This is a genomic window from Paenibacillus amylolyticus, from assembly GCF_050990605.1.
GTDB lineage: Bacteria > Bacillota > Bacilli > Paenibacillales > Paenibacillaceae > Paenibacillus > Paenibacillus amylolyticus_H.
Genome location: NZ_CP158832.1, coordinates 1,901,108 through 2,016,450, shown reverse-complemented (window position 1 = coordinate 2,016,450; position 115,343 = coordinate 1,901,108). Strand labels below are relative to the sequence as shown.

The 115,343-nt window shown below is 46.0% G+C and carries 98 protein-coding genes, 2 tRNA genes and 1 pseudogene (1 of these 101 cut by a window edge); 27 read left to right on the top strand and 74 right to left on the bottom strand.

Going from position 1 to position 115,343, the window contains the following annotated elements; translation table 11 throughout:
- Positions 1-43: 43 nt before the first annotated feature.
- Positions 44-331: a Dabb family protein gene (locus tag ABTV53_RS09285; RefSeq protein WP_017689429.1), complete on the bottom strand. Its 288-nt coding sequence runs from the start codon at positions 329-331 to the stop codon at positions 44-46.
- A 285-nt stretch (positions 332-616) separates the two neighbouring features.
- Positions 617-1,033: pseudogene (locus ABTV53_RS09280) on the bottom strand (phage holin family protein); the annotation flags it as partial.
- 415 nt (positions 1,034-1,448) lie between these two features.
- Between ABTV53_RS09280 and ABTV53_RS09275 the strand changes: the two are divergent.
- On the top strand, positions 1,449-2,045 hold the full coding sequence (locus ABTV53_RS09275; RefSeq protein WP_017689431.1) for a helix-turn-helix domain-containing protein: 597 nt from the start codon (positions 1,449-1,451) through the stop codon (positions 2,043-2,045).
- 228 nt (positions 2,046-2,273) lie between these two features.
- Here ABTV53_RS09275 and ABTV53_RS09270 read toward each other — a convergent pair whose 3' ends face one another.
- Positions 2,274-3,422, bottom strand: a complete 1,149-nt coding sequence (locus ABTV53_RS09270) for a sn-glycerol-1-phosphate dehydrogenase (protein ID WP_433752488.1) — start codon at positions 3,420-3,422, stop codon at positions 2,274-2,276.
- A 158-nt stretch (positions 3,423-3,580) separates the two neighbouring features.
- Between ABTV53_RS09270 and ABTV53_RS09265 the strand changes: the two genes are divergently transcribed.
- The gene (locus ABTV53_RS09265) at positions 3,581-3,766 is read left to right on the top strand and encodes a hypothetical protein (RefSeq protein ID WP_433752487.1); all 186 of its coding nucleotides are present in this window, start codon (positions 3,581-3,583) and stop codon (positions 3,764-3,766) included.
- A 106-nt stretch (positions 3,767-3,872) separates the two neighbouring features.
- Here ABTV53_RS09265 and ABTV53_RS09260 read toward each other — a convergent pair.
- Positions 3,873-3,957 (bottom strand) — tRNA-Leu (locus tag ABTV53_RS09260).
- A gap of 221 nt (positions 3,958-4,178) precedes the next feature.
- On the opposite strand from ABTV53_RS09260, the gene ABTV53_RS09255 reads away from it, so the two are divergent.
- A complete protein-coding gene (locus ABTV53_RS09255) occupies positions 4,179-5,171 on the top strand; it encodes a Gfo/Idh/MocA family protein (RefSeq protein ID WP_433752485.1) in 993 nt (330 codons plus the stop codon).
- 252 nt (positions 5,172-5,423) lie between these two features.
- On the top strand, positions 5,424-5,786 hold the full coding sequence (locus ABTV53_RS09250) for a winged helix-turn-helix transcriptional regulator (protein WP_433752483.1): 363 nt from the start codon (positions 5,424-5,426) through the stop codon (positions 5,784-5,786).
- Between the two features lie 51 nt (positions 5,787-5,837).
- Here the strand turns inward: ABTV53_RS09250 and ABTV53_RS09245 are convergent, their stop codons facing one another.
- From ABTV53_RS09245 to ABTV53_RS09225, 5 genes are all read right to left on the bottom strand, one after another.
- Positions 5,838-7,454, bottom strand: a complete 1,617-nt coding sequence (locus ABTV53_RS09245; RefSeq protein WP_433752481.1) for a sensor domain-containing diguanylate cyclase — start codon at positions 7,452-7,454, stop codon at positions 5,838-5,840.
- 164 nt (positions 7,455-7,618) lie between these two features.
- Positions 7,619-8,356: a spermidine synthase gene (locus ABTV53_RS09240; RefSeq protein WP_433752479.1), complete on the bottom strand. Its 738-nt coding sequence runs from the start codon at positions 8,354-8,356 to the stop codon at positions 7,619-7,621.
- A gap of 158 nt (positions 8,357-8,514) precedes the next feature.
- Positions 8,515-9,417, bottom strand: coding sequence for a LysR family transcriptional regulator (locus tag ABTV53_RS09235; protein WP_076209057.1), 903 nt, complete (start codon positions 9,415-9,417; stop codon positions 8,515-8,517).
- 59 nt (positions 9,418-9,476) lie between these two features.
- Positions 9,477-10,214, bottom strand: coding sequence for an SDR family oxidoreductase (locus ABTV53_RS09230; protein WP_433754129.1), 738 nt, complete (start codon positions 10,212-10,214; stop codon positions 9,477-9,479).
- Positions 10,215-10,237: 23 nt separating this feature from the next.
- Positions 10,238-10,498, bottom strand: a complete 261-nt coding sequence (locus ABTV53_RS09225) for an Atu4866 domain-containing protein (RefSeq protein WP_433752477.1) — start codon at positions 10,496-10,498, stop codon at positions 10,238-10,240.
- 175 nt (positions 10,499-10,673) lie between these two features.
- Here ABTV53_RS09225 and ABTV53_RS09220 point away from each other — a divergent pair, with 175 nt between their 5' ends.
- A complete protein-coding gene (locus ABTV53_RS09220; RefSeq protein ID WP_433752475.1) occupies positions 10,674-11,609 on the top strand; it encodes an AraC family transcriptional regulator in 936 nt (311 codons plus the stop codon).
- A 64-nt stretch (positions 11,610-11,673) separates the two neighbouring features.
- On the opposite strand, the gene ABTV53_RS09215 is transcribed toward ABTV53_RS09220, so the two are convergent.
- Positions 11,674-12,111, bottom strand: coding sequence for a MerR family transcriptional regulator (locus ABTV53_RS09215; RefSeq protein WP_433752473.1), 438 nt, complete (start codon positions 12,109-12,111; stop codon positions 11,674-11,676).
- A gap of 169 nt (positions 12,112-12,280) precedes the next feature.
- Between ABTV53_RS09215 and ABTV53_RS09210 the strand changes: the two genes are divergently transcribed.
- The 3 genes from ABTV53_RS09210 to ABTV53_RS09200 all read left to right on the top strand — a co-directional run bounded on the left by ABTV53_RS09210 (position 12,281) and on the right by ABTV53_RS09200 (position 15,647).
- On the top strand, positions 12,281-13,159 hold the full coding sequence (locus ABTV53_RS09210; RefSeq protein ID WP_433752472.1) for an SDR family NAD(P)-dependent oxidoreductase: 879 nt from the start codon (positions 12,281-12,283) through the stop codon (positions 13,157-13,159).
- A gap of 106 nt (positions 13,160-13,265) precedes the next feature.
- Complete coding sequence (locus ABTV53_RS09205; RefSeq protein WP_433752470.1) at positions 13,266-14,429, top strand: oxalate decarboxylase family bicupin; 1,164 nt, start codon at positions 13,266-13,268, stop codon at positions 14,427-14,429.
- Positions 14,430-14,507: 78 nt separating this feature from the next.
- Positions 14,508-15,647: a zinc-dependent alcohol dehydrogenase gene (locus ABTV53_RS09200; protein WP_433752468.1), complete on the top strand. Its 1,140-nt coding sequence runs from the start codon at positions 14,508-14,510 to the stop codon at positions 15,645-15,647.
- 288 nt (positions 15,648-15,935) lie between these two features.
- On the opposite strand, the gene ABTV53_RS09195 is transcribed toward ABTV53_RS09200, so the two are convergent.
- The 10 genes from ABTV53_RS09195 to ABTV53_RS09150 all read right to left on the bottom strand — a co-directional run bounded on the left by ABTV53_RS09195 (position 15,936) and on the right by ABTV53_RS09150 (position 27,624).
- Entirely contained in the window at positions 15,936-17,903 is a 1,968-nt protein-coding gene (locus ABTV53_RS09195; protein WP_433752467.1) for a PTS fructose transporter subunit IIABC, read from the bottom strand.
- Between the two features lie 90 nt (positions 17,904-17,993).
- The gene (pfkB, locus tag ABTV53_RS09190) at positions 17,994-18,905 is read right to left on the bottom strand and encodes a 1-phosphofructokinase (protein ID WP_433752465.1); all 912 of its coding nucleotides are present in this window, start codon (positions 18,903-18,905) and stop codon (positions 17,994-17,996) included.
- Positions 18,906-18,907: 2 nt separating this feature from the next.
- Entirely contained in the window at positions 18,908-19,654 is a 747-nt protein-coding gene (locus ABTV53_RS09185; RefSeq protein ID WP_433752464.1) for a DeoR/GlpR family DNA-binding transcription regulator, read from the bottom strand.
- Positions 19,655-19,861: 207 nt separating this feature from the next.
- Positions 19,862-20,347 (bottom strand): hypothetical protein, encoded by a 486-nt coding sequence (locus ABTV53_RS09180; protein ID WP_433752462.1) that lies wholly within the window; start codon positions 20,345-20,347, stop codon positions 19,862-19,864.
- Between the two features lie 134 nt (positions 20,348-20,481).
- The gene (locus ABTV53_RS09175; RefSeq protein WP_433752460.1) at positions 20,482-21,912 is read right to left on the bottom strand and encodes an NAD(P)-binding domain-containing protein; all 1,431 of its coding nucleotides are present in this window, start codon (positions 21,910-21,912) and stop codon (positions 20,482-20,484) included.
- Positions 21,913-22,275: 363 nt separating this feature from the next.
- Positions 22,276-23,229: an SDR family NAD(P)-dependent oxidoreductase gene (locus ABTV53_RS09170; protein ID WP_433752458.1), complete on the bottom strand. Its 954-nt coding sequence runs from the start codon at positions 23,227-23,229 to the stop codon at positions 22,276-22,278.
- A gap of 123 nt (positions 23,230-23,352) precedes the next feature.
- Complete coding sequence (locus tag ABTV53_RS09165; protein ID WP_433752457.1) at positions 23,353-23,874, bottom strand: TetR/AcrR family transcriptional regulator; 522 nt, start codon at positions 23,872-23,874, stop codon at positions 23,353-23,355.
- Between the two features lie 234 nt (positions 23,875-24,108).
- Entirely contained in the window at positions 24,109-24,900 is a 792-nt protein-coding gene (locus tag ABTV53_RS09160; protein ID WP_433752455.1) for a hypothetical protein, read from the bottom strand.
- A 33-nt stretch (positions 24,901-24,933) separates the two neighbouring features.
- Positions 24,934-25,914, bottom strand: a complete 981-nt coding sequence (locus tag ABTV53_RS09155; protein ID WP_433752453.1) for an ABC transporter substrate-binding protein — start codon at positions 25,912-25,914, stop codon at positions 24,934-24,936.
- A gap of 108 nt (positions 25,915-26,022) precedes the next feature.
- Positions 26,023-27,624, bottom strand: a complete 1,602-nt coding sequence (locus ABTV53_RS09150; RefSeq protein WP_433752451.1) for an AraC family transcriptional regulator — start codon at positions 27,622-27,624, stop codon at positions 26,023-26,025.
- 365 nt (positions 27,625-27,989) lie between these two features.
- Between ABTV53_RS09150 and ABTV53_RS09145 the strand changes: the two genes are divergently transcribed.
- From ABTV53_RS09145 to ABTV53_RS09135, 3 genes are all read left to right on the top strand, one after another.
- Positions 27,990-28,409: a MarR family winged helix-turn-helix transcriptional regulator gene (locus ABTV53_RS09145; protein ID WP_433752449.1), complete on the top strand. Its 420-nt coding sequence runs from the start codon at positions 27,990-27,992 to the stop codon at positions 28,407-28,409.
- A gap of 26 nt (positions 28,410-28,435) precedes the next feature.
- A complete protein-coding gene (locus ABTV53_RS09140) occupies positions 28,436-29,086 on the top strand; it encodes a nitroreductase family protein (RefSeq protein ID WP_433752448.1) in 651 nt (216 codons plus the stop codon).
- A 96-nt stretch (positions 29,087-29,182) separates the two neighbouring features.
- The gene (locus tag ABTV53_RS09135) at positions 29,183-29,479 is read left to right on the top strand and encodes a putative quinol monooxygenase (RefSeq protein ID WP_433752447.1); all 297 of its coding nucleotides are present in this window, start codon (positions 29,183-29,185) and stop codon (positions 29,477-29,479) included.
- 138 nt (positions 29,480-29,617) lie between these two features.
- Here ABTV53_RS09135 and ABTV53_RS09130 read toward each other — a convergent pair whose 3' ends face one another.
- From ABTV53_RS09130 to ABTV53_RS09080, 11 genes are all read right to left on the bottom strand, one after another.
- Positions 29,618-30,676 (bottom strand): NAD(P)/FAD-dependent oxidoreductase, encoded by a 1,059-nt coding sequence (locus ABTV53_RS09130; RefSeq protein WP_433752445.1) that lies wholly within the window; start codon positions 30,674-30,676, stop codon positions 29,618-29,620.
- A 46-nt stretch (positions 30,677-30,722) separates the two neighbouring features.
- Entirely contained in the window at positions 30,723-31,745 is a 1,023-nt protein-coding gene (locus tag ABTV53_RS09125; RefSeq protein ID WP_433752443.1) for a FecCD family ABC transporter permease, read from the bottom strand.
- Positions 31,742-32,746, bottom strand: a complete 1,005-nt coding sequence (locus ABTV53_RS09120) for a FecCD family ABC transporter permease (RefSeq protein ID WP_433752441.1) — start codon at positions 32,744-32,746, stop codon at positions 31,742-31,744. The genes ABTV53_RS09125 and ABTV53_RS09120 overlap by 4 nt, the downstream gene beginning before the upstream one ends.
- Positions 32,747-32,765: 19 nt before the next feature.
- A complete protein-coding gene (locus ABTV53_RS09115) occupies positions 32,766-33,761 on the bottom strand; it encodes an ABC transporter substrate-binding protein (protein WP_433752439.1) in 996 nt (331 codons plus the stop codon).
- Between the two features lie 34 nt (positions 33,762-33,795).
- On the bottom strand, positions 33,796-35,115 hold the full coding sequence (locus ABTV53_RS09110) for an NtaA/DmoA family FMN-dependent monooxygenase (protein WP_433754127.1): 1,320 nt from the start codon (positions 35,113-35,115) through the stop codon (positions 33,796-33,798).
- Positions 35,116-35,234: 119 nt separating this feature from the next.
- Positions 35,235-36,044, bottom strand: a complete 810-nt coding sequence (locus tag ABTV53_RS09105; protein ID WP_433752438.1) for a helix-turn-helix transcriptional regulator — start codon at positions 36,042-36,044, stop codon at positions 35,235-35,237.
- Between the two features lie 147 nt (positions 36,045-36,191).
- Positions 36,192-37,532: an FAD-binding oxidoreductase gene (locus tag ABTV53_RS09100; protein ID WP_433752437.1), complete on the bottom strand. Its 1,341-nt coding sequence runs from the start codon at positions 37,530-37,532 to the stop codon at positions 36,192-36,194.
- A 113-nt stretch (positions 37,533-37,645) separates the two neighbouring features.
- Positions 37,646-38,173 carry a MarR family winged helix-turn-helix transcriptional regulator gene (locus ABTV53_RS09095; protein WP_433752436.1) on the bottom strand — a complete coding sequence of 176 codons (528 nt, stop codon included), beginning with the start codon at positions 38,171-38,173 and terminating at the stop codon, positions 37,646-37,648.
- Between the two features lie 46 nt (positions 38,174-38,219).
- On the bottom strand, positions 38,220-39,029 hold the full coding sequence (locus ABTV53_RS09090) for an alpha/beta hydrolase (RefSeq protein WP_433752434.1): 810 nt from the start codon (positions 39,027-39,029) through the stop codon (positions 38,220-38,222).
- A gap of 266 nt (positions 39,030-39,295) precedes the next feature.
- On the bottom strand, positions 39,296-41,746 hold the full coding sequence (locus ABTV53_RS09085) for a flavocytochrome c (protein WP_433752432.1): 2,451 nt from the start codon (positions 41,744-41,746) through the stop codon (positions 39,296-39,298).
- 13 nt (positions 41,747-41,759) lie between these two features.
- The gene (locus ABTV53_RS09080) at positions 41,760-42,374 is read right to left on the bottom strand and encodes an NADPH-dependent FMN reductase (RefSeq protein ID WP_433754126.1); all 615 of its coding nucleotides are present in this window, start codon (positions 42,372-42,374) and stop codon (positions 41,760-41,762) included.
- Positions 42,375-42,554: 180 nt separating this feature from the next.
- On the opposite strand from ABTV53_RS09080, the gene ABTV53_RS09075 reads away from it, so the two are divergent.
- Entirely contained in the window at positions 42,555-43,484 is a 930-nt protein-coding gene (locus ABTV53_RS09075; protein ID WP_433752431.1) for a LysR family transcriptional regulator, read from the top strand.
- A 9-nt stretch (positions 43,485-43,493) separates the two neighbouring features.
- Positions 43,494-44,441 (top strand): FAD:protein FMN transferase, encoded by a 948-nt coding sequence (locus ABTV53_RS09070; protein ID WP_433752429.1) that lies wholly within the window; start codon positions 43,494-43,496, stop codon positions 44,439-44,441.
- A gap of 119 nt (positions 44,442-44,560) precedes the next feature.
- On the opposite strand, the gene ABTV53_RS09065 is transcribed toward ABTV53_RS09070, so the two are convergent.
- Positions 44,561-52,375: an immunoglobulin-like domain-containing protein gene (locus ABTV53_RS09065; protein ID WP_433752427.1), complete on the bottom strand. Its 7,815-nt coding sequence runs from the start codon at positions 52,373-52,375 to the stop codon at positions 44,561-44,563.
- A 393-nt stretch (positions 52,376-52,768) separates the two neighbouring features.
- Between ABTV53_RS09065 and ABTV53_RS09060 the strand changes: the two genes are divergently transcribed.
- On the top strand, positions 52,769-56,398 hold the full coding sequence (locus ABTV53_RS09060; protein WP_433752426.1) for an S-layer homology domain-containing protein: 3,630 nt from the start codon (positions 52,769-52,771) through the stop codon (positions 56,396-56,398).
- A 464-nt stretch (positions 56,399-56,862) separates the two neighbouring features.
- Here the strand turns inward: ABTV53_RS09060 and ABTV53_RS09055 are convergent, their stop codons facing one another.
- The gene (locus ABTV53_RS09055; protein WP_433752424.1) at positions 56,863-58,542 is read right to left on the bottom strand and encodes a recombinase family protein; all 1,680 of its coding nucleotides are present in this window, start codon (positions 58,540-58,542) and stop codon (positions 56,863-56,865) included.
- A gap of 119 nt (positions 58,543-58,661) precedes the next feature.
- Between ABTV53_RS09055 and ABTV53_RS09050 the strand changes: the two genes are divergently transcribed.
- Positions 58,662-58,733, top strand: a tRNA-Ala gene (locus ABTV53_RS09050).
- Between the two features lie 34 nt (positions 58,734-58,767).
- On the opposite strand, the gene ABTV53_RS09045 is transcribed toward ABTV53_RS09050, so the two are convergent.
- Together ABTV53_RS09045 and nrdR are read right to left on the bottom strand one after the other, a co-directional pair.
- Entirely contained in the window at positions 58,768-58,923 is a 156-nt protein-coding gene (locus tag ABTV53_RS09045) for a hypothetical protein (protein WP_433752422.1), read from the bottom strand.
- A 404-nt stretch (positions 58,924-59,327) separates the two neighbouring features.
- Positions 59,328-59,795 carry a transcriptional regulator NrdR gene (gene nrdR / locus ABTV53_RS09040; protein WP_026081166.1) on the bottom strand — a complete coding sequence of 156 codons (468 nt, stop codon included), beginning with the start codon at positions 59,793-59,795 and terminating at the stop codon, positions 59,328-59,330.
- Between the two features lie 116 nt (positions 59,796-59,911).
- On the opposite strand from nrdR, the gene ABTV53_RS09035 reads away from it, so the two are divergent.
- The gene (locus tag ABTV53_RS09035; protein WP_017689472.1) at positions 59,912-60,133 is read left to right on the top strand and encodes an alpha/beta-type small acid-soluble spore protein; all 222 of its coding nucleotides are present in this window, start codon (positions 59,912-59,914) and stop codon (positions 60,131-60,133) included.
- Positions 60,134-60,215: 82 nt separating this feature from the next.
- Here ABTV53_RS09035 and ABTV53_RS09030 read toward each other — a convergent pair whose 3' ends face one another.
- The 12 genes from ABTV53_RS09030 to ABTV53_RS08975 form a co-directional block, all read right to left on the bottom strand.
- Complete coding sequence (locus ABTV53_RS09030; RefSeq protein WP_433752419.1) at positions 60,216-60,779, bottom strand: lytic transglycosylase domain-containing protein; 564 nt, start codon at positions 60,777-60,779, stop codon at positions 60,216-60,218.
- Entirely contained in the window at positions 60,776-61,372 is a 597-nt protein-coding gene (coaE, locus tag ABTV53_RS09025; protein WP_433752418.1) for a dephospho-CoA kinase, read from the bottom strand. The genes ABTV53_RS09030 and coaE overlap by 4 nt, the downstream gene beginning before the upstream one ends.
- 9 nt (positions 61,373-61,381) lie before the next feature.
- Positions 61,382-62,155 carry a manganese efflux pump gene (locus ABTV53_RS09020; RefSeq protein WP_433752417.1) on the bottom strand — a complete coding sequence of 258 codons (774 nt, stop codon included), beginning with the start codon at positions 62,153-62,155 and terminating at the stop codon, positions 61,382-61,384.
- A gap of 132 nt (positions 62,156-62,287) precedes the next feature.
- The gene (gene mutM / locus ABTV53_RS09015; RefSeq protein WP_215076743.1) at positions 62,288-63,124 is read right to left on the bottom strand and encodes a DNA-formamidopyrimidine glycosylase; all 837 of its coding nucleotides are present in this window, start codon (positions 63,122-63,124) and stop codon (positions 62,288-62,290) included.
- A 118-nt stretch (positions 63,125-63,242) separates the two neighbouring features.
- The gene (gene polA / locus ABTV53_RS09010; protein WP_433752415.1) at positions 63,243-65,897 is read right to left on the bottom strand and encodes a DNA polymerase I; all 2,655 of its coding nucleotides are present in this window, start codon (positions 65,895-65,897) and stop codon (positions 63,243-63,245) included.
- A gap of 192 nt (positions 65,898-66,089) precedes the next feature.
- Positions 66,090-66,749: a phosphate signaling complex protein PhoU gene (phoU, locus tag ABTV53_RS09005; protein WP_347387908.1), complete on the bottom strand. Its 660-nt coding sequence runs from the start codon at positions 66,747-66,749 to the stop codon at positions 66,090-66,092.
- Positions 66,750-66,812: 63 nt separating this feature from the next.
- Positions 66,813-67,568 carry a phosphate ABC transporter ATP-binding protein PstB gene (gene pstB, locus ABTV53_RS09000; RefSeq protein ID WP_433752413.1) on the bottom strand — a complete coding sequence of 252 codons (756 nt, stop codon included), beginning with the start codon at positions 67,566-67,568 and terminating at the stop codon, positions 66,813-66,815.
- A 242-nt stretch (positions 67,569-67,810) separates the two neighbouring features.
- A complete protein-coding gene (locus ABTV53_RS08995) occupies positions 67,811-68,995 on the bottom strand; it encodes a methyl-accepting chemotaxis protein (protein ID WP_433752411.1) in 1,185 nt (394 codons plus the stop codon).
- 152 nt (positions 68,996-69,147) lie between these two features.
- A complete protein-coding gene (locus tag ABTV53_RS08990) occupies positions 69,148-69,876 on the bottom strand; it encodes a response regulator transcription factor (RefSeq protein ID WP_091032528.1) in 729 nt (242 codons plus the stop codon).
- 116 nt (positions 69,877-69,992) lie between these two features.
- Entirely contained in the window at positions 69,993-71,813 is a 1,821-nt protein-coding gene (gene pnpS, locus ABTV53_RS08985) for a two-component system histidine kinase PnpS (RefSeq protein WP_433752409.1), read from the bottom strand.
- 43 nt (positions 71,814-71,856) lie between these two features.
- Positions 71,857-72,204 carry a cupin domain-containing protein gene (locus ABTV53_RS08980; RefSeq protein ID WP_433752407.1) on the bottom strand — a complete coding sequence of 116 codons (348 nt, stop codon included), beginning with the start codon at positions 72,202-72,204 and terminating at the stop codon, positions 71,857-71,859.
- A gap of 268 nt (positions 72,205-72,472) precedes the next feature.
- Positions 72,473-73,345: an SDR family oxidoreductase gene (locus tag ABTV53_RS08975; protein ID WP_433752406.1), complete on the bottom strand. Its 873-nt coding sequence runs from the start codon at positions 73,343-73,345 to the stop codon at positions 72,473-72,475.
- 407 nt (positions 73,346-73,752) lie between these two features.
- On the opposite strand from ABTV53_RS08975, the gene ABTV53_RS08970 reads away from it, so the two are divergent.
- Positions 73,753-75,312 (top strand): histidine kinase N-terminal 7TM domain-containing protein, encoded by a 1,560-nt coding sequence (locus tag ABTV53_RS08970; protein WP_433752404.1) that lies wholly within the window; start codon positions 73,753-73,755, stop codon positions 75,310-75,312.
- 274 nt (positions 75,313-75,586) lie between these two features.
- Here ABTV53_RS08970 and ABTV53_RS08965 read toward each other — a convergent pair whose 3' ends face one another.
- From ABTV53_RS08965 to citZ, 4 genes are all read right to left on the bottom strand, one after another.
- Positions 75,587-76,012: a hypothetical protein gene (locus tag ABTV53_RS08965; protein WP_017689485.1), complete on the bottom strand. Its 426-nt coding sequence runs from the start codon at positions 76,010-76,012 to the stop codon at positions 75,587-75,589.
- A 135-nt stretch (positions 76,013-76,147) separates the two neighbouring features.
- Positions 76,148-77,089 carry a malate dehydrogenase gene (mdh, locus tag ABTV53_RS08960; protein WP_215076768.1) on the bottom strand — a complete coding sequence of 314 codons (942 nt, stop codon included), beginning with the start codon at positions 77,087-77,089 and terminating at the stop codon, positions 76,148-76,150.
- Between the two features lie 15 nt (positions 77,090-77,104).
- Positions 77,105-78,397, bottom strand: a complete 1,293-nt coding sequence (gene icd / locus ABTV53_RS08955; protein ID WP_076330335.1) for an NADP-dependent isocitrate dehydrogenase — start codon at positions 78,395-78,397, stop codon at positions 77,105-77,107.
- A 147-nt stretch (positions 78,398-78,544) separates the two neighbouring features.
- A complete protein-coding gene (gene citZ, locus ABTV53_RS08950) occupies positions 78,545-79,657 on the bottom strand; it encodes a citrate synthase (protein ID WP_433752402.1) in 1,113 nt (370 codons plus the stop codon).
- Between the two features lie 531 nt (positions 79,658-80,188).
- Here citZ and ytvI point away from each other — a divergent pair.
- On the top strand, positions 80,189-81,307 hold the full coding sequence (ytvI, locus tag ABTV53_RS08945) for a sporulation integral membrane protein YtvI (protein ID WP_433752400.1): 1,119 nt from the start codon (positions 80,189-80,191) through the stop codon (positions 81,305-81,307).
- Positions 81,308-81,412: 105 nt separating this feature from the next.
- Here ytvI and ABTV53_RS08940 read toward each other — a convergent pair whose 3' ends face one another.
- From ABTV53_RS08940 to ABTV53_RS08885, 12 genes are all read right to left on the bottom strand, one after another.
- On the bottom strand, positions 81,413-81,811 hold the full coding sequence (locus ABTV53_RS08940) for an FxsA family protein (RefSeq protein WP_433752399.1): 399 nt from the start codon (positions 81,809-81,811) through the stop codon (positions 81,413-81,415).
- A gap of 7 nt (positions 81,812-81,818) precedes the next feature.
- On the bottom strand, positions 81,819-82,355 hold the full coding sequence (locus ABTV53_RS08935) for an acyl-CoA thioesterase (RefSeq protein ID WP_433752397.1): 537 nt from the start codon (positions 82,353-82,355) through the stop codon (positions 81,819-81,821).
- Positions 82,356-82,456: 101 nt separating this feature from the next.
- Positions 82,457-83,884, bottom strand: coding sequence for a pyruvate kinase (gene pyk, locus ABTV53_RS08930; RefSeq protein WP_062833547.1), 1,428 nt, complete (start codon positions 83,882-83,884; stop codon positions 82,457-82,459).
- Positions 83,885-83,989: 105 nt separating this feature from the next.
- On the bottom strand, positions 83,990-85,021 hold the full coding sequence (locus tag ABTV53_RS08925; RefSeq protein ID WP_433752395.1) for an acetyl-CoA carboxylase carboxyltransferase subunit alpha: 1,032 nt from the start codon (positions 85,019-85,021) through the stop codon (positions 83,990-83,992).
- Entirely contained in the window at positions 85,022-85,915 is an 894-nt protein-coding gene (accD, locus tag ABTV53_RS08920; RefSeq protein WP_017689494.1) for an acetyl-CoA carboxylase, carboxyltransferase subunit beta, read from the bottom strand.
- A 63-nt stretch (positions 85,916-85,978) separates the two neighbouring features.
- Positions 85,979-86,233, bottom strand: a complete 255-nt coding sequence (locus ABTV53_RS08915; protein WP_017689495.1) for a hypothetical protein — start codon at positions 86,231-86,233, stop codon at positions 85,979-85,981.
- 87 nt (positions 86,234-86,320) lie between these two features.
- Entirely contained in the window at positions 86,321-86,509 is a 189-nt protein-coding gene (locus ABTV53_RS08910) for a hypothetical protein (RefSeq protein WP_017689496.1), read from the bottom strand.
- Positions 86,510-86,793: 284 nt separating this feature from the next.
- Positions 86,794-87,285 (bottom strand): phosphatidylglycerophosphatase A family protein, encoded by a 492-nt coding sequence (locus tag ABTV53_RS08905; RefSeq protein ID WP_339240994.1) that lies wholly within the window; start codon positions 87,283-87,285, stop codon positions 86,794-86,796.
- Positions 87,286-87,492: 207 nt separating this feature from the next.
- A complete protein-coding gene (locus tag ABTV53_RS08900; RefSeq protein ID WP_433752393.1) occupies positions 87,493-87,705 on the bottom strand; it encodes a hypothetical protein in 213 nt (70 codons plus the stop codon).
- 151 nt (positions 87,706-87,856) lie between these two features.
- Positions 87,857-91,546, bottom strand: a complete 3,690-nt coding sequence (locus ABTV53_RS08895) for a DNA polymerase III subunit alpha (protein ID WP_433752391.1) — start codon at positions 91,544-91,546, stop codon at positions 87,857-87,859.
- 158 nt (positions 91,547-91,704) lie between these two features.
- Positions 91,705-92,289 carry a nitroreductase family protein gene (locus ABTV53_RS08890; protein ID WP_433752389.1) on the bottom strand — a complete coding sequence of 195 codons (585 nt, stop codon included), beginning with the start codon at positions 92,287-92,289 and terminating at the stop codon, positions 91,705-91,707.
- Position 92,290: 1 nt separating this feature from the next.
- Positions 92,291-93,049 carry an ABC transporter substrate-binding protein gene (locus ABTV53_RS08885; protein ID WP_433752387.1) on the bottom strand — a complete coding sequence of 253 codons (759 nt, stop codon included), beginning with the start codon at positions 93,047-93,049 and terminating at the stop codon, positions 92,291-92,293.
- A gap of 302 nt (positions 93,050-93,351) precedes the next feature.
- Between ABTV53_RS08885 and ABTV53_RS08880 the strand changes: the two genes are divergently transcribed.
- The 3 genes from ABTV53_RS08880 (at position 93,352) to ABTV53_RS08870 (ending at position 94,615) form a co-directional block, all read left to right on the top strand.
- Positions 93,352-93,681, top strand: coding sequence for a YtrH family sporulation protein (locus ABTV53_RS08880; protein WP_026081169.1), 330 nt, complete (start codon positions 93,352-93,354; stop codon positions 93,679-93,681).
- A 21-nt stretch (positions 93,682-93,702) separates the two neighbouring features.
- Positions 93,703-94,191 (top strand): hypothetical protein, encoded by a 489-nt coding sequence (locus ABTV53_RS08875; RefSeq protein WP_036609856.1) that lies wholly within the window; start codon positions 93,703-93,705, stop codon positions 94,189-94,191.
- Positions 94,192-94,273: 82 nt separating this feature from the next.
- Positions 94,274-94,615, top strand: coding sequence for a YtpI family protein (locus ABTV53_RS08870; protein WP_338593339.1), 342 nt, complete (start codon positions 94,274-94,276; stop codon positions 94,613-94,615).
- A gap of 137 nt (positions 94,616-94,752) precedes the next feature.
- Here the strand turns inward: ABTV53_RS08870 and ABTV53_RS08865 are convergent, their stop codons facing one another.
- The 3 genes from ABTV53_RS08865 to ABTV53_RS08855 all read right to left on the bottom strand — a co-directional run bounded on the left by ABTV53_RS08865 (position 94,753) and on the right by ABTV53_RS08855 (position 97,086).
- Entirely contained in the window at positions 94,753-96,087 is a 1,335-nt protein-coding gene (locus ABTV53_RS08865; RefSeq protein ID WP_341006638.1) for a DRTGG domain-containing protein, read from the bottom strand.
- A gap of 217 nt (positions 96,088-96,304) precedes the next feature.
- Positions 96,305-96,589 carry a hypothetical protein gene (locus tag ABTV53_RS08860; RefSeq protein ID WP_139331819.1) on the bottom strand — a complete coding sequence of 95 codons (285 nt, stop codon included), beginning with the start codon at positions 96,587-96,589 and terminating at the stop codon, positions 96,305-96,307.
- Positions 96,590-96,738: 149 nt separating this feature from the next.
- On the bottom strand, positions 96,739-97,086 hold the full coding sequence (locus ABTV53_RS08855; protein WP_433752384.1) for a YlbF family regulator: 348 nt from the start codon (positions 97,084-97,086) through the stop codon (positions 96,739-96,741).
- Between the two features lie 236 nt (positions 97,087-97,322).
- On the opposite strand from ABTV53_RS08855, the gene ABTV53_RS08850 reads away from it, so the two are divergent.
- From ABTV53_RS08850 to ABTV53_RS08830, 5 genes are read left to right on the top strand one after another with little or no spacing between them, the layout of a single operon-like run.
- Positions 97,323-98,690: a YheC/YheD family protein gene (locus tag ABTV53_RS08850; RefSeq protein ID WP_433752382.1), complete on the top strand. Its 1,368-nt coding sequence runs from the start codon at positions 97,323-97,325 to the stop codon at positions 98,688-98,690.
- A 50-nt stretch (positions 98,691-98,740) separates the two neighbouring features.
- The gene (locus ABTV53_RS08845; RefSeq protein ID WP_433752381.1) at positions 98,741-99,931 is read left to right on the top strand and encodes a YheC/YheD family protein; all 1,191 of its coding nucleotides are present in this window, start codon (positions 98,741-98,743) and stop codon (positions 99,929-99,931) included.
- A 60-nt stretch (positions 99,932-99,991) separates the two neighbouring features.
- A complete protein-coding gene (locus ABTV53_RS08840; RefSeq protein ID WP_433752379.1) occupies positions 99,992-101,365 on the top strand; it encodes a YheC/YheD family protein in 1,374 nt (457 codons plus the stop codon).
- The gene (locus tag ABTV53_RS08835; protein ID WP_433752378.1) at positions 101,365-102,471 is read left to right on the top strand and encodes a YheC/YheD family protein; all 1,107 of its coding nucleotides are present in this window, start codon (positions 101,365-101,367) and stop codon (positions 102,469-102,471) included. Before ABTV53_RS08840 ends, ABTV53_RS08835 begins: the two co-directional genes overlap by 1 nt.
- A 35-nt stretch (positions 102,472-102,506) precedes the next feature.
- Positions 102,507-103,685, top strand: coding sequence for a YheC/YheD family protein (locus ABTV53_RS08830; RefSeq protein ID WP_433752376.1), 1,179 nt, complete (start codon positions 102,507-102,509; stop codon positions 103,683-103,685).
- A gap of 65 nt (positions 103,686-103,750) precedes the next feature.
- On the opposite strand, the gene ABTV53_RS08825 is transcribed toward ABTV53_RS08830, so the two are convergent.
- The 8 genes from ABTV53_RS08825 to ABTV53_RS08790 form a co-directional block, all read right to left on the bottom strand.
- Entirely contained in the window at positions 103,751-105,673 is a 1,923-nt protein-coding gene (locus tag ABTV53_RS08825) for an alginate lyase family protein (protein ID WP_433752374.1), read from the bottom strand.
- Positions 105,670-106,005 (bottom strand): cupin domain-containing protein, encoded by a 336-nt coding sequence (locus ABTV53_RS08820; RefSeq protein WP_433752372.1) that lies wholly within the window; start codon positions 106,003-106,005, stop codon positions 105,670-105,672. Before ABTV53_RS08820 ends, ABTV53_RS08825 begins: the two co-directional genes overlap by 4 nt.
- 68 nt (positions 106,006-106,073) lie before the next feature.
- Positions 106,074-107,471 carry an ABC transporter substrate-binding protein gene (locus ABTV53_RS08815; RefSeq protein ID WP_433752370.1) on the bottom strand — a complete coding sequence of 466 codons (1,398 nt, stop codon included), beginning with the start codon at positions 107,469-107,471 and terminating at the stop codon, positions 106,074-106,076.
- Positions 107,472-107,605: 134 nt separating this feature from the next.
- A complete protein-coding gene (locus ABTV53_RS08810; RefSeq protein ID WP_433752369.1) occupies positions 107,606-109,210 on the bottom strand; it encodes a helix-turn-helix domain-containing protein in 1,605 nt (534 codons plus the stop codon).
- Positions 109,211-109,221: 11 nt separating this feature from the next.
- Positions 109,222-111,063, bottom strand: a complete 1,842-nt coding sequence (locus ABTV53_RS08805; protein ID WP_433752368.1) for a sensor histidine kinase — start codon at positions 111,061-111,063, stop codon at positions 109,222-109,224.
- Positions 111,064-111,077: 14 nt separating this feature from the next.
- Positions 111,078-111,947 (bottom strand): carbohydrate ABC transporter permease, encoded by an 870-nt coding sequence (locus ABTV53_RS08800; RefSeq protein WP_433754124.1) that lies wholly within the window; start codon positions 111,945-111,947, stop codon positions 111,078-111,080.
- 22 nt (positions 111,948-111,969) lie between these two features.
- The gene (locus ABTV53_RS08795) at positions 111,970-112,860 is read right to left on the bottom strand and encodes a carbohydrate ABC transporter permease (RefSeq protein WP_433752367.1); all 891 of its coding nucleotides are present in this window, start codon (positions 112,858-112,860) and stop codon (positions 111,970-111,972) included.
- Between the two features lie 203 nt (positions 112,861-113,063).
- Positions 113,064-113,750, bottom strand: a complete 687-nt coding sequence (locus ABTV53_RS08790; protein WP_047844222.1) for an HAD family hydrolase — start codon at positions 113,748-113,750, stop codon at positions 113,064-113,066.
- Positions 113,751-114,044: 294 nt separating this feature from the next.
- On the opposite strand from ABTV53_RS08790, the gene ABTV53_RS08785 reads away from it, so the two are divergent.
- Positions 114,045-115,343 carry the 5' portion of a methyl-accepting chemotaxis protein gene (locus ABTV53_RS08785; protein ID WP_433752365.1) on the top strand. Its footprint extends 420 nt past the window's final position, so 1,299 of the gene's 1,719 nt are visible here — the first part of the coding sequence; it begins with the start codon at positions 114,045-114,047; its stop codon lies beyond the right edge, outside the window.

Here is a 115,343-nt window from a genome sequence, read left to right as displayed (position 1 = left end):
TCATGCAGAGTCCCCTTTATCTCAACGTAGTTTGAAAGACAAATCAGATTTCGTAGTCCACTGCAATCGACTGTTCTCTGACTTCATTCATGTACTTGATAACTTCCTGATGAAGCGGGTGTACCTGATACGCCTGGAGATCCTCCAGTGACGCAAACTCCGCCGTGAGTGAAATGTCGAATGATCTCTCCGAGCGAAGCACATCAATCCCGATTTCAAGTGAAACTAGGACATCAATTTTACCTTCCAGATTGCGAAGCACCTGGGCTGCAGCTTCAATACTTTCTGCTGAGCGATCTTTCATTTTGAACAGGACAATATGTTTTATCATTTGGGCAAGCACCTCGTTTAATATAATAGTAGAAATGAATGAATTTTCATGTATCCAAAATATATCATAACGTTCTCTATTACGAAAGGATACTTGGAAACGTTCTCTTGATAAGAAAAACTAATCGGAACCGTTTCCTTTCGATTCGGATTTCTTTTGAGATCCATCCTCCGTCTGTTTCGCGGATTCATCCTGCAGAGTTTGTCCTGTTTCAGCGTGCTCCTTGATGTTGTCCGGGGTTTGCTGCGGTTTGGCCCATTCACGATTCGCCAGATCCTCCTGATCTTCCTGTTTCTTCAACACTGCAATGGCCTGTCTGAGCTTTGCAGGCAATGGAAGACCGATTTTGGCATAATTTTCGGTAATCGAAATGAGTTCATTCACCAGATAGAAATAAATAGCTCCGCCTTTGATAAAATCGGTTCCCATGATCAGATCAATTCGGTGAGCAAGCAAAACAACGGTCAGCATGAGCCCTTTGCGAGCAATCCCCCAGAACCCAATGTTGCTATTCAACCCGGTACCCGTTCTTACCGCCGCTGCCAAGCCTGTGATATAATCCACAGCCATCGCAACCGCGAGCAGGCTCAGCAATTGATCCCATCCCCCAAAAGCAAACGTAACAAATGCTCCCGAGATGGCAGCAAAGGTATTCACCGATAGATTCACGTTCCTCACCTCTCCCTTACACTTGAGTATCATACAATATATGTAAAAGTAAGAGATTTGACAGGTCACATGTCATGCTGAACATGCGGATTTATCATTTCAGATTTGTGCACATCCTCTATGTACTCGGATAACGAAAATCACATGTTTTTGGGGAATTCAGGGAAATAAACCGCATCATATCAACAAAAAACAGATAAAAGTTCTTTAGACCTAATAATAAGTAATTAGAACTATATTATTTTTATTCCTCTTCAATTTCTCCCCTCATTTTTAGTGAAACATTGTAATCTAGGAATATACTAGGATGTGAATTGCGCATGGTCTAGTTCGTAGTTCCCTCTTTATCGTGAATTGACGCATTGACGCATTTGTAACCGGTAAACCCGGCACTTGAAAGTACCCCGTTGTTTATTGTAGTATTTGGTTAAAAAAAATCGGAGGAAATATGCCTAATCAACCAGAACAACATTCCATCCAGGCGTGGTCTCTGATCAACCGTAAATACTTGGGAAAAGGCGTCCGTGTTAAACGATTCCGAAAACCGACACGCTGTCAAATCCGCAATCGTGTTCTTCTTGCCGTGCTGATGGCCAATGATATCAAGTTGTCCCAGCTTGCTGAAGACCTCTCCATCTCTTCACGCAGTGTCAGTGCGTGGGTGTATGAAGGACGGATACCCGGCAGTACCAATTTGGACAAGACTTGCCAATTACTCGGCTACCCGCGTCATATTCTCTTCAATGAAGAAGTTGTGCGTAATAGCCCTGTCATATGTCAACCCGAGTCATCTCGCTTCATGAAGCGTACGGTGACCCGTTCTCCGGTTAGTAACCGTATTTTGACTGGCTTGTGTATGGTCCATGATTTGTCGGTGACAGATGTCAGCCACTGGATCGGGGTTCATCCCGGCACTTTCCGCAAATGGCTGCATCAGGGAACACTGCCTTCTGCTGCGTTTCAGGAACAAGCGGAGCAATTTTTCCGTATCCCGAAAACTATTTTGTTCGCAGATGTCATCTTGAAAGATCGTCGCAATAACTAAATAAGCGAACAACCAAAAGGCTCTGATCTCCCATAGGGAGGCCAGAGCCTTTTTAAAATGAAACACGTCCCTCTTCTCTCCCGACCTTGAAGCAGCCTCCTGGCTCTTCCGTCAACAATGTCAGGCAATCCCCCCTTCTCTGCCTTCTAATCCCAACCAAAGCCAATTTAACGCTCCAGAAGCTACGTTTACGTAATCTTGGAGACCGAACTTTCTGAAAAGTAACCCTTACCTCGTGTTTAACACTTCGTTGATATATTTCAACCCGGTATATCGAGGACGAAGCGTATGCGCTATGGTAAACGCATGTTCCACCATCTCCGGGGTTACACCAAGTTGTTCCGTAGTCACAGGTCCACCTACTTGCTCCAACCATGCAATAAGCTGAGCAGGCTCTGGCAATTGGTTATATATCCCAAACACTGGTTCATCCGATGTCTGTGCAAGTTCTTTATATTTCACCGTAAGTAATGCACAAGCTACGCCAACTTTGGCGCCATGCAGAACCGGTCTTTCTCCCGCTTGCATCAGATCCATCTCCATGATGTGGGACAGATGATGCTCACCTCCGGATGCCGGACGGGAATGGTCAATGATCAGCATAGAGATGCCAGAAACGATTAATGCGTCCATTAATACAGCTACTCCCTCTGCTCGCCCCTCCGCAATAGCTTGTACATGATCTATACATGTATTCAGGGCTTCTTCTGTCATCCGATAAGCGACCGGACAGAACGGTTCGCCGCCCAGATCACGAGAAACAATCCAGTCAGCAAGGGAAGTATATTTGCCAAGCATATCTCCGAATCCGGCTGCTGTCATCACTTGTGGGGCTTGCTCCAGAATATCCAGATCGGCAAAGATAGCCTCAGGCGGAACAGCCTGAAATGTTTGTTTGACGCCGCTTACAATTAAGGGTGCACCCGCAGAGGTAAACCCATCCACTGAAGCCGCTGTCGGTATTGACAGAAAGGGCTTGTTCATTTTGGAACAAACAAATCTCACCAGATCATGAATGGTACCTGAACCCACCGCAATGACAGCCTGACTTTCGAGTCTCACACCCAACATGACCTGTACAATAGCTGCTTCATCCGCAATGATATCCCCCGTCCGATTCTCCGGTAGAGCGATCTCATCCACATGCATTCCCGCTTCGCGAATACTGCTCAGCACATCAGATCCAGCGGCCCGAAACGTATGTCGATCATAAACAACCGTCACCTGACGATACCCTTGCTCAGACAAATAACCCGGCAACCTCTGAATGGCCCCAGCTTCCAGATGAATGAGCATATCTACCACTCGGTGTTGATGACCACAAGCACACTGCTGTGCTTCCTCATTCCACGCTGTAATTCGTTCGTTCATATTCATTCGCTCTTACCCTCCCATATGAGATATCATGCATAATTAACGGCTTAAAACCACAAGATAAAAAAGGAAAGAAAATGTGATGATTTTCCTGATCACACTTTACTGCCTGTACCCCATATTTGCAAATCCATATCTCACATGTCCAAGTAGGTGAAACAATGAAATTAACGAAAGAATTAGGAATTTCGCTCGGATTTCTGGCCGGAACCACCTTTGGCAGCGGTATCGCTTTTTTGTTTCGTCTCCAGTCGGTTGAAGTGGTTGCCAGTGTTACTCTATTTGGTATTGCAGGAGCCATTGCCGGGATCATCACTGCAGTCAGTCTGCGCCAGCGGCAACATTAACATTAGCATGCCGATAGCAAAATGTAGGCTTCACACGAATGATCCACAAAATAAAAAAAGGTTTGTGAATTGCCTTAGAGCAACTCACAAACCTTTTTTTGTTAGATGCGGTCGAGAGGACTCGAACCTCCACGGGGGGTTAGCCCACACGGACCTGAACCGTGCGCGTCTGCCAATTCCGCCACGACCGCATAATATGTATCTCCTCATCCATGGATGAAAAGCGTTCCGGTGAAGCAATTCCTTGTTTTACCATAATTCAGAGTATACATGTTCCATAATAATAATGCAACTTTTTTTATACATTCAGAAACAGGACATATGTCCTGTTTTATCAACGCCAAACACCATATCGTATCATTAAGCAAATAAACCACCTATACGAATGATACATTGAAGGAGAGATCTCATTTTGAAAACAACCCATCTGTGCTTTATCGGTGCCGGGTTTCATGCATCCACGAATATATATCCTTCTGTCGTTGAGAGCGGAGCGCAGATCCAGGCCATTGCCACTCGCAGTATGGAACGATCTGAAGCAGCTCTGCTGAGATTTGGCAGCAATGGCAGAGCGTATGATAACGCTCAGCTTATGTTACAGCTGGAAAGTTGTCATGGAGTCGTTGTGGTCGCCCAGCCTATGGATCAGACTGCTCTTGTCCTTGAATGCATTCAGGCTGGCAAAAATGTATACGTGGACAAGCCGCTTGGATGGAACGCTGCGGAAGCCTCCACTGTAGCCGAAGCTGCCGAGCAGGCTGGCGTCGTTGTCATGGTTGGTTTTATGAAGCGTTATGCTCCCGTGTATATGAAGCTGAAGGAACTCATTGATGGTGGATCGCTAGGTAAAGTGCGTTCGTTTCAGATGAAATTCGCTGTAGACAGTACCCCATTTTGCAAGGATGAGGAACAGTTCATGAAACTCGCTGCCATTCATATGGTCGATCTGATGCGTTACTTATTCGGAGAAGCAATACAAGTTACAGGCACAACCGTGAAGGATGGGGAACACATTAATCAAAGCATTTCCCTTGTATTTGAGAATAACATAGTAGGCAGTGCTTATTTTACCGGCATGAGTGCTTGGTCACGGGAGAGTGAAAGTGTACTCGTCACCTTCGACAACGGATTTGCGTCAGCTGAAGAGATCAACACACTTACTGTTCATCACTCCCGCAGTTCGAACAACCTTCCCTGGAAATCTCTTGAGGAGCAAGATACGGTATATACGCCTTCCGGATCTCCCATGTCAGGAGCTTATCGCGACCTTTATCTACGCGGGTTCGTTGGTGAAATGGTGCACTTCATCGAATGCTGCCAGAATCAGACTGTCCCACATTCCAGCGCCAAGGTTAATATTGCAACAATGGCTCTATGTGACTCCATTCTCTCGTCACTGAAGTAGCGTATATACGCTCATCATCATATTTTATATATCCAAATAAGAAGATTTGAATAGAGCCTCTATGTTTCGCAAGACGAAACCGAGGCTCTTTTTTATCTTAAAGACATCAACGATTCTGCCTTCGCCTAGAGTTAGGGTTTATAATCTGCATCATAAGTGATATGCTCTTTCATGAACTATACGTACTCCATGTGATATAACCACCCCAAAGGATACCATAGACAATCACCGAAAAATGGAGGTGCACTTAAGATGAGAAAGGACGCAACCAGGGCATGTCCCGCGCCATACGGCTGTTCCGTGGAAGTTACCCTCAGTGTGATCGGAGGCAAATGGAAAGGTGCCATTTTGTATCATTTATTCTCCGGTCCTTTGAGATTTAACGAGATCCGCAAACTGTTTCCTGACATCACCCAGCGTATGCTCACCCTGCAGCTTCGAGAGTTGGAAGGTAGCGGAATTGTTCATCGTGAAGTATACCCCCAGATCCCACCTAAAGTGGAGTATTCCCTCACACCATTTGGTGAAACGTTACGGCCGATTATCTTCAGCATGCGAGATTGGGGAGAAACGTATACAAATGAGGTTCTGGCCAGAACCTCACAAGAGGTATAAAACACAAATGAAGCTGTCCCTAGTTCTTAGGGAACAGCTTCATTTGCTTGCTTATTTATTAACCGTCTGGATCGTAACTGTACGGTTACGTCCCTCTTCCTTCGCTTGATACAATGCATTATCCGCCAAGTGAAACAGTTCTGTGGATATTGTGGAGTGCTTCGGATATTCAGCAATTCCAGCCGAGATGGTGACGGAACGATCTATAGGCAATACGCTTTCTTCGACTGTTATTCGGATACGTTCAGCAATCTCAAAAGCGACGTTAGACTCGGAATTTCTTAACAAGACTACAAATTCCTCTCCACCAAACCGGGCACAGACATCTTCTGGTCGAACAGACAATTGAATGATATTGGCAATGTGTTTCAATACTTCATCCCCAGCATGATGTCCGAATGTATCATTAATGGACTTGAAGCGGTCAATATCGAGAACAATAATGGAGAATGGCACCTCATTCTGAATCCATTCCTGGATGACTTCTTCGAAGGTTCTGCGATTGTTCATGCCTGTTAAAACATCGGTTCTGGCATCATAGACAAGCTGGTTTGTCTGTTTTCTGAAGTTCGCCAATGCACCAACAACCGTTCGTGTGAGAAGGTCTGCCTCTCTATTCCAGTGAGGTTTCATCACCGGTAGATCCACTTGTCCCTTATCGACCTGATTCACCAAATCAGCCAGCATAGCAAAAGGACTGGCCAGCTTGCGTGCAACTCGAACCACAATAAGGGTCAGGATCAGGAAAGGCACTGAAGTGTACAGCAACAACATACGGATATGATGATTTAACTGATCGTACACCGTTTGGGTTGGAGACACGATTACCACGCCCCAGTCTGTTGATGGAACTTTGTAATAACCTGCAAGTGAATCTACACCTCCCAGGTTTCTGTATTGTTCTTTACCGTTCTCATTTACTAGCAGCTTTTGCACCACTTCATTTTCACTGACATTTTCACCAATTCGGTTGGTGTTTGGGTGAAATAACAACGTGCCCTTTTTATCCACAATAAAAAAGTAGGAACCATTACTTGTCTTGAGTTGACTGCCAAAAGACAGACTCAAAATATTATTTTCCTGCAAAAAGATATTTCCACCAATCGTTCCTTGGTACGTCCCTGCTGAATCAAAGATCGGTTCACTGACAAACACAATTCTGCGTTTGGTTCGGGGTGTCTGGTACGCTTCGGAGATATACGAAGCCCTCAATTTAACCGCTTCTTTTGCTGCATTGGAACTGACATGGTGACCTACGCTAGCCTGTGTGTACGGTGAGGTAGACCTGACTACTCCCGCTTTATCTACCAAAGCAACGGAATTGAAAAAATTACTGCTGTTGCGAACCAAATCCAATGTGGAATTCAATTCATTTGTATTGGAGTGATCCATATCCGGGAAATATTTGGCTGCATATTTCAAGCTCTCTTGCATGGAATAAAAAAGCGAATCCAGGGTTTGGCTCATTTGCACAGCGCTTGCATAGTTTAGCGATAGGGTGTTATTAATAAGTGACTGTTTCTGAGATGTATAAGATGAGATGACCATGATGGTCAATGTCATTATAACTGAAATAGTGACCAACCCGCCGAGTAAAGCCGTAAGGCTGATCTTCTTGATATTTTTTATTTTTCTTCGTAATCTAGATCTCTTGATCTGTGCAATCATCGTTTACTTCCCCCGGATTTTCATGAAAAGGCATATTCCTTCTATCTTATACGAAAGTTGTTAAGATCAAATAAAGAGATTGAGAAATCTTAACAATTACATCGTAAGATTGACGATTTAATGACATTTTACTTTCCCTGGAAGAATCACTGTTCAGGATCGCCCTAATCGACAATGATATATCCTTCTTCTGGCTCTTGTTCAACAAACCCTGCCATATGACGAACCTGAAATTCGATCGGGTGATGACTGCCCATTAAAATGCGATTTTGAACTTCATCCACTATTTCTGTAGGTAAGGCGAATGCACGTGTATAGGCAAACTGTGCCTGAAGTGTAGTATAGATCGCATTGACAAGCCGATCGTTGCCCGCACGCCCGAACACATTAAGGATCACAGCTCCGTCGGAGTCCAGCTTGTCCTTGACCATGGCAAAAAAATCACTGGATATAAACTGCTCGGGTGTCCCCGTTGCCGTAAAGGCATCAATAATAATATAATCATATGTCGCAGCGGGCTCTTGGCCTAACAATTCACGACCATCCCCAATGAGCACAGGGCTTCCCTCATATCCAAAAAAGGTTTGGCTCAACTCCACGACCTCTGGGTCAAGCTCAGCCACCTTTACCTCGCGATCAGACAAGTAGGTTGGCAATGTGCCAATACCATGTCCCACCACAAATACGGTATCAAACTCAGGATCATTCCGTTCCATTAGATGCACCATTGCTCTCGGATACTCCAACACCATCCGGTTAGGCTCATCCAAATCCATGGCTCCTTGCACAGCTGCGTTGGAGAATTCTAATACACGAAACTGGCCCTTCTCTCCATATAGCTTTTTGGTATCATATACCGTCAGCTCATGCTGTTCACTTTTATTGCGATACAGAACTCTCACTAACCGTGCTCCCTTCAATCTCTTACACCCATTCGACATATACCTTCATTCTATTACACGGGATGACAACATACCACCCTATACTTGAAAGATCGTAGTACAACAAAAAACCGTTCCGACTCAACCGGAAACGGCCTTTTGATGAACCATTTAACACCCTAAGACCCTATGGCCTCATGTAAAGCCTGGACATATGCTACACCCAGATTAGAGAGAGAGGTACTCTTGTGGCTTATCCACCCTACATTAATGGATTCCTCACATTCCAGCGGTACAGGAATAATCTCGTTTCCGTTCAAATCAGCGCTAAGTACGCCCGTAGAGATCGTATACCCATTCAGACCAATCAACAGGTTAAACAATGTTGCACGGTCATTGACCTGTATGCTTTTGGGGTGAGATAACGTACTCAGGATCTCTTCGGAAAAATGAAAGGAATTGTACTCTCCCTGGTCAAATGACAAGTACGGATAGTCCTGCAGTTGCTCGATTGCAACCGACTCCTGCTTCGCCAGCGGGTTCTTCACACTGATAAAGATATGGGGCTTGGCTGTGAACAAACTCGTAAAAACCAATCCCGCATCTTTTAACAATTTGTTAATTACCTTGGCATTGAATTCATTCAAGTACAGAATGCCAATTTCACTACGCAGGCTTTTCACATCCTGAATAATCTCGTAGGTCTTTGTCTCCCGAAGTGCCAACTCGTATTCATCCTGACCATACTGCTGTACCAGACGAACAAAGGCATTCACCGCAAACGCATAATGCTGCGTCGATACGGAAAAGTGCTGCGGGGATGGCTTGGCGTTCAGATAACGATTCTCCAGCAGTTCAGCTTGTTCTACCACCTGACGTGCATAACTTAGAAACTCAACGCCTTCTTTAGACAGAGATATTCCCTTATTGGTGCGTTCAAAAATAGTAATTCGCAGTTCCTGCTCCAGATCCCGAATGGCATTTGACAGGCTTGGCTGGGATATAAACAACCTTTTGGCTGCTTCATTCATGGAACCGCGCGTGGCAACTTCGATCACATATTTTAGTTGTTGTAATGTCACTGCACTATTCCTCTTTTCATATCAATTCAACCTATTATATACCAAAAGAGGATCCGACCTTAAGCCATGCTTGCTGTCGGTCTCACTACAATCTCATTTACGTCCACCTCTGCCGGCTGGCTAATGGCGTATAGGATACTCTGGGCAATCGCTGAGGCAGGAATGGAGATACTCCGATATTCTCTCATCAAATCTTTCGCTCCTTCATCAGTGATCCTATCCGCCAGTTCCGATTCGGTCACACCAGGAGAAACGAGTGTCACGCGGATATCACCACCGACTTCCTGACGAAGTCCCTCCGAAATGGCACGAACTGCATATTTCGTTGCACAGTACACCGCAGCTGTTGGAGATACAGCATAGGCACCGATGGAGGCGATATTGATAAATTGGCCGGAACCTTGCTGTTTCATAATGGGAAGTCCAGCAGCAATACCATGCAACACCCCGCGAATGTTGACATCAATCATGTGATTCCATTCATCAATCTTTAGTGCTTCAAGGGGGGATAACGGCATAACACCAGCATTGTTAATAATAACGTCAATACGACCGTAACGAGTATATGCCTGTTCTACAATCGCCTGCATCTCTTCCAATTGAGTCACATCCAGCGAATGATACTCCACCGATCCGCCTTCCGAACGAATGGAGGAGGCCAATGCCTCCAAACGTTCCATACGTCTAGCACCAATAACCACATGTGCACCGTGCTGTGCCAGTAAACGAGATGTTGCCTCTCCTATTCCACTACTTGCACCGGTAATAACAACCACTTTTCCTTTAACATTCATCAACATAACCATCTCCTTATTCTTTGTCATTTCACATTTTCCCGATAAAATATCATACCGCCATGAAACAATATGTCATTCTTAAAATCTCCATCTGCTGTAAAACCCGTGTCATCGACGTAATCGATATGATTGCCCTTGACAACATAGGAACCCTGATATGCGTGTTGTCGATTACCTCTTGCTTCATCATATCTACCATTTGGGAGAAGCTGGTGCCGGATGTACCCATCCTTCGTGACCCACATTCCCAAATACGGATGATTTAGTTCTTGTTTGCTTACCACGCGATCATTCCCCACTACTCCAACCTGCCTTCCATGCTTCAAAAGATTTTCTTGCTATCATCATTATGAAGGGGATTAGCAGCTGCACGATAGAAGGATCCCATTGATTTCTTGCCTATTACTCCGGGAAATTCTAAAATAATATCAAGATCTTTTTACAGGAGGGCTGCAAATCATGAAGTTAAATCTAGCAAATATAGATCATGGAGTTACCGAGCAACAGCAAAAGTTGGCTGATCTAATCAAACGTTTCACCCCTACTGACGGAATTCATTCAACAGCAATTCCTTCACTTGCCTTAATCCGCGCCTCCGAGATCTCACAACCCATCTATTACGTTCATCAACCCGCCCTCTGTATTGTCGCCCAAGGCTCCAAATTAGTTATACTCGGACAGGAAAGCTATACCTACGACCTGACACAATATTTAGTAGCTTCCATAAACTTGCCTATTTCAGGGCAGGTTGTCCAAGCTACCGTTGAACACCCCTATTTATGTATGAGACTGGATTTTGAACCAGGGCAGATCTTCGATCTCATCCGGGATACGCCTTCTGCATCACCCAAACCTGACCATTCAACAAGCCGTGGATTGTTTGTAAGCTCAGCCAAACTCCCACTTCTTGAAGCCGTATTCCGATTGGTTAGATTGCTGGACACACCTGAGGACATTCCCGTTCTGGCCCCACTATTCATTCGCGAGATTCTGTATCGCATTATTCAAGATGAACACGGGCAATCCATTATGCAGTTTGCGGTCCAGAACAGCCATGCACAGCACATCGCTGAAGTAATTGAAGTCATTCAATCGGAATACGCCAAACCACTTCGGATCGAAGAACTTGCTTCCATGGTTAACATGAGTTCTTCCTCTTTGCATCATCACTTCAAAGCCATTACTGCCATGAGTCCACTGCAATTCCAGAAACAGATTCGTTTGCAGGAAGCGCGGCGAATATTGCTTACAGGCTCAACCGATGCCGCCGACGCTGCGTTTCAGGTTGGCTATGAAAGTCCATCTCAATTCAGCCGGGAGTATGCCCGCATGTATGGTCTCCCTCCCAAAAGCGATATCAAACGACTACGTCATACACTTGATATTAAATACTAGAAACAGCAAAAAGACCCGCGTCATCATGACATGGGTTTTCAAATTCCAATAGGCTGCAGCGCCCTCAAGAGAATATGTTCTGTTTCTCAAAAACAGACATCTGGTTCTCCCCGGGTATAGGGCATTCATCAGGATACATACTTCGTTTCTCCAACTTCTCATCGATAAAATCAACGACTTGCTGTAGCGAAGCAATCTGTGCTTCAACTTTCTTCCGGTGATTCACCAGCATTTCCCTTTCCTCAGGGAAATCTGCGAGATCCGAATCCATGGACATTTGTAAATAAGGCTTCATTTCCTCCAGAGACATTCCTGTTTTTTTCAAGCAAGTGATCAACTTCATCGTATGGATATCTTCCGGGCGATATACCCGATGGCGATTGGGCTTGCGTACAGCTTGGGGAAGCAGCCCAATCTTCTCATAATAACGAATTGTATCTTCCGATAATCCGGCCTGTTCTGACGTTTCCTTAATGGAGAATACTGCATTCTCGCTCATCATATGGGCCCCCTCCACATTCATTTCTCTCCATATTACAACTTGGAGCTGACTCCAAGTCAAGCATGATCCATTCCATCCTAACACCCCTTGACTTGGAGTCGACTCCAAGTTATAGAATGAGCGCAGCATACAGATTCGTTCTGTAATCCCATTCTATCTGGAGGTATATATGAATATACAAAATCAGCTTCGCACCGCTCTCATCACAGGTTCAACGTCAGGAATTGGTCTTGAACTGACACGCAAGTTACTGGCTGAAGGATGGCAAGTAATCGGTCTCAACCGTTCTGCTTTCCCATCCGAGGATACCGATATTCAGAACGCCTTACGTTCAGGCAAGCTCCGCCCCGTTCAGGCTAATCTGACCAACTACGACAGTCTGAGAACTGCACTGGATCAGATTAAATCCGATACCGATTCGATTGATGTCTTGTTTAACAATGCGGGGGGCAGCGCTTCGGAGCTTCGTTTCTCTGATCAGGGGCATGAACTGCACTTTGAACTTCAAACTGTAGTCCCTTACATCATCTACATGGAATTAGTTGAGCTGTTGCTCAAAGGACAGATGAAAACAGTTGTTAATACCTCCACTACCGCGTTCAGTATGGTCAAACAATTTGATCTAAATATCTTGGAACGTCCAGCTGAATTCAAAAAGCTGTTTGGTCCCTATGCCACCTCGAAGCTCGGTCTATCTCTATGGACACGTGAGGTTGCCAAGTCTGCCAAAGCGGATGGCATACAACTGCTGAGCGTAGATCCCGGTGGAAATAATACGCTAAGAGGCAACAAAACATCCGGATTACCTTTCTACATTAAACCTATCATGAAATGGTTCTTTCCTCATCCAAGTCATGGCGCTTCATTGCTCTACAGTGCGGCTTTATCACACACCAGACATGAATCAGGTACATTCCTGGTGAAAAATAAAGCGACAGCACTTCGGTTCACAGAGCAAGGTCCTGCCATTTTGAACCGGGTAAACGAGATTTATGAGCAGCGTTTCCGTACAACGCAGTCTGGAAAGACCACAACCACCCCATCTTAATCATGATGCATGTTGTCCCTCATATTATCCAGGCCCTGATTCATAGATGTAAACATAACGATACAATGTTGCGTGTGACAGCTACTGAATCTGGAGGGATCACTTCATGACCAAAGGACAGCAACCTAACGAAAAACCATTTATTATCCCGCAACCCATTCGCAGTGATGGCGCTGGAGGACCTGATCTGGGACCCAGAGACGTCATGAGAGATATACAAAACCCCGATATGCTGGTACCTCCGGCAACCGATAACGGGTTATTGCCCAATCTGAGAATGGCTTTTTCCGATACGCATATGCAATTGAACCATGGCGGTTGGTCACGTGAAATCACCGTACGGGATCTCCCTATTGCCACTACACTGGCTGGTGTGAATATGAGCCTGACACCCGGTGGTGTACGGGAATTGCACTGGCATCAACAATCCGAGTGGGCCTATATGATCTGGGGAACGGCAAGAATCACTTCGGTAGATCAGAACGGACGTAATTTTATTGCGGATGTCGGACCGGGAGATCTCTGGTTTTTTCCAAAAGGGCTGCCTCATTCCATTCAGGGACTGGAGGATGGTTGTGAATTTCTGCTCGTGTTTGATGATGGCTCCTTCTCCGATCTGAATACGTTATCCATATCCGATTGGTTTGCCCACACACCACCAGAGGTATTGTCTGTCAATTTCGGTATGCCCGAATCTGCATTTCAGTCGATGCCGAAGGAACAGGTCTACATTTTCCAAGATACCGTTCCAGGTTCCATCGACAGCCAGGAAGTTCAGTCGCCATACGGCACCGTTCCTCTCACATTCAAACACCGATTGCTGGCTCAGGAACCGCTAATTACACCTGGCGGAAGCGTCCGGATTGTAGACTCCACCAATTTCCCCATCTCGACTACTGTTGCAGCCGCACTTGTTGAGATCAGACCTGGTGCTATGCGTGAACTGCACTGGCATCCCAATGCAGATGAATGGCAATACTATCTGACAGGACAAGGAAGAATGACCGTCTTCGGAGGAAATGGCATTGCTCGCACATTTGATTATCGGGCTGGAGATGTGGGATATGTACCCGTGGCATTGGGACACTATATACAGAATACCGGTACAGACACATTATGGTTTTTGGAGATATTCCGGAGTGATCGCTTTGAGGATGTGTCATTGAATCAGTGGATGGCTTTGACGCCTCGGGATCTGGTCCGTGACAATCTGAATGCACCGTCTGAGCTGCTCGATGCCTTGCGTAAAGTAAAATGGCCTGTCGTTTAATTTAGAATGTATCTCTATCATTTGCAGCAAAATTGGGTAATTGTCAGAGAATCCCACTATATAAGGAGGAATATGAAGATGAGAGCCGTTACGTTTCAGGGAATAAAGGACATTCAACTCAAAGAGGTTGAAGATCCCGTACTGCAACAGAAGGATGATATTATCGTTCGTATTACTTCTACAGCTATATGTGGATCCGATTTGCATATTTATCAGGGAGCTCTGCCCGCTGCCAAAGATTACGTTATCGGTCATGAACCGATGGGCATTGTAGAAGAAGTAGGGCCGGAAGTGACACGTGTGAAGAAGGGGGACCGCGTGGTCCTGCCTTTTAACATCGCTTGTGGTGAATGCTTCTATTGCAATCATGACATGGAGAGCCAGTGCGATAATTCGAATGGCAATCCGGATATTCATACAGGTGGTTATTTTGGGTTCACCGAACGCTACGGAAATCACCCCGGAGGTCAAGCAGAATTATTGCGTGTTCCCTACGGGAACTTCACTCCGTTTGTGATTCCTGAATCCTGTGAACTGGAAGATGAAGCATTATTGTTCCTGTCCGATGTTCTTCCAACCGCTTACTGGAGCGTCGAGAATGCCGGAGTTAAACCAGGAGATACGGTCACTGTACTCGGTAGTGGACCCATTGGACTGATGACGCAGAAGTTCGCCTGGATGAAAGGTGCCAAACGCGTTATTGCTGTGGATCGCCTGCCCTATCGACTGGAGAAAGCCAAACGTTTGAACGATGTAGAGATTTTTAATTTTGAAGATTACGATGATATGGGTGAGCACATTCGTGAGATTACACATGGCGGGACCGACGTTGTTATCGACTGTGTAGGTATGGATGGCAAAAAGAACATGCTGGAAGAGATCGGACAGAAGCTGAAACTTCATGGCGGTTCATTGAGTGCGATCGAAATCGGCATGAAGGCGATTCGCAAATTCGGTACCCTTCAATTAACGGGTGTGTATGGTTCGTCCTACAATATGTTTCCGTTAGGCAATTTGTTTGAACGCAATATCAATCTCAAAATGGGACAAGCTCCTGTTATACATTACATGCCTGAGTTGTTCCGCAAAATCACTGCTGGTGAATTTGATCCAACCGAGATCATCTCCCATCGGATTTCGCTGGAAAATGCAAGCGATGCCTATCGCATTTTCAACGATCATGAAGACCAATGCACCAAAGTTATCCTAAAACCCTGAACCGTCGTTTTGATTATAAATATGCAAAATAAAACAAGCAGATCTACCTGTTCAAGGTACTCTGCCTGTTTTATTTTTATCCAAAAGTCGCTTGATGGCTTGAATATACACACTTTCTCCTTGGAAGCTGATGAGATTACCTTGCCCCGTCTAAGCGACATGCCCTCCTCCCGTGCCGATATCCAGCTCGTTCACAAATCCAGAGGCAACTTTCCACTACCAGACGAAAAAGCTGAAATTAAAAACATCTCCCAAGTGAATTTCACCCAGGAGATGTTACCTTAATTTTTACTTCACAAGCGTTGGTGACTTCTTCCACAAGCCCAGAATCAGACCGGAGATCACAGAACCAATCGCAACAGCGAGCAGGAACAATAGTGCGTGGTTCGCCAGTGCTGCAACGAAGATCCCGCCGTGCGGAGCTGGTACATTAATGCTCCACAGTTGCGTCAGTCCGCCAGCAACAGCGGAACCCAGAATACAAGAAGTCAATACACGTAATGGATCAGCCGCAGCAAATGGAATTGCACCTTCTGTAATGAAAGAGAATCCAAGTACATAGTTAGTCAGGCCTGATTTGCGTTCTTGCTCCGTAAATTTGGATTTGAAGAACGTTGTTGCAAGTGCAATCGCCAGAGGAGGCACCATACCGCCTGCCATAACCGCTGCCATCCATGCACCGTCTGTGTTACCACTGGATGTGAATACGCCGATCGCGAACGTGTAAGCCGCTTTGTTGAACGGTCCGCCCATATCGATAGACATCATGCCGCCCAGCAGCAAGCCCAGCAATACCGCATTACCTGTACCCAAGTTACCAAGTGCATCTACAAGCCATGTGTTCAGGGAACCAAAGATTGGATCAAAGACGTAGAAGCTGATTGCACCTACGATCAACAAACCGAATACCGGATACAGCAAGATTGGTTTTAAGCCATCAATCGCTTTTGGCAATCCTTTAAACAACTTACGGAGACCAATAACGACATAACCCGCCAGGAAACCAGCAGCCAAACCACCAAGGAAACCGGCGTTTGAGTTAACTGCCATCAATCCACCGACCATACCAGGCATCAGGGCTGGACGATCACCAATACTCATCGCGATAAATCCGGCCAATACCGGAATCAGGAAGTGGAATGCACCTGTTCCGCCACCGATGGTTTGAAGCAGTTGTACAATCGGATTGTCAGGACTAGCAATCTGTTCGAACAAGAAGGAGATCGCAAGCAGGATACCACCACCTACAACAAACGGCAGCATATGCGAGATACCATTCATCAGATCTTTATAGATTTTGCTACCTACACTGATTTTGCCAGCGCTTGTGCCCTCTTCCTTGGCATTTCCGCCCTGACTGCGATAGATCGGTGCATCGCCGTTAACGGCCTTGCGAATCAGCTCTTCGGATTTACGGATTCCATCACTCACCGGTCTTTGCAATACCGGTTTGCCATCGAAACGTGCCATCTCCACATTTTTGTCTGCGGCAACGATAACCCCTTTGGCGCGGGCAATCTCGTCAGCAGTAAGAACATTCTGCGCACCTTCGGAACCGTTCGTCTCTACGCGAATATTGATGCCCATTTCCTGAGCTTTCTTTTTAAGTGCATCTTCAGCCATAAACGTATGCGCTATTCCTGTTGGACAGGCTGTAACCGCAACAACAAAATCCTCCGAATTGGCATTACCTACAATCACACCAGAAGTGTTTTGTTGCTGACCAGTAGTAGAAGCGGATGCGGCATTTGCCTCTTTTTCAACTTTTGCTTTCTCTTTGGCTGCTTCCTTGTCAGCTGCTTCTGCCTGTTTGGCATCAAACAATGCACTAACTTCCGCAGGTGTATCTGTACTCATCAATTGTGAGATGAAATCGCTGTCAATCAACAACCTGGAAAGAGCTGCAAGCGTACGCAGATGGGTATTCCCTGCGCCTTCTGGTGCCGCAATCATGAAGAACACATGAGCTGGCTGATCATCCAACGCTTCAAAGTCAAGTCCTTTTCTACTCTTGGCAAACACAACCGTTGGTTCGTTAACCGCTGTTGTTTTGGCATGTGGCATCGCAATTCCGCCACCGATCCCCGTGCTGGATTCAGCTTCTCTTTTATAGATCATTTCCTTGAACAGGACCGGATCATTAATTCGTCCACTTCGGTTCAGGCTTGCAATTAGTTCATCAATAGCCTCATCTTTGGTTGTGGCTTGCAGGTCCATGATCATCGTTTCCTGGATCATCAAGTCTGTTATTCTCATCTCAGTACACTCCCTTAAGTTCTATCGGCCTGCATAGGCAGGCCTCGCTGCATTACAATTACAGTAAAAACCTTTTATACGACCGTTAGGCTAAATCGTCGTAATGGTTACTTGATTGCGCAATTCATCAATCAATTCTCGTGTTGCCAGATCATCCGAGAACGCAGTCGCACTTCCAGATGCAACCCCTGTGCGGAAAGCTTCCAGCAGATCTCCGCTCTGTACATAGGTACCTACGAATCCGCCAATCATGGAGTCACCGGCACCAACCGAGTTTTTCACAGTGCCTTTTGGCACATTCGCATGATGAACTTCCGTTTTGGTAATGAATAGTGCACCCTCGCCTGCCATGGAGATCAACACATGTTTAGCGCCGGCTTCCAGCAACTTACGCCCGTATAACACCAGTTCCTCACGTGTCTCAATCGTTACATCAAACAGTTCAGCAAGCTCATGATGATTTGGCTTCACCAGCAATGGTTCATGTTCAAGAGATTCCATTAACGCAGGGCCAGTTGTGTCAATTACAAATTCGGCCCCCGTCTGCTTGCAAACTTTAATGAGACGATCGTAAAAATCCGTTCCAAGAGAAGGTGGTACGCTTCCGGAGAGAATGACAATATCTCCTCTTTGCAATGACGACAATTTGTGAAGCAACTGCGCTGCCTCTTCTGCACGTATTGCTGGTCCAAGACCATTAATCTCTGTCTCTTCTCCATGCTTCAGCTTGATGTTAATGCGAGTATCGTCTGCAATCGTGACAAAGTCTGTCCGGATGTGATCTTCTTGCAACTTGTCATTAATGAATCGTCCTGTGAATCCACCAAGAAAACCAATGGCCGTGTTATCTGCTCCAAGTTGATTCAGTATGCGAGAGACATTAATGCCTTTGCCGCCAGGGAGCTTCAAGTCCCGATTCATTCGATTCAATCCACCAAGCTTCAGCTCATCCACTTCCACGATGTAATCAATGGACGGGTTAAGTGTTATCGTATATATCATCGTTATCCCTCAATTATTTTAGTTTTCTGTGCGATTCCAGGCCGCCAGTGTTCTGGCATCTGCTCGGTAATCAAATCGGCCTCCTCCAAATCAAACAATTTGGCAAAAGTAATTTCCCCTATTTTGCTGGAATCAGCCAGCACATAAGATTTTCCCGACAATTGATGTGCACGCCTTTTAATCAAGGCTTCCTCCGGATCCGGTGTTGTATACCCCATTTCGGGATCAACTCCGTTGCTTCCAAGAAAACATTTATCAAAACGGAAATTATCCATGTTCTGTAATGCGATACTGCCAATGACTGCTTTTGTATGAATTTTCATCATACCTCCGAGCAAATAACTGCGAATACGCTTGCTGACCAGAGCTTCAACATGTGAAAGTCCGTTGGTAACCACCGTTACGTCTTTCGCTTCAATAAAAGGAATCATGGCTAACGTTGTCGTTCCTGCATCCAGATAAATGCATTCGCCATTTTCGATCTCTTGAGCAGCCAAACGGGCAATCGTCGTTTTTTGTTGAATGTTTTTGAACGTTTTTTCTTCCATGCCCGGTTCCAGCATTTTTTCATTCACCAGAGCGGCACCGCCGTGGATGCGTTTGAGCATCTGACGACTCTCCAGATCAATCAAGTCACGTCTAATCGTAGATTCAGAAGCACCCAATACATCAACAAGCTCTTGCAATTTCACAATTCCCTGTAAATGTAAGCGCTCTATAATTGCAGCATATCGTTCTTCAGTCAGCATCTTCATTCCTCCAACTGCTTCTATAGTATCATAATCCACTCAAAAAACAACCACTTTCATTCAAATTAATTTAAAAACCTTCAAAAGAATGCATCTTTCGACTTATTTTCTTGTCCTATTGTCCCTTCCCCATTAAAAATCCTGCAGCCTCCAGCGCTTGATGCGCGGCGTTGCAGGATTTTGCTTTTCATAGGAACGTTATAGCGTTTATGAATCTACAACCATTGCATCCGGTTTGGGTTTAAGCCATTTGCCTTCTTCATTAATAAAAGCCCCCTTGAAGCGGCCCATCTCCAATTGTTCTATCAGCCTCTCCTCGTCCATGACCAGAATCTCAGCGAGCTGCCCCGAGGTGTAATAATGAGCAGGATTGTAATCGAGCAGGACAGGAACAGACGTATCATATAGTTCTTTGATCAGATTCTCAAAAGAATGCCGACCCAAGTTCTCCATGTCTCTATAAAACTGCAAATGTTGGGACACCATATTACGGAAAGATTTATTCTCCAGATGCATCCACAACGTATTGCAGGCCTGAACACTCATATGATTTTGTTCCACATCGTAAAATTGAACTTCTTCAATCTTCATGTATTTCTCTTGAAATGCAACGATCTTAATCAAAGGTACATTTCGTTTACGTGACGCTTTCTTCAAATGGGCTCTAAATTGTTCATAGTTCATTTCATTCATCTATTATCCCTGCCTTTAACATGTTCCAACCGACATTTTACAACAAATTAAAGGCAAGTGTAACCTTCATCATGTGAAAAACAAAAAAACGTGCAGCATCAGATGCCACACGTTCACAATCTTATGGAGTGCGATTACTCAGCGAGAGCACCCGTTTTTACCCACGTAGCCGTAAATTCCTGTTCTTCATACGCATAGAATTGTTGTAAAATAACCTCCCGATCATCGAGGAACAATTGATCTGCTATAGCAGTGACCAGTTTGGGCACCGCACTCTTGGTTCCTGATATGGCCGATGCCGACAGACCGCAGCTGGCAAGTGCAGAGTAATTAAATACAAACAGTCCGTGCAACGGTTTCTCCCCCTGTTCATTCCTGCTGGTCATCGCAAACCCGGAACTCAGGTATGGATGTGCGTCCAGCAATGCATTGCGATGCTCTGGCGGAGCCTGGTAACAGTCCACCCAACGCGCGATGTATGGCTCCACGAGCTTCAGTTCAGGGCGGAGCGCCGGATCACTAAGCAGACCTGTGCTAATAATCAGAAAATCAAACGCAAGTGCTCCCTTTGCCGTATGCACAATCGCGCCTTGCTCCGTCGCTTCCACACTGAGCCAAGGCGAATTCAAATGCAATTCGAATCCAGGCCAGGCTGCCGCACGATTAAAGGTATCATTGGTTGGGGGTTGATTGAATTTGAAGAAATGAGAGATCACTTCATATTTATCAGCAACCGGAAGAGCGTGGTATCGCTCGATCATACCGGATTGCTCCATCTGACGAATGGGATTAACACTAGGCAGTTGTTCCCGCCGCACAAATACATGAGCTTCCGCCACACCTGTGGCAAGGGCATAGCTCGCATTATCGAATGCAGAAGCGCCGCCGCCAAGCACAGCAACCCTTTTACCTTTTAACTGATCAAAATCAATCACTTCCGACGTATGAGCATACCGATCCCGAGGTAATCTATCGGCAATCATGGATGGCACATGCCACTCTCCACCACCTTGTATTCCTGTAGCAAACACGACTTTGCGAGCAAGTATAACATCCATCTGAGTTCCTGCCTTATTCACATGAAGTCGATGTAGTCCGTTCTCTACTGGCTCAACCAGCGTTAATTTCACCTCATTAAGGACAGGCAGATTCAGCACTTTCCGATACCAGCGTAAATAATTCATCCAGTCTCCACGCGGTATCTTGTCAATCTCTTCCCAACCTTCAGGCCCAACCTGTGCTTCCCACCATGAGCGAAAGGTTAACGAGGGGATCCCCAGATCGATGGAAGTCAGATGCTTGGGTGTGCGCAAAGTTACCATACGTGCATAAGTCTCCCAAGGTCCCTCAAACCCTGATGCATTCTCGTCAATGACAACAATATTGGAGATCCGTTCCCGAAGAAGTCCAAATGCTGCCCCTAATCCACTCTGACCTCCACCCACAATGACGACATCATAGACGTGACCATCTATATGTTCTCTTGGACGTACCCAGTTCGCGCCACCAAATGACAAATAATCCAGATCATTCTTCACACGTTCATTCAAAGCTTCCAGGCTCATGATTCCTCAACCCTTTCGAGATACATATATGAACTATTCTTTCTTTGATTATTTGATGTAAGATTGTTGTCAATTATATTGAGAGAAATTACGCATTCACCTTGTTTTGCTGAGATATATTAGCGTTATTATATGAGTTATCAGGGATGAATTGAAGTTGGTGGCAGATTTATTGTCATCTAAACTAAAAATAACTGACATGCTTGTTAATCTAAACGAAACTCTAATTGGTCGGTACCTTTGTTTTCAGGTGATCTCATGCACGCACAGAACAGTCCAATCACATCTCCAGCATTCAATGCCACTTCTACCGCCAAAGTTAGTGATCAATCAATTACATTTATGCAAAATATAAATTCCTTTCTACTCCCCTTGCAACTCCTTTATTGTCAACGTAATTCCTTCTTCAAAAGACGTTGCCACAACTGGGCCAATCCGTTCCTCATACTTCTGTTTACTCAAGATCAGCGGCTCCTCAGTCAGATATAACATCTCTACAATTTCTTTCATAACGGGTACACCCAGTCCAATCAATGACAGTCCCGCTTTTCCTAACGCCATCACAGGTTTTCTTCTACCCGCAGCCTTCTGTGCTATACGCACAATATTATGACCCGAGATGATCCCCGATCCAGGAATGTTCCAGTTCTGTCCATATGTCGTCTCCCTGCTTGCCAACTCCACCACCATGACTGCTGCATCTGGTAAATAGATGTACTCTCTGGGTACCTTCATATTTCCGATAAAAAAAGCCATCTTGCCTTTTGCTATTGCTTCAAGCGTTGAACCCAGATAAGAAGCCTGATTAGCTGTTGGGCCATAATAATCCGGCAAACGAACGATCATCACCTGAGCTCTGCTCCATCTTGTGCTGAATAACATTTGCTCATAGGCAAGTCGTGTCTTGCCTTTACGGGTATGTGGCTGTTTGGGATGTTCTTCTGTTACCTCGTTCATTTGTCTTCTGCCATAGGGGTAGATTCCGTCTATTACAACCACGTTCAGACCCAAGTGTTCTGCCGCCGCCATGACGGACTCGCCCAGCGGTATCAGTCTGCTCTCCATCTCGTTATATGGGACGTTTGCACAATGAAACATGACATCCGTCTCCTGAGAAGCAGCAATAATATCCTCCGGCTGAAAAGCATCTCCCACAGCGATGAACAGGTGATCCGGAGATCCCAACTTTACCGCAAGTTGCTCCAGTTTTTGACGAGAGCGTCCAAATGCAATTGTAGGAACACCCTGTCTAATTAATTCTTCCGTAATTGCTGCACCTGTTCCGCCTGTGGCTCCAAGAACAATAGCTCTTTTCATCGTATATCGACCTCTTTCATCCATTTAGTTATTGATCAATTACTTACTTACCTGAAAACAATATATACTATATTTAGTGATTGATCAATAACTAAAATTCAAAAAGGGACTTTACCTCCCTCCCTATCGTTCCTTCAACTCTGGCATATCTAATGCATTAGATACATTACACAACATCCCGATTGCCAGAAAAATCATGGTTCTTTTCAGTGGTTCAGCAATTCCTGCGACTGTGAAAGCTTCCAGCACCATATTTCGTACATCACTAATGCCTTTTTGCATGGCCTGACGAATGACTTCCTCCCTAATCGTTTGCGCCTGCATCTGGAGCAAGATTTCGCTTTTGTGAGATTCCAGAATCTTATCGTAGGCTTCAATTAGATCATTTTCCAACTGATCTGGCGTAGCCGTCTCCACTACAATTCGAAACGAATCAATCACCCGTGTCCATGAGACCTCAATTGCAGTTAATAATAAAGCTTCTTTTGTTTTGAAAAACCGAAAAATATACGGCTGTGAGATCTGTGCCCGTTCAGCCACTTGAGCCGTAGTCGCACGATAATAACCAATTTCCGCGAAGACATCAATCGCTGCAGAGATAATATCGTTTCGCCGATTAACCGACGCTGCTGTATCTTTAGCCATTATTTTCTCCTTCCAACGTACAGTTATGAATTGATCAATAACTTGAAGTATAACGAATACTATCCCTCAATGCAAAGGTATTGTGACCCTGTACAAAGCCAACAAACCCGCAGACGCTGGCTCAAGCCGCTGCAGGTTGTGTAGCTTGTCGATCATAGATTCTATCCACTGAAGACCGAAAAGAACATGGATTGTCTGAAACAGATTCGTACCATACGGTACAAAAATGTCAGTTCACTCCTGTAGAAGATTGTGCAATCGGGATTCCGAATCCAGCTTCGGACAACTGTTGCAATAACCATGTGTATGACTGCCGTCTCCAACTTGATAAGCCAAACAACAATATCGACGTATCAAGAACGGCGGTCCTTGCCACTCGGGGTGATCAAATCGATTCAGCTTCATGGCAAATGTAAATGTAAATGTAAATGTATTTTCATTTTGTTCGTCAAGCCATATGCTCTGATCTTCCTTGATCTGCGCAAGCCGTTGATCCGTCTTCCATATTCTTTGATCATTAATCATGCGTGCATACAATTGTTGCACATTATGCGCAACCAGAGACCACATGACCTTATCACTCGCCCCTGTACTAATGGCTACCGCTCGCAGGACAGGCTCTAGATGTAACAGCATTCTCTTCTTGAGCAAACCACTCTCTGACCTGCGCTGAACAGGATCGGGACCTTCCAGACAGGTTTTCTCTAGCAGAGTCTCATATCGCATGCAGCCTGATCCATTCAATGCAAACCGTATATCATCATCGGCCATACTAAGGATAGTGTCGTATAGACTGAATGCCGAGATCACGGACATAACGAATACCGAATAACGCTTAGCAAAAAGTGTACCGACGGCCGCACTTCCTTTGCCGCCCAGTTGAAGCCCTTGCTGCACAGCCTGTTCCTGCAATATCGAGTTTCGTTTCTCATCATTTAGAAGATCCTTCACACGGAAAGGATACTTGGAATCATCGCAGTCTACTCGGATCGTCGTCACAAAAAATTGCTGTAATGCTTCCGACATCTCTGAATGGTTATGTCCTGGATAACGTCCCATCTATCGAATCATATCTTCAACTTCGTCCATAATCTCGCTTCGCCCAATCGCTCCCCAGCCCTTAAACAACCAGAACGAGTCTGTGGCATAGACCTGATCTGCAAGAACAGCCGGTACTCCCTTCCAAAGTGAGCTTGCGTTGATGCTGTTTAAATACTCCTCGGCATTGGGATCAACCTCAAGAACTACGAAATTGGCATCAATATCCGCGATTTTCTCCATGGACAGGTCCTCACGTTGTTCGGCAGGTGTCACAGCAGTGGGCACAAATCCAAGATCATGATACAAAAGTGTGTTGGTTGGATGCCCTTTATCCGCATAAATTTGCAAGGTCTTCTCTCTTACACGCAGGTAAGCCAGCTTTTTCTGATCCAATGGTTCGATCTTCGCTTTTAGTTGTTCTGCCTGTTGTTCCACCTCAGCAATTTTCTCCTTGGCCAGATCAACCTTGTTGTATAATCCGGCAATGGTCAACAGATCCTGTGTCCAATACGTTGTGTCATCTTCATAATCCAGCCATTCGTTACCAAGTACAATCGTCGGAGCTATTTTCTCCAACTGCTCATACGCACTATCAGCAGTTCGACTCTCAATAACAATGACATCCGGATCGATCTGAAGGATACCCTCCAAGTTAGGACTATCTGCTGACCCTACCGTTGGAACACCAGTAAGCTGGTCTGCAAGATAAGGTAAGTAATCTCCTCCGTAACGAACTTCTACATTAACGCCTGCTGGTTTCTCACCAATCGTTAACATGTGATCGATGTAAGCGGCGGACAACACAACCATACGCTCTATCTTTTGCGGTACAATCGCTGTTCCTTTAAGATGTTTTATCGTTTGTGTACCACTCTCTTCCAAAGGTGTATCCTGTTGCTGAGGCGTTGCTTCATTTACTTCCGATGTCTTGCCACATGCCGCCAGTACGAGCACAAGCATGGCCAACAGTATCATATGTGCTGCTCTCTGTCTTACCATTTGTATTGAATCCCCTCTACTAATTAATAATAATAATCATTATCACTATAGTAGAAAAAAGCGAATAGGCTTGCCATGGATTATTCCACTCTCTTACCTTGTAAAATATCACCGCTCGTTAACACCAAGTTGCTCCGCGACATATCGCATAGCCCACAAGCGTCCAGTTGGACCCAGCGTTTTGAAAAAAATATCTCCTGCATTATAGACATGGCCTTCTCGAACAGCCTTTAATGCCAGCCATGCACTGGATTGTTGTAATTGCCTCAGTTGAGCGCCTGCTTCTTCTGTAGGATCGGCCATTACAAACACATGATCCGCGTCATATAACTGCAAATCGTTAACTTTGCTCTCCACAGCCCACTGTTGTTCCGGAAAATGACTAGGCAAATGAAAACCCAAATCGTCATACAATAGGGCTCCTGTCTGGTTATTCAATCCATACATTCGGTAGAAATGAGAGGTCACCCGGATAAACATGGCACTCTGTTTCCCCCACCTCGATTGAATGCGCCCACGAAGAACCCGGCTTAGTTCGGCATGCTGTTCTATCCACTTTACAGCCTGTTCGGTGCGCCCCATAATGTCCGCCATGTACAGAAGCCTCTCGCCAAAATGGTTAGTATGCTCCAGCATGGTGGTAGGCGCGATACGATTCAGGGATTCATTTGGCACCAAACGATCACTTGTAATGATCAGGTCCGGTTGGACTCGCCTCAACCCATCATAGTTCTGATTGAAGCTATCCAGGATAAGTCCCTGATGACTGTGTGCTTGAAGAGCAGGTATGGCAACATGACGAGCCACCCTCTGTCCATAGGATAAAGCGGACACTGGACTCAAACCGAGCGTTATCACATAATCGTCCAACCCGTAATATAAGGTGGCAATGCGATTCACTTTATTTTTCATATACAACGTTGGGGCGATTCCTTCGTTTTTCTTGAAGACTCTGCTGAAATAGTGTTCGTCTTTATACCCCACTTGCTCCGCAATATCCTTCATTTTGTCTGAAGAAAATAATAGCTGCTTGGCCTTCGCCATACGTTGTTTCAGGATATATTCGATCGGAGTCATATTGAATTGCCGTTTGAACGTTCTTATAAAATGATTCACACTAAGCCCTGCCATACGTGCCATCTGATCAATCCGAATGTCTTTCATATACTGATGCGTCATATATGCAAGCGCACGATCCATCCCTACTTCAGGTGGAGTTGATTCTTTCAAGTGAATCATTAACTGAATCAACAACTGATGTAAAAGATGTTTCCTATGCGTCTTTTCCAGACTCGTGATGGAGTATTTTCCACTCACCAGGGTATCCATCATCTCCTGAATATCACGTGTATTGGAAGGAACATTAAGTTTGCCCGTCACTGGGAGATCAAATGCCTCGGTATGCCAAGCATTCCGACGTCGGGTAAGTGTAACACAGGAAAATAAAATGATCTGATATCGGACAGGTGCTTCCATATCCGTCTGAAACTCCACATGCATTCCTGGTTTCAACAAAAACCACTCGTCTTGAGACACCGTATGTACAATATTATCCATAGACAAAGATCCCTTGCCAGCAATGACCCTGGAAATGGCGAACCTTTTCCAGATCCGACGCTGAACAGCCCCCGGATTGCTAGAGTAATGGCAGACGTGGACAGCAGAGAAAAAAATTTGCTCCAGTCGTTTGATCCAATCATTTTCCTCCATGCTCACGTCCCCTCTCCATCAATCCGGCACAGCTTTTTCATTTTATTATAAATTAATTGATAACAATTCTCAATAAAATATACAATCGATATTAACTTATCCATTTGGACAACATATACAGACTGCAATGTAACGAAGAAGCGGGATATAACGCTAGAATCAGCAACATTTTCTAACCTGTTGCAAAATGTTAAAAGGCGTGATATATTAATTGAGCCATCAATGATTGACGCATCAAATATTGATACATCAATGATCGAGAGCATCCAAATAATCATTAGGCAATGGCATTGTATACTGCAACTTTAATTATTGGTTAACATACGCCGTTGTTCATGATTCAGATTCACCCGGGAGGTCTAGTCATGACACGTATTGTTTCCAAAGAAGAACAGATCATCAATCTGCTGAACGTGCTGGGCAACAAAATTAGTCCCAAGTTCGAACGCTGTACAGGTATCAGTTCCTCTCGCTTTGAAATTCTGCATGAGCTGGATCAGGTAGATGAGATTAACCAATCCATGCTGCAGAAAATCATTAACATTGATAGTGCTGCGATTACACGCCACTTGAAACAGCTTGAGACGGACCTGATGGTTACAAGACGCAAGAACCCCGAAGATAATCGGGTAACTTTTGTTCGTCTGACGGATCACGGTCGGAAGCAGATTGAAGGTTACAAAGCAGAGAAGACCAATTTTATCAACCAGATTTTACAGGATTTCAGTGAAGACGAAGTTCAGTCACTCGCCGATTTCCTGGAACGTATGCACAACAATTTCTAACCCATATATTGAGGAGAGATCCATTCATGAGTACAATTCAAAGCAAATTCCAAAAAACCAATGATTTTAACGAAATTACCTACGGCCGCCGTTCCGTTAAGCTTTACGATCCTGAAGTGAAAATCAGCCGTGAAGAAATGACAGAAATTTTGGCAGAAGCTTCCCGTGCACCTTCTTCTGTTAATATGCAACCTTGGCGCTTTCTTGTTGTAGATACAGCCGAAGGCAAAGAAAAGCTCGCACCTCTTGCGAAATTCAATCAAAATCAAGTGATGACTTCCGCCGCTGTCGTTGGCGTATTTATCGACATGAATAACGCTGAATATCTGGAAGAGATCTTTAGCAAAGCGGTAGAGCATGGTTACATGCCACAAGATATCGCAGAGCAACAAGTAAAGTTTGTTAAACCTTACTACGATAACATGCCTGCTGCTGATCTTCGCGACGTTAACCTGATCGATGCTGGCCTTGCTTCCATGCAATTGATGCTTGCTGCACGTGCTCATGGTTATGATACCAACCCAATTGGTGGTTATGAGAAAGATCAAATTGCAGAAGCATTTGGCATGGACAAAGAGCGTTATCAACCCGTTATGTTGATCTCGATCGGTAAATCAGCCAAAGAAGGTCATCCTTCCTACCGTCTGCCAGTAGAAACCATCACAACTTGGGCATAATATCAGGGACGTTTGCCCTGTAAGTCACGATTATATTGGTCAATAAGCATACATTCTTAACACATTCCAACAAACACAATATGGAGGTTATACATTATGATTATCATTCACGCTCATCTGCAAGTTAAACCGGACCAAGAGCAAGCATTCCTCGCAGCTGCGAAAGAACTGATTGCTGCAACACGTCAAGAAGAAGGCAACATCAGCTACGATTTGGCAAAAAGCACAGAACACGAACAACAATACACGATGATCGAGCTGTGGAAAGATGAAGCTGCTACAGCTTCCCACAACACAAGCGCGCATTTCCAAGCTTTTGTTCAACAGGCAGCAGCATTCATGGCCGCTCCAATGAACGTTGAAGTATTTGCTGGAGAACAAGTTAAAGCTTAACACTTACATTCTAAACCGTACGAACTGTTAAACATATTTGCTGAATAGTTAGTAAGCGAAGAAGCCTGTCCTCGTCAATTTGACTGAGGCAGGCTTTTTTTGAATTTCTTTTAAGGAATATTTACTACCGATCGCAAACTACCTGGTGTACAAATGCTTCATTAGTTCACGGTTTTTTTGCGTGAAAAGATCATTGTGTGAGGAGACCATTCCGTGTGTATTCGCGTCGGGTGTAACATAAAGCTTAGCCTTGTTCACGGCATTGGCTGCATCCTGGAACGCTCCCGCGATCAAATGAAGCTTTCCTTCATGATGCAAAATATCTCCCGCTGCATATATGCCCGGTACGGATGTCTCGCTGGAGGAAGTTCCTGCGATCCAGTGCTCCTTCATCTCAATCTTAATCTGACTGTTCATCAACAATTCCTTATCCCGCTCATATCCGTAGTTTATAATCACTTCATCCACTGCCAGTTCAAGCGATGCACCATCCTCATTTCGTTTCAGCACAACGGTCTCGATCGTTTGATGATCGTCTGTAGCCACCAGCTTCTCAATCGTTGTATTCAGCAGGCACTCCACAGAGCTGTTTTCAAGACGTGATATTTCAGCTTCATGACCTTTCAGTGTATCTTTGCGATACGTTAAATAGACTTGTTTGGCAATAAGTGAAAGCTCGTTTGCCCAATCAATTGCCGCGTTTCCTCCGCCCGAGATAAGGACTGTTTTACCTTTAAAACGGGAAAGCGACTTGACCGTGTAATGTAAATTGGTAACCTCGAAACGTTCCGCACCTTCAATCTCCAGTTTAATGGGCTTCAGAATGCCTCCTCCAATAGCCAAAATTACGGTTTTGGAGTAATGCTCTTCCCCAGAAGCGGTGTGCAGAACATACAAGCCTTGCTCGTTTTGGGATATGGACGTTACTTTTTCACCAAGGACAACCTCAGGCTGGAACGTCAAACCCTGATTGACCATTTGTTCGATCAGTTGTGCGCCCGGAACAGGTTGTAAACCTCCCACATCCCAGATCATCTTTTCAGGATAAACATGTACTTTCCCGCCAAGGAACGGCTGAAATTCTATGATTTTTGTTTTCATTTCACGCAAACCGCTATAAAAGGCTGAAAATAACCCGGCGGGCCCTCCGCCAATAATGGTTACATCAAATACTTCATGATCTCTAGTTATATTCATTGCGCAATCTCCTCTTTTCTAATCTTCGTTAATCGTATGAACAATGCTATTTTCGTTTCCTGAACAACAAATAGATAAAATAAGGCACACCGATAATGGAAATCACAATGCCTACCGGCAGCTCTGCCGGAGCAAAAATGGTTTTACCGATAAAATCACCGATTAATACCATTAGCATGCCGATTGCACCGCAGACAGGCACAACGTATTTATACTGAATACCAACTAATCTTCTGGCTATGTGAGGTGCAATCAGACCAACAAAACCAATGCTGCCGGAAACCGATACACAAGCACTCACAAGTCCGACACAGCATAACAGAAAGATGATCCTTTCCCGATGAACATCGAGTCCTATACCCGATACGGATACTTCATCAAGATGAAGCAAATTCAGTTTATAGGATCTCCACCAAATGATCGGGATTAAAATGACAAGCCATGGCAATACTGCTACGATCTGTGGCCAGGTTTTGCTATAGATACTGCCAGCCAGCCAAACGGTCGCCATTTCAAAATCCTGAGGGTCCATTTTCAACGAAATATACAGCGTAATTGCCCCAAAGCCCAGTCCCAAAGCGATTCCCACCAGAATGAGTCGCTGAGGATCAATCACTCCCCGATGTCTGGCAAACAGCAATAATAAAAATGCAGCACCTACACCGCCGAACCAACCAAAGAGCGGCATGGCCAAGGTAGATAACCAATTCGTACCAATTGTTCCACGGAGAATAAACATGAATAGTACAATTGCCATTCCCGCAGCAGAGTGAATCCCCAGAATGCCGGAGTCAGCCAGTGGATTTCTTGTAATCCCCTGCAGCACAGCGCCTGCAATTCCAAGCCCCAGCCCCACTAATGCACCAATCACAATTCGGGGCAAACGAAAATCAAAAATGACCAGATCGTATTCCCTGTTTGAATTCACACGGAATAACGTTTGCAGTACCTCTGAGGCAGACATATCAAATGTGCCGTTCGTTACACTGATGTACATAACAAGGATGGACAACGCCAACATACAGGTAAGAACGAACCAGAATCTTCCTTGAAGACCCAGTCGGATCATACGCTCCTCCCCCCTCTTGTCTTGATCAGATACAGGAAGTAAGGAACACCAAACAACGCAGTGACCACACCAACCGGTGTCTCAAATGGAGGATTCAGCCATCGACTGATGATATCGGACCAGGCAAGGAACAACGCACCGAATATAGCAGCATAAGGGATAATTTTTTTGTAGTTTTGTCCAACGATATAACGGGTCAGATGTGGAATGATCAAACCGATAAAAGCGATTTTTCCAGCCATAGCCACCGAAATTCCAGTTAAAATAACTACACTAAGCATCGTTAACATCTTCATCACCACAAGATTGATTCCGAGACCTTGCGCAATATCATCGCCCAACGCAATCGCTGTAATCGAACGTGCGACCAACAGAGCAATGAGTAGGCCAACGATGGCAAATGGAATGGTCCATTGGATCAATGCGGGGTCCATCTGATGGAGTCTTGCATTATACCAAAAGCTGATATTTTGTGAGACTTGAAAATAAGTAGCCATCGCCTGGGACACCCCGTTCAAAAACGTCCCCAGAATGGTCCCCAGTATAGCCAAGGTTAACGGGCTCATTCCGTTTGGAAGCATTCTGGCTACTGAAAATACAAGTGCAGCACCAAGTGCTGAACCAATCAAAGAGGCAACAATTAGCGTCACGGAGGAAGCCCCTGGCATAAGGATCATGCAAATGGTAATTACAAATACCGATCCATCAGTAACACCCATAATAGAAGGAGAAGCCAGATAGTTTCTGGTCATGCCCTGCATCAGGGCACCGGAGACTGCAAGAAACGCACCAATTAGCAGCGCACCGACGACACGCGGGAAACGAGACGTTTGAATAATAAGATGATCCATATTCTCCGAATCAAAATGAAACAGAGACTGCCACACCGTTTCATAACCGATTGTTTTGGAGCCATACGCCACAGATCCCACGATTGTCACAATGACAAGCAGGGCCAGCATGACAAACTTGATAAAGCTTTTACCTGACAACAAGTACATTTCCTTCTGCTCCAATCTATTACTTGTCTAGGTGCTTCTGCACACTCTCCAGAAACTTGATTCGACTATAGGCCGGGCCTCCCTCCAAAAGTGGATCAACTACATTGACATAAACATGATCCTGTTTGAAAGCATTGATATTTTGAATAATAGAATTTTTTTTCAAGTCTTCGAAGGTGTTGCTCGCATCCTTATTTTCACTCGTAGAGAATTGGATAAATAAATAATCAGGGTTCATATTCCCCAATTGTTCCACAGAGATGGCTTCTTGTGTTTTCGCCATACTCATCTCTTTCGGAACTTCTAGACCAAGTTCATCATATAAAACAGGGTTAAAGTACACATCCTGAGGATAAACGAACATCTGTGTGCCGCGAATACGTACGGCTGCCACTTTTTTACCTTGCAGCTTTTCCTTCAATGACGTTTTGACGGCATCCGTATCGGTCTGGTATTGAGCTATACTTTTTTGGGCTTCTGCCTGCTTCCCGGTTAATTCGGCCATAAGATTCAGATTCGCTTGCCAGTCAGTCGCGATGTGTGACACCAGAATCGTAGGAGCAATTTTTTGCAGATTCTTCAGCACTTCTTCCTGAAACTTGGTGGAACCCAGGATGACATCAGGCTTTAAAGCTAATATTTTCTCAAAATTAGGTTGCTGTTTCTCACCAATGGATTCAGATGTATTTGTAATTGAGGCAAACATTTCAGGGAAGGTTCCCCCCACCGAGATGGCCCCTGTCGGATGTACATCAAGCATTAATGCATCCTCCATGGCCTCCATCGCACCTGTGATTACAATTTTTTCGACATGCTGTGGCACCGTATAGGATTGTCCCAAGTACTCTATCGTTCTGGTTTCGTTTGAAGTCTTGTTGTCAGAATCATCCACCGTTGTTAATTCATTGTTACTAGCAGTTTCACTTAATTCATTTGCTTTCTCTTTGCCTCCACATGCAGACATAACCACCATCATTAACGCAATCAATCCGACCCAAATCCATCTTTTGTTCATTCTGCCCGTAACCCCTTCCATCTTGAATTGCATTTTATATTGCTTTTGTATTCATTCCCAAGTGCTCAGACAACGTGGACCCGGTGTATTCCTTTCTGAACAAACCTTGATCGGCAAGCATTGGTACAAGCTCATCAAAAAACAGGGACATCGATTGCATCGAACCACCCGGAAGAGCAATGAATCCGTCCAGCGCCCCTGCCTCATGCCAGGTAATAATTTCTCTTAATGCGTCCTCCACCGTTCCCACTATAATCCAATACGCAGATCCAACCACCTCTGGCCTTGACAATAAATCTCTCACGGCAGGCTGCTCATTGATAATCAGCCTGCGCAGCAGGTTGGTATGCGTCTGGCTGTGTGTAGGTTGAAACAGATCAGGCAGCATGTCAGCCGTGACCGGACAGTCCATGGAAAGATGACTGATATCCATTCCCAATATGGATTGGATCGCTGAATATCGATGTTTAATGGTCATATGTGCATGGGCCTCGTGATGCAACTCACGTGCCTCATCACGTGTTTTACCCAAGAAAAGATACATTCCGGGTAACACCCGAATCTCATCTGGATGACGCCCCTGGTTGCTTGCTCTTCTCCTCAGGTCTTCCCGCAATTCGATACCTGCAGCGATATCCGGAGTCGCCGCAAAAACAGCATCTGCTACGGAAGCAGCAAAATGACGCCCTGATTCAGATGCACCTGCCTGGAGTAAAGGAAGTGAGTCTGGCGAGTAAGCTGGCACATTTAGTGGTCCCTTAACACTGAAATACTCCCCTGAATGCTCGATAGCACATATTTTCTCTCGGTCCGCATATCGCCCAGTCTTGCGATCAACCCATAATGCGTCGTGAGGATAACTCCTCCAAAGCTTGTGAACTACATCCGCAAACTCCATCGCTTTGGTATACCTTTCCTTGGAAGAGGGCATCGGAGCATTACTGAAGTTTTCAGCACCTCCAATGGCGGTAACCATATTCCAGCCTGCACGCCCCTTGCTGATCCAATTCAAGGATTGAAGCTGCCGCGCAACCACATATGGCGGGTTGAACGTTGTAGAGGTGGTTGTGATCAGTCCGATGCGTTCCGTTTCACGCGCAATGGAAGCTAGCATAATTGTCGAATCAGGACTGCTAAATCCAGGCGTATGATCTAAAACATCTACATGAAGTAATAAGGCATCTGCCTTAAATACAAAATCAAGTTTTGCCTTTTCTGCCTTCTGTGCAAGCTCCAGATAAAAATCGCTGGAATATAAGTTTTCTACATTGCTGTCCTCCCGACACCAGCTATTTCCTTTCAACCAGGTTGCTGTCAAGGACAACCCAATGCAAAGCTGTTTTTTTGTACGCAACTCCATCAGCCCTTCACCATATTTTATCAATAATGATTATCATTATCAATAATACTATAACAAGAATGAGCAGAAATGCGAATACACAAATAACTAATCCAGTATGTAGGATTATCTACTTATTGAGCATATTCCGATGGAGAAACACCAAATTTATGTTTAAAAACCCGGCTAAAATACAATGGATTGGTATAACCTACACTGATTGCAACGTCCCGAACAAGATAACTACCTGACCTCAGTAGCTCGCTCGCTCTCTCCATGCGATAATGAATGACATAGTCGATTGGACGAACCCCCGTATATTTGTGAAACAAATAGGAGAATCGCTTAGTATTCATACCATACAGCTTCGCAAGTCCATCAAGTGTCAGTGGGTTCATATAATGTCCATGAATATAAGAAATGGCGTCCTCTATCATCTTTTCAGTCGAAGAGGTTGCATTTTGACGTTGTTTACAACCAGTTAACATCTGCACCATGATGCTCATAAACAGTTCCTTCACCCGAAGTTTCCCGACCCCTCCCTGGATGCACAACTGTTCTTGCAGCATAACCAATAATTCAACGACCCTTGGATTCTCTCCCGAGTCCAATACAAAATGTGCAAAACACTCTGATATACAATCTTCCTCCTCCACCCTGTCCAAACTATAAAAAAGGGAGTAATATTCGTATTCGGACTGTCCCTTCACCTGAGAGTTCAATTGCATGCCTGGAGCCGCGTGAAAAACAGATCCTGGATGTAATGCGTAGACCGTTCCATTTACGGACATGCTGGCATCACCTCGAATAACAAACACGAATCCATGCTTTAACGTTCTATATTCACGCAATATGCTTTTAGGCTGTAGAACCAATCGATTGATTCCCTCAATCCCAAACGACTTCTCTGCAAATATTGAAGCTAATTTATCTACATCTATCATGGTACTACCTGCTCCCGTCTACATATTTTAAATAGTAAAGATGTCGAGCGGACCCGAAAATGCTTAACGATTAGGTCGCAACAAAGGCGATCTCTTGTCACAATAACAAAAGATCGCCTCAAATTTCCTTAATTCATACTATAGAAGTTAAGCCGGAGTGATACTTTGCGGATTGTTAAACACATTTTTTGGGTCATACTTGGCTTTAACTCTCCGCAGTCTCGCATAGTTGGCTCCATAGTACACTGGACCGGAATTCTTGATCCCTTGGTCTGGAACGTTGATATAGGAACCCACAATGTATGGTTGCAATTTCTTGCGAGTATTACGAGCGAGTGCGATATTTTTGGCGGCATGGGATGGTTTGAGCCACGTACTGGTCCATTCCACATAGAACTTCTCTTTACGCCAGAAGAAGGCGGTTGATCTAGGTGATTTGCGACTTACTGCTCCGCCCCAGTTGAGGAAATAGAATCCGCCTGGCCCCTCTTCCAGGTTCTCCAAAAATGTGCGCATCGATTTAATGGCTTTGTCGGGGAATGGTTTTCGTCCAAAACCGGACGAGAACTGGTTGCTATACCGTTGAGTCTCGGTCGGATCAGGTTGTAATAAGAACTTCACAACTTCTGTGTAAGGTAACAAACGAACAATGGAACTTGTCGGTGTGCCAACACTTGTAATCGGCTGCAATAGACGGAGTGCCTCTGTTTTTGACCCTAGGAACAGCCCCTCCATGACGACATTGCCACCCTTTTTCGGTCCGATGGACAACTCGCTGCCCAGTCTTGTATCCACAGAGGGAGCCCACCTCTGCCATACTTTGAGCACCTTTTCGAATTGAGCCCATGGCCAGGTGATCTTAAATACAGTCGCTTTCGCTGGAGCACGGCGCACTTTGAATTTGTAGCGGGTGTATACTCCGAAGTTACCACCGCCTCCTCCCCGCGAGGCCCAAAAGAGATCTGCATTACAATTTTTATTGGCCCGAATGACTTTTCCTTTGGCGTCCACCATCTCTACCTCAAGCAGATTATCACTGATGAGACCAATGGTACGCTGGAGAGGCCCAATTCCCCCACCTAATGTAATTCCACCGATCCCTACAGTAGGGCTATCACCAAAAGGAGCTATGAAACCTTGCTTGGCAAGGGTATTCGCAATTCTTCCCACTCGGTTTCCTGTTCCAACAACAACCGTTCCATTTTTTTTATCAAGCTTGATGGAATTCAGATCACTCACATCAATCACGATGCCGCCGTTAACCTGTGAAAGGTTCACTTCAAGTGCATGTCTGCCGCTCCGCGGCCTGATTGGCACATTGTTTTCACGGGCCCAGCGGATAGCATTGGATACATCTTTTGTTTTCTGAGCAAAAACAAATACTTTAGGAAATCTGTCCGTATGCGGGTCCCAGTTCTTGCGCGCCGCTTCATATCCTGGATCACCTTTGTAAATAACCCGTCCGGTAAGCTTTGTTGACGATTTCACACGTCCCACTCCCTGCTGAATAATTGTCCTACAGCCTCTACTGCATCAAGCACTTTATACTGTATGACGGACATTCGCGGAGGGAATGGGCTGGTGCCTTTAATTTCAAAGTTCTAGTCGCTGCCCGAATCAGAATCAATTCTGATTAACTTACGCGATTCCTGTTCTTTTTCACCATACCAGACGAGCACGTCGGCAAACAAATCCATGATGCGAACAAAATTCTGCTTATCCGCTTCTGAAATCTGATCTGCATACTTGAAAATCTCATCAAAGCAAAGCTCCTTTACAAATTCGGTATACTTCGTATATACCTTGCGCCCTTTCGCTGAAGGTTTGACGTATATGTCTTTGCGGTTGCCGCTTAAATGAAATTTTTCGAGCAGACCTTTTTCCGTCAGATTCTTCACGTTCTTGGAAAATGTACTGCGGCTTACGCCCAGACGTGCGGCCATTTCCGACATCTTCTCTTCCTTGTCCTCGGCTTCCAGAATGTATTCCAGCGTCTGAATCTGTGAAGCCGAGAACATCATGTCTGTACCATAACTTCGCTGCAGCTTATAGGTGTTTGAGTACGCATTACCATATTTGATAATTTTCTCAATCAGTTCCCGATGGTCGCCCATCCAATCTAATTTCATGAGTAATCCCTTTCATATTCAGATTCTCTCTCTTACTCTACTGAAATCAGATCCGTTTTTCAATCCATGTAATTGCTTCTTCAATAACATCATCACGAGTCGTTTCATTAAATATCTCATGCATCAGATGAGCATATATTTTGAGTGTTTTATCCGTTGAAGCGATATCCCCGTAAAAGTCACGGGAATCCTTTTCGCTGACCAGTCCATCATTTGCTCCATGCAGTACAAGCACGGGATCTGTAAACTGCTTGGCGTTCTCCTTGAGCCATGTTATGCCATTTCCCAAACTGTTAAATAAATCTACAGAGATTTGCTTTTCAACCAGCGGGTCATTCGCGTAAGCGGATACAACTGCGGGATCACTGCATACGCCACTGCCCAACTCATTCGGGAAATACGTGCCTGTAGGAAGATCCATCGGCAGTTCTCCGGCAACTTTTGTATTGTAACGAGTGAGCGCTCCGGATAACACGATGCCTTTAACCTTGCCTGGATATTTCGTTCCAAAGGACGAGGTTGCAAAACCGCCCATACTATGTCCGATAACAAACAGCGGAAGATCACCGCTCTCTTGCAATGCCGTCTCCATCACAACATTGACATCTTCTATAATCTGGTGGAAATCGTTGTAGAACGTACGCTGTCCTTCCGATCTGGCATGACCGCGATGGTCAAACCGATATACGTTAAATCCGCGCTGGCTCAGCTTCTCTGTCACATAATCGTAGCGGCCTGCATGCTCAGCGAGTCCGTGTACAATAACGACAGCGGCTTTTGCATTTTCCACTGTATCCTTGCTGAAATAAAGCTGTGTACCGTCAAAGGATTGAATCATTGTCTCGATTTTAGTCATCGTTTTCCCGTCCTTTTTGTGATGTCCAAGCTTAAGCTCTGAGAGATTATTTCCTCCGGCCTACCATGAACACGCATATTATAGTCATCAACAAAAATAATATTGTTTCTTACAGAAACAATATATCATCCGACATGGCTGTTGTCTACAGTAATTTTAAAGCGTTTTCATAATCTCTATGAATTAGAAATAACCCGAGAAACACTAGGATATCCTTGTGTTTACCGGGTTATTTAGATTTACAGCTTAAAATGGTCATGAATAATCTATATTTCTTTGTTTATATTCTCTACATCATTCATTTCTTCCACAGCCGTCTTACCAGCAATTCGTCCAAAAGTAAATATGTCAGTCAAAGCATTACCGCCTAAACGGTTGCCTGCATGTATACCTCCTGCAACTTCCCCAGCGGCATACAGATGTGCAATCGGCTGACCGTTTTCATCCAATACACGAGTTTGGGTGTCGATCTTAATTCCGCCCATCGTATGGTGAACCGCAGGTTTTCTAGGCGTAGCATAGAATGGAGACTTCTCGACTTTTAAGCTAAACGTATCCTTATGGAACTCGGGATCAAAGCCCGCATCCACATATGAGTTATACTTATCAATCGTAGTTCTAAGAACTTCAGGTTCCATATTGATTTTCACGGCCAGTTCTTCTATCGTATCGGCTCTGAACAAGGTACCTGCTTCGACTTGACGGTCTATCTTTTCCTGGCTTGTATTTGCTGCGGTTTTCTTGATCTCGTCATCCGCAATCAGGTAAAATAAACTTCCCTGCTCGATAGCCGCTTTTGTTAATACATCTCGTCCAGAGAATTCATTAACAAATCGTTCTCCCTTTTTATTAACAATGACAAAGTTTTCAGGCGGTACTTGCAGTCCACTGAACAGCTCGCCCGTATCCGGGTCAGCTACAGGCATCATTTGAGTGAAGCCCATGCCTGTAAGCGCTGCTCCTGCACTCTTGCCGAGCGATATTCCATCACCAGTCATCGCATAGGAATTTGTTGTTTTGATATCATCGTCAATATGGCTCCAGTACGTGTTATATTCCTTGAGCATCTGTGTATTTGCACCAAAACCACCACTAGCAAGCACAACCGCTTTCGCATGAATGGTGATTTTCTGACCATTGACACCTGTTGCGATAACACCTGTTATTTTTCCATCTTCGATGATCAATTGTTTGACCGGGCTATCTGTAATAATTTTCCCTCTATTGTCTTCAACATATTTGCTAAGTGCAATGATAAAGGCAGAGCCATAACTTTTGACTGGTTTATGACCACGGCGCCAAAGGGCACCTACTGGAGCAAACACGATGCTTTTATCGTATTCAACACCGATATCCTCAAGCCATTGCACACTTTCCAAGGCATGGTCTGTAAGTACTTTAACCAGATCGTACTGTCCATAGATCATGTTTCCATTCAGGTCCGTTCGTTTGCCCCCGAAATACGTTTGCATTCTATGAAGAAGTGGTGAGTCGAATAAATAAGCCTTTTCTGTGCCGAACTTTTCCTGATACGCAGTAAACTCTTCTTTGAGTGCATGGAAATCATCGATATATTCCGGATGGATCAAGCTCTCATCGGTACTCAATAAATTCTCAATCGTCTGTCTTTCCCCTGGATTCTCGCTAAACTGTTGTTGCCATGCTGGATCTGCAGCATTGACAGGACCACCTGAACGGATCGTGTTTCCCCCAACAGCAGGATACTTCTCAAGTACAATCGCACTTGCTCCATACTGTAAAGCTGTAGCAGCTGCACTTAGTCCTGCGCCACCTCCACCTACAACGACCACATCGCAAGTGTATTCTTCGTCATCCCTCATCTGGCTGCTGGCAGGTTTTGCACGTCTTTTCAGGATGTCAGAGTTCACTCCGGCAAGCTTAACCGCTTTGGCTACACCATTGATGACAGCATTACTGGTTTCAGAAGCACCGGAGAGAGCATCTACATTCAGCGTCTGTCCCTCAATGATTTTATTCGGAATTCTTACAAAAACAACATCGGCGATGCCTTCAGTTTCACCCTTCGAATCGATATCGATGCTTTCAATTCTACTTTCACTAAAGGATACCTTCATCGGAAGATTGCCACTATGACCTATGGCATTGATCTCATACACACCGGGTTTGTAGGTAAACTCCTCTTCTTCGTTGAGCTGATTTGAAATGTTGGCAAACCGAAGGAACCGCAGGAAACATGTTTCCAGAAAATCAATCGTTCCTTCATTGTTCAGCTTACCTGATTCGTCAAATGCTTTATGTGCAGTTCCAAGTAAAAACTCATACCCTGGCATCACATTAGCTTCGACACCCGGTGCATCCAGGATTTGACGAAGATGCAGCTGTGCACGCGAGGAACCTTGTGTTCCCTGTGACGCACCAATGATCATCACAGGTTTTCCAGCCAGCGGATGGATTTCAAAGCTCAACCATTCAAGCAGACTCTTAAGGGATGAAGGGATGGAATGGTTATACTCTGGAGTCGCTATAATAACACCATCACTTGCGATAATTTTTTCATTAAACGATTGTATAATTGCACTGTTTGTTTGGTTATCGGACTGATTAAACATCGGAACATCTGTAATATCGAGGATTTCAATGGCTGCTCTGGACTCAAAATGCTTTTGCATGAACTGAAGCAGTTTGCGATTATACGATTTCTTTGCATTTGTGCCAACGATCGCTATGATTTTCATTGTGATTAGCCCCCTACTCTTGCCAGGAAAATTTTTTCGTTTTTCTCTTCAACGTCCTTTTGGACAGCAGTTCCATGGTGATCTCCGTAAACAAAACAAACTCCCTGAAGATTTCTTCCAGCTCCGCTACTTTGTCAGCGTCCATGAGATTACCACTGCTATCAAATGCACGCTGTGATTTTCCCAAAAGAAACTCGCTGCTAGGCATCATTCTTGCACCAAGCTCAGGCGAATCCAGGATTTGTCTAAGATGCGCTTGTGCCCTGGAAGAACCCAGTGAGCCGTGTGAAGCACCCACAATCAGAACAGGTTTGTCCTTCAAGGTTTGAGTGGTGTAGCTGATCCATTCCAGCGCACTTTTCAGAACGGCAGGGATCGCATGGTCATACTCAGGAGTAGCGATAATGATACCTTTCGCTTTAGAGATTTGATCTAATAAGTCTTGTATTTTCACAGGAATATCAACTTCAGCATCCTCTAATTCATCTTTTTCAATGAAAGCAGGCAAATCCTTAATTTCAAACAAGTCAATCTGGGCTTCACTAGCAAAATGCTTTTGCATAAATTGAAGTAACATCCGGTTTGTGGACACATCCGAATTCGTGCCTACGATAGCTAAATAATTCATCATAATCCCCTCTCTGTCATACGAGATGATGTTCGTACATGTCAGACTCGATCTTTCGGCATAACTCTAACATATCAAAGCTCAAATGATCTAATAGTTATTCATTGCGGTTTGATAACTAATTTGTTATAATCACCTCAAATTCAAAGTTTGTTACTTTTTTCACAAAGGGTGAGAAACATGTCTAAGTTAGAATCTCAAGATATCTTGTGTTACATTGACAGCCTATTGAAATACAGTAACTATAGCCGGGCTGCCCAATCCCTTTACATATCTCAGCCCTACCTCACAAAGGTTATCAAGAAAATCGAAAGTGAGTTGAGCTGTGAGCTAATCACTCGCAACAAACTTCCGTACCGATTAACCGAGCAGGGGAAAATATATTATCAATACCTAACGTCACTCGAACATAGCTACGCCAAGCTTATGAGGGAAATCTCATATGTATCGGATATCGGCAATAAAGTGTTACGGATCGGCATTCTTCCGAGCCTTGGTTCTTATTTAACGCCCCTTTTTTTACCAGCTTTTCTGGAGCTTCATCCTGCTTATCAAATTAATCTTGTCGAGGATTTACCTGAAAAAAATGAGAAACGTCTCCAAAATAATGAGCTGGACTTCTGGATCGGGCAAAATTCAAGCAGTATCTCCCCTAACCTGAACTCTTTTAACTGGGGCAGGCACAGTTACCAAGCCATTATTCCGCGTTGCTGCGAATTATATCAAGAGAATGTTGCAATCATCCCGGAGGGCACGATTGAGATCAGCACCATTTTGAATCAACAGCTTATTCTAACGTCCAAGGGTTCGGCAATCCGAAAACAGATTGATCAATTGCTCAGTGTCTACAAGGTACAGCCTAATATCGTTATGGAGAGCAAAGAAATTTACACGGTACTGAAGCTGGCAAAGCATAATTTAGGTCTGACCTTTGTGCCCGAAAGTATCCATATCAAGGAGTGCCCTTCGGAATACAACATCTATCGAATCCCTTTAGAGAAGATGAGTCTGGATTATTTTATAGCCCATCATGGAGAAAAAAAGCTGAATAGCGTGGATCATGACCTCATCCATACTTTTCTCAGTCACGGACAACAATGTGCAATATAGGAGGCTATCATGAAATCTTTTACGAGAACGATACCGCTCATGGGAACCAACATATCCCTCTATACCGAGGGGACAGATGCTGAAGAACTTGCCGAGGAAGCAGTGAATATGCTCGTCCGTTATGAACAAGTGTTTAGTGCCAACAGTGAGCACTCGCAGCTTGCCATGCTAAAAAAAGAAGCCGCATCACATCCGCTTAGAGTAGACAAGGAACTGTATGATCTTATTAAGATAGGCAAAGAACACAGCCTGAATAAAGATTCATTTTTAAATATTGCGATAGGGCCTTTGATCAAATTGTGGAGAATTGGTTTCCGTGAGGCACAGGTGCCAGAGGATACCGAGATTAAAGCGGTGCTGGAGCTCTTGAATCCTGAACGTATACAGCTCGATGATGAGCAGCAAACGGTACATTTATTAAGAAAAGGCATGGAGATCGACCTTGGAGCTATCGCTAAAGGTTATTTTGCCGATCAAGTGATGGCATTTTTCAAGGAAAATGGAGCTAGCTCTGCTATGGTTGATATGGGCGGCAATGTCTTGGTTCATGGCGATTCTCCCACCGGGTCCAGTCACTGGAAGGTTGGAATCCAAAATCCCTTTTTACCTAGGGGAAATGCAGCAGCACTCGTTAGCATACGGGAGCAATCCGTTGTTACATCAGGAATATACGAGAGAGTTTTAGAGAAGGAAGGGAGTCAGTACCATCATATATTTAACAGCAGAACTGGCTATCCCATCGAAAGTAATATCGCTTCGTTAACGATTATTGCGGATCGATCGCTGGACTGCGATATCTATACGACAGAATTATTCGGGTTAGATGCGCTTTCCATTATTCATAAAGTGAATCAAATGAAACATATCGAGGCTGCCGTCATCACTACTGAGGGTGATCTGGCCTACACCAACAATCTGCAAGGAAGAATTGATCCCGTGAACAGACCTACGACATAAGTGGATATCATCTTTCATCCTACTCACTGATTAAACAGACAAAAAGCGGACGGAAAAAGTTCTTCCGCCCAACTTTATTATCAAAGTACATCAATAGCAACTGCCCTATACTAACGTGTCTACCTCAAACCCAACACCTTATAGATCATCACTGCTGCTTCTGCACGGCTGGCATTTTTCTTTGGTGCAAACTCATCGTTACCTACACCGTTTATGATGCCTGCTCTCTGAATTGCCTCTACCGCTTGCTTTGCATAGTTTGCGATGTTTGCTTCATCCTTGAAGGCTGTAGCTTCACCACTTGCTAACGCTAGTTGCTTCATTTGGATCGCCTTGTATACCATAACCGCCATATCTTCTCGCGTGATGTTCTCATGAACTCCGAATGTTCCATCCGGTTTCCCATTCACAATCCCCAGCTTCTGCGCGGTTGCGATATTTCCGTGATACCATTCTCCTTGCTTCACATCACTAAAACTTGTCGATGCTCTCTCATCCGATAACTCCAACATATTCATCAGCATGGTGATGAATTCTGCTCTTGTCACTTGACCATTTGGATTAAACTCGCCGTCGCCTATACCCTTCACAATACCTCTTGCTCCCAATCCCGAGATCGCCTCCTTCGCCCAGTCTTGGGTCACATCCTTAAAGCTCGTTGCAACATAAGCTACCGTATACTTGCCTGGATACGTTGGCTTGAACTCTACTTTTCCTGTCGCTGCATTGAATTTACCATTCGTCACCACTCTTAGCTCACCGTTGTCCTTCACATCGTATACAATGACGTTGTTTGGATTTTCGGAAGCCTTTAATGTGTATGGCAATGCAATCACGAGATCATCTCTGCCATCAAACTCCGTAAGTTTCTTACCATCCATCGTTAGCTCGATATCGTATACGACCTCACCGGTTAGCCCAGCTTGTGCACTAGCTGGCAGTTGATTAGCTGTTATTTTCTTAATCGACAATCCTAACGTTTTCCCCGCTCTTGTTCCTGTTCCGAGCAGTTCGGTTGCCACGGTTACAACTGCAGAGCCTGTGTTGATCTCGATGCGATCTACCGTAGAAGATCCACTTGTTAAACGCGGATCTACTGCTAGCTCAATCATTAGCCCGTTCAAGCTTTCATCAGCTTCGACTCGCACCCGCAGCTCACCGCCTGTCGTTTGATCAAGCGCACGCTTCACCGTATCCGCACTTAACTTCACGTTAGAAGCACCGCTATCACTTACGACTGGCTTAATGTTTATTTGACCGTTGTCCGTGACTACTGGCTCACTTCCACCTGGAGTTGGTGGGGCTGTAGGTGCAGGGATTTTACCGCCACCACTTCCATCCCCACTGCTTGGTGCTTGTGGTATCCCATCAATCGATGGTGTTACCGTTACCGTAGCGCTGGATGATAACCCGCCATCTACTGTAGTTACTGTAATGCTTGCTGTTCCTGGTGCCACAGCTTTTACTTGACCTGTCGCACTTACTGTGGCCACAGCTGGATTACTGGAACTCCATCTTACTGCTTTTTTCGTTGCATTAGCTGGTAATACGGTAGCTGTCAATTGCCCTGATTGACCTTCTACGATGGACAATGTCGTTTTGTCCAAGCTAATTCCGCTAACCGTTACGTTCTTCCCACTGAGTGCATCATACTCACTTTGTGTAATTGGAATTACCGTTCCGTGACGAGGACTAGCGGGTAAGTTGTAGTTAGAAGATAATGTCCAGACACCTGATGCAAGATTGGTTGTCTCGAATGGAACATAACCTCTTCCACCAAACTCATCTACGAATAAATACCATTTTTCATCTGTATTCGATTTGAAGATCGTTGGACCCTCAACCCATTTGATGTTACCCACACCTTGATTAATCATCTTGAAGCTTGGATCTAGGATCGAGTCACCCACCTCTTGAAAGATCATCTTGCCAAATGGAGTAGAAGCTCCATTGTCTTGCTCATCCTTCGTAAAACGATACACTTTTCCATCATGCTCAATCATCGTTGTGTCAATGATGGAATATCCATAATCCAAATATACTTGCGGTTCAGTAAACGTATAGAAATCTCTAGTCTTGCTATACATCATTTTTTGATATGCACTGCCTGTATGGGATGCATCATCAAACATTCTTGATGCCCAGAACACGATATATTCACCTGTTGTCTTGTCATACATAATTTCTGGTGCCCATGTATTACCCGCTTCTTCCGGTGCAACCTCTACCATGCGTTGATCTGTCCAGTTGACCAGATCATTCGATTCCCACACCATAATGGAACGACTGCCCCATGTCTGTGCTCTCCCCCAGTTACCATTGCCGTTAATTTTCAGATCGGTAGCGATCATGTAGAACTTGTCACCTTCAGGCGAACGAATAATGAACGGATCACGTACCCCTTTCTCCCCTAAGGTAGAGGTCAATACAGGTTTACCATCATTCAATTCTCGCCAGTTCAACGGATCATTGCCGTTACTTAGTGCAAAGTGAACTTGCTCGCCTGTTGAAGTACCTTCTCCAGTGAAATATGTGAAGAAGTATCCCGCATAATTTTCATCAGCTGGCCGTTCCTTGACCTTCGCAATAAATTCCTTCGTAGTGGATGCTGAATTTAACTTAATCGTAGCTGTAAGCTTCACGTCTATATCTCCACTACCGTGCGCCGGACGTTGTACTTCACCAGTCACTGAAACGATGTTTGGTTGAACTGAAGCCCACGTAATCGTTGTTCCATATAGTCCAGATGCAGGTAATGAGATGTGACCTCTTACATCAGTAATGTTATGAACGACTAGTGCTGCTTTTGCTTCATCTACAGCAGTGGCATCGTTCGGTAATGCCTTAACCGTCAACTGAAAAGTTTTGTTGACTGTCTCTGTACCATCTGTAAATACTGCTGTTAACGTTACAACTTGATCACCCGTTGCGTTAGCTGGTCTGGTTACAGCACCTGTAGTTGAGATGACATTACCCTTATCTGAAGTCCAGCTTATTGTTGTGCCATAAGCACCTGATGTTGGCAAGGTTACATTGCTTATAATCGTATCTTTTGATGCATTAGAAGCAAGAAGATCATGAATCGTTAATTTCTCCGTCGCAGCTGCTACCAGCATGCCCTCCATTTTAGCAATCTTCTGATCCGCACGAGCCTTAAGTGATGTAATATCTGCAGCCGTCATCGCGCCATCATAGATTTGGAAGTCTGCGATCAACCCGCCGAAGTATGGATCAGCTGTATAGAATGACTTACCGATGGTTCCACTACTGCCTAAAGTATTTTTTATTTGTTCTAGCGTCATTCCATTCGTTGAGCCTGCTGCAACAGCAACACCATCAATATAAAGCGTTAGTGTACCATCTGTACCTGAAACAACAGTCGTAACTACTTTCCATTCATTGTTCTTTAAGCCCGTGGTAGAAGTTGAAGACTCATTATTCCATGCATTCGTCGCGATACCTAGGCGAGCTAGACCGTTAGCGTTATAACGTGGTGTGAAATACGTATAGTGCGTATTATTGTCTGGTCTTCCTAATGCATATAACCACTCCGCAGCGTTTTTACCGCTCCAGTTCACAATGGATGAAACGGTCATATCTGTTAATCCATCGAGAACTCCTGGTGGTAGCTCTACATAAGAGTTAGTTGTGCCACCAGTAAAGCTCAGCACACCAGCATCTTCTGTACGAATCCATTCTGCCTTAGACGGATTCATCCATTTACCGTTGAAGTTACCTGTTTGGTCAATAACCGTCGCATTCGCACCATCGATATCATTCATATCGTAGTGTAGAATGAGCTCTGCCCCGGATGGCTGCTCTACTGGAGGAGTAACGTCTTCATCCGCTAATGTTGCAATCTCTTCACCGGATAATGCACGATTATAAATACGGAAATCATCCAATTTACCATCAAATAGACTATGAGAGCCGTTTCTCGATTTACCAATATAATTCATCGTTGTTTCCAGTAACATTCTCGGCTCCACGTTAAATGTCGAGCTACGTTTAACCTCTTGACCATTTACATACAAGACTGCATCAAATTCATCCATTGTCATGGCAACATGTTGCCAAGTCTTCGTTGGTAATAGTCCAGAATTTCTCACTGCATATTTATAATCTGACCCTAGTTTCGTGCTGTCATTGCTAAATTTCTCAGTAAAAGGGGTTACGACAGCAAACTCTAAACTACCTGAATCCCCTTGTGTACTCAAGTACATGGTATTGCGATTTACCTGTCTACCTGTTTCGGAAGCAAAATCAAATATTCTTTGATTGGATTGATTTCGGTCCATTTGAACCCATGTAGAGAACGTAGCCTTCTCCAGATTCAAGGATTGAATCAAGTGATCTGGCAGCTTCACATATCCTGTTGACCCATTAAGCTCTAGTGCACCACCCGTTTTACCGATACGATCCTCTTCATTAATCGTTGCTCCACCTACCAGTGTCGCATGATGGCCACTCCCCGAAATGTCGTTCAGCGTTGTACCATTCACTGTATCTGCATCAAATGAGTAATGTACAACCGGGTCTGATGATGGTGCTGGTCCTTGCAATGCATACTTCTCTTGCAGAGCATTATACTCTGCACGTGTGATTGGAATCACCGTTCCATGTCGTGGTCCTGGCGGAAGTGCATATTGATCACTACTTAACACATTGTTCATATATTGCGTACTACTATCGAGATCTGTAGTATATCGTACATGATATGGCCATGAATCAAGGAACAGATACCATTTGTCTTTATGAATATCTTTAAAAATCGTTTGCCCTTCGTTATTTCCATTTTTTCCGATCAAGCCAAGTTTATGATCACGTGTACCCGGAACAGCTTCGTATTGAAGGCCGTTTGCAGCAATACCATCCTTGTCATAATAGAAAGTTGGTGCTTTCTCCACATACACTTTCGTATTCACTTCTGATTTGGTGAAGCGATACAACATCTGATCATGCTCAATAAACGTTGTATCAATGGTTGGAAGTGACTCATCAATCATGACCTTTGGCTCTGAAAAGTTGTAGAAATCTCGTGTTGTTGCGTAGTACATCACATTATACTGACCTTCCGGTCTTCCGTTATAATCACCGTATGTCTCTGTGTTTTTCATCGACGATGCCCAAAATACGATATACTCTCCAGTTACCGGATCATAGATCGCTTCTGGTGCCCACGTATTTCCTCCCGTCTTGGGAGCAACCTTGATCATTCGCTGCTCGCTCCAGTTAACGAGATCCTCTGACTCCCAAACCATCATGTAATGACTGCCCGTAATTTGAGCCTGGTCGAAATTGGTACTTTCACCCATTTTCAAATCGGTTGCCAGCATATAGAATTTATCACCTTCTGCTGACCGAATAACGAATGGATCACGAAGTCCTTTTTCACCCATATCCGATTGAAGGATCGACTTCCCATTATTCAGCGCTTTCCAGAACAATGGATCTTCAGCTGTAGCGAAGGAGATCTCTTCCCCACCCTCATATTCACCTGTAAAGTACGCAAAGAAGTACGCATCAGGCTGTACTGGCGCAGCTGCTTTTTTAATCGTGACGTTAAAAGTACGCTCTTTAGAAGCTGTACCATTCGTAATTGTAGCGATTAGCGTAACGGGTATATCCGTAGCTTGACGGCTTACCCAGCCTAACTGTGTAGAGTTACCAGCCGCTTCAGCCGTTCCTTTAACAACCGTCGGTCTGCTAGATGTCCATGTAATGCTGGAGCCTTGTTCACCTGTAGTTACAAGACGTACGTTACCTTTTACGTTGTCCGCATTGTAAATCTCTAATTGTTCAGCATCCAGATCAACCTTCTGCTCGTCATCGAATTGCTTCAAGATCGTAACAGGGAATATAGCCTTTGTAGATACTCCTTGATACGTTAAAGTGGCCGTAAGCTCTGCTTGAACATCACTGGATTGAGCATTTGGCCGTTCTACAGTACCACTGTCAGAGATAACCGTAGGATGGCTGGAACTCCAAGTGATGTTTACGCCGTTTTTACCGCTTGTCGGTAAGTTAACATTTCTCGTTATCTTGTCAGCACTCTGATCTGCTTCGTCTAAGTAACGATCTATGCTAAGTTGATTCGCTGCATCATCAACAGTAAGCTGACGTATTCGCGAGATGTGAGTTGCTGCTTCTTGTTGTTGATATAACTCGCCCATTTCTTGCTCCGTCAACGCACGATCATATACTCGGAAATCAGCCACGCTACCTTGAAGATACGGATCATTCGAGAAGATGGACTTACCGATAAAACCAGAGAACGTAGCATCCGGATTAATAATGTCTGACAGCTTTAGTCCATTCGCATTACCAGAAGCAACCTTATTTCCATCAACGAATAACGTGATCCTGTTGCTAGCTTCGGATAAGGACACCGTCACATGTTTCCACTGTCCACCGATCAGGTTGGAGTTTGCGCCACCTGTAACTAATGCTTCATTCGGCCAGCCATTTTTGGAGATACCTGTTGCGATCATATTACCTGATCCACTACCGTGACGTGGGGTTACGAAAAAATATTTGTTCGTTTCCGGTGTTAACACCGTACCCAAACCGAAAATCCAGCGATTTGTACCATCATTCGTCCAGTTCACGATGGAAGATACGGTAATCTCATTCAGACCTTCTAAAAGATCTAGTCCATTGGACCCCTTAGGAATCTCAACATATCCACTATTCGATGTAGAGCTTCCACCATTGAAGGAAATAAAGCCAACTTCACGATTTGAAATGAATTGTCCATTATTTGGATTTTTAAATATCCCATCAAATGTAACTGCCTTGTTGGCCACATCCTTTAGCACGAGTTGACCGTCTACTTCTGCAGTCGTTTTCATGTTGTAATGAAGAAGCAGATCATCGTTTAGCAACTTGTCTTGAACGGTAGTCTGCTCTATAGAGGCATCCTTAGGCAGTAAGGTAATGATGAACTCCTTCGTTGCCTGGCTTCCACCTAGAGAAATGGTTGCAGTTAACGTCACTTGTTGCTCCGTTTCTCGTAAGGTCACTTCCCCAGTTGCACTAACAGCACTTTCATCACTGGAAGTCCATGATATCGATGCGCCATACTTATTGGTAGAAGGAAGTGCAAGAGATTCTGTCACGGCAGATATATCACCTAACGTTAGCTCTATTTTGCCTTGTTGTACTTGCTTTTCATCGAGCGATTGTTGATATACACCAGCAATATCTTCACCACTTAGTGCCTCTCCGTAAATTCTTAAATCTTGAAAGCTGCCTGCAAAAGTAGCATCCCCTAGATAATTGGAGCGACCAATGTAAGCTTGCAAATCCGTACCAAAGCTTGCTGTTGTCTTCTCTTTGTCGGCCATGCCTACACTAACCCCGTTAATGTAACCTGTAATAGAGCGTTCTGTAATGACCGTTGTATAGTGAACCCATTGACCTCCGTACTGTGACGTTGAAGTGCCTGATACGCCTACCTCAGTCGTCCAAGGCTGGTCAACATTATTGCTATTCGTAAATACTGATTTAAAATCACCACTTGGATTCGATGGATTCAACATCCAGTAATTCGTTGGCAAGTTATTGCCAGCTGCTGGCGTACCGTAGAATAATGCGGAGTAGTTCCCGCTCCCCGTGTTGCTCTTGATCCATACAGAAATCGTTGTATTTTCTTGATGATCAAACAAACCAGTAGGAAGCTGAACGTAGTTCGTATTACTATCTGTTCCCCCAGGTAGAGTGAGACCATCAGCATACGTAATGTTTCCTACAGCCGTTCCATGCTTTTCATTACCTGATATATCCTGTACATCCTCAAGCAGTGGATAATGCGCCAACATCGTTGGTGTTATAGGGTCCGCTGAAGCTTGATTGTCAAATGGCGTGACAAGTCTTAAACAGTTACTGAAGGTCAAAAGTAAAGCTAACGTTATGATTGTAATTCGCTTTCGCATAGCATTCTCCCCTTCGTTTAATATTCAGATGCATACAACCCATAGCTCACCTTTAAACCAAGACCACCTCGCTCAAAGAGATAGAGATCCCTTCTATAATGAATGCGCTTACATTTCTTATCATATTACGTCTTCAACGATTTCAATTCAATGTACTATCATGTTAATAACGTGCACTTTTTTATTGCAATTTGAAATTTGACGTGAACTGCACCACTATCCCTATATTTTGAAGTAATCGTTTTCATTCCATAAATACACTAGGTTTAAAATAAAGGATTGAAGCCCTGATAAACATAATATATATAGTTGGGCGCTTGTAAAACGCTTCCAAATATGGTGCTGGTGAAACCATGAGCGCACCGGATCAAAAAATAAGGAGGATTGCAATCTATGCCAAAACGATTTAGAAAAATGCTCGCGTTCCTTTGCTGCTTGATCATGGTGGCCTCGCTAATGCCTACGAGCTACGCTGCCGCCACTGACAACATTGAGAACGCAGAAGCGAATGAAACACCCACCGCCATTTTTGGAACTCCCGAACTCGGGTCCAACGATCCCCTCTGGGACCAAACCATGGAGCATCATATCAACAAAAGCACGGTACCCACCGACCCCAGACCCCATGCCACGGGCACAGCAAGAATCCTTTGGGATCATGACTACCTGTATGCCCGCGTAGTTGTGAATGACAGTAATCTATATCAGGGAGCTGGCGCAGATCACCGGTATGACAGCCTGGAGTTTTATGTGGGTACCGGAACCAGCGGCTCAAACCAATGGCGCGTCAGCTCGACGGGTGTGTTTTCAGGGCAGGCCGCTCCAGGCAGGGCTGCATGGACCCAGATCACGGAAACCGGATATATTGTGGAGATGAGAATACCCAAAAGAAATTTGACCTTTGAGGAGGGAAAGCTTACCTTCGAGGTTTACATCAATAACTCAACAGAAAACGGTGCTGACCGCTATGAAGTCGTTTCCAGTTTTGGAGTTCCTGACGCGGCTTATAGCAGCTCTGATTCATTTACAGACAGCCTGCAGCTCATTTTAGCCAATGAAGTGGACACCAGATTTTCAATCACCGCCACTGCAGGACCGGGCGGCTCAATCATGTCGAACCCACCCGGCGATGTGCTGAGAGTAGATCGGGGCTCTAACAAAGAAATTATGTTTACCCCCGATTACGGCAAAATTGTGGATACTGTAACGGTAGACGGCGAGACCGTGACTCTATCTGCTGGCACGTATACCTTTACGAATATTGAGGCTAACCATACCATTCATGTGACATTCAAAAACGATCCGGACGCGGGGATACTTCCCTTTATCGTATGGAATGACAACTTTGCCAGTGGCGAGTACACAACGGCTGTTATCATTGATTTAGGCGAGGGGAAGTCGGCGTTAGGCTCCGCGCTTAATCCGGACTTGTTTGCCTTATCGGCTAGGAACACGACCCTGAACGGCGAAGCGGTTACCTTTGAAGGACCACGCAAGATCACAAGGGTGTATGCTAACGATGAACCAAAGGTACGCGGCTATGTCGGGCCGATTAGCAATTCACCAGATTATCAGGACGGACTGGCGAGCGGTCGTTACATCGTTGTTGAGTCTGAATTTTATTCGGAGAGCGGCGGCAGCACAACGCTGGATGGTAGCAGTAACTCGACAAAGCAGGTTTACACTCTTGTCCAAAAGGGTGAGATCGTACTGACAGAAGGGAATCCGCTTCACAACGTAGTTTTCGAACAGGAAAAAGTTGTGAATCCGATCCTCGATAAATTTACAACATTCACGGACAATTCGGTCAATCGTTCGCTCTACCTTTACAAGGATGAAGACGGTAACGTGATGAAAGGATTGCCGCTGTATGTATATACCCACGGCATGTCACGCGGCGGCACAAACGCTGCGACAGACCAAAAAGCCGCCATGAAATCCGCCAACGGCTCAGTCGCTTTAATGAAAAAGATGGAGCAAAATCCCGATAAATATGCCAGCCATGTACTGAATATTTCCTATAATGGCATATCTGTTCCCTCCACAGAAAATGTTAAGAAGGTCATAGACGCCCTGATTGCCAGCGGCGAAGTAGACCCTAACCGTGTTTACGCAGCAGGCTTCTCCTGGGGCGGCCAGTATACGAACAACTTAGTTAACAGCTATCCTGGCTTCTTCGCAGCCGCCGCCCCTATGGCCCCGGTAAGCGGTTCACCAAACGCTAAGGACAATGACGCTCACCACAACCTGGCCTACTGGATGTTTTTAAATGCTCATAATGTTGGAAGCTACCAGACGAACCTCAATAACTTCATCAATAACAATATGCCGAAAATGATCAACGCGAGGGCTTCGCGCTTTGAGAGTAATGAGGCACTTACGTGGCCCTACAATCAGTTTGATCAGCCGAATCTGAGGCCGAATCCGGCCAACACACCTGTTCTGGCTGATTATATAGCGCATGAAGTTGAAGCTGCGGTTCTTTACAACCAGATCACTATGGGAAATTGGAGTGTAGCACCTACTGCGCAATCCTCTAACTTGCCAGCTTGGAACAACGACTACACAGATGTATTCGATTGGATGTTCGCGCAGAGAAAACCGGTCGTACCCGATACGCCGAGCAGCTTCAAGGCGACAGCGGGTGACGGACAGGTCACATTGAGTTGGACTACTCCTGCTGACGATGGTGGCAGCGTGATATTGGGCTACAAGGTATGGTATGGCAATATAACACCGATTACATTGGATGCGGCGAAGAACAAGTATACCTTCAACAACCTGACAAACGGCCAAAGCTACAGCTTCAAGATCGTTGCGGTGAACGCGAAGGGAGACGGCGCGGCGATCAGTGTGACGGCGATGCCGACGAAGACGACGACTCCTACCGTACCTGGTTCTGGTGGTACTACAGGCAATACGGGCCACACCGGTAATACAAGCAACGGTGGTAACACACAAAACACCAACAATACGGGCATCGGGGCAGACCCTGGAATGTCGAAATCGACCTACACAGTGAATACACCGAAGGATAAGCCCGCAGTCACTGACAAAAACGGCAACACCACCCTGCCCGGCGGAGGCGAGATTGCGACCAAAGGCGGAACGAAGATTAAGGTACCCGAAGACACAACGATAGACTCAAACGGTCAGGTAACCATTCCGGCAGACAAAAGCGCCGAAGTGACACTACCCGGCGGCAACAGCACAGTGACCATCTCAGGCGGCTCGACGATCGCGAGCGACGGTACGATCACAATAAGCGGCATAGACGCGCATGTGAACCTGCCAAACGGTAATCAAGTGCATATCCACGGGGGATCGATGATACGGAGCGGCGGAGCGGTTGTGGTAGGACCAAGCGGTGCAAGAGTTGAGTTAGACAACGGAATGTCGCTGAACATCCGTGAGGGTACGGAGCTGGCGTTTGATGACGCCACCCCACTGGGCTTCCTCGTGATATCGGGCAATCCTTTCAGGGATGCCAACATGGACGACTGGTTCTACAACGATATAAATTTTGCCTACACATATGATCTTTTCAACGGTACGACGTCTACGACTTTCTCACCGGGCACCGCAATGACGCGTGCCATGTTCGTGCAAGTACTGGCCAATCTTGAGAACGTAAACCTCTCCAGCTACACGAGTTCCCGCTTTAGCGACGTGACGGACGGACAATGGTACACGGCGGCAGCCGAGTGGGCGGCCGAAAAAGGCATAGTCAACGGTACAAACGCAGACCTGTTTGACCCCAATTCACCGATGACTCGTGAGCAGATGCTGGTGATACTTTACAACTACATGAACTACAAGGGCTATGAGATACCTGAAAGCTACTCTAAATCCTTCACGGACGAGAGTGAAATCAGCTCCTGGGCGTTGGAGGCCGTTCAGACGCTGCAAGGCAACGGCATTGTATTAGGCAAACCTGGCAACTTTTTTGCTCCCAAAGCCACCGCCTCCCGCGCCGAAGTAGCCACGATCTTTGTAAGGTTTGTCGAATATCTGGCTAATTGAGAGCGTATACAGAAAATGAAGACCCTTCTGGTTGGACAATATCCGGCCTAAAGTGTACCCCTTGTAAAGGACAATTTTAAAAAAGTTAGGCGACTTCAAGCTGCTGTCTGTATCGTGCAGGCGGCAGCTTGTTTAAGTTCTATTGACCTAAGAATGATTCTTGTGGAGCGTTATCCCAACAGTTTCCTCTACGTGACAAGGATTGACCTAGCCCCATGTTCTTTCCATTAGAAGTTAAGGCTAATGTTCGGACTGATCGGAGTAGTACCATTCGGGCTATGCAAGAGATGATCGGTCCCCGATATCAGATTCGATGGTTTATGGATCTTCAGGCAACGACACCTTAGCATTTCTATTATTGTCACCGGAGCCTGACCTCCAAGGCAATCCATACAAAAAAACGCCATCACATTATGTGATGACGTTTCTCTTTGAATGGAGCCTAGGGGGATCGAACCCTGATCTCATCGCTGCCAACGATGCGATCTCCCACGTAGTTCAGAAACACTACCATTTCCAGCATTTGATAAAAACTGCACGATATCTAGTCTAAACTTGATATCAATACCATCACGCATCACAGTTACAACATCGATTATACTTCTGAGCATAGTCTTCTTTTTCTCATCAGTTTCGTCCTTGAATTTCTCTATCCAGACACTAATACTTTCAGATAGTTCCTTTATGTCATTTAGCTCTGATTTTTTTGTCTGTAAATCAATCTCCAGCTTTCTTACCTCTGAGTCTGTAATTGCTAGTTCGTTTTGTTTTTGCTCTATTAAGTCATTAAGCATTTCGGGTTTAAATGTACTTTTACCCATTATACTTTTTGATATTTCAGACTTCAGAGCATTTATTTCTTCATAACACGATTCAAGTTCTTTATTTTTCTTATCTACGGCTTGTTTAATATAATCAAATTCTTCCTGATTGTAGTCTTTAGCATACTCTCGATAATCCATTTTCTTTAAATAAGAAAGATAGTTATCTACCTCTTCTAAAACTGTATCCTCGATTTTATTTTGGGCATACATTGTTTGACCAGCGCATTCAACCTTTTTGAGTGCTTTACCGCTACATCTATACACTGCTCTTTTCCACTTTTGAATCTCTCCATTTGCCAATGCGTACTTCTTACTATTATATGTAGTAGTAAGTGGTGATCCACAGTTACCGCAGCGAATCATTCCAACAAATAATAATGGACTCTTAGTACTATTTACTCTTGAATAGGTATGGTTTTTTATGTTTTCTACCGATCGAGAACTCCTAAAAGCTTGGACGTAATCAAAATCGTCTTCTGGGATAATTACCAGATGAGTCTGACACTGCTCTGGCATTGTCCATTCACTTTTATCTTTAGTAACAAAAACACCTTCTTTGGATTTTCTCTTTCCGTAAGCAGGATAACCTTTGTATGTTGGATTCTTTAAAATAAAGTTTATTGCTCCAGTATTCCAATTTGAACCTGTAGAAGTTTTAATGCCTCTTTCATTTAAATATTGAGAAATCCTATTGCTCCCATATCCTTGCTCTTTAACCAGATTGAATATTTGCTTAATTACTAGCGCCTGAACTTCATCTATCTCCAACTTCATTAACTCTTTACCCTTTTTATTGATAGATCCAGATTTAACTAATTTGTAGCCAAAAGGAGCCGTCCCCCCTCTAAATATGCCGTCCTCTGCCATTTGCACATGTTTTTCATCAACACGAATTGATGTTTTTCGAGATTCATTATTAGATTGCCAGAATCTAAGGAAATTTGTTATATCATGGCTCTCATCTTTAAATTCTTGTTGACCCTCTTTAACTGACCATACTTCTACACCTTGAGTAGTGAACCATTTGATAAGCATAGGAGTTTCATACGTTCTTCTTCCGAGCCGATCAAACATAAAACACAGCAAGATGTCGTAGTTGCCATTTTCGGCATCATATTTAGCTCTCTGCATTTCATCGCGGTTATCATTAGAAGTCTTATAGCCTGATACACCCTTTTCTACGTATTCTTTTACCAATGTCCAACCTTTGTTGTCAATGAAGTCTGTACACGATCTTCTCTGCATTGGAATATCGTTACCGTCTAGTTGCCCCTTGGTTGAAACTCGATAAAATGTAGCCACACGTAGTTTCCCTGCCATATATTTATCCCTCCAATCGCTCTTATATACTACCATAACTATATATTATTATTGACCTTGAGTAAACAATTATTGACTGTCCCTAATTTAGATGATATATTATTTCTTGTGCCCAACATGGGGCGTTAGTTCAGTGGGAGAACGCTTCGCTGGCAGCGAAGAGGTCAGGGGTTCGACCCCCCTACGCTCCATAAAATAAAGACCCTCTACTTAGGGTCTTTTTGTTTACTTAAATATGTAATGATTCCTATTTCCAAATATAATTGCCACTCTCTTATCTACCTCATCAATATCTACGTTATATTCCTTCTTCGTTTCTCTAATTCGTGTAGCCAAATCTTTCAATGCTTTTCCTACTTCTTCTGGTGTGTTTGTTTTCATTTTTAAATTCTACTCTTTGTTGAACATTACAACACATGTAATAAATTGGAGTTATGTAACCTTCGATTAAACAAGGGAGACGAAATTTCGTCCTCCAAGATGAGTCAAATATGACGCTCCTTTAACTTCTTACCTCTCTTCAATCTTCGCAATTCCGTCAGCTCTTTCTTAATTTGGATTACACGTTCAAGAGATGTGGTTCGATCAACGGATTCGGCAATCAATTTATTGTATATGATATCCAGCTCATTCAGAGGTTTACTTATTTTTCTTGGCTTTATCTTAGGTTGAGTTGGACTCTTCTTGGATCTACATTGCACCGAAGTGATTGGAGAAGAACAACCGATTTCTCTGGTACAGACGGACTGGAACTCCAGACTGCTCTTCTCCCTTTCCCCACTTCACTAATCCTCCAGATTGTCTTTGGACAACAGGGATTTCAGTTCTTTCATGAACATATTGATATCTTTGAACTGGCGGTAAACCGACGCGAAACGGACATACGCCACTTCATCGACTGGAAACAACTGTTCCATCAATAGCTCACCAATCTGACGACTCTCCACTTCAGCATCAGCTGTATTACGCAGGGATTTCTCCACTTCAGATACCATCATCTCCAGCGTCTCAACGGAGACTGGACGTTTCTCACAGGCACGAATAAGCCCGCGAAGAATCTTGTCCCGGCTGAACTCTTCCCGGCTGCCATCTTTCTTGATGACAATCAATGGAGTTTCTTCAATCATCTCAAACGTTGTGAATCTTCGGGCACACTGCTCACACTCCCGGCGACGGCGAATGGATTTCGCTTCGTTGGCCGGACGCGAATCAAGCACTTTGGTACCCATATAACCGCAATAAGGACACTTCAAATCAGATCACTTCCCACGTTTTACTTTTTGCCACATATTCCCTGTACTGATTTTGTAATGAAAACCGCATTGCCGACACATAATACTTTTACCAACCCGCGAGGAGGTGAACAGCAATGGCACAAAGCAACGGAAACTCCAACAACCTGGTGGTAACTAAAGCTTCCGCAGCACTCGAGCAAATGAAATATGAAGTTGCTCAAGAACTCGGAATCAGCATCCCACAAGACGGATACCAAGGTAACATGACTTCTTACGAGAACGGTTCGATCGGTGGATACATCACGAAGCGTCTGGTAACAATTGCAGAACAGCAATTGGCAGGTCAATACCAATAATATCTGCATCGTACTACGTTACACAGAGGAGCATGGAGCGGCCGGTAGATAACCGGCCTGCTCTGTGCTTCTACTTATATACTTAGAACGTATTATATATCTTTACATACTGATTATAATAGTAAATGACCCTTTGTACATAGTGACGCGTCTCACCAAATGGAATATCTTTCACTGTATCGATCGAGCCATCCCATACACCATCTCTAAGCCAACTATTCACTTTGCCTGGACCCGCATTATAAGCAGCGATCATAACCACTTCATTGCCACCGAATTGATCGGACAGATTCCGCAGATACCATGTGCCTAACTGAATATTTCGTTCAGGCTCGTGCTTCAATTCCTCCAGCGAAGTGTCGGGGATTTTGGCTTGTTCCAGTATCCAGTTGGCCGTGTCCGGCATTAGCTGCATAAGCCCAATGGCACCGCGCTTGGATTCCTTGCTTGTCTTGAAATTGGTCTCCACCTTAATGATTGAAGCAATCAGAAACGGATCAACCTCATAGCTCTGAGATTGGGCACGAATCTCTTCCTTATAATGAATTGGATAGAACCATGCCATCCAGTTAGTATTCAGAAATAACACCAGTACAAAGGACACAAACATCAACAGCAGTACACGTTTCTTACGCAATAGTCTCATAACAAACCCTTACGCTGTAGATATGAGTCAATTTGCTGTTCCGTCTCAGTCCATAAACCGCTGTTATCGATGACAATGTCTGCCAGCTTTTTTTTGCGCTCAATATCCATCTGTACATCCATTCGAGCTTCAGCCTGTGCTGCAGTCATTCCATCCCGACTCATCAAGCGATCTCGTTGCACCGATCTTGGGACATATACAACCATAATTTCCTCGAAACCATCCTCCAGACCTGATTCGTAGAGCAAAGGAATATCAGACACCACAAGTTTATCCGGATGTTGCAATTCGTATGCAGCAGCCCGTTCGCGCATCTCTCTTCGGATTGCCGGGTGTGTGATCGCCTCCAGTGCCTTTCGTTCCTCGGGTTGTTCGAAAACAATACTTCCTAGCTTTTTCCGATCCAGTGTTCCATCTTCATTCAGTATGGCTTGTCCAAACCGCTTAACAGCGGCGGCCAACACGGGATGCCCGGGCATCATAACTTCCCGGGCAATAACGTCTGCATCGATGAGCAACGCTCCCTTACTGGCGAGATAGGCGGAAACACTGCTTTTGCCTGTCGCGATCCCGCCGGTTAAGCCTATATTCATCGTTTCACCTCATAACAGCTTCATTATTCCCATAATCATTAACAATAGCGCTGGCAATACAGACAGTCTTCGCATCCAGCGCAGAGCTGAGAATCGCAGGCCAACCTTCATGCCGAGTGACAGAAACGCCCCACTAAACAATGCAATAATAAGTGCTGTCCAGAGTGTAGGGAATCCCAAAAGCGCTGCTCCCAAACCTGCTCCAAACGCATCCAGAGACAGAGCAATACCAAGCCACATCGCTTCTTGGGCAGAGATACTCCCCGAGTTATCCATATCCGCCTTGGAGGGACTGCGAAGGATCTGAATAACAACGCCAAGTTTACGCAGTTCCAATGTAAATACCATTCGTTCCAGTGATCCACTTGAAGCCGACTGCTCCAGATCCAGTGCAAGCACCTGATTCCTGCCCTTTGAATCCGACAGCCTCTCTTGTGCCTCTCCTACCCCAGTCACCGTTGCTTCTGTTCCCTCACCTGTTCCAGTGTCTGTTTCCAGCTGTTCTTTGCCTTGCTTTCGAATAAGCTGCAACAGTGACCAAGCACCAATACCAATCAATATAACGGCTCCCACAATCGAAGCGATATCCGGTGACACCACATGGGACAACAGCACACCTACTTGCATCGACAAGGCAATAACCAATCCCGAACAGATCGAAATAACAGCGATAGATAACAGGGGAATCTTAGTCCTCCGTAACCCATATGTAATCCCGACTCCAAAACCATCTAAACTAAGCGCCAAAGCAAGCGCCAGCAATGAAATAAAATGATGCAGCACCCCGGACTCCTCCTCTGTGCGGTACTTGTGCCAACTGAAGATGCCAGTATGGGTATACGCCCGCTTATTTCTGCCATATCAGTATATGGAGGGAGGAATCCAAGGGTGCTATGATTTCATCATTTCGTTCATTCAGTTCATGTTTAGCAGCTGACAGTTCGGACAAAAATGCGTTCCACGGCCACCAACCACCGTTTTTTCAATTAACGTACCACATGTTGTACAAGGTTCTGATTTTCGTCCATAGATTTTCAGTTGATGCTGGAACATCCCCATCTCACCCTGTCCATTCACATAGGACTTGATGGAAGATCCACCTGCATTCACTGCATCTTGCAACGTAGCCACAATCGCTTCATGGAGCACCGTTAACTGAGCTTCGGTCAGTGTCTTGGCGATGGTCTCGGGATGGATGCCTGCACGAAATAGAGCCTCGTCCACATAAATATTCCCGATACCGACCACATATGCCTGATTTAAAAGTACAGCCTTGATTTTGGTTGTGCGCTTGCCCACCGCCTCGCGGAATGCAGTTACCGTAAAGGCTGGATCAAGCGGCTCCAGTCCCAGCTTCAGCAAAGGTTTGGACACCAGTTCCTCACCTGCATTAAACAAATGCATCGTACCGAACTGGCGCACATCCTTATAACGCAATTCCGTACCATCATTAAAATGGAAGATCACATGTGTATGTTTCTCCACATCTTCATGCTGCTCGTACACACCGTACCTTCCTTCCATCCGCAGATGGGAGACAAGCACCAGCCCGTCCAGCAAAATACGCAAAAACTTGCCGCGGCGCTCCACGCCAATGACGGTATGTCCTGCGAGTTCCATTGCAAATGCATCTATGTCGTCCGGCCGCTGAATAATCCGCGGCAAGCTAACGGTAACATGATCAATCGTTTTGCCCACAATAAGTTGATTCAATGTTCTTCTGACTGTTTCGACTTCCGGTAATTCCGGCATGATGTTCTCACCTCCCCTACATTATAACGGAAGATGGCGCTCAGCGGGACCCTTTTCTTATATCTCAAACATGGAAGGGACTAATGTAAAATACAGGAAAAACCGCGCGGCGCTTGATTTATTTCGCTTCGTACCAGTTATCCCCAAAGCTGACTTCGGCTTTCAGCGGAACCGACAGTTCCAATGCTTTTTCCATAACAGAAGGTACTAACTCTTTCATCAGTTCCAATTCATCCGCAGGCACTTCGAATACAAGTTCATCGTGCACCTGAAGCAACATACGGCTCTTCAACTTGCGTTCCCGCAGCGCTTCATCCATCTGTACCATGGCCAGCTTAATGATATCTGCGGCTGTTCCCTGAATCGGTGTATTCATCGCCGTACGCTCTGCGAAGGAACGCAGATTGAAGTTACTGGCATTAATCTCTGGCAAGTAACGACGTCGTTCCAACAGCGTTTTGACGTAACCATCCTGACGAGCTTCCTTCACAATGTCATCCATATATCGGCGGACACCCTGAAATACTTCAAAATACTGATCTATAAACTGCGCGGCCTCTTTACGTGTAATATGCAGATTCTGGGATAAGCCATAATCACTTATTCCATACACGATACCAAAGTTAACCGCCTTGGCTGAACGACGCATATCCCCATCCACATCTTCAGGCTTCACGCCAAATACATCCGAAGCCGTCTTTGTATGAATATCCATATCGTTGACAAATGCTTCCTTCAAGCGCTCATCGTCCGAAATGTGGGCCAGTACACGCAGTTCAATCTGGGAATAGTCTGCTGCCAAAATGGACCATCCAGGCTCGGAAGGAACAAATACCTTTCGGATTTTGCGACCTTCTTCCATCCGAATCGGAATGTTCTGCAAGTTGGGGAATTGACTGCTAAGTCGTCCCGTTGCAGCAATGGTCTGACGATAATACGTATGCACCTTGCCATCTCGATCAGAAATCTCTTTAAGCAAGCCCTCCACATAAGTGGATTGCAACTTGGCAAGCTGACGATATTGCAGAATATGCTTAACCACATCATTATAAGGAGCCAATTTCTCCAATACTTCCGCATCTGTGGAGTAGCCCGTTTTGGTTTTTTTCACCACTGGCAAGCCCAGTCTGTCGAACAAAATCTCACCCAGTTGCTTCGGCGAATTCAGATTAAATTCTGTCCCTGACAACTTGTAGATTTCAGCCATGAGTCTGCTGATATGCTCTTCGAACTCGCTTCCCAGCGCCTGCAAATCGGCAGTGTTAGCCTTAATACCCTGCTTCTCCATATCTGCCAGAATACGTGACAACGGCATCTCCAGCTCGTGGAAGAGTGAGTTCATCTCATCGCCCGCTAGTGCCTGTTCCTGAAGTGGAATAATCGCTGCGACTGCAGCTGCTTTGCGGCACAGGAAATCACCCAGGATCTCTGCTTCCGGCACCTTGTACTTGGCCCCTTTGCCCATAACCGTGTCATCCTCCACGAGTGATGGCAGACCATACTTGGTCGTGAGTCCACTAATCGTCTGGTTGGATTCTGTTGGATCAAGCAAATAGGCAGCCAGCTGTACATCAAATGATGCACCAGCGAATTCAATACCATGTGCATGAAGGGCCAGGTCTACACGATGAAGATCATACCCGCGCTTCGGTTGCTCTGAGTTACCAAGCCATTCCCGCACTGGAGCCGCAGCCTCGGAATGAAGCAATTCGGGAGATATGAACGTATACGTTCCAGCGGAACCTACAGCAAGTCCAATCAGTTTCGCTTGGTGCGGGTTATCCCCATGTGTCTCCACGTGAAGTACATCAATGGAATCCAGGGAACTGAACAACTCACTTATGTTCTCCTCTGTTGCAATGGAGGACTCTACCTCGGCAGCAGGGATCGCTTCCTGTTCAGAACCAATGCTGCCACTGAACGACAGGCGTTCGAGCAAGGATTTGAATTCCAGCTTGGCCAATGCAGGACCAGCCTGTTCTTCTTTTAATCCAGCGAATTGCATATCCTCCCATGTCTGCTCCAGCGGAACTTCCCGGTGAATCGTCGCGAGTTGTTTGCTCATCCGGGCATCTTCGGCGTGAGCCTCGATCTTCTCTTTCATCTTACCCTTCAGCTCACTTGTGCCGTTCAGCACATCCTCTACGGATCCGAACTGGTGCAGCAGCTTCAACGCTGTTTTCTCTCCAACTCCGGGAATTCCCGGAATATTATCGGACGCATCGCCCATCAGACCTTTGAGATCAATGATTTGCAGCGGCGTCAGACCATAACGCTCCTTAATCTGAGCAGGGTCATACAGTTCAATATCGGTTACCCCTTTACGCGTCAGTCCGATATGTACATGTTCGGAGGCGAGCTGCAGCATATCTTTGTCACCCGATACCACAAGCACCTGTCTGCCCGCATCATCTGCGCGTTTGGTTAACGTCCCGATAATATCATCCGCTTCGAATCCAGCCAGCTCAAACTGAGCGATGCCAAGTCCTTTCAGCAGTTCTTTGAGCAAAGGGAATTGCTCTGACAACTCTGGTGGTGTTTTCTCCCGTCCGCCCTTGTATTCCTGATACCCTTCGTGGCGGAACGTGACTTTGCCTGCATCAAATGCGACCATAACATGTGTAGGCTTATGCTCTTCAAGCAGTCTCAGCAGCATCGTGGTGAAGCCATATACCGCATTGGTATGCAGACCTTTCGAGTTGGTCAGCGGCGGCATTGCAAAAAACGCCCTGTAAATAATGCTATTACCATCTATGAGAATAAACTTGTCCATTCCAGCACCTCGCGTATTATATGGTCAACCTCTTCAAATTACATCTACCCTCATGATACCATACCCACCTGTCACATCAAAAAGAATAGCCTCTTTCACTTCATTTTTAATGGTAAAAAAGAACCTTCTCCACAGCCAGCCTGCACACAGGCTACCCGGGAGAAAGTTCTTCATTTGGTAAGCAATGCTCTTCTATTGATTCAGATCCGGACGTTTACCTGTCACCAGGTATACCGTGCTCTCACCAATGTTGGTTGCATGATCGCCAATTCGTTCAATGTAGCGTCCCACCATCATCAACAACATAGCCTGAGAAGCCTGATTCGGATGCTCCGTCATTAACGTGTAGAGATCACTGATCATGTGGCTGTACAGTTGATCGACCTGATCATCCGTCTGAGCCATTTTATAGGCCAAATCTGTGTTTTCTTTCAGGAAAGATTCGATCGATTCATCAATCATGGATTTCACGATTTCTGCCATTTGCGGGATATCCACCAGAGGTTTAATCAACTTCTGGCCATCCATCCGGAGTGTCACCTTCGCCACGTCGAGAGCAAGATCTCCCATACGCTCCAGATCACTGGAAATTTTGAATGCCACGATAATACGTCTGAGATCCTTCGCCACCGGCTGTTGTGTGATGATCAGTTTGGAGCCAAGTTCCATAATTTTGTCTTCAAGGGCATTCAGATTCGCATCATTCTTGATGATGACCTGAGCTTTCTCCGCGTTCATCGTTTGTAAACTCTCAATAGCACCATCCAATGCTGCTCCTACATGTTCACCCATTTGTTTGAGCAAGATACGCAGCTCTTCAAGCTCCTGATCAAATTCTTTTCTGCGAATCATAGATTTCATGTCCTCCTTATCCATCATCTCCGGGTATGCCGGGATCATTCCAACTCAGCTCGCTTAACCGAACCTTCCGGAGATATAGTCCTCGGTCCGGGAATCTTGCGGTGTGGAGAATAACGTCTCCGTATCAGCTGCCTCCACCACTTCACCATTCAGGAAAAATACCGTACGTCCAGATACCCGTGCTGCCTGGTGCATATTGTGGGTAACCATAACGATCGTGTACTTGTGATGCAGTTCCTTCACCAGTTCCTCAATCTTCAACGTGGAGATCGGGTCGAGTGCAGACGTTGCTTCATCCATCAGCAGGACGTCAGGCTGTACAGCCAGCGCCCGTGCAATACAGAGACGCTGTTGTTGTCCGCCGGACAAACTAAGTGCCGACTTTTTCAATACATCCTTCACTTCATCCCACAGGGCAGCATGGACAAGGCTTTGTTCCACCAACTGATCCAGTTCAGCCTTGTGGGTTACCCCGTGCAAGCGCGGTCCATAAGCCACGTTATCGTATATGGATTTTGGAAAAGGATTCGGTTGTTGAAACACCATGCCAACTCGTTTGCGCAGTGTCTCCACTTCAATCTCATTACTGTAAATGTCAGAGCCATTCAGCATAACCTGTCCTTCCACACGAACACCCGGAATCATGTCATTCATCCGGTTTAACGTGCGAAGCAATGTCGATTTACCACAACCTGACGGCCCGATGAACGCAGTAACGGTTTTTTCCGGCAGATCCATCGATATATTTTTAAGCGCGTGATGCGTATCATAATATAAATTAAGATTTTCAATGTGAATGAGGTCCTTCATGGATGTTCACTTCTCCTTCGCTGCAGGGACACGAAAACTCCCTTTACGTTGAGACCGATACTGATCATCTTTCATCGCTGCTCGGCCATCTTTAATATCCTACCCTTTCATTGTAAAAACAGTATCACTTTCATGTTAACGGAATGTAAAAAAAGACACCCTTAACCTTCATGATCTGCTTGATGGATCATTCTGATTGCTGATGCCTGCCTTATTGAGTGCCTTATTGACTACCTTATAGTTTACTCACTTTTCGAAACCATCTTATCCAGCTTCGTACGAATGTGCTCTGCAACTTCTCCAGCTTTCCCGCCTTCCATGGCGATCTCTTCTGCTATGCGGGACAGATCTCTCACCGCACTGTTCAGTTGTCGGAACGTGGCTCCCCCTGCGCTGACATGCACCGAACTGTCGTCAATCTCCGCTCCGCTTGCCTGAACCAGTTCAACAGTCTGAAGGGTCAATCCACCAATATTCTCCAGCAATGAAGACATGTTGTCCGCAACCTCACGGGTCTGTTTCGCGAGCGCTCGAATCTCACCTGCAACAATCTGGAAACCTCGTCCATATTCACCGGCATGAGCTGCTTCTATGGAAGCATTGAGGGCAAGGAGACCACTCTGATCTGCCAGGGAGCGAATGGAATGTGCCATGCCTGAGCCTGTTTTGATCGAATTCAGCATGTGATCCGCATGTTGTCCTTGACTCTCCATATGCTGATATACCCGGTTATAGGAAGCATCAACGTGCTTCAAACTTTCTTCGCCCTGCTTGGACAATGCCATGATCTCACGGGCTTCATGAACGGTCTGATTCGCTGCATTCACCAGCTTGGTGACTGCAGCGTTGATTCTGGATATCTCCTGTCTGCTCTCGGTCACTGTACGTATGCGCTCTTCCGTAACAGTCTGTTGCAATCTGCGGGAGAGCGACATTACATCACGCATCGTCAGCACACCGAGCAGTCTGTCTTGTTCCGTAACCAGCAGACAATCGTAAAAATGCTGTTCATTCCGTCCAAGTGCGATATCAATAATCGTTGAGGCTTCCACATGAATATCTGCAATAACGGGAGATGTATTCACTACTTGTATGACCGGCTTACGGTAGAATAGATCTGCGGCAAAACGGCCATTTAACATCCGATATAACGTCTCTCGCATTAACAATCCAGTAGGTTTCATCTGCTCATCACAAAGTACAATACATGGGTGCTCCTGATCCTGATTCATCATCGTGGCAGCTTCTCCACAGGTCGTATGGACGCTGGCGACAGGTACCTGACGATAATAATCATGCAAATGGATTAAAGGTTCTTCAGCAACAACCGTTTCTTCTTCACTCAGCTTTATTTCGGATGTTATTAATTCTTCACTATGTAAAACAACATGAGGCTGGTCAGGTTTCACTTCGAGCAACATGGGCATAAATGCGCAATCTCCTTTACGTATTAGCTCCGTCTTGAGATAGATTATGTAGGTATAAAGTATCACCCAGATAAGTCCATGCTACTCCCTCTACGTAAAATAAAATCCTCCTTTATGTTAAACGAACGTAAAATAAAACTCCCCGATCATTGCTAACTTGAATGATGGGGAGTTTTTCTTTTGACAACCAATTTATAACCTACACCACGAATGGAATCAATGTGAACCGATTCCGGGTCCAGCTCCAGCTTTTTACGTAATGAGCTGACGTGAACGTCCACCGTTCGTTGACCTCCAATATAATCGAAGCCCCACACAGCGTTCATCAGATCATCCCTTGTCAGTACCACACCCGGCTTTTTGGCCAAATATAGAAGTACTTCGAACTCTTTCGGACGCAAACTGATGGATTGTCCACCCAGTGTCACTTCATATTTCAGAGGATAAATCTCAAGCTCGCCCAAAATAATTCGTGAGCCATCCTTGTCCTCAAGCTGTGGTAAATCTTCGCCATTGGAATAACGTCTTAATACCGCATCCACTCGGGCTAATAACTCAGATACACCAAACGGTTTGGTAATATAATCATCGGCACCCGATTTCAGTCCCTGTACAACCTCGGCTTCACCGTTCTTGGCCGTCAGAATAATAACCGGTGTACTAACACCCTGTATTCTTAACTTGTTCAGAATGTCCAGACCATTCATGCCCGGAAGCATCAGATCCAGCAAAATGAGATCAAACTCCTGGGACAAGGCCCGATCATATCCTGCAGATCCGTGATCCTCTGCCGTAACGTCGTAACCTTCCTGTGTCAGGTTATACGTGAGTAATCTTGATAATGTAGGTTCATCTTCAATAACTAGCAAACGCTGTGCCATGATACCCCTTCTCTCTTCATAGGTTGTCTGTTGCCACAACACTTTTTCTATCATAGCACTAATTTGTTAACGCGGTGTAAAACAATACAACCTTTTTACATTTTGATACCAGACGCCTACATCTCTTCATCCTGAATGAATGGAAGGATAACCCGGAACGTTGTCCCCATCCCCAGTTCACTCTCTACAGACAATTTGCCATGATGCAGTTCCACCAGATGTTTAACGATGGAAAGTCCAAGGCCTGTGCCCCCTGAATTACGGGATCTGCCTTTATCAACACGATAGAACCGTTCGAAGATTCGCGGCAAATCTTTTTTCGGTATGCCAATTCCTGTATCTGACACTGCAAAGACAACTTCATCATCGTTATCCATCGTCACCTGTAACTTCACTCGTCCACCATCGGGGGTATAATTGATGCCGTTGGATAACAGATTGATGAAGATCTGCTTCATCTTGTCCTCATCCGCTTCAATGTACAGTTCCTCCGGAACATGCATTTCCAGACGAATCTGCTTTTTCTCCGCCACCTTGGACAAGGTACCCAGCACCATTTCAAAGAAAGAGTGTATATGAACAGGTGAGCATTGCAGCGGCGCGCGTTTCGATTCAATTTTGGATAACTCCAGAATATCCCCAATTAGTCGGTTAAGTCGATCTCCTTCATCATAGATGATTTTCAGGAATGAACGCTCCGTCTCCTTATCCTGTACCCCACCGCTTAGCAATGTTTCGGCAAAGCCTTTGACCGCAGCGACAGGTGTCTTAAGCTCATGAGAGACATTGGCGACAAACTCACTGCGCATGGACTCCAATCGGCGGATTGCCGTCACGTCCTGCAACAGGAACAACATGCCTCGATACCCGCCATCATCTTCGGACATCGGTACTCCATCAAGACGGATCAGTTTTTCCTCCGGGTTGAACACACTCACTTCTTCAAACATCCGTTCTTTCAGTGCAACACTCTCTTCAATGGTTCGAGTTAATTCGTAGTGTCTTTTCAATTCAGTATAAGGCTTCCCCGTAACTTTTCCTGCCTGAATACCAAGCATACGCTCCGCTTCCCGATTGACCAGTGCAATGGATTGCCCTGAGTCGATCATGACAATACCTCCGGTCATGTTCGCGAGGACGCTCTGTAGTAACGCTTCATTGTCACGAATCGTCTTCAGTTGAGACTGCAAGCTGTCTGCCATTCCGTTTATCGCAAGCCCCAGCTGTCCGATCTCATCTCTACGCGTTACATCAACTCTGGCATCGTATTCCAGCTTGGTAATCCGATGGGCCACTTTTGTAATATGCTCAATCGGGGAGGTTAATCCACGTGCAACCCGATAACTGACAAACGCAACAATTAAGAACAATAGCCCAAGTGCAGCAAACATAATCATCCAACCACGCTGAAGCCCTTGATCCACAGCCTGTAGACTCATGGATAGACGAATGTACCCATCAAATGTGCCACTCGGCATCTCAATCATGTCACTTTGATCCGAATTAACAGGTAGTGCCACATACAACATGTCCTGTCCCAATGTTTCACTGTAACGTATGGACTGCCCGTATCCATCTCCGACGGCACCCTTTATTTCCTCACGGTTCAAGTGATTATCCATGGATGCCGGATCACTCTCGGAATCTCCGATGACCATACCGTCTTTATTGATAAAGGTGACCCGGGAATCCGTCAGACGATCCAGTTCCAGCGCTCGATCTGAATAATACTTTCGTGTGGCTTCCGAGTTTGGATCACTTGCATCATGGAATGGAAAAGTTGCTTTGAGCAGATTAATCTCGCGCACCATGGTTTGCTCCAATGCGGCTATATGCGTAGTCTTAAACACTCTGCCCATCGTGTATCCAGCCACAATGACGGATACGCCGATCAGCACCATCATAATGATGGCAAGGCGAATTCGGAACGGTCTCATCTATCTCTTCCTTTATGATCAGATTAATATCTAATGAATTGCTCTACATTGAATCCAGTTCAATTCGGTCCCCACGGGTACCCGGATTGGAAATTACGAGAAACTCCACTTCTTCGTTGCTCCGATTCATCATCTGATGCGGCATTCCGGGTGCAATCTCTATTCCTTCATGGGTTACCAGCACAAACGTCTCTCCGTTAAGTTCCATACATGCTTCACCGCTGAGGATGAAAAAAAACTGACGGCTTACCGAATGAACATGTCGTATTTCAGCCGTTCCTGCGGGCATTCGTTCATGAATAATGCTCAGTGTTTTATTTTGAACGAGATGCCAACCGTCGCACTGTGCACCCCATATATAATGTGCTGCATTCTGTTTGCTCATTTTCATATGACTTGTCCCTCCGAGTATAATTGCTCGATCTATCATATCACAGATTAGGGAATTCCCAGTCAGACATGGCCAATAATAAAATATCATAGTTGTATCAACAGAGATGCCGACTTTTGTAAACAGGTGCTAAACCGCATCTTTGACATACATATCCACCTGATATAAAAAAAGACGCACCGCTCAGCCATGCTGAAAGCGATACGCCTCTATATAATCAATCCTATATTTATTCTCATCTATACTGCTTCTAAACGTTCTTAACGTATTATCCGTTCACCACTTCGCCGCCATTCACATGTATCACCTGTCCGCTTACATACGAAGAATCATCTGAAGCTAGATATACATAGGCGGGAGCCAGTTCATCCGGTTGTCCTGGCCGCTTCATTGGCTGCGATGCGCCAAACTCGCTTACTTTTTTCTCATCAAATGTGGATGGAATGAGCGGGGTCCAGATCGGCCCTGGGGCAACGGCATTGACACGAATTCCCTTCTCAATCACATTCATCGATAGCGAACGAGTGAACGAAGTGATTGCTCCTTTGGTAGATGAATAATCAAGCAGGGTCGGACTTCCGCGATAGGCTGTGATGGATGTTGTATTAATAATCGTACTGCCCTTCTTCAGGTGTGGCAGGGCTGCCTGCGTCACATAGAACATGCCGAAGATATTGGTACGGAATGTACGCTCCAATTGTTCTGGCGTAATATCCTCCAGATTCTGCTGTGGATGCTGTTCCGCTGCGTTATTCACGACAATGTCCAGTTTGCCCAGTTCATCCACTGTCTGCTGAACCGATTTCTTCGCAAAGCCATCATCGCCGATGTCACCTGCAATCAAGATGCACTTGCGTCCTTCTTGTTCGACCTGACGCTTCGTTTCCTTGGCATCTTCGTGCTCGCTCAAGTATACAATTGCGACATCTGCGCCTTCCTTGGCATACGTAACGGCAACAGCACGTCCGATCCCACTGTCACCCCCTGTAATGAGCGCTACCTTATCTGTCAGTTTACCTGCTGCCTTGTATTCAGGCTTTTCAAACTCCGGTCTGGGATGCATCTCCGATTCAATTCCGGGGCGTTGATCCTGGTGCTGTGCTGGCATTGTTTTTTGATTTTGTTGTGTATTGGTTGACATCTAACATTCTCCTCTCAAAATGTGATCATGTTTGGATTACAGAAGACATGGACTCCAACTGTGTCTTTCCTTGTCTTTCGTTCTCTGAAAAAGTCTCATTCTGTAGGATGGCATGAACAGTCCAGATTATTCTTCTGTGATGAGCAGCAACTTAAGCCTCAACGTGCTGTCTCTATCAGCGTCCTACCTTCTATTCGTTATTTACCACTCTCTTCGGATATCAAACAACCGATTTTCTTCAATGCCTGTTTTGCCAAAATTCGAAATTAATTCGAAATTAGACTGTTTCATGACACAAAGTGTATTCCTATGCTGCTTGGGCTGATGTACAATGTACAGTATACTGATGTGCTTTAATTTTCATTTTTACTGGTTTAATCATTCTAACCTAACATGGAGACCTGCCAATGGAATCGCATATTAATTCATATATAACACTCGTAGCCACTTCAGCCGTGCTGAATGTCTTTTTGTGTTTATATACCTATTTCAGAAGATCCGAAATCCCCAGTGCCAAAATATTCATTCTCTACACAGCGGCACTCTCCATATACACTTTTGGTTATGCGATTGAGCTCGCCAGCACCACGCTCCAGCAGATGATGTTTTGGACCACCGTGGAGTATATAGGCATGCCCTTCTCCGCATCTCTTGGCCTCATGTTGATGATAAAGTACACAGGAAAAACGTTATCCAAAAAGGTCACTTCCGCATTGTTTGTAATCCCTTCCATTACACTATGTATGGTAGCAACCAATAATTTTCATCATCTCTTTTATAAGAAAGTATGGCTGAGAGAAGATAGTCCCGTACCTCTAATGGATATCGCAGTAGGTCAATGGTATGTTGTACACGGCGCATTCACGTTTTCTTGTCTGTTGTGTGCCTGCCTCATTCTGATCGGTCAATGGAAACACACCAAGAAGATGTACCGTCGACAATTACTTACACTAATTACTTCACAGATTATTCCTATGGTCGCAGCTTTTCTGTATTTGCTTGGTTTGACCCCAGGCGGGATGGACCCCGTCCCCGTACTCATGTGTATCACATCTGCCATGTATATCTGGGCCATACTATCCTCTCGTCTCCTGACCATCGTACCCATCGCCAAAGACAGTATTTTCGAGAGCATGCGTGAAGGTGTTATTGTACTGGATAGTTCCAATCGACTGGTCGATTACAACAGATCTCTACGTGACATGTTGCCAGAGCTTGATACAACCATGATTGGCCAACCCTTGGATGACATCTGGCTTAATCTTGCTGGAAAGACATTTCCCGTTGAATACGGCAGGGAAGGATTGCAAACCGATCTGTACTGGCAGTTAAACGGAGAGACCGTCTGTTATCAGGTCAGGACATCTTACGTGTATAACAAGGATGCACAGCCTGTGGGCAGTCTGATTATGTTAATCGATATAACGGAACAACGCTTCATGCAAGAACAGCTGAAACAACTGGCTTATTTCGATGGTCTGACCAAAATCTATAATCGCACTCAATTTTTGCATAGAGGACGGGAGATTTTGAGTGAAGCTCAGCTTACTCCTCAACCTGTCTCATTTATTTTATTTGATATTGATTACTTTAAACGCATCAACGATACCTACGGGCATGATGTTGGCGATCAGGCCATCATTCATGTGGTCTCTGTTTGTAATCGTTATTTAAGCCCTGAGATGTTGTTCGCCCGTTATGGAGGAGAAGAGTTTGTCATCGCTCTTCCGAATACCTCGCTTCAAGAAGCCGAGAAACTTGCCGAACAACTGAGAGTTGCCTTGTTGAATGACCCCCTGGATGTTAAGGGAGTACCTATTACGCTGACCTCAAGCTTTGGTATTGCCCAGTACAATGGAGGGTCAGATTCGCTAGAGTCCTTGTTACGCGACGCTGATACTGCGCTGTATGAGTCCAAGAGGAATGGTCGAAACGCAGTGCGTGCATATGCTGTGAGTACACCCTAACCCATGTAGACCGTGTCTGATGGAGCATGGACAATGATATGTATGGTAAAGATTGCTGTAGTACCAACTCAAATAAACCAAGCTCCAATAAAAAGGAATGCTGATTCATCTTGGTAATAAGAAAAATAGACAGCCGATGTGGCTGTCTATTTTTCATTCGTTTCCCGTAACGCTATCTTACATATCATTCTGCTTGTCCTAATTACATCTGCAAACGCTTAACCAACAACTAACAATACATCTTCGTAAGGTGGATTAACCGTCCACAACGCACTTAGATCACCTGATTATTCACCATCAGGTACACCATGATCAGCAAGAATACAGCCAGAAGTGTACTGAACATACGGATCTTGCTTTGCTCAGGACCCACATCACGCTTGTTTTTTACACCTTCTGCAGCGAGTCGCAGGGGTTTACCCATAATTCCTCCAATAGCCGCAATAGCCAAGAGCAGAACAACAACGACAGCCATCCAGACATGAGAATACTCACCTTTGGTCATCAGGTAACCACCCGTAAGAAGTTGGATTACAAGTCCATACTGCGCAACTTTGTTCAAAGAACGAAGCGAAGCAAAGGCTCCCTCTTGCGCTGCAGCATTCAAGGTCCGGATTTTACCGACCACAAATGGCAGAATCAAATAGAATCCCATCGCCAGTGCTCCAACAATATGGAGCAGATACATAATCATTGTCAAAATTTTCATCCTCCTTAACATTTTCGGTGTGCTATACATCACATCCCATTATACTGGGGAACTTATCCAAAGAAAAGAAAACCTCCGGGTTTACCGGAGGTTTTCTTTTAGCTTCTGTTCAAAAAGTTTTCAAACTTACAGATTTACTACCGAAATGACGTTGCGAACCGAATCAGCAGATTTATCCAATCCTGCTTTTTCTTCCGTTGTCAGGTCAAGTTCGAATATTTTCTCAATGCCGTTACCACCCAAAATGGTTGGTACACCGAGGAACAGATCATTATAGCCATACTCACCTTCAAGATAAGCGATCACTGGAATGATACGTTTCTTGTCCTTCAAAATTGCTTCGGTCATCTGAACAAGTGAAGCCGCCGGTGCGTAATATGCACTGCCGTTACCAAGCAGATTCACAATCTCACCACCGCCTACACGTGTGCGCTGAACGATGGATTCGATCCGGTCAGCCGGAATGAGCGTATCGATCGGAATGCCTCCCACGCTCGAATAACGAACGAGGGGTACCATATCGTCTCCGTGGCCGCCAAGAACGAATCCACGAACATCTTCGACAGATACGTTCAACTCTTGCGCAATGAAGGTACAATAACGTGCTGTATCCAGAACACCTGACTGACCGATAACACGGTTTTTAGGAAAACCAAGGGTCTGATAAGCAGCATAAGTCATCGCATCCACCGGGTTGCTTAGAATAATGACGATGGAATCAGGGCAATATTTTTTCACATTTTCACAAACGGACTTCACGATACCCGCATTCGTATTGACCAGATCGTCGCGGCTCATACCCGGTTTACGGGCGATACCAGCCGTAATGATTACAATCTCAGAACCTGCAGTATCTTCGTAGTTGGAAGTACCGACGATATGACTGTCAAATCCTTGAACAGGACTTGCTTCCATCATATCGAGTGCTTTCCCCTTCGTCGGGTTCTCCAGTTGAGGAATATCAACCAGTACAACATCCCCGAGTTCTTTTTGGGCAAGCATTAATGCGGTCGTAGCACCGGTAAAACCGGCGCCGACTACTGTGATTTTTTTGCGCTGAATAGTCAAGATTCACATCTCCCCTTACAGGTTTTTAATGATTTGATCCGCGAATTCAGAACATTTCACTTCAGTAGCGCCGTCCATCAGACGTGCAAAGTCATACGTTACTGTTTTATTGTTAATGGATGTTTCCATACCTTTGTAGATCAGATTAGCTGCTTCTTGCCATCCCAAGTGCTCAAGCAACATTACTCCGGACAGAATAACGGAACCAGGGTTCACGACATCTTTGTCCGCGTATTTAGGTGCAGTACCGTGAGTTGCTTCGAAGATGGCATGTCCTGTTACGTAGTTGATGTTCGCTCCAGGAGCGATACCAATTCCGCCAACTTGCGCTGCAAGTGCATCGGACAGATAGTCACCGTTCAGGTTCAATGTTGCGATAACATCAAATTCGCCTGGACGAGTCAATACTTGTTGCAGTGCGATATCGGCAATCGCATCTTTTACGATGATTTTACCAGCATCTTCAGCGGCTTTTTGTGCTGCATTCGCTGCATCTGTACCTTCGTTATCTTTGATGATGTCATATTGTGCCCAAGTGAATACTTTGTCAGCGAACTCTTCTTCAGCCACTTCGTATCCCCAGTTTTTGAAGGCACCTTCGGTAAATTTCATGATATTACCTTTGTGTACCAATGTAACACTCTTACGGTTATGATCAATTGCGTATTGGATTGCTGCACGTACCAAACGCTTGGAACCTTCCGAAGAAACTGGTTTGATACCAATACCGGAAGTCTCAGGGAAACGGATTTTGTTAGCACCCATCTCCTGTTGCAGGAACTGGATCACTTTTTTCACTTCTTCAGAACCTTCAGCATACTCGATTCCTGCATAGATATCTTCCGTATTCTCACGGAAAATGACCATGTCTACCAGCTCAGGACGTTTAACCGGAGAAGGTACGCCGTCGAAATAACGAACAGGACGCAAGCAAGTGTACAGGTCAAGCTCTTGGCGCAGGGCTACGTTCAGGGAACGGATACCGCCACCGATTGGCGTAGTCAATGGTCCTTTGATCGCTACGATATACTCACGAATGGCTTCCAGTGTATCATTCGGCAACCACTCACCGTATGTATCGAATGCTTTTTGTCCAGCAAACACTTCATACCATGCGATTTTTTTGTTGCCATCATAAGCTTTTTCAACAGCTGCATCCAATACACGTTTGGAAGCTTTCCAAATATCACGGCCTGTACCGTCACCTTCGATAAATGGAATGATTGGATTGCTAGGTACTTGAAGTGTACCGTTATCAATTTGGATTTTTTCGCCTTCAGTTGGGTGAGCAAATTTTTCTAATTTCATAGTTAAAATTCCTCCTAGGTTTCGTATATGCAGTATTCATCATACCACTAGTCTTGTTGAGAGAAGGGTCCTGAGAGCTTAAGCCAGTAACACCTCTGCTTTCCAACCCTTCACCTCGTCCATATTATTATACTGTTTTTGCGGCTATTAGCGAAGTTCAATAGAAACGTATTTCTGTTCTGCAGGGCCAGTGTACTCCGCACGTGGACGAATGATGCGATTGTCCGCAAGCTGTTCCAAAATATGCGCAGTCCATCCAGACACACGGCTGATAGCAAAGATCGGAGTGAACAATTCCTGTTCGATCTCCAGTTGGGTATATACAGAAGCAGAATAGAAGTCTACGTTAGGCTTCAGTCCTTTTTGTCCTGTAACCAATTCCTCGATCTTCACAGACATATCATACAAGCGCGTATCATTGTTCATCTCGCCAAGTTCCTTGGACATCTTCTGTAAATGTTTGGCGCGTGGATCACCGTTTTTGTACACCCGATGTCCAAAGCCCATAATCTTTTCACGATTATTCAGTTTTTCCTGAATTGCCGCTTCAAGACGATCAGGCGTACCGATCTCATTCAACATTTTCATAACAGCTTCATTAGCACCGCCATGCAGTGGTCCCTTCAGTGCGCCAATGGCGGAAGTTACACCGGAATAGATATCCGACAGCGTAGCAACCGTTACACGGGCTGCAAATGTTGACGCGTTTAACTCGTGATCCGCATGCAGGACAAGGGCTTGATCCAATGCTTTCACTGCTGTCTCAGATGGTTCTTCACCAGTCATCATATATAAAAAGTTCTCTGCGATGGAAGCGCCTTCTTTTGGAGCCACAGGTTCTTTGCCCTGACGGATGCGGGCGATGGCTGCCACAATCGTTGGCAACTGTGCTTGCAACTTGACCGCTTTGATCTCATTCGCTTCCGTTGTCATCTCATCCGCTTGCTCGTCGTACAATGCAAGTGCAGAGACAGCGGAACGAAGTGCTGCCATGGTACTGACGTTTTTCGGATACAATTGGATTTGTGCAATCAACTCGCTCGGAATCGGCGCGTAATCGCTCAGGCTTTTACGAAGGGATTTCAGTTCATCCGTTGTTGGCAGTTTACCAAACCACAACAAATAGGCAACTTCTTCAAAGCTGGCATGTTCAGCCAAATCGTCGATATCGTAACCACGGTATGTGAGCACACCGTCTACAATAGAACTGATCGAAGAGGTTGTTGCAACGATGCCTTCCAGACCTTTGGTAGCTGTCATATTACATCTCTCCTTTAATAAGCGAAATCAGGAACCATTCCAGAGTGCCATATAAGTGCCAAAATGCACCTATTCTCTTTTTGTAAACATTTTCATTTTAAAATTAACAAATATTTCAAACTGCGGTTTTCCTATCTGTCAATCGGTATTTACTTATAACATCATACTGGATTTTGTCGTTTATGTGAACATGATGAGAGTTCATTCGCACATCAAACTTCTTTATCGGAGTGATAAAGCATTTTTGAAAGCCTTTACAAAAACAAGGTTGACATTTAATGTTTTTTAACCAATCCTGTCGTATGAAGAACTTTCTATTGCTATATTCTGCAATACTAAGGCATACTCTAGGCAAAAGAAAGAATCCCGGTAGAGTAGGTTCAAAAGTCCGCTTTTGAACCTGCTCTGGTAACATCCCGGCGTTTCAAAACCTTGTAAATGCTCTATATTAATTAAGATAGCCATCTATTTCTAATACTGCTTTATGGATCATACATAGGTCGGCTTAATTGAATTAAGGAGAGTTGATGCTTGGATAAAATAATAATGAAACGCCTGCTCCGTGGCTTATGGGTTATCATTGCGGCCATTCTGATCGCCGTTTCCATATACTTGCTGTTCCCGCTTTTGTACCCTTTTGCGATTGCCTGGATTATCGCCTATGCCATGAATCCATTAGTGAAACTGCTTCAGAATCGAGTCCGATTCCCCCGCTGGCTGGCTGTGACTCTTTCATTGATCCTTTATTTTGGAGCCATTGCGGTGGTGCTGTCTGCGGCGGTTACGCGCATGGTAAGAGAAGTCATTTCACTTACGACAAGTTTTGATCTTCATGTTGACGAGATCAAGGACACGTTTGTGCGCTGGACCCAGAATGACACCATTCAAAGTTTGACTGCGCAGATCAATGAATTTTACAAGGAAAATCCCAACTACCAGGAAACCATTAACAGCAATATTAGTAAAACAACCGAAACGGTAGGTACAGCCGTGACCGATCTGGTCACTGGATTTTTCAATATGATTCTGAGTCTCCTGACCTCCCTGCCGAACATGGGCGCAGTATTAATCGTTGTGTTGTTGTCTACGTTCTTCATTAGCAAAAGTTGGACCAGGCACAGCATTACCGTAGCAGGATGGGTGCCCTCTTCCATTCGCAAGCCGATATCCGACATATGGACTGACCTTAAGAAGGCACTGTTCGGATACGCAAGAGCACAATTGATCATGATCTCGATTACAGCACTATTCGTCATGATTGGACTGCTTATATTGCAAGTCAACTCAGCCTTCACCATCGCTCTGATGATTGGTTTGGTCGATCTGCTTCCTTATCTGGGTGTTGGCCTTGTCATGGTACCTTGGGCAGCATACCTCTTTATGAATGGAGATCTGTATCTCGGTATTGGCATCAGTATTATCTATCTGATCTTATTGATTGCCCGTCAGATTATTGAACCGAAGGTACTTGCAAGTAGTGTAGGGCTTGACCCACTCGCCACGTTGGTTGGTATGTTTGTGGGTTTGAAGTTGTTCGGTGTTCTGGGCTTGATTATTGGCCCTGTCAGTCTCGTGATTCTCGATGCGTTCAACCGGGCTAACGTATTACGCGACCTCAGAACGTATATCATCAACGGACGTGTCCGATGAGGCATCATTTTATGAGCACACAGGAAAAATGGAAAAGGCTTCGTTCAACAGAAATGTTTTGTTGAGCGGAGCCTTTTCTTTCTATTATGCATATCAACTGGTGTTTCATTTTGGACGACGATAAAACGTAATTTTGCCACTTTTCATTTTTTTCTCCAGCCATCCCAGGAAGAACAGGCGGTAAACCGGACGTGTTAATGGGAATATCAGTGTAAACCCGATCAGATCGGTTACAAAGCCTGGAATCAAGAGCAAGAAACCTCCGACAAAAATAAAAAGACCATCGACCATTTTTCTTCCAGGTACCTTGCCACTCTCCATTTCGGATTTGGCGTCCACAAGTACTTTTCGCCCTTCAAACTGCAACATTGCTATACCAATCAAGGACGTGAGAATCATGAGAAGCAATGTCTTTCCGGCTCCGATCCCGTCACTCATCAGAATAAAACCAAATAATTCAATCACCGGAATGATTAAGAGTAAAGCCCACATCCATTTTCGCATTGACGTATTACCCCTTTCCCGAAAGCCACACCTTTTCAAGCGCGCTGTATAGCTCAGAGGCTGCCCTATCCAGCCGTACTGGCTTCCAATCCCCATTCACCCATACATGCTGGGTAGAACCTGTAACCAGCCGTTCACCGGGGAGTGATTCATCAGCTAACCATACCCGTTCTCCAATCGCCATATGCTCATCAGGTTCTTCAGACATGCGTCTTATGTCATACTCATAGTTCAGTCGCAAACCACTAAATGCAGCAATACGGGTGAAAATGATAATCTCATCATCATATCGGGCAGGCTTGTGATATTTCACATCCAGTCCGGTTACGGGAAGCAGTAACCCCTGTTCCTCCATTTTACGATATGTATACCCCATTTGGCGAATCATCTCAGTTCGACCGATTTCAAACCAATTCAAATAGTTCGCGTGGTAGACCACGCCCATCTGGTCACTTTCTTGATAGCGTACACGAAGACGTGCCGCATACCAGCTACCATTGCTCTGTTCTCGCACGTGATCAGCCTCCTTCGCTCTAACATTCATACGTGTTACATCGTTGTAAAGTGTCAATAAGATGGAAAAAAAGCAACGGGACAATAAAGCCCCATTGCTTCTTTCCTGTTACTTCTCCATCCAAGACGCTATTAAGCGTTGTTTGGAATTTGGCTTACTTTAATCAGGTTGGTAGAACCGGAACGCCCCAAAGGTACACCTGCTGTGATCACAACCAGGTCTCCTTCTTTAACAAGTCCGGATTTTACGCCGCCTTCAATTGCATTTTCGAACAAAGCATCCGTGGAATCAACCAGTCTTCCTTTGACAGGAGTTACACCCCAAGCCAGAGCCAAACGACGGGAAGTTCTGTCTTCCGTAGTCACAGCGATGATTGGAGATTCTGGACGATACTTGGAAATCATGCGTGCAGTGTGTCCTGATTCAGTTGAAGTGATGATCGCTTTTGCGTTCAAATCTTGAGCTGAAAGGGCAACCGATTGGCTGATTGCTTCAGTAACTGTTGTTTGTTGAGCAACACGTTGTTTCAGATACAACTCTTGGTAAGGCAGAGCAGATTCTGCTTTTTCAGCAATACGGGACATGGTCAGAACGGATTCAACCGGGTATTTACCCGCAGCTGTCTCACCAGACAACATGATTGCGTCCGTACCATCAAAGATTGCATTCGCCACGTCACTTGCTTCCGCACGTGTTGGACGCGGGTTACGTTGCATGGAATCCAGCATTTGTGTAGCTGTGATAACCGGTTTGCCTGCAACGTTACATTTTTCGATCATGCGTTTTTGTACCAATGGTACTTCTTCCGCAGGAATTTCAACACCCAGGTCTCCACGAGCAACCATCAGGCCGTCAGATACTTCGAGGATCTCATCGAGGTTATCGACACCTTGTTGGTTTTCGATTTTGGAGATGATTTGGATATGTCCAGCATTGTGTTTTTCAAGCAATTCACGAATTTCAAGTACGTCACTTGCTTTACGTACAAAAGAAGCCGCGATGAAATCGACACCTTGCTCAATACCAAATACGATATCGTTAGCGTCTTTTTCCGTGATACCCGGCAGAGAAATGGCAACGCCCGGAACGTTAACACCTTTTTTGCTTTTGATCGATCCGCCGTTAACGATACGGCATTTGATCTCGGTGCCTTGCACTTCCACCACGGTCAGTCCGATCAGACCGTCGTCGATCAGAATTGTAGATCCCGGTTCAACATCATTCGGAAGATCTGTATACGTAATGGAAAGACGTTCTTTGGTGCCCAGAATTTCTTCTGTTGTCAAAGTGATGTACTCGTCTTGAACCAATTCGATCGGTTCAACTTCGAGTTTACCTGTCCGAATTTCCGGTCCTTTGGTGTCCAGCAGGATCGCTACTGTTTTGTTCAACTCTTCGCATGCTTGGCGAATCGCAATGATCCGTCCGCCGTGCTCATCGAAATCACCGTGGGAGAAGTTCAGACGGGCCACATTCATACCGGCCATAATCAATTTTTTGGTGTTCTCCAGAGATTCACTGGATGGACCAATGGTACATACAATTTTCGTTTTGCGCATTTTGGGTTTCCTCCGATTTTAAAGGTATTACTCTTTATCTATTTTTCTTTTTCCAACTATTAAATTTACTATACTTTAGCTCATTTGTATAGGAAATTCGTCACATTATTCAGCATTTCCCGACAAATTACTCGCCACATCGACTTCTACAAGCTCTTGAGGAGCTTCAATAGATGCTTGAGGTTCAAACGTGACCGATCCAATTTTACGGAATTTCTCATAACGATCTTGCTTCAGCTGATCCCCGCTCCAGCCCGTCATCTCGTCGAGATGACGGACCAAAGCTTCACTGATGAAAGCAGCAGATGCTTCATAATCCCGATGAGCACCGCCGCGCGGCTCAGGGACGATCTCTTCAATGACTTCCATCTCCAGCAGGTCTTTGGCTGTTATTTTCATTGCTTCAGCCGCCTGATCTGCCTTGGATGCATCCTTCCAGAGAATCGAAGCAGCGCCGTTCGGAGAGATTGCAGAATAGATCGCATGTTCCAGCATCAATACACGATTACCCACAGCCATAGCGAGGGCACCGCCGCTTCCACCTTCGCCGATGACCACAACAATAACAGGAACCGAAAGCTTCGCCATTTCCATCAGGTTGCGAGCAATCGCTTCCGATTGACCTCTCTCTTCTGCAGTATTACCCGGATACGCCCCTTTAGTATCAATAAACGTAATAATAGGACGGCCAAATTTGTTCGCTTGTTTCATCAGACGAAGTCCTTTTCGGAAACCTTCCGGATGAGCGCTGCCGAAAAAGCGGGCGATATTATCCTTTGTGTCTTTCCCCCGCTGTTGTCCGATTACCGTTACTGTCTTTCCATTCAACTTGGCAAGTCCGCCAACAACCGCAAGATCGTCTCCGAACATACGATCACCGTGCAGTTCAATGAAGTCCGTAAATATCAGCTGGATCAGATCCAGCGCCGTTGGGCGTTGCTGATGCCGGGCCAGATGCATTTTCTGAGCTGCCGTTATGCCAGTGTAGATCTCTTCTTCAAGTCTATGATAACGTTCTTCCAGGCGGGCAATCTCGTCCGTGAAGTCGATCCCTTTTTCCTGTCCAAACTGTACGAGTTCATCAATCTTTTTGCGCATCTCAACCAGAGGCGCTTCATATGGCAACTCACCCGCCATTTAGACCCCTCCTTTTTCACTATGCATATCCAGAAGCTTGCCAAGAGTGGCCCGAAGCTCTTTCCGGTGCACAACCATGTCCAACTGACCATGTTGCATATTAAATTCAGCCGTCTGGAAATCATCAGGTAACTTCTGACGGATGGTCTGTTCGATAACGATCCTGCCGGCAAAACCAAATACAGCCCCAGGTTCAGCAATATTAATATCGCCCAGGCTCGCAAAACTTGCCGAGACTCCACCTGTCGTTGGGTCCGTAATGACCGAAATGTACAGCCCGCCCTGTTCATCCAAACGGGATAAAGCTGCGCTTGTTTTGGCCATTTGCATGAGGCTGAGAATACTCTCTTGCATGCGGGCACCACCTGAAGTAGAGAAAATAATCAATGGCAACCGTTTCTCTGTTGCATGCTCAATGGCACGGGTAATTTTCTCCCCTACAACAGAACCCATGCTGCCTGTGAAGAAATCAAAGCTCATGACAGCCACAACTACAGGCAGGCCCTCAATAGTTCCTTCCCCTGTAATTACCGCTTCTTTCAGACCCGATTTCAGACGCTGTTGTTCCAGTTTGTTGCTATACCCGGGAAAGCCAAGTGGATCAACCGATATCATATCAGCATCAAACTCAACAAATCCTTGATCATCAAGTACCATGGCAATACGCTCCATAGCGTTAAGACGCATATGGTAACCACAGGCAGGACATACTTTCAGATTCTTCTCCAATTCCTTGCTATATTGAATGGTGCCGCATTTGCTGCACTTGTTCATAAGCCCTTCAGGTATTTCACGTTTTGGGCGTTCTAGGACTTCCTGGCCTTCGCCGGGAAGTGCACGCTCGGAAGGTATGGTAGCGTACTTCCGTTTCTTCTGGAATATATCTTTGAACACAACTACACCTCTCCAGCCGTTGATTTGATGGCCGCAACCTGCAGAGCGCTGCTTGTGGCAGCTTCATCCGCGTGCTACGGTAAACCGCTTACGACCCACACGCTGCCATGGGCCTTGTCCAGCATTCACAACAAAAAAATCCGCCGGTACAGGGCAAGGATCAGCGGCTTCTGTCAGCACGATTGATGTTACCTGCAATAACCGAAAGATTGTTGCGCCGATGTTTGAATCTATCTTGGTAGGGTCTCCGGGAGCAACCAGGTCGGTCCTTGTCCTAACAAAAAAAGAAGGAAGGACAGCAGCATACAATACATGCAAGTCGATTCCTCTCTCCGCTTACGCGATTAGTCCCTTATGTACCGATGGTACTTCTTCATCTGCCAAGGCACGTCGATGTCGAACGAATCAGGAATGCAGAATGGAATTCAACACTTCCTGGACCTCTTCCAATTCCCCAGAAGGGACGCGAATCTCAAATTGCTGCTTGGATAAACTGATGGGACGGGTCTGTACCAGAAAACCTTCTTCCGAAAGCTTGGTCTTGATCTTGTCCGCAACCTTTGCTGTCGGTGCAATGTAAATCACCGTCCACATGCCTTGTCCGCCCCCTAAGCTAATGTTCAGAGCCCGTATATTGGACTAATGATAACATACCTCACTTTTTTTCTGCAAGAAAGGGTTCGGGACCTTTGGGGAGAATTTGGGATCATGAGGGACATTTGTCCCCCAGGAATAACTCATATGGTTGACGAAATCTTCTTGTTGATACCTCTTTCATAAGCAGCCCCAAGCTTATCAGGGCAGCGTCAGCCGCCCTTGAAGACCTTCATATGAGCCATTAGATTGACCATAGCAGACAAGCATGAAAATACAGGGGGTTAAAGGTCTGAGGGGTATTTTTTGGCTTTAATATTTTTGTGTGCAATCCGGGCAGAAGCCGCAGCGGCCACCCCTGCAACCAGGTCATCCAAAAAGACATGAATGGCTGTTGCATGTTCGTTCAAATCATGAATGACACCTATTTTTTCTTTATCCAGATAACCAAAGCTGGTTAAACCAATCATACCATACACATGAGTAATGCCGAGAGCCAGAGTCTCGTCCACTCCATACAGGGATTCATCCGCTTCCATAATAGCTTGTAACGGTTGGGGCAAGAGTCGTTTCTCCGCAAGTTCGTCGAGAGCAATACCCGTATAGAGCGTATATTGCACCTCTCGTTTCTGCAGAACGGATTTCACGCTGGTTACACAGTCGTCCAAGGTCAGTTCGGGGTGGTACCCTTTTTGCAGACGGTATACAATTGCGGCGATTGCATCAATCTGTACCCCGCGCCGGGCCAGCATGGCTTCTACGATTTCATATGACATATCTCGACCTCCCGCATCAATCCCCCGAGGACCACTCGGTCCTTCGGTGTTCTCAAGTGTATGCAGCAACCTGTTAAAATGTTCATAAAATGTGAGGATGATTGAAATCAGGGACCACGATACAACTATCACAAAAAACCTGTTCAGCATTTAGCCAAACAGGTTTCATATTATTGGAATAAGAACGATCACTTACGAGATAACCGCTTATTTAATTTTGACCGTGCCTTCACCCAGCATCTTCTCCATGTCGGAGAACAGGGCTGGTGATGGCTTAATTCGGTAGGCATCACTCAACGCAAGCAGCTTCTGTTGCTGCTCATAGAAGAGCACCGTCGCCACAGGTCCGGGGTGCTCCTGAAGCAGTTGCTTCAGACGTGCCAGAAGCTCAGGCTTCTCCGCATGCGGGGCAATCTTCACGAACACCCGCTGCTCCACGGCCCGCGGTTCGCGGCTCTGCGCCTGGCTGCCTGCCACCTCGGCGGCACCGCCAGGCCGGGAAGCCGCCGCCGTGGCTGCGCCAGTACCCGCCGCATCGCTGCGCGCACGCTGCCGAGCTTGGCTCCCGATGCTAGCCAGCGGAAGCATCCCCCAGCCTGCGCTGCTGCGCTGCGCTTGGCTCCTGCGGCCCGCTGGCCGCCGCGGCCGAAGCCGACTGCGCCGGGCGCGAAGAGCTGCCTCGCTGCAGGGCTTGACGCCGGTCGCGGCTGCGCAGCTGCTGCTCCAGTGCCGCCGGTGACAACGGCACCACTTCCTCAGCCAGCAGCTTGAACCCTTCGTCCTGCTGCTGCACTTTGGCACGCACGACAAGCAGTTCACCTTTCCCGACATGCTGCTGGCTACGCCGCCATACCTCGGGAAAGAGAACCACTTCACAGCGTTCAATCTGGTCTTCCAGCTCCATGAACGCCATAGCCTTGCCCTGTTTCGTCGTAATCGACTTCACAGACACAACCATACCCGCGGCGACCGTCATCGTGTCGTCTGCCGCCTCAGTCAGCTCCATGATCCGGTCAGCCCCACTCGATTCCAGCACATCTTCATAGTCATCCAGCGGATGCCCGGAGAGATACAAACCTAACAACTCACGCTCCAGCTCCAGTTGCTGCCCTGAGGAATAAGGAGGAATATCCGGATACTCAATCTCCCAGTTTGGCGTCTCAACAAAGTCGAACAATTGAATCTGCAGATCCTCGCGTTCCTTGCGCCATTTCAGAGCCGCTTCAACAGTCTCATCCAGCATCGCGAGCAATTGGGCCCGGTGCCCAGGTAATGTGTCAAAAGCTCCGGCCTGGATCAGCGATTCAATCACACGTTTGTTGCATACACGCAGATCCACACGACGACAAAAATCGAGCAAACTGTCGAATGGTCTCTCCTGCCTTACGATCATAATGCTTTCCATTGCCTGGGTACCGACATTTTTCACAGCAGCCAGACCAAATCGTATTGCACCCGTTAATTTTTTCTCATCCGGATTATCATTAGACACTGCAACGTTCTTCTCCGCAAACGAGAGCTCCCCTTGCTTCGCACGCGAAGAAGACGTCTCTTGTCCTTGGTCATTACCATTTTCCATTGAAGCAGCCGTCACCAATCCCGGCTCCTTTCGGTTGTCGGATGCCTCAGGCATGGATGTCGTTGCCTGCCACTCATATCCGCCACTGTCCTCTTCCGGTCCAGGACCGGGATCATCCGGCAAAGGTGCTTCACCATATTCGGCTTGTCCCGAATGCCCATCATGCTCATGAACGCGATCTTCCCTGAAGGAACTCCCGTTACTGTTCGCTGCGCTGCCAGAGGGCATAAATACAGGTGTAAACAGAATACCACTCTCATTCACATCCGGCGGAAGCACCTCCATATCCATGCGCCGACATTCCACCACGTACTCTGCCACTTTCCGATGACTGCCCATCACGGCTGTTAGCATGGATGCCATAAAATGAACCGGATAATGCGCCTTCAGATAAGCCGTCTGGAACGCAAGCACACCATAAGCAGCGGCATGAGCACGCGGGAAGCCATAATTGGCAAACTTGACAATCATATCATAGACCAGGTCTGCCTCTTCTTCGCTATACCCTTGTTTCAGGCTGCCTTGTACAAAGTGTCCACGCTCCAGATCCAGCACTTCCCGTTTCTTCTTGGAGACCGCTCTGCGGAGCAAGTCTGCCTCACCCAGCGAGAAACCCGCCATCCGGGAGGCTATCTGCATGATCTGTTCCTGATACACGATGATGCCGTACGTATCTTTCAGGATAGGCTCCAGATCCACATGGGGGTAATCCACTTCAATCTGTCCATGCTTGCCCTGAATGTATTTGGATATGAACTCCATCGGACCCGGACGGTACAAGGCAAGTACAGAGATTACATCTTCAAAACTACTTGGCTTCATCTCTTTCAGCACACGGCGTACCCCGGCAGATTCCAGTTGGAATATGCCCATCGTGTCCCCTCGCCCAAGCATCTCGTACGTTAACGCATCATCATCGGGGATAAGGCGGAAATCGGGAATTTCTCCATGTTCCCCAATCCAGCGTACACACCGCTCAATGATCGAGAGGGTACGTAAACCAAGAAAGTCCATCTTAAGCAACCCGATCGACTCCAGGTTTTCCATGGAATACTGGGTTAACGCTGTTCCTTCACTGCCCTCCTGAAGTGGCACCGCATCGGTCAGCGGGTCACGGGAGATAATTACTCCCGCTGCATGCGTCGACGCATGGCGTGGCATACCTTCGACCTTCATCGCCATATCCAGCAGCTCACGTGTCTTAGGCTTGGTTTCATACAGCGCCTTCAGTTCAGGCGTAGCTTCCATGGCCCGCTCGATGTTAATACCAAGCTGCGCCGGAATCAGCTTTGCAGCCTTGTCCACTTCACCATAAGGCACATTCAGTGCCCGTCCAACATCACGTACGGCTGCACGGGCAGCCATCGTTCCAAACGTAATAATCTGGGCGACATGGGCTTTGCCATATTTATGCGCGACATAATCAATGACCTCATCCCGCCGCTCATCGCTGAAGTCAATATCAATATCCGGCATCGAAATCCGCTCGGGATTCAGGAACCGTTCGAAGAGCAGGTTGTATTTCATCGGATCAACATCGGTAATATGCAAAGTGTACGCTACCAGACTTCCTGCCGAGGAGCCCCGCCCTGGTCCAGTAACAATGCCTTGCTTATGCGCATAGGCGATAAAATCCCAAACAATCAGGAAATAATCCGAGAATCCCATGCTGTCGATTATACCCAGCTCATACGCCAATCGTTGTTCGAGTTCGGATCGAAGCACCGCATCTGTCCAACGTGTGGACTGCGCATAACGCTCCTCCATGCCTTCTTCGCACAGCTGACGCAGATACGCCGAAGGGCTGAGTCCATCAGGAAGCGGTCTGTATTCCGGCAAAATAGATTTGCCAAATTCCAGCTTCAACTCACAGGAATCCGCAATGCGGACGGTGTTGGCCAGAGCCTCGGGCACATGAGGAAACAAACGAGCCATCTCTTCTTCACTTTTCAGATAGAGCTGATTGGTTCCAATTCGGAGCCGATTCTCATCATCCACGGTCTTGCCCGTTCCGATACAGATCAGCACATCCTGAAGCTCAGCATCCTCTTCCGACAGATAATGCGCATCATTGGTCGCTACAAGCGGAATCTCAAGTTCAGCAGCCAGTTTGATCAACTGCGGATTTACCCTTTTTTGCTCGGAAAGCCCGTGATCCTGAAGTTCCAGATAGAAGTCGTCACCAAAGATATGTTTGTAGCGTAACGCCGCACGCCTCGCCTCTTCTTCTCGTCCATGCAGCAAATGTTGTGGTACTTCACCACCAAGACACGCACTTAGACAGATAATGCCCTCGTGATGGGCAGCCAGACTTTCCATATCTACACGTGGTTTGTAATGAAAACCTTCGAGATGTCCAATCGAGCACAATTTCATCAGATTACGGTAACCCGTCATATTTTTGGCCAGCAAAATCAAATGATGAATCGGTTGATCCTTGCGGCTCCCCCGCTCTTTGCGGGAACCTGCTGTCATGTATGCCTCGCAACCTATAATCGGCTTGATGCCTCGCTCCATACATGCTTTATAAAAAGGAATTGCACCATACATCACGCCATGGTCGGTCAGCGCAAGTGTCGTCATTCCGAGATCTGCAGCCTTATTCACGAGATCCGGAATACGCGCAGCGCCGTCCAGCAAACTGTATTCGCTGTGAACGTGCAAATGCACAAAAGAACTCATGTTTTTTTCTTCCTTTCCCCGCTAAAGACATCCATTAAAAATCTATAAATAAAGAGCTTATGCTAAACATTGCAAAACGTGTGACTGGAAACAAAAAAAGAGAGGTAACAGATATATCATAATATCTGTACATCTCTTTTTACAAGTCTGGTAGCTTACTATCCCTGTTCATGATGAATCCAGGTAATGAGCTGCTCTGCCGGTTTTCTGCTTACAGGTCGAGAAACAGCATCATCTCGAAGATATCCAAGATGAAGTGTTCCCACCAACCGTTCGCCGGGATTAACCCCTATTTTCGCGGCAAACGTATCCTCCCGATTGTATTCGTTTGTTTTCCACACCAGTCCGATGCGTTCTTCCCAGGCGAGCAATTGCAAATTCTGAATCAGCCCAGCAGCTGCGAGCAAAGCCTCTTCATTTCTCCAACGATCTGTGCCCTGTCGAACCACAACGCACACATGCACCGGCGTGTCTTCACAATAGTCCTTCGTTGCACTCTGGCCAAACTGTTCGAGTTCTTGGGATGTATACGTCGAGAGCACAGCATTACTGAACATTTTGCGACCCTCATTCATGAAAACGATAAAGCGCCATGGCTCTTGTTTGGAATGATACGGAGCCCACACCGCAGCCTCAAGCAATTCGAGCAGCTTATCCTCAGAAACGGACCTGGTGCTGAATGACCTGACTGTCCTCCTTTCACGAATAACGCGCTCCACTGGACCCGAATGCATATTTTTCATCTTAGTGAGTTCTCTCCCTGATTACAGATACAATGTCATCCACTGCTTTCAAAGTAGCAACAGAAGAGAACCCGAAGTTCATCCACTCCTTGTCACCTACCAGATATACTTGATCTTCCTTGACTGCCTTCATTCCTTTCCAGATGTTGCTTTCTTTCATTTCATCAAATAGTTTCTGGGCATTTGTGTTGTCATCGCCACCATCAATTTGGAGAATGATGTGATCAGCCTGGTATTCAGTAAGCAATTCAAGCGAGACCGGCACACTCCCTTCATTTTCAGGGTAGGCCGCTACTGTTTTCAATCCAAGCTCTTTATGAATGACCATACCTCTACTGGACAGTTCACCCATAACATAGCTTTCTTTGGGCATGACTCTTAAATAAATAAACGTCTCGTCTCCTACAAGAGCTTTTAGCTCATCACGAGCAGTCGCAATTCTCTTATCATAATCCTGAATAGCCTGCTCTGCTTCCTTCTGCTTGCCCAGTGCCTCGCCCATATCCTTCAATTCATCTCGCCAGTTATCCCTGTCGGGAAGAAGAACTGTTTTGGCAATCTTGGCGTACTGGTCATATATTTTCTCATCCCGCCATTGAATGATATAACAGACCAGTGGAGTTGAACCCCAGTTGACCAGAAAGGGCGACTGCCCTTTTTCGATTAGAAGCAAGTCATGAGGACGAATTGAGTGGATGCCCTCTTCCAGTCCAACCTCTCCCTCGCCGCTAACTCCAAGGACCAACTCCACGCCAGACACGGCAGCAGACCTCACAGCTACACCTGTGCCGAAGTTATACTTTCCCCTGCGAGCAAGCTGACCTGCACGGCATCTTTCAGCACCATGGTCCAGTCTCTGAATAACAATCCATATTTCGTCTCCAAGTTCATATCTTTATCTCCCCTGCCATACTGTGAGTAACTGTAATCGCACGATACATTTTTATCGACATTTTATCATAACGTTCAGGGGCACGCCCATACAATAGAAGTACAAGCCGCTCCCCCTGTGACAGACCGAAGACAGGAGGTGTGCTGCTAGGTCTGAAAGGGGTGTTGCCAGTGAGCACATTTTTGTCCAAAGCCATTCTTGATTTCTTTATTGCGTTTGGAATCGTGCTGGGCGGCGCGATGATCGGAGGTATTGGAGCAGTGATCTCTCTTCAGCCTCCGACACAGACGATGCTCGATATTTCTGGAAAAATAAAGATATGGGCACTCGCAGCCGCTGTTGGCGGCACAATAGATCCCATGCGTGTCATCGAGAGCAATTTCCTGGATGGTAACCTGTCTCCGGCGGTCAAACAAATCCTGTATCTGATCTCTGCTTTTATGGGCGCACATATGGGAACCGAACTCGTGAAATGGGTGTGCGGCGGAGGCCGGAGCTAATATGATACAGGAACAGCGTTCATGAGAGTTCCACCATTTTCTCGTTACCGCCCGCTGATGCGAATGACCGCTGTGTTTGTTCTGGGAATGATCGCTGGATGTGTCGTCTACAACGGTGTATTCCACCTGAGTTACAATGCGTTGTGGCTGAACAATCAGGAGCTGCAGCTTCAGCTGCATCAGAATGAGGAGGATATCAAAACGCTGAAAAAATACAGTAAACGCCAAACGGTGATCAAGGAAATCAAGGTCCGTGCAGAAGAATCGGATAAGGGGCCAGACGAGGCTTCTCTAAAAGTGATGTTACAGAAGCTCGGAGACGAACTCGAGGTACTTCGGGGCAGAGATGTATTCAACATCGATGAGTATAGCAAAATGACGCGAATAATGCTGAATCAGAAAGTGTACTCGGTCAGGGAAAAGGAGTACACCGTTCAGGTCAAAACGATGCTGGTTATGGAAGGGGTACTGCAAGTTTGGGTACAGATTCGCATGCACGTTCCTGCGTAACAGCAAAAAACTGCCCTTGTCTGCATCTCTCCATGGTACAATAAGGGCAGTAAATGCTTTCCAGAAAAGGAGCTGCGTCTTTGTGTTCATTGATGTACTCAAATATGCTCTAATCGCCATCTTTGCTGTTGCCATGGTTTTTGCAGCGTTGAACAGCATTCGTTCACACAGAAGTTCGGATGCTGCCAGCGCCGGTCTGTACCGTTCGTGGACAAATATCTGGATGGGTGGCATGCTTGTCGTTCTTGCACTGATCCTGATGTTTGTCTTCACGGGCTCAACTTTATCTGTGATTGTGGAAGCGCTGTTTCTGATTATGGGTGCGTACAATGTATTTGCCGGAATACGTAACCGCAGTTATTATGCGCGGCTTCAACAACGGTCCAATAATGGATCAGGTAAAACCTCTGGACAATCTGCATAATTTCGTTATTGTTGTGTCTGCAAAAAGAGAGTACTTCCCTTCATTAAGCGAAGCCAGAACCGCGCGACAGCGCAACTCGGCAGAGCTTCTCGATCAGGGAGTACTCTCTTTGTTTATGCCCGAGGCAACGTACCCAGCTAGGCATGGTCAATCGACTGCAATGTCATTACCGCTTTGCATACCACACTGCCTTCACGGGTAACCACAATGTCCATTTTGCACGTTCGACGGCTGGTTTCCAGAATTAACGGTCGAACCAGGATCTGATCCTCAATCTGTACCGGTCGCACAAAATACGTCGTTACATTATCAACCACATGGTCGTTCCCTGTAACATCCCACGCTGCCCGCCGGCCAGCCTGTGTCATCACATTCAACAGAACACCTTCGGAGATCGTACCCAGATCCGTCGCCATCTGAGGAATGATGAATCCGTGAAATAACAATTCGTTCTGATCACCGCGCTCCTCGGCAAACCCGTTCCAGATCAGATGATCAAACGTCTCTCCAAGTTGTGGCTGCTTCTGTGCATCCCGCATAGCCTGAAGCACTTCCTTACGTGTGACGGACGCAATCAGTTTGCGGTTCCGATCCACGATTGGCAGAAAATCGATGCCTTCCCAGGTCATAATCTGGGCAGCAGAAGCAAGAGATGTCTGCAATGAGGCCGTAATCGGGCGGCGTATCACACATTTCTCAATACTTTGATCTTCTTTCAGCTCACTGACATCCTTCAGACTCACAATCCCGATGACCCGGTTCCATTCATCCACGACCGGGAAGCGGTGTTCCCCCGTCTCCGACACCAGCATATGAAAATCTGCGGCTGAACTGGTGACCTTTAGCACCTGCAAGCGAGGTTTCTGACCAATAATATCTTCAACAAGCATAATTTTTTTCTTAATCAGCCGGTCGAAGATCGCACGGTTAATCATTGAAGCCACCGTGAATGTATCATGTCTGGATGAAATAATCGGTAGCCCAAGCTCGTCCGCCATAATTCTTACTTCACGGCTTGTCCCAAACCCCCCCGTAATCAGCACGCCCGCTCCCTGTTCGAGGGCAAGCGAGTGAGCATCTTCACGGTTGCCCACAATCAGCAGACTCCCAGCGTCAATATATCGGGCCATTGCCTGTTCTTTCATCGCACCGATCACATACTTGTGCAGCGGTTTGGCGAGACCTTCGTTCCCCCCCAGCACATGGCCCTCCACAATCGTCACGACATCAGCAAAGGTCAACTGTTCCGACATGCCCCGAGGTCTCTTCTCAATCCGCACCGTTCCAATTCGTTCCTTGGTCACGACAAGCCCGAAGTTCTCCGCCTCTTTTACCGCACGATATGCTGTCCCTTCACTAACACCCAGCTCCCGCGCCAGTCCACGTACTGATATTTTACTGCCAACCTTCAGTTGTTCAATATGTTGAAGTAACTGTTCATGCTTCGTTACATTCTCTTCTTGTCCGTCCAACTGTACCACCCCCGAAGATGCATCTGTACTATACTGTATCTATTATAACACGGCTTTAGGAAAATAACCCCACCCCTGCCCATTCTCATAGGCAAGTTCGCCATCTGAATTTAATCATCCGATTACCCTCTAATTCTGTATGTACCCCAAAAAGACCGGACCCCTTGTATCAAGGGATTCCGGTCTTCCATGTCCATGTTGGATCTCATATTGTACTTTATACAGACTTGCTCCGCTCTTGCTTGTCCAGCAATTTCATCTCCCACTGCCGCAGCTTCGCCCGGCGAACGGCTTCCAATGCACGCTTCTTCTCTTCATCTACACCGAGAATAAAATGCAGATGCGCACCAACGATTAATAAGGAGAACAGCACCCATACGATGCCAAAAATATTAACCCAGTCCATTCCTCCAGCAAAGGAAATCCGCGGCAGTGCAATGACCAGCATCGACAACGCAATTAGCAGATAGATCACATGTTTTGCCTTTTTTAACCTCTTCACATTCACAGCTCCTTCGTTCTTGATTGACTCTATATGTCTAGTCTATGAACGATAAGGAGCCAATATGAAAGGTTCAGGCAAAAAACAAGACAACCTTTTAGTACGTGTTCATCCTTCGTAATCAAAAGTGGACTTTTTGAACTACCTTTTTACGCTTCAGCGCCACCGTACAGATGACCCAGGCTGTCTGCGATAATTTTGTTCACATCTTCAATGATGACACTGAGACGACGCTCCGCATCAAACAAACGACGGATGTTCAGATTCAAGCTCAGTACTTCAAACAATTTCTCCATTTTTTCCATCTCATCCGGAGCTGGCATATCCCCGCTCATCATGCGTTGTTGCAATTCCATTTGTTGATCGCGGAAGTTATCCAGCATTGCTTTTGCATCCGGATCCGCTTCAATCAGCTTCATCGCGGAAGTAATCTCTTCCACCTCGTTGCTTTCTCTCAGTGCTTTAGCCAAATCATTGGCTTTGTCATAAATATTCACTATTATTCCTCCTCAGATTGGTATGTTCATCCGTGTTAATACACGCTTTTCTCTCCTGTCAAACAAGGGCGATCTGAAACAGGCCATCGATAACCTGCCCCGAATCAAATGCATTTAATCCATATGGGTCAATCACCAAGGGTTATATGTCCTCATATGATGAAGCACATGCCATGTTCAGATGCCGTTCAACTTCGAGATCAGACATCAAGTTGCCGCCCGGAAGGAGATCCGTGATGTCCACTAAAAAAGTAACGATTCAGGTTACCGGCTCGGGCATCCTGCAGGACGACGTCATCATGCTGGGCGAAGGGGTGCTCAAAGCGCTTAAAATCCCTTCAGGAAGGCCGCTTCAGCTGCAATTTGGCTCTTTCCGCCGCGAAGTCACTGTTATTCCGGTTCCAAGGTATGACGGGCTGCGCATCAATCAGACCGTTGCCAGCAAGACCGGTCTCGTTCCACGTTCGGTCCTGAGGGTATCTTATCGTTCAGCCAGCCGTACGCTTCGCCTTGGACCTTACATCAGTGTACTGGTTAGCCAGGATTATCCCGATCAGCCCGATCGGCCCTTTGGCTCCATCACGATGTTCTGTCAAGAACTGGTGAACGCCTGCCGTAAGCGAGGCGCCTATGTATCCTTTTTCACACCGGAGGATATTGGAGCGGTAACGGGTTATATGAAAGGCTGGGTGTATGATGACGGCTGGAAAAAGACTGTTCTGCCTGTAGCAGACGTCGTCAATAACCGGCTAACGTCCCGCAAGCTTGAGAACAAACCTAGCGTACAGCATTTTATGAAAGAAGTAAAATCGCTCTACGGCACGCAAACCTTCAATGAAAAGTTTCTGGACAAAAACGAAGTATTTGATGCACTCAAGTCCATTTCAACGCTTAAACGAGTTCTTCCCGAGTCTCATTTGCTCAAGACGTCCGCCATGCTCAAGACGATGTGCAACCGGCATCCGGTTGTATTTCTGAAGCCCGTACGCGGTTCTTTGGGCAAAGGCATCATCCGGGTCTCACGTCAGACGGACGGAAGTTTCCTGACTCTGGCGACTGGCGTTGGGGGTACCCGGAAACAAACGTATACTTCTCTGGATAAACTGTATGCCAGTATGTCTGGGAAAATGAAAACAACGCGTTACCAGATCCAACAAGGGCTGACTCTCATTGACAACAGTGGCAGACCCGTGGATTTCCGTGCGCTCGTGCAAAAAAACCGTACAGGTAAATGGAGTGTAACCTCCATCGTCGCCCGGATTGCGGGCGGAAGTCACTACGTATCCAATCTGGCACGGGGTGGAAGTCTCAGCACCGTCAAGGATGCTGTTGCCAAAACACAGTTGTCTGGCTCAGCCAAAGCTTCCGCATATGCAGGATTGCACACCGCAGCACTGGATATTGCAAAAGGGATCGAGAGTGCCATCCCTGCTCATTTTGGTGAACTTGGTATTGATCTGGCCATGGACACCACTGGGCGCGTATGGCTGCTCGAAGTTAACTCCAAACCATCCAAGAATGATAATACACCACTGAGCGAGAGCAAGATCCGCCCTTCCGTCAAAGCCATGCTTGAATATTCTACGTACCTGGCGGGTTTTTGAAAAGTTATTCCCTATTGGAAACAAATCTGATAGAGGAGAGGTGCAGCGTAATGTTTCCATCATCTCAGACCAAGACACTGGCCATTCTGGTACGCGCAACCGAAGGCTCACCTCCCTTTGCAGATGAACTTTTCTGCCGTCGTCTCAGTTTGGGGAGCATGCAATACGCCCTTCAGATTATTGTGATCCCGATATCGTATGATGCAGTCCATCTCCCTCTTCAATGGGGATATGCCTATCATCAAGGGAAGTGGAATTCGGTACCTGTTCCTGCAGTCGACCTCATTATGGATCGTTGTCTTCGCCCTATCCCCAGGTACGTCAGGCAACAGCTTAAGGAATGGATACCCACCAACGGCACAGATCAACACCGTTATTGGTCTGCTTCCCTTCCCGGAAAATGGGAGGTACATCGTGTGTTGTCCCGAAATCCTGAATTGCGGTCACAACTTGCTCCCACAACCCGGATCGGATCATATATTCCTTGGGAAACATGGCTGGACCGTTGGCCCAGAGGCCTGTTCTTCAAACCGGTATCCGGGACTCATGGTAAAAATACCTTTCGCCTGTCTCGGGGAGCGAATCCATCCACATGGATCGTGGAGGGGCGTAACGAGGACAATGAACCCTTTTTTCTTACATTCAACCATACCCGGAACGTCTCTTCCTGGCTGGCATCCCATCAGGCTGAGCGTAAGATGATCGTACAGCCATATCTGGAGCTTAGCCATCATGGAAGAGCATTCGACATACGGGCTCTAATGCAAAAGAATGGGCAAGGTCACTGGAAACTTACCGGATGTATGGTACGAGAAGGACCCGAAGGTTCACTCACATCCAATCTTCACGGTGGGGGTAGAGCATATCCTGCCCATTCATATCTGCTCCAGCGATATGGAACGATCCGTACAGAAGCTCTGCTGAAGCACATCCGGCAGACTGCTACGCTTATCCCCACCCTGCTGGAGAGCCGTTTCGGCAGGTTAGCCGAATTGGGGCTTGATTTCGGAGCAGATGCAGAGGGCCAACTCTGGCTAATTGAAGTCAACTCCAAACCAGGCCGCACCTCATTCGCAGAAGCGGGCGATCGACGCATGCATACCCTGACTTATACCCGGCCGCTTGCCTATGCCCGCTATCTGTTGCAACAACATGTTCTCACGGACGTCATTCGTCCAATGAAATTGCCGAATACATCCAGCAAAGCTGGCCTGAAACCCATCCCGATTCACGGCGGCTGAGGCCCGCAGCGCCCGCTTGCCATGGAGCCCAAGGATCTTTTCAGGATAGGAGGATAAATCATGAGTTTGACCTTTTGCAATCTGCATTTCACCAAGCAACCGGATAAAGTGGTTTATGTATCCAACGCTTTAATGAAGAGCCTCAACCTGTCCGGCAAAAAAACGGTGCACCTTCGCTTCGGGCGTGACCGGGTACCTGCAACGATCAAACCAATCAAAAAAGCAGGTAAACATCTGTATCTCGCTTCAGGTATCCGTAATATGATGAACGTCCCCAAACGGGGCAGTATTTATCTCCGGAATTTGCAAAATGATGAGGTCCAGTTAGGTCCACTGATCGGCGTACTCTCTGATGGGCCAGCGACGAGCACTAATCCATTCGGTTCCCGTACTGGTTTCATCAAACAGTTACTCCGTGAAGGCAGCCGAAAATCCTATATTTATGCCTTCACTCCCCGGGATATCAATTGGCAGAATGAGACGGTATCCGGTTTTTTTCTGAATGAAAACGGAAGCTTTACCCGCAAAACGGTACCTCTGCCCGATGTCGTCTACAACCGGTTACCCAGCCGTCGTTCAGATTTCTCACCAGCCATCAACCAACTGCGGGAACGATTTATTCGTCGGAAAATCCCGTTTTTCAACTGGAGCTTCTTCAACAAATCGGATATCTATACATTGCTGGAGAATGAACCGACAGCCGGAAGGTATATCCCTGAATCAATTACCAATCCATCCGTTGAACAGATGAAAGAAATGTTGGAACGCCATCAGTTCGTCTACTATAAACCTACTGCAGGAAGTCTGGGAAACGGGATCTACCGCCTGACTTATTCGCCCAAACGTGGATATTTCGCACGTTATCGCAAAAAAGGTGGTAATGCACTCCTGCGTTTTGGGTCCTTCAACAGTCTGATGCGCATGCTTCAGGGAAGACATGGCAAACAGCTTCGCGGATATGTAGTTCAGCAGGGAATACGTCTAATTGAGATTGATGAATGTCCAATTGATTTCCGTTTTCACATGCACAAAAATGGTAACAATCAATGGGTTGTTGTCGGGATTGGAGCCAAAAAGGCAGGACGTGGCAGCGTCACAACACACATCAAAAATGGCGGCTCCCTAATGACTCCTGAGCAGGCGCTCAGTCGCAACTTCGGCGATCGTGCGGGAGAAGTTCTTCAGCATGCCAAATCCGTCGCTATTACACTGGCCCAGGCGATTGAAACCCAGCACCAGCATCTGATTGGTGAGATTGGCTTTGATCTGGGCATTGATCAGGAGGAACATGTATGGATGTTCGAAGCGAACGCCAAACCCGGGCGCTCCATTTTCCGTCACCCTTCACTCCGGTTGGAGGGCAAATCGTCGGTGGAGCACATCTTGGAACACTGCCTGTATTTGAGCAAGTTCCGGAAGAAGGAAGAGATTTGATGAGCATTCATGATGATTTCAAACCTGTCATTGCTGTTTTGACCATGCATGATAATCAGCGCATGTTCAGGGGAAATCATCAAAATTTTCAGGATATCTTACAGACAGGCGAGAGCATGGGATATGTGGTGTACATTGTAACTGTACGGGATCTGAACGTGAGTGGTCCTACCGTGAAAGGATATACGTACAACAAGGGAAGTGGAAAGTGGGTTTCACAACCTTTCCCCCTTCCCCACGTTCTGTACAATCGTATTCCCAACCGGGAAGACGAAGGAAAACCTTCCGTTCAGCGCAAAATTGACGAATGCATGCAAGCAGGAATTGAACTGTATAACCCATTCTTTTTCAACAAATGGGATCTGTTCGAATGGCTCAAGAAATCCAAATCGACTCAGCAACTGATCCCTTATACTCGGCGGATGCGAAGTGCTTCTTCTCTGGGTGCCGTTCTGCGGGCGTATCCCTATCTGTACCTTAAGCCCGAGAGCGGCAAAGCTGGCAAAGGAATCATGATGCTTAAATTCCAGGAAAAAGAACGGCTTCCCTACCGACTCAAAATACAAACCACACGTAAAAGCACGACCTATAAAGCAGCTACACTTGCCAAGTTATGGGCACGAATTCGCAAAGAAACCGGACATACGCCCTATATCATGCAACAAGGCATTGAACTGGCATCCTCTCGTAAACGTCCCTTTGATTTGCGTGTTCTTGTACAAAAGAACACCAAGGGCCAATGGAGCGTAACCGGTGTAGGTGCAAGACTTGCTGGCTCCCGCAGCATTACAACTCATGTGCCACGCGGCGGGAGCGTAGAAGACCCTGAGAAGCTGCTGACCGAACTTTTTGGCGAAGAAATGTCAACAACCCTGATGAAACGTGTGAAATCCACTTCATTAATGATCGCAAGACAGGTAGAACGGGGATCAGGTTACACGCTCGGAGAAATGTCCATGGATCTGGGCATTGATGACCTGGGGGAACTCTGGTTCTTTGAAGCCAATGCAAAACCAATGAAGTTTGATGAACCACAGATCAGACGACGATCATTGGAACGTATATTTCACTACAGCGCTTATCTTGCCCGTCAGTCCAAGCGATGATAGACAGGAATACTGCAAAAAGAAGGTGATTGTTTGTGTCCTCACCTGTTCTGGGCATTATGACGTTGTACTTAAATGAACATCGCGCTCTTGAAGAACGAAGCGTCTATCGCAGAATGATTCTTGAAGGGCGCAAGCGGGGACTCGATATCTATGTATTCACACCAGCCGACGTACACCCCGGCGGCAAACAGATTGAAGCCATGGTTTTTCATGAGGGAAAAGGCTGGTCAAGGGAGTGGCGATCATTCCCGGACCTGATCTTTGATCGTTGCCGGATTCAGCGTAACCGCCGGTTCCAGCAATTGCTTGCTTTTCGTGAGAAATATGGGCATCTGCTCTTTCTGAACAGGCCACTGCGCAATAAATGGACCATTCACCAGACCCTTTTACAAAAAGCCAACTTTCGTGAACACCTGCCGGAAACCGCTCTATTTCAGGATATGTCCGATGTAAACCGGATGCTCAAAGTTTCTTCTCTGGTCTATCTCAAACCCATTAATGGAACAGGCGGACGTGGTATTCTGCGCATTGAACGCAGCAGTAGTGAGGCTAATACGGTGCTTGTTCAGGGGCGGGATCAGAAGCGTCGTATCATTACTCCACGTAAAGTTCATTTATCACGACTTGGCGCATTGCTGCAACACTGGAACATGAAAGACAAGTATCTTGTACAAAAGGGCATTCAACTTCAGCTTCCGAATGGACGTGTGCATGATTATCGCATGCTGGTTCAGAAGAACGGTGAAGGACAATGGGAGCTTACCGGATGTGCTGGACGCATGGGTGCAGAAAAAAGCGTGACCTCCAATCTGCATGGCGGCGGTCAGGCAGTAGCGATGAACCGACTCATGAAGCAATGGATCGAAGATGACGACCTCCGGGCAGAAATTAATACCACTGCAGAAACGTTTGGCATTGAGGTTGCTTCGTTTCTGGAAGATACGTACGGGGACCTATGTGAGCTGGCACTGGATTTGGCGATTGACAGAAGCGGACGTATCTACCTGCTTGAAGTTAATCCCAAACCTGCGCGTGAAGTGTTCGCTCGCATCGGGGAGCGGGATATCTATTATAAAGCCATCACTCAACCGCTGGAGTACGCCTTATGGGTATATCGCAACAGACCTCCCGGAATGTCCAGAAAGCCAGCCGTTCCCAGGCCCGTTTCGCAAAAATCCGCCAGAGTAAAAAGAAAAAGGAAAGTCAAGTGAGGGCTTAGAAAAAGCAGGAGTCTATGTTCGCCAAGTGCGAGCATCTGCTCCTGCTTCACTGTTTTTTAATTCTGTTCTTTCGTCCATTGCAGCGTGTCGTTGTCAATCACAATATACCCTTTTTCCTCACCTTGCACATAAGATAATGCCAATCTCATCAGGTCAGGTTCCAGTTGGCAGGTGGTAACACGTGTAACCTGGTCCGTGTGATCTGCGGGCAGGCACAACGTCAGAATACCCACTTTACCTGAGAAATCAGTCTTGCCCTGGATGACCGATGTTTCCGACTTGGAACCATATACCTCAGATACCCAGCCGGGCTGCTCCGTCAACTCGAAGGCTCCCTTCCCAATGCCTGCCGTGACCCATTGCATCGTCAGCGTTACGGAAGATGCCTGATAGCTCATATCCGCCGTCATTTCTCCAGCTTCATTCATTCTCAACGCAATATCTGCTTGGGGATGCAGGTGAAAACGTTGCTCCAGAGTATGCTCTGCTTCCGCCTCAAGCCAATCCACAATTAGTAGTATAGGGATTTCCGCCCCTGCCAGCATCCACCGACGATGTGTAACTGGATCAGGCAAATGCGTATATCCATCCTGCGAAGCATCAATGAAATGATAGCTGTCATTGCTCTCCCAACGTAGCGTTGTGGCCTGAGCCTCGGGTTCACCCCATTGCTGTGTGGAGAGATAAGGTGTCTGATCCAGACCATCCACCGTGACGGTATTGTGCGCCCGCGTACTTTTGAAATACCGCCGCCATTTCCCTTCTTCATACGTATAACGTCCGGTGTCCGTGAAGAAAAGCTGGTTCTTCCACATCCACTCCACATTCAGCGCATCCGCATGTCCGTGTGCTCCGCCCATGGCAGCCGCATCAAAAAAAAGATATTGATACTTGTCCCTCATGACATAATATCCTGTCTGCGGAAAAGCGCGGCTCGACAAAGCCGGAGGAGAAGAAGCCTGTAGTCTGAGGCATCGCTCATATTTTTCCACACCCAGCAACCAGAGACACTCCGAGCTATCCGTTCCGCGAGCCATCAAATCATCGTCGTTCAGGATCGCTCCAAGCAGGGTCAGTCGTTGTCGTCCATCGCCAACCCAATCCGAATCACCAATACCGGTAGACTGATGATCTGGTCGGATCAGCGCCTCAGTAAATGCAGCCATTTGGCGTAGACAGCGGGCATACCATGCCGAGAAAGGATATCCTGAAATCTCGCCCAACCGATAAGGCGTGCCAAACATTTCGATGCTGGCATTGTGGTAATGTGTTGTCAGTTCAACCTGTATCCCCTCTTCACCCAACTGATGCAGCAAACACAGCTCAAGACGTTCCATCGCCACTTGACGCCAGTATGCACTTCGCGGGTGCTGGTGGTAGAACGTAGCGATCATGAACAAGCCTTGCATATGCATAATGGCATGATTGATTTCCGTGTCGCCGAGATAACGGGTCAAAAACTCGGCGTGCTCGTCCAGACCTTGTCGAAACTCCGCCTGAAAACCTTCGTCCAGTAGCGGACTGGCTTCCATATATTTATATGCCGATATCCAGGACTGCACACGTAATCCCGTCTCCAGCAGGCGCCATGGACCGGGCTTTTGAAAGAACACGGCCTCTTCATAAACCACATTTGCAGGTACCGGGTTCTGCTGTCTCCAGCTGCGGAAGTGGTCAATGAATGCTGTTACATATAGCGGATTGCCCTTCATCAGATACGCCTTTCCCAGATCGAGCATATGCCAGTGTCGATTGATGCCCCATGTGAACTCCAGATCATTGGTCGGGTTGTGAAGCCAGTCTACGGGTGTCCCCATCGGAATCCAGCGATTCAGATCGTTGGTATAAGGAACGATAAATTCATTCAGGATGGCACGATTGGCAATCGTAAGCGAATTTCGGGCTTCTTCCGGAAAATGTTTTTCATAATAGTGGGCAGCCCGTTGCAGATCCGTTGCCGAAAGGTAAAAATCGTTCATTGGGACGCCTCAAGAAAATCTTGACGGAAAGGGGTAAACACATCCAGAATGACGGAGTCCTCCAGTGCTTTGACCCCATGCGGGACGTTAAAACCGGCATAAAAGCTGTCCCCTGCTTTTAAGATGCGAGTTTCTTCACCAACCTGGACCTCAAAACTGCCTTTGACGATATAGCTGACCTGCTCGTGCGCATCATGGGAGTGAACTTCTCCAATGCCCCCTTTAGCAAAGGTAACCTCCACCATCATTAATGTACCGCCCATACCCAAAATCTTGCGGGAACTCGTTTCGTTCATGATATATGCATCGGCAGACGCATGATTAATAATCATTTTGCCTTTCCCCTTTCCTTGTGAATAAGCGACCGAAGTAATTAAACCTCAACCACTATGAACGTTTATTAGTCTTCTGTGGACAATTTACCCTGAAGCTTGGAAGAATCAAACGATGGATCAGCAGTTATGTTGGTCAGCCCTCCCGCTTTGGTCTTCTCCAGAGCTGCATTGTACCTTGTATCCAGATCCTTGATCACAGCATCGAGATCGCCACCCGTGAATACAAAGATTGAAAAAACCTCACTCCATTTGGTACCTTCTAGTGAACTCTCGGTCACCACACTTGGATTTGCCGGGAAAATGGCATCATAACGTTTGGGCAGGAAACCTTCAATGCCCGGAATGCTTGGTTTTTTGTCAGAGCCTAGTACAGCAGGAATCAGTGAAATCCCATATCCTTTTTCGTAATACTCACTCTGGAGATCTGTGCTGTACACATACTCCATAAACTTCCATGCCGCTTCCTTGTTGGCAGAATCTGCATTGATGCCGATGTAAGAGCCCCCGATGACTTGCGAAGCGCCCTTGATCGTTCCATCATTCGTTGGCACAGGAGCCGCTGCCCAATTTTCTTTTGTAGGGAACTGATCTTTATATACACCTGGTTCACCGGAGTGGTTAATGTACATTCCGATTTTGCCTTGGGCAAACTGGGCTCTGAGTGGATCGATGTCCAGACTTTCTACCCCTGGCAGCATGCTGCCATCCTGATTCATCTGACGAAGCGCCATTGCGATATCCTTGTACATCCCAAAATCAAATTGGCCAGTCTTGTAGTTGTAACCATCAATACCAACATTATTGCTTGCACCTGCAATCGTATTGGCTGCTCTCCAGAAGCCGCTGCTGCTCTTGAACGGGCTGGCAAAGCCGTAGATTCCTTCACTTTTACCAACTTCGGTAATTTTTTTGGCATCTGCAACCATCTCAGCCAACGTTTTAGGCGGACTCTCGATCCCTGCCTTTTTGAAAATATCTTTGTTATACACAAGCCGCCAGACCTGCCCTGTATTGGGGAGGGAATATATTTTTCCATCAATCGTGTTTTTATTTTCAATCAAGCTGTCTTTAAACACGGCCTTCATCTCATCACTCATGTATCCATCGATCGGGGCAAGATACCCCTTCTGATAATACGTCTGAAAATCATTAACTTGCAGCACATCGGGTGCCTGCTTGCTGGCAAAGGCAATATCGACCGCCTGTGGATAATTGTCCCCCATCACGGTCATTTCCACTTCAATGTTGTCCTTGTTCGTCTGGTTGAACTCATCAATCTTGGATTTCATAAAATCAGCATCATGGCGGTCCGGTGTCCAATATATGATTTTGGTTTTCCCTCCGGCATTCTCCACGCTGGTCCCCGATTCGCTATTTGCCGAAGTACCACTGTCAGCAGAACAACCTGCCAAACTTAGCGCCAGCAATGCACTTAGCGTAGTCACCATCCACTTTTTAACCATTGATATGCCCCCTTATGCTTGTCTGGACAACCGGTTTAGTTATCCGTTAACGTAATGATAATCGCTCCGCTTTCATGGAGGTGAGGGACATTCTGACTTTGCATGGTGGGAAAAATGACGATCCTTATCTGTTTTTAATTCTCATACATTTGCCGGAAGCGAGTTGGCGTCATGCCGCAGTATTTCTTGAACAAACCGCTGAAATAAGGCCTGTCCTCATAACCCAGCCTCTGGCAGATCTCTTGCACCTGTACGCCTGCAACCAGCAACTCTTTTGCCTTTTCCATCCTCATCTTGGTAATATATTGAATCGGCGTTATACCCGTTTCCTTTTTGAAGGCATTGGCAAAGTAACTCGGACTTAAATGCACAGATTGTGCACAGGCCTGCAGCGTCAGATTTTCTGCAAGATTCATACTGATATATTCCTGCGCCTTGCTAATCGCCTGTTTGACATCAGTGAGTCGTTTTTTGTCCATAATCTCGCAACCCATACTGCTAAAATGTTTGATATATCCCCTCCAGCCATCAAACGTCAAGGAGCGCATCGCCTCAAGTACTGTCAGGTCTGCTTCCAGACGCAAGCGTTCCTCTGCTGTAATCTCATCACAAAAGGCACGGTAGATGGCAAAAGCGAGTCCCGACAGCAAACGGATCATCGTGAGTGGCTCGGGAAACCCTTCGGAGACCTGCCATTCTTCAAGAATTTCATCAATGATGCGGTGACAGGTGCTCTCATTACCACATTTCAGTGCGTAAAAAAGCTCTTTCTCCTTCTCCAAAGGATACACTGGAGCCACACATGCCTGATTCTCCAGTTCAGCATACTGGAGGATGCAATTTCCTTCACTGTAAAAACGATAGGATATCGCCTGATCTGCATGTGCGTAGGACGTCCAGATTTCCTGTGGTCTGCGGGCAATTGTACCAACACCAATCGAGACTGTTTTTTTGCTGAATCGCTCCACATTTTGGCGGCATTGCTCCAGTAGCCCGGAGACATCTATGTGGCTTGGTGTGTTAAATATGGCTGCAAGCCGGTATCGGTTTTCCCGTAAAACAACGCCCTTGGTATAGCGGTTTAAGGTTTCTCCCACAATATTTTGGACTGCAAAAGGAACGATTTCGGCATCCACATGCATCGTGTATCCATATCGCGTATAACCATCCACCTCGATAACCATGACGACAAGATTGGAAGAATCGAGATCAATATGCAGCTCGTTCCAGCGACTTTCATTCAGGAATCCCCCGATTTCATGACGCAACAAGCCCAGTAGATAACTATGACGTTCGTACTGACTGCTGCTCTCCACCTTCTGCTCCAATTGTTCCAACTGTTTGCACTGTGCCTGTTCTTCCTTGATCACCTGTCTTACCTTCAACACCGCACCGAGTATTTCTTCAGGGGTAAACGGTTTGAGCAAATAATCGGATGCACCCAGCTTGATGGCTTCCTGTGCATATTGAAAATCCGAATAACCACTGATGAAAATAAATTTAGCTCGCAGTCCGGCATCCAATGCCCGCTTCATTAGCTCCAGCCCGCTCAATTTGGGCATCCTGATATCACTAATTACGATGTCTGGTTGCTGCTCCAGCAACAAGGACCAACCTCGCTCTCCATTACTCGCCGTGCCTACAATCCGAACCTGATGATCCTCCCACGGAATAGTTGAAGATATGCCCTTTACAACCGCCTGGATATCATCCAAAACACACATCCTCAATTGGCCCATACTGCCCCTCCTCAGGTGATCGGAATCGTGATAACAAATGTTGTTCCTGCATCTGTACTGCTATGAAACCCAATTGAGGCCACATCCCCATAGTGCAGGCTTAATCTGCCATGCAGATTGGATAGGGCATAACCTTTGCGTCCCCCGTCAGGAACATCCTCAGCATAGATACTCGCTACATCCATACCACATCCATTGTCAGACACCTCTAGCCGTAGTGTGTCACCCTCACGATCAATGCGGATCAGGATAACGCCCAAATCTTCTTTGTCATTGAATCCATGCAGGATGGAATTCTCCACCAAGGGCTGAAGCAATATTTTTAAAATATCAACTGCGTAACAAGAGGGGTCCCCCACCTCAATCCGATAAACGAATAGATCCTCATAACATTTTTGCTGAAGCTGCATGTATTGTTCGACATGTTTGATCTCCTGCTCCACACTGGTGATTTCTTTCCCATCATTCAGTCCCAGACGGAATAACAAGGATAAGGAGACGATCATCTCACTTACATCCTTCTTCTCTCCGCTCTCGCTTTTCCAGAACATCGTATTGAGCGTATTGTACAGGAAATGGGGATCAACCTGCGCCTGAAGCGCCTTGACCTCAAACCGCCGTTTGTCTTGCTCCGTTGTCCGCACTTCTTCAAACAGAATCTGAATCTGGTCCAACATCCGATTGAAACGATGCCCTACAGCGCTTACTTCATCGTCATACTTGCTGCGAAACCGTACATCCAGATCATTGGACTCCACCTCAACCATCAGGCGTCGCAGTTTGTTCAGTGGTTTCAGCAGAGCGGAGGCCACCAGGCTGGACAACCCGAGTGCGAGCAAAATGCAAAACAACATAATCAGGATGATCAGCCAGCGTATCTTTTGGAGGGGCGACAACAAGTCAGCTTTGGATTGTACACTTACCATGACCCAATCCTCGTTCATCGACAACGCCGAATAGTTAACAAGCATGTCCTCCCCCTGATCGTTCCTGTAGGTGAAATCCCCAGCATCGCTATGGTTAACCTGTTGGGTAAAGTCAGGCTCCATAACGAAATCATAATTTCGGGACCTGGGCCGAATGACTTCATTTCCGTTTTTGTGCAGCAAGAACAGTTGAATCTGGTTATTCATGAGATCCTGCGTCAGAATGTCCCGCATCGCCTCTTCCCTCATATTGACAACCATATATACATTCGAATAGGTATGATTATCGATCACAATGGGTTTAAGCAACAGAGATAACACATGTCCTTTGGATTGGAATAATTGACTCTGATGTGAGCCAAACCACATCGTATTCCAGCCTTGCAGCTTCACGTAGCGACCGTATTCGCTGTCGAACGAATTATTGCGATTCGGAAAATCTTTGGTCGAGAAAAAATCACCGATGGGTGTTGTCAGATAGGCAGTATCGATCAGTGGCTCTACAAGCTTCAATTGAGCAAAAGATGTTTGCAGCAGCGAGAGATTCTGATAATAATGAGATGTATTATTTTTTCCCACGTCCTTCATGACCTGGGTGAACGTTTCATTGAGCATAAAAGAAAAAGAGGATACAACAATGTGCCTCAGATGTTCATCCATAACCTGCACGGATTTGTTCAGAATGCTTTGTTTCAGTTCAAGTGCATTCTGCTCAATGCTTCGTGCAGCAAAGAGATAAGAGCATATCCCGGTCACACTGATGCACAAGACAACGAGAAAAATGTACAGCAGCTGTATTCTTTTTTTCAGGGACATTTTATAAAAGTCGAATATCATCGGCGCTCGCTCCTTGAACACGGCTTGGCCCGTCCGCTGTGAATTAAAACGAGTATAGCACAGTGGAATTACCCGTAAAACCGTTTCCATGATTGTGCTCACACCTATCCTTTCACAGCTCCCAAGGTCACCTGCATGAATGATTTGTTGGCAAAAATATAAACGATGAGCAGCGGCAAAATGGATAGACAGGCTCCGGCCATCATCAGTTGGACCTCAGCCGCAGCTCCGATCCCATATCGCAGATTAGCCAGCCCAACCGGCAAAGTCTGCAAGTCCGGATTGCTCATGGTGAACACAAAAGGAAGGATATATTCATTCCATGAACTCTGGAATACACCCAGACCTGCAACGGCGAGTCCAGGCCGCAGGAGCGGAAGAATAATTCGCCAGTATGTGGTGAAGAAATTGCAGCCATCAATCATCGCCGCTTCATCCAGTTCGCGCGGGATGCTCTTGAAAAAACCAATCAGAATAAAGTATGTGGCAGCGTGTGCGCTGATCAGTATAATAATAACGCCCCACAATGTGGTATTCAGCCCCAGCTTGACCATGAGGTCAAATTGCGGACGCAGCACAACCGCACCTATGGAAATAAAGAGAGTGGATGCCATGAGCAGGGTATACCCCTGTTTCCCTTTGAAATTCACTCGATCCACAGCGTAGGCTGACATCGAGGCTACCAGCAACGTGCCAACTGTTGTACTGATGCTAACAAACACGCTGTTAATCGTAAAACCCGAAAAATTGGCGGTTTTCCAAGCCTGAGCATAGTTGGAGAACTGCCAAATCTTCGGCCAGATGGTAGCTCCTCCGGTCAATTCCTGGTTCGTTTTGAAGGAGCCGAGCAATACAAGTATGATGGGGAACAGCGACAGCAGAGCGATTGCGATCAAAAACAGCCAAAGTACCGTTCGTTTGGTCCAGCGAATGAGTTGGGGAGACCCTGAGGGTGCAAGCACGTTTTGAGTCATCATCGCTTCCTCCTGAATGGGTTTAATAGACATCATTGAGCTTTTTGGATATACGGAAGTAAATGAGCGTCACTGCCCCTACAATGAGAGCCGTTGTGAAACCGACTGCACTGCCATAACCGAGCTGCTGGAGTGATTGTGTGTCAGCCGATACGGGAAACAACAATTTGAACAAATACAGATACATCACCTCTGTTTTGCCATAAGGCCCCCCTTCGGTCAGCACCATAATACTCTCGTAACCTTTCAGCGCCGTGGTAATTGCCAGCATGATGATCATCTGCAAGACAGGACCCAGCAACGGAATCGTTACATTCCGCAGTTTCTGAAACTCACTCGCTCCATCGAGCGATGCCGCCTCATAAAGCTCTTCAGGAATGCTCTGAAGACCCGCAATGAACAACAACATATAATTGCCCACAGCCCCCCAGATGGCGATGATGATGATTGTTAGCATGGCATGTTCAGCCCCCAGCCAGCTAATGGATTCGGAGATCACATGATACTTAAGCAGCAATTGGTTCAATATTCCGTTATAAGAATTGAAAATAATAAAAAATACAATCGCCATGACCGAAGCGCTAAAAATAGTGGGAAGATAATAGATCGCCCTAAACAGGGATCGTCCTCTCCATTTGCGATTCAGAATAATAGCCAAAGTTAACGACAGTGGAATTGTAACGACGAGTTTGCCCAGGGCATACACACCCGTGTTACCTACAGAATCCCAGAATTGCCCGTCACGCAAAATGCGTCCAAAATTATCAAGCCCGATAAAGACAGGTGTCCCGATGCCTTGATAATCATAGAACATGTAACGCAGCGCCCATAACAGAGGATAAATCCCGAATACAAGAGTTAAAAAAAGACTTGGAAAGATGAACATATAGGCATGTATTTTGGATGGTTTCACCAGAATCGGCCCCCCTATAGCTTTTGAATGAAGTATAGAGGGAATATGAAGGAAAGCGGGATAGGGAAATCAACTTTCTACAGGGGAGAATGTGACTGCATGACCAAACAAAAAACCTGTATTCAACGAATTTCCGTTGAGTCTACAGGTTCTATCATGTGGTTCGTAATCTTAAATCTCAGTATACGTATGCAACGTAAAGGCTACTCTGCTTCATCATACAGACGTAGCAGTTCTGTAAAATCAGAGATGAGCACATCTGAGCCCGCAAGCTCCTCATCACGGCCGAAACCGGCATAAGCACATCCGATGACCGCCTGACCGTTCATTTTACCAGCTTCCACATCAGAAGAGCGATCCCCTACCATCCATGCATCCTGAATACGATGTTTCTCAAGCAGGATCTGCACCAGATTAATCTTGGAGGGAGTCTTGTACTGGCCTGCACTGTATACCCCTTCAAAGAAAGGCATAATCTCGTGTGCAAACGCCACACCCTTCACATAGTCCTCCAGCCCGTTACTTGCGACAAAAAGACGCACACCTTGTTGTTTCAGTGCTTGCAGCGTTTCTTTTACACCCGGATACAATTGGGAACTTCCTTGATCAAGCCCCTCAATCTCCAGTTGAAGCAGCAGTTCGTCTGCACGACGATGTGCCGCTTCCGACGCCTCAGGCATAACCACTTTCCATATATCTTCGAGCAACATGCCCAAGCTTCCCAGCATCCGTTCCTCGGGTGGAGTTTCTCCTTCAAAATGCCCTTCGGCACGCAATGTATCAAATAGCTGCTGGTAAGCTGGCAACAACAGGGTCTCTGTCTGAAATAGCGTACCATCCATGTCAAAAATCATCGCTTCCGGTTTGAGCAATACCTTCTCTTTATTCATGTCCAATGTTCCTTTCGGATTGGGATATTGTATGTGTAATTGGAATCGTTCACTTCCAATGATAAACATAACGTTTGAACGTGTAAACCAACGAATGTAAAACATCGTCAGCCTTAACCTTATACACAAACAACCAAACATTATATTATAGTTGAACAAACTATATACAAAAGAACTTTCTTTACGTATAATACTAAAAAAATAGTACTTTAGACGCCCAATCTAAAGACCTAAAATTATGACTTTCCGGTTTTTTCGACATCTACATATACCCCATAGAGAGGAATAACAAACATGAAAAAGCGTAAGACCTTTAAGATTTTTTATAAGATCGGATTAGGATATTTACTCGTACTGGCTGTACTGGCTGGTTGCATCCTGCTGATTCAGAACAGCACAAGTCAGCTCCAACGGGAACTGGATTTTCTGGTCGATCACGATATGAGAGTACACGCCCTCACCTATGAACTCGAAAAAAACATGGTAGATATGGAAACCGGTCAACGCGGTTACATCATCACCGGTCAGGACAATTACCTCGATCCCTACACCCAAGGAAAAGAGCAACTTATTACACTCAGAGATGAACTTGCTGCTTTAATTTCGGATAATCCTGCTCAGCTTGCACTTTTGGAAGACATACATACTAATATGGAAAACTGGGTCCAGGTCGCTGGTGAACCTCTGGTCGCCCTTCGCCAAGCAAATAATACACAAGCCATTCGAGATTTTTTTGCAGATGATCCAGGCAAAAGAGACATGGACCAGATTCGCGCCAACCTCGATACGTTTCGAACCAACGAGCATACGTTGACCGATAACCGTACAGCAGCGCTGAAGCAAAAAAACACACTACTGAACCTGGAACTGTATGGAGCACTTATCATCGTGGCCATGATCTCGTTCATCACGGCATTGGTCCTGTCACGTGCCATTGTTAGAAACATCCGTATCGTCAAGCAGTCATTAAATGACATCGGTTCTTCCAATGGTGACCTGACACTGAGAATCGCTACGCCAATGAAAGACGAAACTCGTGAACTCGCGGAGGCAGCCAATACAATGCTCGCTGGTTTGCAGCAGATGATGCTGGACGTTCAGAGCAATGCCATGATTCTGAGCACAGCTTCGAATCGTTTGGATAAAGGGGTTGCCGATAACAATCTTGCAGGAAAAGAAGTTGCCACTGCCATGGAACGTGTCGCTGAAGGCGCTGATGAACAGGTTGCTCTTACGCAAACCATGGCAGCTGCGATGCAGCAATCCCTCACCGGGCTTAATCGTGTCGCCTCTTCGGCAAGTGACGTAGCAGAACGTGCTGTGCGTACCGAATCCATTGCCGTGGATGGGCAACAACGAATTGATAATGCTGTAGGTAAAATGAGTTCCATTGAGCAGTCCTTCCTCTCTGTACAGGAAGCCATTAATGAAATTTCGATGATGTCTGATCAAGTGATCAACATTGCAGACTCCATGTCGGGTATTGCGAGACAAACGAATCTGCTTGCACTTAACGCCGGAATCGAAGCTGCCCGCGCTGGGGAAAATGGACGAGGCTTCGCTGTCGTTGCCGCGGAAATCCGTAATCTTGCA

Coding starts and splice junctions, on each gene's coding strand:
- ABTV53_RS08990 (WP_091032528.1), bottom strand. CDS start 69,876: ATGGCACAGCGTTTGCTAGTTATTGAAGATGAACCTACATTATCAAGA.
- ABTV53_RS09220 (WP_433752475.1), top strand. CDS start 10,674: ATGAAGTTAAATCTAGCAAATATAGATCATGGAGTTACCGAGCAACAG.
- ABTV53_RS09060 (WP_433752426.1), top strand. CDS start 52,769: ATGCCAAAACGATTTAGAAAAATGCTCGCGTTCCTTTGCTGCTTGATC.
- ABTV53_RS08980 (WP_433752407.1), bottom strand. CDS start 72,204: ATGAAAATGAGCAAACAGAATGCAGCACATTATATATGGGGTGCACAG.
- ABTV53_RS08850 (WP_433752382.1), top strand. CDS start 97,323: ATGTCCACTAAAAAAGTAACGATTCAGGTTACCGGCTCGGGCATCCTG.
- ABTV53_RS09030 (WP_433752419.1), bottom strand. CDS start 60,779: ATGAGACTATTGCGTAAGAAACGTGTACTGCTGTTGATGTTTGTGTCC.
- ABTV53_RS09210 (WP_433752472.1), top strand. CDS start 12,281: ATGAATATACAAAATCAGCTTCGCACCGCTCTCATCACAGGTTCAACG.
- ABTV53_RS08790 (WP_047844222.1), bottom strand. CDS start 113,750: ATGAATAAAGAGAAGGTATTGCTCAAACCGGAAGCGATGATTTTTGAC.
- ABTV53_RS09055 (WP_433752424.1), bottom strand. CDS start 58,542: ATGGCAGGGAAACTACGTGTGGCTACATTTTATCGAGTTTCAACCAAG.
- ABTV53_RS08800 (WP_433754124.1), bottom strand. CDS start 111,947: ATGACTCAAAACGTGCTTGCACCCTCAGGGTCTCCCCAACTCATTCGC.
- coaE (WP_433752418.1), bottom strand. CDS start 61,372: ATGAATATAGGCTTAACCGGCGGGATCGCGACAGGCAAAAGCAGTGTT.
- ABTV53_RS09125 (WP_433752443.1), bottom strand. CDS start 31,745: ATGATCCGACTGGGTCTTCAAGGAAGATTCTGGTTCGTTCTTACCTGT.
- ABTV53_RS09095 (WP_433752436.1), bottom strand. CDS start 38,173: ATGAAATTAGATTGGATGGGCGACCATCGGGAACTGATTGAGAAAATT.
- ABTV53_RS09170 (WP_433752458.1), bottom strand. CDS start 23,229: ATGAAAAGAGCTATTGTTCTTGGAGCCACAGGCGGAACAGGTGCAGCA.
- ABTV53_RS09250 (WP_433752483.1), top strand. CDS start 5,424: ATGAGAAAGGACGCAACCAGGGCATGTCCCGCGCCATACGGCTGTTCC.
- ABTV53_RS09155 (WP_433752453.1), bottom strand. CDS start 25,914: ATGGTAAGACAGAGAGCAGCACATATGATACTGTTGGCCATGCTTGTG.
- ABTV53_RS08845 (WP_433752381.1), top strand. CDS start 98,741: ATGTTTCCATCATCTCAGACCAAGACACTGGCCATTCTGGTACGCGCA.
- ABTV53_RS08835 (WP_433752378.1), top strand. CDS start 101,365: ATGAGCATTCATGATGATTTCAAACCTGTCATTGCTGTTTTGACCATG.
- ABTV53_RS08805 (WP_433752368.1), bottom strand. CDS start 111,063: ATGGAAACGGTTTTACGGGTAATTCCACTGTGCTATACTCGTTTTAAT.
- ABTV53_RS09270 (WP_433752488.1), bottom strand. CDS start 3,422: ATGAATATGAACGAACGAATTACAGCGTGGAATGAGGAAGCACAGCAG.
- polA (WP_433752415.1), bottom strand. CDS start 65,897: ATGGACAAGTTTATTCTCATAGATGGTAATAGCATTATTTACAGGGCG.
- ABTV53_RS09245 (WP_433752481.1), bottom strand. CDS start 7,454: ATGATTGCACAGATCAAGAGATCTAGATTACGAAGAAAAATAAAAAAT.
- ABTV53_RS08925 (WP_433752395.1), bottom strand. CDS start 85,021: ATGGCGGGTGAGTTGCCATATGAAGCGCCTCTGGTTGAGATGCGCAAA.
- pfkB (WP_433752465.1), bottom strand. CDS start 18,905: ATGATATATACGATAACACTTAACCCGTCCATTGATTACATCGTGGAA.
- ABTV53_RS09175 (WP_433752460.1), bottom strand. CDS start 21,912: ATGAGCCTGGAAGCTTTGAATGAACGTGTGAAGAATGATCTGGATTAT.
- ABTV53_RS09285 (WP_017689429.1), bottom strand. CDS start 331: ATGATAAAACATATTGTCCTGTTCAAAATGAAAGATCGCTCAGCAGAA.
- ABTV53_RS09205 (WP_433752470.1), top strand. CDS start 13,266: ATGACCAAAGGACAGCAACCTAACGAAAAACCATTTATTATCCCGCAA.
- pstB (WP_433752413.1), bottom strand. CDS start 67,568: ATGAAGGACCTCATTCACATTGAAAATCTTAATTTATATTATGATACG.
- ABTV53_RS08905 (WP_339240994.1), bottom strand. CDS start 87,285: ATGTCATATGAAATCGTAGAAGCCATGCTGGCCCGGCGCGGGGTACAG.
- ABTV53_RS09195 (WP_433752467.1), bottom strand. CDS start 17,903: ATGAGAATAACAGACTTGATGATCCAGGAAACGATGATCATGGACCTG.
- ABTV53_RS09185 (WP_433752464.1), bottom strand. CDS start 19,654: ATGCTGACTGAAGAACGATATGCTGCAATTATAGAGCGCTTACATTTA.
- ABTV53_RS09160 (WP_433752455.1), bottom strand. CDS start 24,900: ATGTCGGAAGCATTACAGCAATTTTTTGTGACGACGATCCGAGTAGAC.
- ABTV53_RS09090 (WP_433752434.1), bottom strand. CDS start 39,029: ATGACTAAAATCGAGACAATGATTCAATCCTTTGACGGTACACAGCTT.
- ABTV53_RS08975 (WP_433752406.1), bottom strand. CDS start 73,345: ATGTCAACCAATACACAACAAAATCAAAAAACAATGCCAGCACAGCAC.
- ABTV53_RS09145 (WP_433752449.1), top strand. CDS start 27,990: ATGACACGTATTGTTTCCAAAGAAGAACAGATCATCAATCTGCTGAAC.
- ABTV53_RS08940 (WP_433752399.1), bottom strand. CDS start 81,811: ATGCGAAAATGGATGTGGGCTTTACTCTTAATCATTCCGGTGATTGAA.
- ABTV53_RS09150 (WP_433752451.1), bottom strand. CDS start 27,624: ATGGAGGAAAATGATTGGATCAAACGACTGGAGCAAATTTTTTTCTCT.
- ABTV53_RS08995 (WP_433752411.1), bottom strand. CDS start 68,995: ATGCCCATGTTGCTCGAAGTGAAACCTGACCAGCCTCATGTTGTTTTA.
- ABTV53_RS08810 (WP_433752369.1), bottom strand. CDS start 109,210: ATGGGCCAATTGAGGATGTGTGTTTTGGATGATATCCAGGCGGTTGTA.
- ABTV53_RS08875 (WP_036609856.1), top strand. CDS start 93,703: ATGAGAGTTCCACCATTTTCTCGTTACCGCCCGCTGATGCGAATGACC.
- ABTV53_RS09165 (WP_433752457.1), bottom strand. CDS start 23,874: ATGGCTAAAGATACAGCAGCGTCGGTTAATCGGCGAAACGATATTATC.
- ABTV53_RS08935 (WP_433752397.1), bottom strand. CDS start 82,355: ATGAATGTTAGAGCGAAGGAGGCTGATCACGTGCGAGAACAGAGCAAT.
- ABTV53_RS09120 (WP_433752441.1), bottom strand. CDS start 32,746: ATGTACTTGTTGTCAGGTAAAAGCTTTATCAAGTTTGTCATGCTGGCC.
- phoU (WP_347387908.1), bottom strand. CDS start 66,749: ATGATTCGCAGAAAAGAATTTGATCAGGAGCTTGAAGAGCTGCGTATC.
- ABTV53_RS09115 (WP_433752439.1), bottom strand. CDS start 33,761: ATGAACAAAAGATGGATTTGGGTCGGATTGATTGCGTTAATGATGGTG.
- ABTV53_RS08910 (WP_017689496.1), bottom strand. CDS start 86,509: ATGTGGACGGTGATTTACATTGCACCGACAGCAAAGGTTGCGGACAAG.
- ABTV53_RS09065 (WP_433752427.1), bottom strand. CDS start 52,375: ATGCGAAAGCGAATTACAATCATAACGTTAGCTTTACTTTTGACCTTC.
- ABTV53_RS08890 (WP_433752389.1), bottom strand. CDS start 92,289: ATGAAAAATATGCATTCGGGTCCAGTGGAGCGCGTTATTCGTGAAAGG.
- ABTV53_RS09035 (WP_017689472.1), top strand. CDS start 59,912: ATGGCACAAAGCAACGGAAACTCCAACAACCTGGTGGTAACTAAAGCT.
- ABTV53_RS09200 (WP_433752468.1), top strand. CDS start 14,508: ATGAGAGCCGTTACGTTTCAGGGAATAAAGGACATTCAACTCAAAGAG.
- ABTV53_RS09130 (WP_433752445.1), bottom strand. CDS start 30,676: ATGAATATAACTAGAGATCATGAAGTATTTGATGTAACCATTATTGGC.
- ABTV53_RS09105 (WP_433752438.1), bottom strand. CDS start 36,044: ATGATAGATGTAGATAAATTAGCTTCAATATTTGCAGAGAAGTCGTTT.
- mutM (WP_215076743.1), bottom strand. CDS start 63,124: ATGCCGGAATTACCGGAAGTCGAAACAGTCAGAAGAACATTGAATCAA.
- ABTV53_RS09265 (WP_433752487.1), top strand. CDS start 3,581: ATGAAATTAACGAAAGAATTAGGAATTTCGCTCGGATTTCTGGCCGGA.
- icd (WP_076330335.1), bottom strand. CDS start 78,397: ATGAAATTAGAAAAATTTGCTCACCCAACTGAAGGCGAAAAAATCCAA.
- ABTV53_RS09085 (WP_433752432.1), bottom strand. CDS start 41,746: ATGAAAATCATAGCGATCGTTGGCACAAATGCAAAGAAATCGTATAAT.
- ABTV53_RS08825 (WP_433752374.1), bottom strand. CDS start 105,673: ATGAACGATTTTTACCTTTCGGCAACGGATCTGCAACGGGCTGCCCAC.
- ABTV53_RS09275 (WP_017689431.1), top strand. CDS start 1,449: ATGCCTAATCAACCAGAACAACATTCCATCCAGGCGTGGTCTCTGATC.
- ABTV53_RS08820 (WP_433752372.1), bottom strand. CDS start 106,005: ATGATTATTAATCATGCGTCTGCCGATGCATATATCATGAACGAAACG.
- ABTV53_RS08840 (WP_433752379.1), top strand. CDS start 99,992: ATGAGTTTGACCTTTTGCAATCTGCATTTCACCAAGCAACCGGATAAA.
- ABTV53_RS09215 (WP_433752473.1), bottom strand. CDS start 12,111: ATGATGAGCGAGAATGCAGTATTCTCCATTAAGGAAACGTCAGAACAG.
- pyk (WP_062833547.1), bottom strand. CDS start 83,884: ATGCGCAAAACGAAAATTGTATGTACCATTGGTCCATCCAGTGAATCT.
- ABTV53_RS09180 (WP_433752462.1), bottom strand. CDS start 20,347: ATGAATGAAATGAACTATGAACAATTTAGAGCCCATTTGAAGAAAGCG.
- ABTV53_RS09075 (WP_433752431.1), top strand. CDS start 42,555: ATGTCTAAGTTAGAATCTCAAGATATCTTGTGTTACATTGACAGCCTA.
- ABTV53_RS08815 (WP_433752370.1), bottom strand. CDS start 107,471: ATGGTTAAAAAGTGGATGGTGACTACGCTAAGTGCATTGCTGGCGCTA.
- ABTV53_RS09140 (WP_433752448.1), top strand. CDS start 28,436: ATGAGTACAATTCAAAGCAAATTCCAAAAAACCAATGATTTTAACGAA.
- ABTV53_RS09080 (WP_433754126.1), bottom strand. CDS start 42,374: ATGAATTATTTAGCTATCGTAGGCACGAATTCGGATGTGTCCACAAAC.
- ABTV53_RS09045 (WP_433752422.1), bottom strand. CDS start 58,923: ATGAAAACAAACACACCAGAAGAAGTAGGAAAAGCATTGAAAGATTTG.
- ABTV53_RS08970 (WP_433752404.1), top strand. CDS start 73,753: ATGGAATCGCATATTAATTCATATATAACACTCGTAGCCACTTCAGCC.
- ABTV53_RS09070 (WP_433752429.1), top strand. CDS start 43,494: ATGAAATCTTTTACGAGAACGATACCGCTCATGGGAACCAACATATCC.
- ABTV53_RS08895 (WP_433752391.1), bottom strand. CDS start 91,546: ATGAGTTCTTTTGTGCATTTGCACGTTCACAGCGAATACAGTTTGCTG.
- ABTV53_RS09135 (WP_433752447.1), top strand. CDS start 29,183: ATGATTATCATTCACGCTCATCTGCAAGTTAAACCGGACCAAGAGCAA.
- citZ (WP_433752402.1), bottom strand. CDS start 79,657: ATGACAGCTACCAAAGGTCTGGAAGGCATCGTTGCAACAACCTCTTCG.
- pnpS (WP_433752409.1), bottom strand. CDS start 71,813: ATGAGACCGTTCCGAATTCGCCTTGCCATCATTATGATGGTGCTGATC.